Raw genomic sequence first — 115,343 nt, forward strand, 5'->3', positions numbered from 1 at the left:
CGACATTGCAGCACGGGCAGGGGTGAAAGAACCTTCGGTCTATCATTTTTTTGGCAGCCGCGACGGACTCGTGGAGGCCGCGCAGGCATTCCGATACACCCGAGGTTTATTGGAGTTAACTCAAGTCTTCGACGAAAAAGTGCGGAATTGTTCCAACACCGAAGAATTCATTGCTGTCATACATGATGTGACTGCATCAATTTTCTCCGATGATCGCTATTCAATTCGGGCAGTCCGGGCAGATGTTCTAGGAAGTGCAATGTCGCGACCCAGGCTCAAGAGTGCCGTCGCTGCAGCGCAGCGGCAGTCGCATGAATTGTTATGCGCAACATTGAACTTTGCGCAGGAACGCGGGTGGGTCTTGCCGGAACTAGACACAATGGCTTTTGCCGTGTGGTACACCGGAATGGTTAATGGCCGTCTTGTTTATGAGATTGATCCCGTGCAATGCTCTGGTCAAGCCTGGAACGACCTCGCTACCGAGGTGACAATTACTGCTTTGTGTGGCCCCAGAAAGTAAACAATTAGTTTATATTTCCGCGAAAAATAGGGGCTAACATTGTTAGAGAGAGAATGAAATATTTTCTTTTTTGTTTGGTCAGAATATCCAAAACTAGGGAAAAGCCCCTCAACCGATAGTGGATACTTAGAGCGTGAATTCAATGAAGCCTTTGCGTATAGGAATTGTGGAAGACCATAGTCTCTTCCTGCAGCTCATGAGTTCTGCATTAGAGCAGGTTGACGATCTTGAGATTGTCGCGACTGCTGACAATGTAGCTGAAGCAAAAAAATGGTTTCAGCCTGAAAATCTTGACGTAGTCATTCTCGACATTGAGCTTCCAGACGGAAACGGTGTCGGCCTCGGAATTACCATGCGTCGCCAAAATCCTCATCTCGGCGTGGTTTTGCTCTCTGATAGAGACATGCTTGAGCTCATTCTTGGTCTCCCGAAAGAGGAAAGACAAGGGTGGAGCTACCTCACCAAGAGTGCGACAAAATCTATTGATTCTTTAGCTTCCGCCATTCGTGCAACTTCACGTGGTGAAACTGTGATTGATCCGGCACTTGTCAACCGTTCTCAAGCTCGTCCAGGAACCGGCGTTTCTTCGTTGACGAACCGACAATTTGAAGTGCTTCGTGCGGTAGCTCGCGGAGACAGTAATCAAACCATTGCCACCAATTTAGGAATTGCAGTCAACTCTGTAGGCAACCACCTCATTGCCATTTATGACGCTCTCGGTATTCCTGAGGGAAAGAATGCTCGTGTAGCAGCAGTTTTGGACTTCTTACAAGATACAACTCGGCCTTCTACACTCTCACGAGCATTTAGTGACTAAAACTGCGGTAACTGACGATTATTTTCAGCAGTCTGAACTCAAAAACAGAAGTTTTAGATTCGGCGGAAGAGAAGCAACCTCACCCAAAATCGTCTGGCCTTTACTAGTTCTCCTCTCTCTCAATATCGGCAGCACTGGGATTGTTGAAAGCTCAGATACTCGAATCATTATTTGGCGCGTTTCTTTTGTTGCACTGATGTGTGCTGGCGTGTACTTTACGGTTTTGGGCTGGGTTATCAATCGCGTGGCGGGGCAATTGGGCAGCCTTCGCACCTGGTGTATTGGTTTTTTATACGCCACAACAGAGCTGTTACGAGCAGTTCTCATCCAAGTTTTTGCTGAAGGGCTTGGGCTAAACACGAACCCACAATGGGAATTCAGAATAGTGGCAGCGCTGACATCGGGACTTGTCATTTTCGCGTTGGTCTCGACGGTCGTCAACGATTCTTCTTCGTATCGAAATGCCTATAAAAATTTGTATACCCAACGGGTCCAACTTCAATCGATTGTTGAGAGCTCGACAGAAAACCTCATTCGTGCTCGGGACCAAATTGTCGACACTACTCGCGAACAACTCGAAAAGGCATTGCGAAGTATCTTGACGGAGACTGAAAAAACTTCTCCTGAATATCCGAAGATTATTCAGAATCTTTACTCTGTAGCAGAAGAAACCGTCAGACCACTCAGTCATCTGTTATTCGAAAATCCGTTGAAACTTTCACCGGTCACGTCAACTTCAAAACCGCCTCGGATTTCTCTCATGACCGTAATTCGACGAAGTTCTCTCGTTGCGCCCTTTAGGCCGGGGCTTTACTTTGCAATGGCGGCAATACTTTCATTCCCCTCGTTGCTGGTGAATTTTGATCTGGGTTATACCGGCTTATGGCTTATGTCCGTGGGATTGATTTATGGCACTGTTGAGTTGGCCAGAAGGTATCTCTCGCCACACTTGGCCACAATGAATTTGATCATTCGCTGCGTTGTTATCACTGCTGTTTATGCAGCTCCAGCATTGTTTTTTGCGGAAGTAGTTCTGAAACACACTACTAATCAGACTGGATTCACCCTCGAAACGATTTTTTATGGATTAGTTCTGGGCGCTGTCTTGGGGTGGCTCATGGCATCTTCAGCTGGCATGAGGACTGCGCGACTTGAAATGCTCGATGAAATCAAGCAAATCAACCAAGAACTAACCTGGCAAAATGCTCGCATTCAATCCGAGCTGTGGCTTGATCAAAAAAGCCTCGCCTTGACGCTGCACAACGATGTTCAAGCAACTTTGCTCGCAGCAGCGCTCAAACTCAAGGCGGCACTGGATCGAGGCGAAAAGACAGCGAACAATTCATTGCCAGAAATTAGAGAATTGATTTCCCGGAGCATCAATTTTGGTGAATATCACTCGCGCAACACAACTCTCGATGCTGTAATCGAACGAATTAACAACAACTGGGCAGGTCTGATCACGATGGACGTGGCCGTTTCACCAGAGACGTTGCGTGCGATAGAGAATGATTTTGTTGGTTTAGGTGTTTTGGAAGATGTCTTGAGTGAATTTCAAAACAATTCCCTCAAACATGGCGCTGCGACAAAAACCACAGCACAGTTGACTATGCCCGATACGGGGATTTTGCACGTGGTCTTGGCAAATAACGGAACACCTCTGAGTAAAGAAAACTCTTCAGGCTTAGGATCTGCCTTCATTAACAGCGTTGCTTTGGAATACTCACTAGAGACCGTTCAAGGTGGTGTTCAACTTATTCTTCAGCTCCCCCTTGAAGGCAAGTAGAACAGCTTTTTGTCTCAGAGGTCTCAATCTTGGTGTGGTGACAGCTCTGCAAAGCTGCAACAAACTAATCTGGGGTTTGTGACTGCAGATATCGCCGCCGTAACCCCGCAAACTCCTGAAGAAGCCTATGCCTTCTTCCGTAGCCGACGCCATGAGATGGCGTTATTGCCCCAGGGCTCACTCGCTTTGGTGAATACTCAGTGGTTCTATGGTGCGCCGGGGGAGAGCGAGAGCGTTTGGGGCGTGAACGGTCTTTGGTCCGCACTTCCCGAGGGGGAAAAAGGTATTCAGCTGACCGCAACTGCGGCAGACAACATCTTGGTTGACGGGGCGCTCGTTGACGGAACTGTAGTTGTTACAGGGAAAGATTCTGAAACTGCTTCCACCATCGTTTTTGATGAGACTAAAACCGGAACTGTCATCAAAGGCGAAGATGGCAAATATGCGTTGAGAGTGTGGGACAGCAACTCCGAGGATCTTCAGAACTTTGGCTCTATTGATGCATTTGAATACAACCCTGACTGGGTCATCACCGGAACTTTCACCCCCATTGAGGGCGGTCGTGCAGTAGAGGTGTCTCATCTCAAAGATCAAGGTGCTGGACGAGACAAGGTCATCCCCGGAGATATCCGTTTCACCATTGACGGTGTTGAATATGCGCCCTCAGCCTTCAAAGAAGGCCGGGCGCTCATGATTGTGTTCTCGGATGCCACCTCGGGACCCGTAACCTACAGTGTGGGCCGTTTCCTCATGGTTGCCCCAAACCCTGATGGCACGATCACCTTGGACTTCAACCGCGCCTACCTTCCTCCGTGTGCATTTAGCTACAACTTCAACTGTCCTATGCCACCGGAGGAGAACCGTTTCCCCTTTGCAGTTGAGGCCGGAGAGAAGAACGTGCTCAATAAAGCTGGCGAGCTGCTGCACTAACTCTTTGCTGGGCGTCCACGCTTTGGGCGACCGAGGCTGTAGTGGGGTTGTTCTTGCAGGTCTGAGACGCCCACGTCTGCAAGCCAGTTGGATACTGCTTCGTGGTAACGAACTGTGGCCTGGGCGTGGAGGCGACGTGCAGGCGTGATGCCTGTCTCCACTACATCGTTTCTGAGGTGGCTCTTCAGGCTGTGAATTAAGGCGGTGGCGTGAATTTTATTCACGCTGGAGCTAATGAGCACCATGTCTTGAACATCTACCCACTCAGGCAGGGATGTCACAGTAGATCCACTGAGCCAGTTGTTTGCCTCATCGCGACCAGAATCTGTCAAGGCGTAGAGGGGAAGGCCGTCCTCGGTGAGTCCTTGGTGCGTCACGAGACCAGCCGTGGTGAGGCGATCTAAAGTGCCGTACACCTGTCCCACATTGGTCTTGGCTCGGTGTGGGGCGCGAGCTCCCAGCTCGGCGTGGAGCTGAAGACCATATGCCGGCCCCAAGGTAAGAATCCCGAGGATTGCTTCGCGAACAGCCATAAAAACACTCTACTGAGTAGAACAGAAGCTGAAAACTCACTGTGAGGGGGTAAACCCCTGTTGTTATGCCTAAGTCAGCTGTGCCACACTAGTGTCACAACAGAACAAGCGTGAGATACGCAATCAATAACTCTCATCTGTGTGGTCGTAGGGGAAGACGCACCACAGTAGAAAAGGATGATGAGATGACTGCAGTGTCGACAGGAGTGGTTTATGTCCACTCCTCGCCTCGCGCGTTGAGCCCACATGTAGAGTGGGCTATTAGTCGTGTCTTGGGTAAAGGAATCACATTGTCGTGGAGTCCTCAACCCATACTCCCTGGTTCACAGCGTGCCGAATACGCGTGGCAAGGTCCTGTGGGATCAGCAAGCAAAATCGCGTCCGAACTCTTGGGGTGGGAACAGCTGCGTTTTGAGGTCACAGAAGATGCCGCTCCAGGAATTGATGGCGGTCGTTGGTGCCACACTCCAAGCTTGGGAATCTTTCATTCACCCGTTGATGCTGCAGGGAACATGGTAATTACCGAAAACAGGCTTCGAGCTGTGTTGGATTTCGCCGGAAACGATGCCGATCTCTTGAGAACTGGTATTTCAAGGTCCCTGGGTGAAGCATGGGATGCAGAATTAGACACCTTCCGATATGCCTCAGATATGGCTCCGGTGCGCTGGCTCCATCAAGTTGGTTAGCGTCAAACGAAGAATGCCCCTGCATTTGCAGGGGCATTCTTGGTGAAAGTATTAGTTGTAGCTGCGGAACGCAACAACCGCGTTGTGGCCTCCAAAACCAAAGGAGTTACTAATAGCAACGATGTCGCCGGAAGGAAGTTCACGAGGACTCGTGACGACATCGAGCTTGATTTCAGGATCCTGGTTTTCCAAGTTAATGGTGGGGGGAGCGGTTCTGTTGTGAAGAGCTAAGACAGTAAACATTGCCTCAATAGCTCCAGCACCACCGAGAAGGTGACCTGTAGACGACTTCGTAGCAGACACAGCAATATTGTCCAGGTGGTCACCGAATACACGACGCAAAGCATTGTATTCAGCGATGTCACCAACAGGTGTTGATGTGGCGTGGGCGTTGATGTGAACAACATCTTCGATACTGGCGCCTGCTTGTTCGATGGCTTGAATCATGGCGCGAGCAGCCGCGGAACCCTCGGGGTCTGGTGCGGTGATGTGATACGCGTCGGAGGTTACAGCTCCTCCAGCAACCTCGGCGTAAATCTTTGCTCCCCGAGCAAGTGCGTGTTCTTCTGTTTCAAGAACCAATGCAGCTGCACCTTCTCCGAGCACGAAACCGTCACGGTTGACGTCGTAGGGGCGAGAAGCGCCAGCAGGATCATCATTGCGCTTGGACAGTGCCTGCATAGCAGCGAACGAGGCAATAGGGAGTGGGTGGATGGCAGCCTCAGAACCACCGGCGATGATGACATCAGCTAGACCAGCCTGAAGGTGTTCATAGGCGTTGGCGATGGCTTCGGTGCTGGAGGCGCAAGCAGAAACGACGGTGCGCACACCTGCACGAGCGTGCAGGTCCATACCGATAGCTGCTCCAGGTCCATTAGGCATCAGCATCGGAACAGTCATGGGCAGAACGCGACGTGGTCCCTTTTCGCGCAGGGTGTCCCATGCGTCGAGGAGAGTCCACACGCCGCCGATACCTGTGGACCAGTCGACAGCTAGCCGGCCAGGGTCAACCTCTGGGTTTCCGGAGTCTAACCAAGCTTCACGCCCAGCGATGAGGGCGAACTGTGAGGAAGGGTCTAAACGCTTAGTTTCAACGCGTTCAAGAATTTCCTCAGCAGGCACGGCAGCTTGTGCCGCAAAAGTGATGGGGATATCCCACTTCTCAACCCACTCTTGTTCGAGTGAGCGAGCGCCAGACTTACCAGCAAGAAGAGCTGCCCAGGTCTCTGGGGCATTGCCGGCCAAAGGAGACGTGGTACCGATACCGGTGACGACAATCTTCTTGCTCATATCTTCAGTCTTTCTGTGGGAAGTGGGGAAAGCTGGAGGATTGTAAGGAGGGCCGGAACTTTCGTTGCCGACCCTCGCTTACGAATTCCTTAGGATGCAGAAACGATGAAGTTAACTGCGTCACCGACGGTCTTGAGGTTCTTTACTTCCTCGTCGGGGATCTTCACGTCGAACTTCTCTTCTGCGTTCACGACGATGGTCATCATCGAGATCGAGTCAATGTCGAGGTCGTCGGTGAAAGACTTGTCCAGCTGTACCGTTTCGGTTGCAATGCCGGTTTCGTCGTTAACGAGCTCAGCCAGACCTGCAAGTACTTCTTCGGTGGACAGTGCCATTGTTATCTCCTTGTTGGGGGTTCGTTTGACTGGTTTAGTTTACCGGCCAATTGAGGCTTTTACGGCAGAACGACGACCTGTGCGCCATATACGAGACCGGCACCGAAGCCGATTTCAAGGGCAAGGCCACCGCTGAGTTCAGGGTGTTCTTCAAGCAGGCGATGCGTTGCAAGCGGGATTGATGCTGCAGAAGTGTTTCCTGTTGTTTCAATGTCCCGAGCAATCACAACTGATTCCGGTAATTTCAGCTGCTTAGCGAATTCGTCGATGATGCGCATGTTTGCCTGGTGGGGGATAAACGCCGAAAGCTGATCGCTCGTGATTCCAGCTTCCTCGAGAGCTTTTTGTGCGACCTTTGCCATTTCCCACACTGCCCAGCGGAACACCGTTTGTCCTTCTTGGCGCAGTGTTGGCCATGCGACATCACCGTGTCCGTCGCGGTATTCAATCAGGGTGTGGTCCATGCCCACGGCATCCCACTTGGAGCCGTCGGACCCCCAGACGCTCTTCGAAATACCAGGGAAGTCGCTAGGTCCAATCACAGCAGCACCTGCTCCGTCTCCGAGCAAGAAGCTGATGGTGCGGTCTGTGGGCTCAATGATTTCGCTGAGCTTCTCAGCACCGATGACGAGCACATACTTTGCTAAACCTGAGCGGACAAAAGAGTCTGCCTGGGCAATACCGTAGGTGTATCCCGCGCATGCTGCTGAAATGTCGTAGGCTGCAGCCGGGTTTGCCCCAATCCGGTCAGCCACGAGTGCAGCCATGGAGGGGGTTTGAACTGAGTTGCTGATGGTGGAGATGAGTACCACATCAATTTCTTCTGGCTTAATTCCTGCCTTGGAAATAGCCTCATTTGCGGCTTGGGTAGCTAAGTCTGCTGCAGTGATTCCTGCAGAGGCACGTTTGCGGGTGATCACACCTGTGCGCTGGCGAATCCATTCATCACTGGAGTCGATGGGGCCAGCAATGTCGTCATTCGTTACTGTGAGGTCGCCACGCGCTGCTCCCATGGCATAAATGCGAGAGTACTTGGCCCCTTCGGACTGTTTGAGATTCACGTGAGTCATGATGGGTACTTTCTTTCTCTGGCCGCTTAGGCGACAGAGTCAATCAGTTCGCGGGCTGCCACAAGATCTTCGGGAGTCTTAATGGCCACGGTAGGAACGCCTTTGAGTGCACGCTTGGCTAGACCAACCAATGCCCCTGCAGGTGCAATTTCGATAATTCCGCTCACGCCAGCTGCGGCGAAACTATCCATGCACTTGTCCCAACGGACGGGGGAAGATACTTGCCCGACTAGAAGCTCGCGGAAAGTATCACCTTTGGCCACGACAGAACCATCCTTGTTGGTCCACAGCGTTTTCATTGGGTCATTGGTGTTGACCTCTGCAGCAGCTTCGCGCAGAGTCTCAACGGCATCGAGCATGTAGCTGGTGTGGAAGGCGCCGGCGACCTGAAGAGGAATGACTCGTGTTCCTGCGGGGGGTTCTTCTGCGAGTGTTGCTAGTGCAGCGAGTTCACCAGCAACGACCAGCTGTCCGCCACCGTTGTAATTGGCAGGGAAAAGTCCCAGTTGGTCAAGCTTTGCCAGAATCTCAGATTCGTCACCACCGATAACGGCGCTCATGCCAGTAGGAATGAGCGCGGCAGCATCAGCCATGGCGCGTCCGCGAATACCCACCAAGCGAACAGCATCGGTTGCATCCAGCACTCCAGCACCAGCCGCTGCAGTGAATTCGCCTACAGAGTGACCAGCAATACCCGAACTTTTTGCGAGGTGGTCGCTTTCAGAAAGTGCGTCGAGAGTCAAGATTCCTGCGGCAACAATGAGTGGCTGTGCGATAGACGTGTCACGAATGGTATCGGCGTCACTGACGGTGCCATGTTTGACTAGATCGACATCTGCCGCATCAGAGAGGGTTTCAAGAAGAGCTTTGGCTTGAGGATCAGCAATCCAGGGTTCTAGGAATCCGGGAGTCTGAGAGCCCTGACCAGGGCAGACAACAACTATCACCTGTAAAGTCTTCCAATCATTGGTGCTAATTTCTGTGCACTCATCGACACACTATCGCGAGAATCGTTGTCGAGTCTCTACATTTTGAGAGATTTGACACGACCGAAACTAGTTCAGGGGAGATTTCTTTGTGCTTTGCGCTGCTTAGGTACTGGTCCTTTAATGGAACCCAAAATTAGTGCACACTGCAAAATCATTGCCTCTCGAGGACCAGTAGCATCCCAACCAATCACTTCAGTTACGCGCTTGAGGCGGTAACGGACCGTGTTGGGGTGAACGAATAGGTCACGTGCAGTTGCTTCGAGGCTGCGGCCATTGTCTAAGTAGCTCTGCAACGTGGTGAGTAGTTCCGCAGACTGATCACTCAGAGGCAGGTAAATTCGCTCGATGAGGGTTGCGCGGGCCAGAGGATCACCGGCAAGTGCGCGTTCTGGAAGTAAATCATCTGCAGCGATTGGTCTGGTTGCTCCGCGCCATGAGCTCGCGACGGAATATCCGGCAAGTGCCGCACGTGCGGAGGTGACTGCATCAACCAGTGAGGGAACTTCAGGCCCCACCACTAAGTGGCCTTCACCAAAATCCTCTTCGAGGTGTTTTGTAATTTCCATAAAGCTCATCGTGGAATGTTCTTTGTCATCCTCTAATGGCTCAGCACGACCAATGACAACAACCAGACGGTTTCCCTGCACTCCAATGAGAATGTCTGCATGAAGGTGGCGGGCAGTTCGACGCAGTCGGTCCACGTCCAGAATGCGAGGGGAGCGGCCCACAACAACACACACTTCACCGCGACCTTGCCAGCCCAGGGCTGCAATTCTGCTGGGCAATTCGTCATCATATTCTCCCGAGAGAATACTGTCGACCACGAGAGCCTCCAGGCGAGCATCCCAGAGACCACGTGCTTCTGCTGCGCGGGCATACACATCAGCAGCTGCGAAAGCGATCTCACGCGAATACAACAAGATTGCTTCGCGCAACTCCTCGCCGTGTCCTTTGATGCGTTCTTCCACGACTTCCACGGTGCAACGAATGAGTTGGAGAGTTTGTTGCAGGGTTACTGAACGCAACAACTCACGTGGAGCTCCACCAAACACATCTGATGCAATCCACGGCGTGGTTGAGGGGTCATCAAACCAGGTAATGAAGGAAGTAATACCGTTTTGTGCGACAAGGCCAACAGCAGATCGACGTCCAGGTGGCATGTCCCGGTACCACGGAAGGGTGTCCTCAAGCCTTTTCACCGTCAAGGTGGAAAGCTCTCCAGATATTGTCCTGAGCCAAGCAAGTGTTTCTGCTTTGCTCCGTTGTGCAGCCATGGCTGTGTTGTTAGCTTTCGCCGCCAGCAGATCCGGTTGTACCTGCTGTGACGTCATAGAGACGGTACTTCTCAATGGCCTGGCGAATCACACCGTGATCAACCTTGCCCTGCTTGGCGAGCTGCTCGAGAGTGCGAACCACAATGGAAGGGCCATCAATGGTGAAGAAACGACGCGCAGCAGCACGAGTGTCACTGAATCCGAACCCATCAGCACCCAAGGTTGCATACTCACCTGGAACGTAGGGGCGAATCATGTCCGGAACCATGTGGTTGTAATCAGTGACAGCAACGAATGGACCTTCGGCACCAGAGAGCTTCTGGGTAACGTAGGGCACCTGTGCTGGCGACTCTGGATTCATCATGTTGAAGTGGTCTGCGGCAACACCGTCTCGGCGAAGCTCACTCCACGAGGTGACGGACCACACATCAGCAGAGATGTTCCAGTCTTCAGCAAGCAGCTTTTGCGCTTCAAGAGCCCAGGGAACAGCCACACCAGAAGCCAAGATTTGAGCCTTGGTTCCGGGCATGTCGTTTTCTTGCAAACGATAGATGCCGCGCAGAACACCTTCAACGTCAAGACCTTCTGGCTCAACTGGCTGAACGATGGGCTCGTTGTACACCGTGAGGTAGTACATCACGTTGGGGTCTGGGTGCGTTCCGCCATACATACGCTGCAGACCATCACGCATGATGTGTCCGATCTCATAGGTATAGGCAGGGTCGTAGGTCACCACTGCGGGGTTTGTCGCAGCAAGAATTGGCGAGTGTCCGTCAGCGTGCTGGAGTCCCTCACCGGTCAGTGTGGTGCGACCTGCAGTTGCGCCGATAACGAAGCCTCGGACCATCTGGTCACCAGCAAGCCACAAAGCGTCGCCTGTGCGCTGGAATCCAAACATCGAGTAGAAGACATAGATCGGAATGAGGATTTCACCCTGGGTGGAGTATGAGCTACCCACTGCAGTGAATGCGGCAAGAGCACCAGCCTCATTGATACCCACGTGAATGATGGTTCCTGCGGGGTCTTCTTTGTAAGCAAGAAGTAGATCACGGTCAACGGACATGTAGTGCTGGCCGTTGGGGTTGTAGATCTTGGCATTCGGGAAGAATGCATCCATACCGAATGTACGAGCCTCGTCAGGGATGATGGGCACGATACGGGGACCAAATTCTTTGTCCTTGATCATGTCCTTGAGAAGGCGGACAAATCCCATCGTGGTAGCCACTTCCTGAACACCGGAACCCTTAGCAGCAATCTCGTAGGTCTTGGGCTCTGGCAGCGGGATTTGTGTGTACTTCGTGCGACGCTCTGGGAGATATCCACCGAGTTCACGACGACGTTCATGCATGTACTGCAGGCTGGAGTCATTTTCCTCAGGCTTGTAGTAGGGAGGCATGTAGGGGTTTTCTTCCAAAACCGCATCGCTGATGGGGATTTTGAGGAAGTCACGCATGAGCTTGAGATCGTCAAGCTTCATCTTCTTCATTTGGTGGGTGGCGTTACGACCTTCGAAGTGCTTGCCCAAGCCGTAACCCTTGATGGTGTGAGCCAGGATGACAGTGGGCTGACCCTTGTGCTCAGAAGCAGCCTTGAATGCGGCGTAGACCTTGTTGTAATCGTGGCCACCGCGCTTGAGCTTCCAGACGTCATCATCGCTCATGTGTTCTACGAGCTTGAGAGCGCGTGGGTCACGGGCAAAGAAGTTCTCGCGAACGAAGGCGCCATCTTCAGTCTTGTAGGTCTGGAAGTCACCATCGGGGGTAACGTTCATCAGTGTGCGCAAGGCACCGTCATGGTCATTGGCCAAGAGTGAATCCCATTCACGACCCCAGATGACCTTAATGACGTTCCATCCAGCACCACGGAAGAAGCTTTCGAGTTCCTGAATGATCTTTCCGTTACCGCGCACAGGGCCATCGAGACGCTGCAAGTTGCAGTTGATTACGAAGTTGAGGTTGTCGAGTCCCTCGTTAGCAGCCACCTGGAGCTGGCCACGAGATTCGACCTCATCCATTTCACCGTCACCGAGGAATGCCCAGACTTGCTGGTCAGATGCATCCTTGATGCCTCGGTTGGTTAGGTAACGGTTGAGCTGTGCCTGGTAAATCGCGTTGATAGGGCCAAGACCCATCGACACGGTGGGGAATTGCCAGAAATCAGGCATCAGGCGAGGGTGTGGGTACGAGGATAGTCCTCCGCCGGCGTGAGACTTTTCCTGGCGGAAACCATCAAGTTGGTTTTCATTCAGGCGTCCCTCAAGGAATGCACGGGCGTACACACCGGGGGATGCGTGCCCCTGCACAAAGATTTGGTCTCCACCACCGGGGTGATCTTGACCGCGGAAGAAGTGGTTGAAGCCCACTTCGTAGAGCGAAGAAGAGGAGGCGTAGCTCGAGATGTGGCCACCCACACCAATTCCTGGACGCTGTGCGCGGTGCACAATCATGGCGGCGTTCCAGCGAATCCAGGCGCGGTAACGACGTTCTGTTTCTTCATCGCCGGGGAACGCTGGTTCATTCTCAGGGGCAATGGTATTGAGGTAATCGGTTGTCGGAACCATGGGGACGCCCAGGTGAAGTTCCTTGGAGCGACGCAAGAGGCTGAGCATGATCTCGCGACCACGTTCGTGTCCCTGAGCCTCGACTACTGCATCAAGAGATTCTTTCCATTCGGCAGTTTCTTGGGGATCTGCGTCATAGTTAGTGACCGAATATGGATCTTGGTCGTTAACCGTCACAACAACCTCTTTCTTTAGGCAGATCATGCCTATGCATGTAGGGGAGGGAGTGCATTGCCTGGATTACAAACAGAATGCTGTGTAACACTCTATCGAGAGCAAGCCCTAGACATTAACTTGGTGGCAGAGACAAGCCACAACACATTTAGGATTGTTCTATCTACAGTCCACAAACCACAGGAGTATTGAGATGGCCCTCACAGTAGGAGCACCCGCACCAGATTTCACACTGAAGAATCAATTTGGCGAGGAAATTTCCCTCTCACAGTTCCGTGGGGTGAAACCCGTCGTTGTGGTTTTCTATCCTCTGGCTTTCACTGGCATTTGCACGGGCGAACTGTGTGAACTGCGTGACAACATTTCAGTATTCAAAAACAACAATGTTGAATTGCTTGCCATCTCTGTTGATTCCAGCCCTACGCTGCGAGTTTTTGCAGAAAAAGAAAACTATGACTTCTCTCTGCTGTCTGACATGTGGCCACACGGCGCAGTTGCTTCGAAGTACGGTGTCTTCCTCGAGGACAAAGGCTTTGCAAACCGTGGAACTTTCGTGATTGACAAAGACGGAAACCTCGCAGGCCAGTTCGTTACTGAGCCCGGAGCTCCTCGTGATCTGGCAGCGTACAAAGAGCTGGTGGAAAACCTGTAATATGGTTTTCTGCACGGGCCTTTAGCTCAGTTGGTAGAGCGCCACGTTTACACCGTGGATGTCATCGGTTCGAGCCCGGTAGGGCCCACTCGTGTGAAAGAGCGTCACTGAAAAGTGGCGCTCTTTCTATTTCTTTCAACACCCTGGTTCCAGGTTTTAGGAAAACCTAGCGAGTTCAAGTAGGGTGCTTTGAGGGGATTTCCCCCCTGTCGTCTGAGGAGGTGCGATCGTGTCTGAAGAACAGTCTTCATTCCAACCACACTCTGACGAGGAGCTTGCTCGCTTGTTAGAAGAGCAAATGCGTCTCATGAGAGGCACTGCGCCAGCAGCGCAAACTCCAGTTCCTCCCGCCGAGCAGGTAGAGGTTTCCCCTAGCTCCGTAGTGGAGAGCCCTGGTCCTGAATTTGATGTGGTGGAAGAGGCCGAAGACACCGGCATTGATGAGCTTTTTGGTGCTCTCCTGGAGGACACCTCTGAAGTTGTCGTCGTTCAAGAAACGGTCGTCGAGCAGTTTCAGCCCATGGTTGACGAATCAACCCTGGAACACACTCAACCCATCACCTACATTGCTGAGGAAACTGTCACGGCAGCTGTGATTGATGATCATGTAGTGGTGGAAGATGTCCTCGTTGAAGACGTCGTCGAAGATGCTCAGGTGATTGCCGAACGTATTCTCTCCGAGATCAGTGTCGACGGGGTAGTCGTTGCCACCACTATTGCGGAAACTGCCGGTCCTGAACCCATTCCACAGATGTTTGGTGAAGCCGCGGTGAGCCAACCAGTTCCTGTCGATGCTCCTGCCGTTCTCATTTCTCCGGTGCAAGAGGCGCCACCTGTTGAGTACTCCGTCCCTATTGTGGAAGAAGTAGTTGAAGAAGTTGTTGAGGTGGATGTTGTCGCGGAAACTGAGGTTCCACGCGTTCGCTCCAACAACCCACTGAGTTCATTTGCACCACGACCAACATTTGATGAACTCGTTTTTGGAGCAAATTCTGACGACTAGGCTCGAATCGTGACCACTGTTCGAGAAGTTGTTGACTATGCCCACGCGCTGTGGCCGCTTTCTGGCGCAGAGGAGTGGGATGCACCGGGTCTCGTGGTTGGCTCCCTCGATCACGACGTCACTCGGATTCTTCTCGCAGTTGACGCAGTATCCGAAACTGTCACTCAAGCTTGTGACATCAATGCCGACCTGTTGCTGACCCACCACCCGTTGTTGATGCGCTCGGTAACCTCCGTAGCTGAGGATCGCTATAAAGGTCATTTGGTTTCGAAGCTCATTCGATCTGGTGTTGCGTTGCTCGCAGCTCATACAAATGCGGACGTGGTCACTGACGGCGTCTCTGATGTCTTAGCTCAGCGAATAGGCATGAGTAACCTGAAGCCATTAGTTCCCTCCAGTGTGGAAGGAACGGGCATTGGTCGCATCGGAGAGCTTTCTTCTCCCATGACGTTAGGTGCACTAGCTCAACATCTTGCATCTGTACTTCCTCACACTGCTGGTGGCGTGAAGGTGTCGGGAGACTTCAATCAGGAGGTTTCCACCGTTTCGCTCTGTGGCGGAGCAGGAGATTCATTGCTTTCTAACCAGTTAGTGCTCAGTTCTGACGTGTACATCACCTCAGATTTACGTCACCACCCAGCACAAGAATTCCGCGAACAAGCACTTCTTGGGTCAGGCCCTGCGCTGATAGATATTTCACATTGGGCTGCCGAATGGTTATGGCTTGATGTCGCCGGTGCGCAATTGAAGAAAGCCTTCCCGAATATTCACATAGAAGTCTCGGATGTGAGAACAGACCCCTGGGATTTCCTCGTCCTACAGTAGAAGTAACGCTCCGCCCACAGTTCAAGAGAGAAGTTCCAGTGAAAGCTAGCCCCGAAGATCAGTTAGCTCTGCTCACACTGCAGGAGCAGGACAACCGCATTGCCCAACTGACACATGCTCGTGCACATATTGCTGAGCAGAAAGAGTTGGCGGAACTTCAGACTCGGTTGCGTGAGTTTTCTCAGCAACTCATTGCTGCCCAAGGCGTGCTCGATGATGCAAAGGTTGAACTATCTCGAATCGAAGATGACGTACGCGTTGTGGATGAGCGCATCGCAAAAGACAAACAACGTGAAAGCGGTGCCGCGTCAGCAAAGGAAGTTCAAGCGCTCGAAGCAGAGCTCGCTTCACTAGCAACTCGCAAATCAAACCTTGAAGATGCTGAGCTTGTTGTGATGCAAAATGTTGAAGATGCCGAGGCTGAAGTTGCTTCCGTCATTGCCCAGCGTGATGCACTGGATGCTCAGCGAAGCGAGCTGGCCGCAGCTATTGCCAGCAAAGAAGCAGAATATGACCGCGAGATTGCTCAGGTTTCAAGTGAAAGAGCAGCGTTGGCGCAGTCACTTCCTGCAGATCTGATTGAGCTGTATGAACGCCAACGTGCTCGTTATGGCATCGGAGCAGCGTTACTCACCCGACGCGTCACCGGTGGTAGCGGGGTTGAACTTACTTCCACAGATCTCGATGCTATTCGCGCTGCCGCACCTGATGACGTTGTGATTTGCCCTGACAGCTCCTGCATTCTCGTGCGAACTAATGAGTCTGGTCTGTAACATGCCATGTCAACTCATTATTGAGGCAGATGGGGGCTCTCGGGGTAACCCCGGAATTGCTGCTGGTGGAGCGGTAGTTATTGATGGCGAAAGCCAGCAAGTACTCGCCACGGTAGGGGTGTATGTCGGTGTTGCGACAAACAATGTCGCTGAATACAACGGATTACTTGCCGGTCTGATTCGTGCCTACGAAATTGACCCAGGTGCTCTCGTCCACGTTCGAATGGACTCCAAGCTCGTCGTTGAGCAAATGTCGGGCCGATGGAAAATCAAACATCCCGATATGGCTCACTTGGCAGCACAGGCCCGCGAAGTAATTGGCAACAAGGCTGTCACCTACGAGTGGGTTCCACGTCTTCAAAACGCTCTGGCCGATGCTGCTGCAAACAAATCAATGGATTTGCGCGAATCTTTTCAGGCCTGAAGTACTGTCCTAGACTGAAAACAGAAAAAGAATGGGTCGGCAAGACGGTCGCGTTGATGAAGTTCGCTTCATCACCGAGGAACGTCCGGGCTCCACAGAGTAGGGCGGTGGGTAACACCCACCCGGGGTAACCCGCGAGAACAGTGCAACAGAAAGTAAACCGCCTCCGGTTCGCCGGCGGTAAGGATGAAACGGTGGTGTAAGAGACCACCAGCAGTCTGGGTGACCAGACTGGCTAGGTAAACCTCGCCCGGAGCAAGGTCAGATAGAGAACGGTGAAGCTACTCGCTGAGTTCTCGGGTAGACCGCTAGAGAATTGCGGCAACGTAATTCCGAGATAGATGGCCGTCACGGGAAACCGACAGAACCCGGCGTATTAGCCGGCCCATTCTTATTCGGCTAGGTCGTAGGCCAACTTTGCTGCACCCATGATGCCTGCTTTATTGAGAAGCTTTGCCGGAACAATGGGTGTGCGCAGGTTCAGTAGCGGCAAGAACTGTTCGTGGCTTTTAGAAATACCTCCGCCAACAATGAAGAGCTCGGGGGAGAACAGCATCTCAACGTGGCTGTAATAGCGCTGAAGTCGCTGAGCCCATTCTTCGTAGGTCAGGCCTTCACGTTCACGAATAACTCCCGCAGCACGCTTCTCAGCGTCTACGCCGTCAATTTCGAGATGCCCCAGTTCAGCATTAGGGATCAAGACGCCGTTATAGATCATCGCTCCACCGATACCAGTGCCTAAGGTCGTCATGATGACTAACCCTTCTTGGTCCTTGGCGGCCCCGTAGACAACTTCGGCATAGCCTGCAGCGTCAGCATCGTTCACAAAGTGAATGTTGCGGCCAAGTTGTTCTTCAAAGAACTTCTCTGCTTCAAAACCAATCCATCGCTTGGATATATTGGCTGCAAGTGTGGTCACACCGTGGCGAATGGAGCTGGGGAAACAGATTCCAACTGGAACACCTTCTCCCACATCCAGCTGTTCAATGACGTCCTTAACAACGCGAGCTATATCTTCTGGCTCGCCTCCGGCAGGTGTTGCGACCCGGATGCGTTCTCCGATGATTTCTCCGGAATCAACATCAACCAGTCCACCCTTGATGCCAGTTCCACCAATATCGATGCCGATTGCACGCGCGTTCATGTGTTCCTTTTTGTCGTGGTTAGGACAGGGTCAAGATATCTGCACCAGTTTCGGTGACAACGAGAGTGTGTTCAAACTGGGCAGTCCATGACTTGTCTTTGGTTGTGACCGTCCAGTCATCTGCCCACATATCCCACTCATGGGTTCCGAGGGTAAGCATGGGTTCAATGGTGAAGACCATGCCTACTTCCATGATGTCGTTATACAGCGGTGCAGAGTCATAGTGGGGGATGATCAAACCGGAATGGAAACTTGTTCCCACACCATGACCGGTGAAATCACGAACAACTCCGTAGCCAAAGCGTTTGGCATATGACTCGATCGCTCTGCCGATGACATTGACCTCGCGCCCCGGAGCAACAGCCTTGATGCCGCGGTTGAGTGCCTCGTGGGTTCTTTCGACAAGATCACGAACCTCCGGTGAGGTTTCTCCGACGATAAATGTTCTGTTTGTGTCGCCATGGACGCCATCGAGATAACTCGTGATGTCCACATTGACGAGATCGCCTTCTTGAATAACGGTGTCATCGGGGATGCCATGACAGATGACTTCGTTCACACTGGTACACAACGATTTTGGATATCCGCGATATCCCAGCGTTGAAGGATAAGCGCCGTGGCTGATGACGTAGTCATGACCTATTTGATCAATCTCATCTGTCGTCATTCCTGGCCTTATAACAGAACCAATCAGATCTAAAGCTTGGGAAGAAATTTTTCCAGCGCGACGAATTTTCTCAATCGTCTCAGCGTCATACACATCACCTGTTGTGTGGGCTGGTGGCGTGGTTTTTCCCACATAGGGAGGCCGAATGATGTTTGAGGGAACGTGACGTTCTGGACTCAAAACTCCGGGGATAAGAACCCCTGTGGCATCTCTAGGCATAAGGTTAAGTTTATGTCTGAGAAGCCAAGTGAAATGTTCTGGTACAACCTGCACACCAAGTCTGTTGAAAAAGGCTATCTATCGCCCTCGTCTGAGCGCGTTGGCCCTTTCGAGACAGCACATGAAGCAGAGCACGCAATGGAAAAACTGCGTGAAAACAGTGAGCGTTGGGAAGCTGAAGAGCGCGCCGAACGCGAAGGTAACTAGTTAGTCGTCCTGGTAGCTGTGTTCGGGGCCTGGGTAGGCACCTGATTCCACATCAGCCTTGAAGGCAGTTGCTGCCTCACTAAGGACAGCACCAAGCTGTGCGTATTGCTTAACAAACTTGGGAACGCGTCCTGTGTTCAAGCCTGCAAAGTCTGTCCAAACTAAAAGCTGTCCGTCTGTGTGGGCACCAGCGCCCACGCTGATGGTCGGAATACTCAACTCGGCAGTGATGCGCGCTGCGAGCTCCGCAGGAATCATCTCAAGAACAACAGCGAACGCACCTGCTGCTTCAACAGCCTGGGCGTCTGCGAATACACGGTCAGCCGCCTCACCGCGTCCTTGAATCATGTGGCCACCCAAACCGTGCTCACTTTGCGGAGTAAATCCAACATGGCCCATGACAGGGATACCAGATTCCACGATGCGACGAATTTGATCAGCGCTGCGAACTCCGCCTTCGAGTTTGACAGCGTGAGCATGGGTTTCTTTCATGAACCGCATTGCTGTGCGCAGTGCGTGTTCAGGACCTTCCTCATAGGACCCAAAAGGCATATCGGCAATCACGAATGCACGCTTAGCTGACAGGGCAACCGCACGGGTCAACGGAACCAGTTCATCCACCGTCACAGGAAGGGTCGAGTCATATCCCAAGACAGTGTTTCCGGCAGAGTCACCGACAAGCAGGAAATCAATACCTGCTTCATCGAAGATCTGCGCGGTCAACGTGTCGTAGCTCGTCAGCCCAGTGATTTTGATGCCATTAGCTTTAGCTTGGGCAAAATGACGCGTGCGAACACGCTTCAGGACAGCATCTGAGGTGGGATCGGGGTGAACACTCATAGATTCAGTCTAGTTACGGGTGAAAGTGACGGGCAGACGCCTATCTCGCCCGAAGGCCATCTGTGAAATTTTGGGGCCAATGGCGCCTTGGCGTCTCTTCCACTCAGCACGGTCAACCAGAGTAATCACACGATCGACCATGTTTGGCTCAAACCCTCGGGCAATGATGACATCGCGACCTACGCGTTCGGTGATGTATGCATCGAGAATGGCATCAAGGACGTCATAATCTGGCAGGGTGTCTTGATCGACCTGCCCTGGGCGCAATTCTGCCGAGGGCGGTTTCGTAATCGAATTCTCTGGGATGGGCGGAGTGAGACCTTTTTTGCGGGCGTGTGCATTGCGCCACTGCGCTAATTCCCACACCAAAGTTTTGGGGACATCACGAATGGGGGCAAAACCTCCCACGCTGTCTCCGTAGATGGTGCTGTAGCCGACAGCAATCTCTGTCTTATTACCTGTGGTGAGCACCAGGTGACCTTCGGCATTACTCAACCCCATCAAAATGATTCCGCGAATACGTGCTTGAAGGTTTTCGGCAGAAATCCCCTCGAGGTGAAGCTGTTGTTCTACAGGCAAGACAAGATCCGCAATCGGTTCAGTGCGGATGTGTATTCCTAAACGCTCTGCGAGGTCATCAGCATCTGAGCGTGAATGGTCACTGGAATATCGACTGGGCATTGATACGCCAAAGACCCGCTCGGGCCCTATTGCATCCACAGCGAGTGCTGCACTCACAGCAGAATCTATCCCACCAGAAAGCCCCAAAATAACCGAGCTGAAGCCGTTCTTTTCCACATAGTCACGCATGCCCAAAACAAGTGCGTCCCAGATTTGTTCGTTGATTTCAAGCTGTGGAGCTATTTCTGCATGAACAGGTGTTCGTGACAAACGTTGTGGGTGGCCATCTCCGGCATCTATCACAGCAACACCGGGGCCAAGTTGAGCGCCATGGCTGGAAGATTCCTTAAGTTCGATATCCATCACGAGGGTTTGTTCAACGAATTGGTGGGCACGCGCCAGGAGTTTTCCCGAAGAGTTTGTGACGAAACTTCCACCATCGAAGACCAGATCATCTTGGCCCCCCACGATGTTGAGGTAGACAACAGGAGCATTGACTTGTTCTGCACGACGTTGGACCAGAGGAAGGCGAACTTCGTCCTTTTCTCGTTCAAAGGGTGAACCGTTCATCACCAGCAGAAGGCTCGGTTTAACTTCTGCAATGGCAGCTACAGGTCCGCCTTCGCGCCAAATATCTTCACAAATAGCCAAAGCGATATCTGCTCCGGCCACGTGCACAACCACGGCATCGTGGCCCGGACGGAAGATTCTGTATTCATCAAATACGGAGTAGTTGGGTAAGTGGTGCTTGTTATAAATTCCGATAACTCTGCCGTCCTGCAACACTGCGACCGAGTTATGGGCGATAGCTGAGGGGGAATGCGCTGAATTCTCGTGTTCATCTATGGGACCGTGCGGGAAGCCCACGAGAACAGGAATACTGCCTGCTCCAGCATCTGCGATGTTGTTGGCAACTCGTTGCAATACAGCCCAAGATTCCTTCAAAAAATCTGGCCGGGTAGCAAGATCTTCGATGGGGTACCCGGTCAGGACCATTTCTCCGAATGCGACGAGGTCAGCACCCTGATTGTAGGCCTGTCTCACTGTGTTAACAATGTGTAAAGAATTGTGAGAAAAATCCCCTAAACGTGGGTTTGTCTGGGCAAGAGCCAAGCGAAGAATCGGCATAACAAGTAGCCTAGTAGCGATAGGAAAGGGTTCTTATGGACAAGCAACAAGACTTCGTATTGCGCACTATTGAAGAGCGCGGTGTTAAGTTCGTTCGACTGTGGTTCACTGACGTGAACGGTACCCTCAAGTCTGTTGCTGTTGCGCCTGCTGAAGTCGAAGGTGCCTTTGCCGAAGGTGTCGGCATTGACGGGTCTGCCATCGAAGGACTTACGCGCGCCTATGAGGCTGACGTCCTTGCGCACCCCGATCCTTCAACCTTTCAGATCTTGCCCTGGCGTGGGGAAATCGACCCCACAGCCCGTATGTTCTGTGACATCAACACCCCAGATGGACAGCCTGCAGTCTCAGACCCAAGAAATGTTCTTAAGCGCACGCTTGCAAAGGCGGCAGAACGTGGTTTTACGTTCTACACCCACCCTGAAATTGAGTTTTACCTTCTGAAAGATTCTGACTGGGCAAATGGTGGTGCTCAACCTATTGATCACGCCGGGTACTTTGACAACGTTCCTGGCGGAACAGCACATGATTTCCGTCGCAGGTCTGTACGCATGCTCGAAGACATCGGCATTTCGGTTGAGTTCAGTCACCATGAAGCAGGGCCTGGACAGAACGAAATTGACCTGCGTTACGCAGACGCACTGACCACCGCAGATAACATCATGACCTTCAGAACTGTTATCAAGGAAGTTGCTATGGAGCAGGGCGTGTATGCAACCTTCATGCCTAAGCCTTTTGCAGAGCACCCAGGTAGCGGTATGCACACCCACATGTCCTTGTTTGAAGGCGACAACAACGCCTTCTACGAAGCAGGAGCTAAGTACCAACTTTCAAAGGTTGGCCGCCAGTTTATTGCCGGCCTGCTCCACTACGCGCCTGAAATTACGGCAGTCACAAACCAGTACGTCAACTCGTACAAGCGTCTCTGGGGCGGCGGTGAAGCTCCTGCTTTTGCTAACTGGGGTCACAACAACCGTTCTGCACTGGTTCGTGTTCCTGTCTATAAACCAGGCAAAGGTCAAAGCGCTCGTATTGAATATCGCGCTATCGACTCAGCTGCAAACCCCTATCTCGCATACTCCGTGCTTCTTGCCGCGGGTCTGAAGGGTATTGAAGAGAGCATGGATCTTCCAGCGGAAGCTGAAGAGAATGCCTGGGAGCTCACAGACACTGAGCGTAAAGCACTCGGTTACAAGCCACTTCCTTCTAGTTTGAACAATGCCATCAGCTTGATGGAGGAGTCTGAGCTTGTAGCCGAGACGCTGGGATCCAAAGTCTTTGATTATGTGTTGCGCAACAAGCGCCAGGAATGGGCAGACTACCGAAACCAGGTCACCAATTTCGAGCTACGTTCCAACCTCGAAACTCTCTAGACACTTCACTTCCCGTGGCACTGTCGCGCACTCAGCTCGCAAAGGCTGGTTTCACTGAACTCAGTGAAGCGATGGAGTGCGTTGACTCTGTGGTTGCCGTCACAGGTGCGCAACCCGAACTTATTCTTACTGCAGTTTCTTCAAGTGCTGATCCTGATAGAGCATTAATGTGGCTTGTTCGGCTTGGACAAACTCAGCCTGCATTGGCTGTGTTGAAGAAGATTCTTAGGAAAGAAGAAGCCACCACTCGGTTGCTCAAAATCCTGGGTGGTTCCCGTGGGCTTGCAGAGTTTATCGAGAGACATCCGCACACCCTCAATGTTTTTTTGAATGAACCCCAGCTACCAGGAGATCAAGAAAAGCTGCGGGATTCTCTGTTAGATAGCGTTCAAGCCACCAAATCAATTGCAAAGCTCAAGGCAGACCAAGCACGCGATGCACTGCGCATTCGTTACCGGGAACACTTGCTGAGTATTGCGCTCTGGGACCTCAACCATGAAGACCCGCTCTCTCAAATTGAGGTCGTTACTGGCGCGCTATCAGATATCGCAGGAGCTGCCTTGGAAGCAGGCCTTGCGGTAGCGCGGGCTGAAGTAGCCGAGCAGTTCAGTGCCGAACAGGTGGCACTTGTCGACCTAGCGATTATCGGCATGGGTAAGTGCGGTGCTCGTGAACTGAACTATCTCAGCGATGTCGATGTCATTTATGTTGCCCGCTCGCGTGACGAGGCAGCTCTGTCAACTGACCAGGCATTGACCATCGCTACCCGTCTTGCTCAGCACACAGCACGAAGCATCTATGAAGTTTCTAAAGAACCTGGGTTATGGGAAGTAGATGCCAATCTGCGTCCAGAGGGCAAGGACGGTGCTCTTGTTCGAACCCTCGAGTCTCACATGGCCTATTACGATCGTTGGGCTAAAGACTGGGAATTCCAAGCTCTCCTCAAAGCGAGGCCGCTGGCGGGTAGTTTAGAACTGGGAGAGCAATACATTGCCAGCGTTGCACCCAAAGTATGGTCAAGTGCAAGCCGATCAAACTTTGTTGAACAGGTACAGCGTATGCGCGAAAGAGTCACTGAGAATATTCCGGGTGACGATGTGGAATATCAAATCAAACTCGGTCCAGGTGGCCTTCGGGATATTGAATTTACTGTTCAATTACTTCAACTTGTTCACGGCCTTGTTGATGACACTGTTCATACCCGTGGCACACTAGAGTCGCTGCAACGCTTGTCCCAGGCTGGTTATGTTGGTCGGGATGAAGCACAAAGCTTTGCTCATGATTATCGTTTCTTGCGTTTGTTAGAACATCGCATGCAATTACGAGATCTGACTCGAACCCACCTCATGCCCAGAGGCGAGGCAGAACAGCGTGTTTTAGCTCGAGCTACAGGTTTGTGGAACACTGCTGCAGAAGTCGTCACCAATTGGCAACAAACCAAACTCGAAGTCCGTGAACTCCATGAGCGTCTGTTCTACCGGCCCTTGCTCGCTGCGGTAGCAAAGCTGCCTGAAGAAACTCACCAGCTCACGAGTGACCAAGCTGAAGCTCGTCTTGCTGCTATTGGATTCAGAGATCCGAAGGGGTCGCTGAAACACATAGCCGCACTCACATCTGGTGTCTCCAGACGTGCAGCGATTCAACGCGCATTACTTCCGGTCATGTTGCAATGGCTTTCCGAAGGCGCAAATCCAGATCATGGCCTGTTGAGTTTCCGATTGCTGAGTGAACAATTGGGGGAGTCGCACTGGTTCCTTCGTATGCTGCGAGATTCTGCAGGTGCCGCACAACGCCTCACACAAGTCCTCAGTGGGTCGCGTTACGTCTCTGATTTGATGGAACTCATACCTGAATCAGCAGCGTGGTTTGATGGCGATGAAGAATTGCAGCCGACCCCGGCAGAAGTACTCAGTGCGGAAGTGCTGTCAATCTTGGCCCGCCACCACGAGGACGATGAAGCTGCCCGCAAAGCTGTGCGATCCATGCGTCGCCGTGAAGTATTACGTTTAGCAATCGGCGGAATCCTCAACGTCCTCACAATCGACCAAATCAGTCAAGGCCTCAGTGACGTCACCACTGCTGCGTTGAGTGGGTACTTAGGCATTTCACTTCGGGAATCACAGCAGAACCCAGAGTTTGCCGTCATTGCGATGGGGCGTTACGGAGGGCAAGAACTCGGCTTCGATAGTGACGCTGACGTGATTTATGTTTATCGTGGAACGCCTGAGTGTGACGGGGAGGCGGCCCAGAAACGTGCTGAACGGATCATTCTTCGAATAAAGGAGCTGGCAGAAGACCCTAGACTCCCATTCGACATTGACACAGATCTCCGCCCCGAGGGAAAGAATGGAGCCATAGCTCGATCTTTGGACTCTTACGCCGCTTACTATGCACGGTGGTCTCTGATGTGGGAAGCACAGGCTTTATTGCGTGCACGCGCCGTTCTCGGCCCTGAACAACTTCAATCAGACATGATGGAGCTGATCAACAGTGTTCGTTATCCCGCAGATATCAGCATCGATGATGTCCGCGAAATCAGACGCATCAAAGCGCGTGTGGAGGCAGAACGTTTGCCACAGGGCGCTGATCCTTCACGGCATGTGAAATTAGGTCGAGGATCTCTTAGTGATGTTGAGTGGACGGTTCAATTACTCCAACTTCAGTACGCACATCAGTTCCCTCAATTGCAGACCACCTCTTCGATCACTGCACTCCGGGTTGCCGCCCACGAACAACTCATTTCACAAGAAGATGCCTCAAAGCTCATCGAGGCGTGGATTTTTGCTTCACGGGTGAGGTCAGGAATCACTATTTGGGCTGATAAAGCTACCGACGTTCTACCTCAAGACACTCGAGACCTCGAGGGTATTGCCCGACTGTTGAATTATCCGCCCGGATCTGCAAGCCGCCTTGAAGAGGATTACCTTTCCATTACCAGGCGATCTCGCCAGGTAGTGGAACGCGTGTTTTTTGATTTCTCTTAGAAACCAAGAATGCCGCCCCCGAAGGAGCGGCATTCTGAGAGTTTTCTCTGTTCGGACTAAACGCCGTAGTAGAGCTCGAACTCGAAGGGGTGTGGACGAAGCGACAGCGGCTTGATTTCGTTATCACGCTTGTACGAAATCCAGGTGTCGATGAGGTCCTTAGTGAACACGTTGCCTGCGAGCAGGAATTCGTGGTCTTTTTCGAGTGCAACAAGAGCATCTTCGAGAGAGCTAGGAACCTGAGGAATGTTCTTTGCTTCCTCGGGTGGCAATTCGTAGAGGTCCTTGTCAACAGGCTCGTGAGGTTCGATGCGGTTCTTGATTCCATCAAGTCCAGCCATCATCTGTGCGGCGAATGCGAGGTAAGGGTTACCTGACGCATCTGGTGCACGGAACTCGATGCGCTTTGCCTTGGGGTTGTTACCGGTCAAGGGGATACGAATCGCAGCTGAACGGTTACCAGCGGAGTAAACAAGGTTTACGGGAGCTTCGTAACCAGGAACCAAGCGGTGGTAGGAGTTCACGGTTGGGTTGGTGAATGCAAGCACAGCACCTGCGTGCTTGAGCAGTCCACCGATGTACCAACGAGCGATGTCAGAAAGTCCGCCGTAGCCGTTCTCGTCGTAGAACAGTGGCTTGCCGTCGTTCCACAGCGACTGGTGGGTGTGCATACCTGAACCGTTGTCACCGAAGAGTGGCTTAGGCATGAAGGTTGCGGTCTTGCCCCACTCGTTAGCGGTGTTCTTCACGATGTACTTGAATTTCAGGATGTCATCGGCAGCACGAACCATGGTGTCGAAGCGGTAGTTGATTTCACCCTGACCTGCAGTTCCAACCTCGTGGTGGCTGCGCTCAAGAATAAGGCCTGCGTTCATGAGCTTAAGGCAGATGTCATCGCGGAGATCTGCGTGCTGGTCGACGGGGGAAACAGGGAAGTAGCCACCCTTGTATGGAGTGGTGTTTGCAAGGTTTCCGCCTTCGATCTTCTTGCCGGAGTTCCAGGGAGCCTCAGAAGAGTCAATCTTGTAGAAGGAGGTCTGCTGGTTTACTTCGTAACGTACGTCATCGAAGATGAAGAACTCTGCTTCAGGAGCGAAGAAAGCGGTGTCAGCGATACCGGTAGAAGCCAAGTACTTTTCTGCCTTCTTAGCAACCTGACGGGGGTCGCGGTGGTAGATCTCACCGGTGCGAGGGTTGTAGATGTCAAAGAGCATCACAAGAGTGCGCTCGGTACGGAACTCATCGATGTAGCAGGTGGTGGGGTCTGGAATGAGCTGCATGTCGGACTCGTGAATCGAAGCAAAGCCGCGAATAGAAGAGCCATCAAACATTTGGCCTACGGTGAAGAATTCTTCATCCACGGTTGATGCAGGAATGTTGAAGTGCTGCTGGACACCGGGCAAATCGGTGAAACGGATATCAAGGAACTTGACGTCAGTGTCCTTGATGAACTTGAGAACCTCGGAGGAATCTTTGAACATGCTTTATTTGCTCCAAATTTGATGGATTTAGCGTTACTACGTGTGTGTAGCGATGACTTAAATGTACGAGTCTGGCGTTGCAGTGCTGTATCGCAATTGTTTCATTCATGTTACAAGCTAAACGACCGTAAACTTTGGCATATGACTTCTCCTTCAGGTCCAGGAAATAAGGACAACAACATCCCCCTGAGTTCCTACCCGGGGGAAAGGCTGGGTTTACCTGAATCTGGTCCACAATCAGTAGCACGTGTGGGTCGTCGCCTGCTCGCAATTACTCTGGACTGGGTTATTTCAGCGCTTGTTTTGATGCTGGTGACCGGAAAAGACTATTTGACGCTATCTTCTTCAGCAGCAGGTCAATTGCAGTTATTGGGAGTTTTTGTCGTACTCCAAATACTTGGCATCTGGTTTATTGGAGGAAGTATGGGGCACCGCATTTTCCGCCTCTATCTTGTAAACATTTCGGGCGGTGCACTCGACTGGTGGCGTCCTATCGTGCGCAGTGTGCTGCTGGCGTTGGTAGTTCCTGCCTTGGTGTGGGATTCAGATCAACGAGGTTTTCACGACAAGATCGCTGGAACGATTCTTCTGAAATCCAGTTAACGCAGTGAAGCCCGCGTCGCGGGCTTCACTGGAATGCTTTTCTTAGCGTGCGCGAGATGGGCGCACTTTGAATGGGTCGATTCCCTTGGGGATAGGAACGTTAGTTCCCAATGACGACAAACGGTTTGCCACAATACGAACTTCACTCTTGGTCAATGCATGCTTGATTTTCGTCATCTGCCAACCAAGTTTGTACAGCTTGACAGAAGTTTCGTCGGGGCCGACCGTGAGCACTGTAATGGGAACGTTGGGTAGAACCTTGGCGGTTTTACGACGCTCATCATCAACGAGCCGCTGTGTACGAGCTATGGGGCCTTCAGCAATGAGAACCACGCCACCGCGACCAACTGCACGATAGATCGCATCTTTGGTCTTGGGGTTGATGGCTACTGGTGTCTCTTCGCCAATCCAACTGCGTCGCAGTGCAGACTTTAATACCGCTCCGACCGCGCCTGGCTGGCCTTCAATTTGTGAGTAGGCAGCACGCTCGGCGCGACGCCCCAGGACAATCATGCCAACGAGCACACCAGTCATCACGCCAATGAGAATCCACAACACCAAGATAAAGATGTTTCCATTGCTCAGAGCGATACCTGCACCGGTTCCAATTGCAGTGGGGCCTAAGAAGGCAAGCAATATCAGTGCAACAACGCTCTTGTCGTAGCGACGGGTCATTTGGAAGACCTGCCACATTTGCTTCAAGCGTGAGGGGCCTTTGGGCTTTTTTGTGCGTGCCATGGTGAACAGAATACCTATCTTGCAGAGGTTGGTGGACCAACCACGAGGTGGATGTGATTTAGACGGCTTGTGAGAAACCTAATTCAGCGTCTGCTAAGTGGCTGAGGCTCTCAGGAATCTCTCTACCCTTTGCCCGCATGGACTGTGCGTAGAGTCGACCTGCGCGGTATGAGGAGCGAACAAGAGGCCCAGAGAGAACGCCGAGGTACCCGATTCCCTCTGCCTCGTCTTTGAGTTCAACAAACTCTTCTGGGTGAACCCACCGGTCTACGGGCATGTGACGTGCACTAGGACGCAAATACTGGGTGATAGTGATGATGTCTGTTCCTGCGTCATAAAGATCTTGCAAGGCTTGGCTGACTTCTTCACGAGTTTCACCCATTCCCAGAATGAGATTGGACTTAGTGATCATTCCGGCGTTACGGCCTTGGGACAGAACATCCAAGGAACGTTCGTATGTGAAGGCAGGACGTACACGCTTAAAAATGCGAGGAACAGTTTCCACATTGTGCGCGAATACTTCGGGTGCAGCTTCGAAAACCTTAGCTAGGTGTTCAGGATTTCCGGAGAAATCAGGAACCAAAATCTCGACACCAGTAGTGGGGTTTTGAGTATGAATTTGGCGAATGGTTTCTGCATACAGCCAGGCACCCTCATCTTCAAGATCATCACGGGCCACTCCCGTTACTGTGGCGTAGCGCAGATTCATTTGTGCGACGGATTCACCAACACGACGAGGCTCATCGCGGTCAAAAGCATCGGGCTTACCAGTATCAATCTGACAGAAATCGCAACGACGAGTGCACTGAGATCCACCAATGAGGAAGGTAGCTTCTCGGTCTTCCCAGCACTCGTAAATGTTGGGACAACCGGCTTCTTGGCAGACTGTGTGCAGGTCTTCACTCTTGACGAGTTTCTGCAGGGCTTGATACTCCGGCCCCATCTTGGCCTTGGTGCGAATCCATTCGGGTTTTTTCTCAATTGGGGTTGCGCTATTGCGAACCTCAAGGCGCAACAGTTTGCGGCCGTCAGCTGACATGGGAATCCTCAAAATAGTGGGTGAAAAGTTCTGTTACAACAGGGACAACATCTGAAGGGGAAATATCGTTCCCAGAAATCTGACTCAGTGTTGTGGCGCCAGCATCACGGATGCCGCATGCCACGATGTTTTCGTATGCCTGAAGTGAATTGTTGCAGTTGATGGCGAAGCCGTGCATGGAAACGCCTTCACTGATTCGAATGCCAATGGCAGCAACTTTGTCATAGGTCAATCCGCGATTAACCCAGACTCCGGAGCGTCCTTCGACACGCTCTCCAGTGACGCCGAATCGTGCACATACATCGATGAGCAAAGATTCAATAGTGCGCACGTAGGCAACCACATCCATGGGTTCCTGAAGGCGAGTAATGGGGTATCCCACGAGCTGTCCTGGGCCGTGCCAGGTGATTTTTCCACCACGGTCTACATCGATGACTTCAGTTCCATCAGTTGGACGTTCAGAATCTTCTGTTCGTTTTCCGGCTGTGTAAACAGACTGATGTTCCAGAAGTAGAAGGGTGTTTGGACGTTCGCCGGAGACAACTTGATGATGCACTTCACGTTGCTTTTCCCAGGCTTCGCGATAGGGAACCGCGTGGTCACCTAAGCCGAGAACGTCAACTTCCAACATGGCTTAAATCTTACAGGGTTGAGTTCAGGCCAATCCTCCACAATTCCGGAAGCGCGGAGCTTTCCACCGGTCTATATGAGGTGAATTTCCACGTTGATCGAATGATTGAAGCTGAGGTTATGTCGCCACACTTTGAACGTAAGTACCTTGTCGGTTATCAGGTCGATAGGGCTGATGTGTCTGTGAATTCCATTGTTGGCAAAGCTCAAATAAATGGTGAGCAGGTAGAACATGAATTAACTATTTGCGTTCAAAAGTTGGAAGCAACAGATGTGGGACGGAGCTTTGATGGCGAGCTGGTCTGGATATCAACCAACGCAGGAAGTGCAACAACTGCACCAACTCTGATAGGCCAAACTCTGGAACAAGAAATGTTCCTACTTCCTCGAAGCTTTGACCCGCTTCCTCAAGAAGAACCACCTGGCGAAGGTAAAGAACTCATCAGGGATGTGTCCTTCATTGCGAAAATATCACCATTAGCAAAAAACAAACGTGTCTTGTTTTGCCTAGGACTGGTCTCGTTGTTGATTTTTGCCGGCTTAGTTTTCATCCCCGGAAATAAGCACTCAACTGAAAACATTCCAACACATCCGACCAGCACCCCATCAGCGGATGTATACATCCAGGAACCAATACAAGCTGCCCTCGACTTTGTTCTGGGCGGGAGTTTGTCTCAACTAAGAATTCCTGAGGGTGTTACCTCCGAAGATCTAGAAGCAACTGTGGTGAGTCAGAGTGGGGAAGTTGTTTTAGTTGAAGTGTCACTTCGAACAAATGAAGAGATAACGACATTCGCCACGTTGCTTCTGCAAAAGACAGGAGCAACGTGGCGAATTCGTGAGGTGTTTGATCCTCAATGAAACTAGATACCGAGATCCGCTTCGAACGCGCCCTCTTCGAGGCGTTCCTTGATTGCGCCAAGGAATCGTGCAGCGTCAGCACCATCGATGATGCGGTGGTCGTAAGACAGCGCCAAGTAGACCATTGAACGAATAGCGATAACTTCCTGGCCCTCAGCTTGGATCACCACTGGACGCTTGGTAACGACACCAGTTCCCAGAATTGCAAGTTGAGGTAAGAAGACAACGGGAGTGTCAAACAGGGCTCCACGTGATCCAGTGTTTGTCAGGGTGAAAGTTCCACCTGCAAGCTCATCTGGCTGCAACTTGTTCTCACGGGTACGGAGAGCTACATCTGCAATCGCCATCGAGTACTGAGCAATGTTGAGCTCGCCTGCATTCTTCACAACAGGAGTCAACAAGCCACGCTCGGTGTCAACGGCGATTGAAACGTTCTCATAACCGGGGTAGACGATGTTGTCGCCCTCAACGGTTGCGTTGATGATGGGGAATGCTTTCAGCGCTTCAGTCGCTGCGAGAGCAAAGAACGGCATGAAGCTGAGCTTGCTACCGGTGGCAGCAACAAACTGCGACTGAACGCGCTGACGAAGCTCGGCGATGCGAGTCACATCCACCTCAACAACACTTGTGAGTTGAGCGGTGCTTTGCATCGAGATAACTGCACGCTCAGCAACAACCTTGCGAAGGCGTGACATGGGAACAGTAGTTCCACGAAGTGGAGATACCTCAAGTGGAGTGCGAGTCTTTGCAGCTGGTGCAGAGCCACCTCTGGCAGAAAGAACATCTTCCTTGCGGATGCGGCCGCCGATTCCCGTACCAACAATGTTGTTCAGGTCAACACCGTTTTCATTAGCAAGCTTGCGAACGATAGGTGTTACATAACCAGCGTTGCTTGCGTGTCCACCTGCAGGTGCAGCTGGTGCTGCAGGTGCAACCACAGGGGCGCTCACAGCTGGAGGTGCAACAACCGGAGGTGCAACAACTGGGGCAGCTACAACAGGTGCTTCAACAACAGGTGCTTCAACAACTGGAGCTGCAGCTGGGGCGGGAGCTTCAACAGGAACAGCTACTGGTTCAGCTGCAGGTGCCTCTGCCGCAGGAGCTGCAGGAGCTGCTGAGCCAGAGCCATCACCGATGTGCGCCAGGACAGTACCAACGGCAACTGTCTCATCTTCCTGGACAAGAATTGCCTCTACAACACCTGAGATAGGTGAAGGAATCTCAGTGTCTACCTTGTCGGTAGAGACTTCAAGTAAGGGTTCGTCAACCTCTACGCGGTCTCCGACGTTCTTGAGCCACCTCGTAACGGTACCCTCGGTGACGCTTTCGCCGAGTGCGGGAAGGCTTACTGACTCGCTCATGGAATGAATCTCCTCGTTAGCTGTTGCTTTTAGCTTACTAATGCTTAGTGGGTGGTCTACAGGGTGTGTAGTGGCTTGCCTGCTAGATACAAGAATGCTTCACCCAAAGACTCGTTCTGAGTTGGGTGAGCGTGAAGAAGTGGAGCTATGTCTTCTGGGTGTGCTTCCCAGTTGACAACCAACTGAGCCTCACCGATCAGTTCGCCAACGCGAGCACCAATCATGTGAACCCCGACTACGGGGCCATCTACCAGGCGAACTACCTTCACTGAACCTGCAGTTCCCAAGATTTCGCTCTTACCGTTGCCAGCAAGGTTGTAGTCGTAGGCAGCAATCTTGTCTTCACCATACTGTTCTGCAGCTTTTGCCTCAGTGAGTCCAACTGATGCAATTTCAGGCTCGCAATAGGTGACCTTGGGAATGTTGGTGTCACTGATGACAACAGGGTTAAGGCCAGCGATTTCTTCTGCAACGAAGAAGCCCTGCTGGTAACCACGGTGTGCAAGCTGAAGGCCAGGCACGATGTCACCAACTGCGTAAACGCCAGGGATGTTGGTGGCAAGTCGTTCATTGGTGATGACGTAACCACGGTCCATGGTGATACCCACTTCTTCGAAACCGCATCCGGCAGTAGCAGGTCCACGACCAACAGCAACAAGGAGAAGATCAGCTTCGACGGTTTCGCCACTTTCAAGGGTGACAACTACGCCAGAATCATTCTGAGTCACTCCCTGGAAGCGGACTCCAAGCTTGTAGTCGATTCCGCGCTTACGGTAGGCGCGCTCGAGAGCCTTGGAAATGCTTTCTTCTTCGTTTGGGACAAGGTGAGGTAGACCTTCAATGATGACGACCTCAGAACCAAAGCTCTTCCATACAGAGGCGAACTCAACACCAATAACACCGCCACCAAGAATGGCAACCTTTTTGGGCACATAGTTCATCTGGAGGGCGTGCTCACTGGTGATAACGCGGCCACCGATTTCAAGACCAGGAAGTGACTTTGAGTAAGAACCAGTGGCAAGAACAATGTTCTTTCCAACGATGGTGTCAGCGCCAACAGCAACACTGTTGGGGGAGACAAGACGACCTTCGCCCTCGATAACGGTGATACCGCGGGCCTTGATGAGACCGCCGAGCCCCTTGAATTTCTTGGTGATGATGTCCTCACGGAAAGCGTTGACGCGGTCCATGTCTACACCGGTGAATGTTGCATTGATGCCACATTCGTGTGCTTCACGGGCGTTATCAGCAACCTCAGCCGCGTGCAGCATGGCCTTAGTGGGGATACACCCGACGTGAAGGCAAGTGCCCCCAAGCTTGTTCTTCTCAATCAGAGCAACAGACATTCCGAGTTCAGCTGCGCGAATCGCGGCGGAGTATCCACCGCTACCGCCACCGAGGACTACGAGATCAAAGTTGAGTTCAGCCAAGATTCTTTTCCTTTAGAGAGGGGATTTTGTGTTCGATGAGGAACGATAAAACTCTGGAACTTCGAGGAAGTTAACCTCATAGAGACTACTACGCCGCAGCAAAACTCTCAGAGAGCTTGATCAGCGTGCGCACGGCAACACCGGTGGGACCTGATGCAACAACACCAAATGGGGCTCCGGCGTTGTTTGCTGTGTTTGCGACATCGAGGTGAATCCAAGGAATGAGTGGAGCATCATCCTTGTCGGAAGTTTTCCCAATAAATTGCTGGAGGAATGTTGCACCCACGAGCATTCCTGCAGCGGTGTTTCCCTGTTTGATGTTTGCAAGGTCTGCAATGTCTGAATTGAGGTATGCGCGGATTTCTTCAGGCAATGGCATGTGCCAGAAGGTTTCACCTACTGCCTTGCCGAGTTCCACGAGGTGGGAAATTGATTTCTCATCTCCCATAGCGCCGGTATACCTGGTCCCCAGAGCCGTTGTGGCTGCACCGGTCAAAGTGGCAACGTCAATAATGAGGTCGGGCTTTTCTTCACTGGCCGCAGCAAGACCGTCAGCAAGAACAAGCCTTCCCTCAGCATCAGTGTTGAGAACCTCAACAGTTTTACCGCCACGAATTGTCAAGACATCATTGGGCCGGGTAGCAGTCCCTGAAGGCATGTTTTCCGCAAGACACAACCACGCAGTGATTTTTACTTTGAGCTTCAGTTGAGCTGCAGCACGAATGACAGCAAGCACTGATGCGGCACCAGTCATGTCATATTTCATGCCGATCATGCCGGCACCGGATTTGAGTGATAGTCCACCAGTATCGAAAGTAATACCCTTACCGACCAGAGCTATTTTGTGTCGTGCTTGGCGAGGTGAGTACTCCAGTTTCATCAATCGAGGTGGACGTGATGAACCCTGACCAACTCCAAGAATTCCCCCAAATCCATCTTTTGCGAGGGCCTTTTCATCCCAGATTGTCGCCTTGATTGGCAAACCCTTGATTGCCTCTTGGGCAGCTGTAGCAAAGCTAGCGGGATAGAGATCATTCGCGGGGGTGTTTACAAGATCTTTGACCAACGCGACCGAAGAAGAAGTTATTTCACTGCGCGAGAGCGTTGGAGCAAATTTCTTGGGTGCAATGATTTCTATACGTTCCAGTTTGTATGAGTTTGTAGAGGAACTCTTGTATTTCTGGAAGCTGTAGGAACCTAGCAGAGCTCCTTCAGCTATTGCCTCAATGTCCTCCTCTGACTCTGCCCCAAAGTCAAAAGTGATGGTGGAGCTATCGGTCAAGCGCCGTGAAGCAACGGCAGCTGCGTTGCGCAATGCCTGTGGCGTCAGGGGAGTGGGGCCTAAACCCACAATGGCAAGAACACGCTTGGGATTGGTGGGGTCAACTACACGCGTAAAAGTGTCAGCTTCGCCAGTAATTCCTAGTGGTGCACTCAAGGACGCGAGCGAACTTGATGAATACGAACCTGAGAGTGCGATTTTTTTCTTGGAAACGGATGCTCCCACCACAACTACTGATCCTGAAGAAGGTTTGTTAACGAGCGCACAAGAAGGTTTATTCACAAAATCAGACTATGGAGTTGACGAGCATAAGTGTTTGTCCCACGCGTGGACTGAGAAGACTTGGCGCAAACGTAGAATGGAACCATGCCTGAGCATTTTCAACTTCTTCACTTCAAAATGGATGAAGAGCTCATTCCACATGGTCTTCCACTTGTTGCAGGATTGACTGGTTTTGCTGATTCTGGTTCTGCAGTTACGGCATTTACTGACTACATAGTCGACACGATGGATTCACAACTCATTGCTGAGTTTGATCCTGACGAACTTCTCGATTACCGCGCCAGGCGCCCCACAATCTATTTTGACCAAGACCATCTCACAGGGTTCGAGCCACCGCGATTAGCTTTCTATTTGGTAAACGATGAAATCAATCGTCCATTTATTTTGCTAGCGGGCTACGAACCAGACTTCAAATGGGAGGCATTTAGCCGCCAAGTTTTGTCTTTTGTTGAGCGTTTCAACATTTCTCACACCACATGGGTTCACGCAATTCCTATGCCTGTTCCACATACCCGACCTATTGGAACAACCGTCAGTGGCAATCGGGGGGACCTTATTGATCAATATTCGGTTTGGAAGCCACACACCCAAGTTCCAGCAAATGCTATGCATTTGGTGGAATACAGACTGCAAGAGTCTGAGCAAGAAGTTGTGGGATTCGTTTTACTCATCCCGCACTACCTTGCAGACACAGAATTTCCTTCAGCGGCATTGACGGCCCTTGAGAGCGTGAGTTCGTCAACGGGACTCATTTTTCCCACAGACCAATTGCGAGAAGAAGGCCGCGAATTCATCTCAAAGATCGATGAACAAGTTGAGAACAATGAAGAACTCAGCAAACTTGTTCACACTCTCGAACAGCGGTATGACTCCTACATGAAAGAAAACGGAGTTCGCTCTCCTTTGACAGATGTCGAAGGCGAGTTGCCAACCGCAGATGAGATTGCTGCTGAACTCGAAGAATTTTTGGCATACCGCCGTGGTTCGGAAGAGCCTGGAGACATGCGATAATAAATACAGGACCCAGTCATCCCCTCTCCGAGGGACTTGACAAGGGTCCAAGTTATGCCCCCGAACAGGAGAGCACTGCTCATGGCAACAGATAAGACAAACTCCAAACCAAAGTCGCTGATTGCGTCGTTATTTGGAAAGTCCAAAAACACTGTTGTCGAGCCTGCCCCAGAAAGTACTGCATCAGTGAAGGCTCCTGCCGCAAAGAAAACAGCTCCTGCAACACCTGCCAAGACACCTGCTAAGGCATCTGCAAAAGCACCCACTACGAAAGCACCTGCTGCTAAAGCTTCAGCTGCTAAAGCACCGGCAGCTGCTAAAGCACCTGCATCTTCTAAAGCACCTGCGAAAGCTGCCCCTAAAGCGCCTGCAAAGGCAACGGCTAAAACACCTGCTCAAGCACCTGCGAAAGCTAGCACCAAAGCTACTTCAGCTAAAACTCCCGCGAAAGCACCAGCCGCTAAGGCTGCTGCAAAGCCCGTTGCCAAGGCAGAACCCAAAGCTGCTTCAAAGTCAACTGCTAATACCGCTACTGCAGTAGCCAAAACTCCTGCAACAAAAACAGCACCGAAATCCTCAGCTAAGGTTGCAAAGTCTCAGCCAGTTGAAGAAGCTAAGCCTGCAGCAAAAGCAAAGAAGCCGACTAAAGCAGAGCTTGAAAAAATGGCAAACGCTCTTCTTTCCGAGCAAGAAGCTCCAGCTGTAATTGCACCCAAGAAGGGCCGCGGTAAAGCTAAAGCTGCTGAAGAGGATGTCGAAGACGAAGTCGATGCAGAAGAGCTAGACGACGACGTTGTGATCGAAGCAGTTGTTGTCGAAGTCGTCGAGGATGATGTTCTCGAAGATGACGAAGAAAAACCAAACCGTCCAGCCGTAACAGAAGAGCCATTGCCAACAGGCGCAATCGTTCTGTCGATGGCTGATGATGACGATGACATTCCAGTTATTTCAACAGCCATCACCGGTGCTACAGCTGATCCAGTCAAGGACTATCTCAAGCAAATTGGTAAAGTGCCTCTTCTTAACGCAGTCGAAGAGGTTGAACTAGCACTGCGTATTGAAGCGGGACTCTTCGCTGAAGACCGCCTCGCAACCAAAAAGAATCTTCCCAAGCAGCTCGAACGCGAACTTCGCTGGGTTGCCCGTGACGGACAGCGCGCAAAGAGCCACTTGTTGGGCGCAAACCTCCGTCTTGTTGTATCGCTTGCTAAGCGCTACACCGGCCGTGGAATGCAATTCCTAGACCTCATTCAAGAGGGAAACCTGGGTCTGATTCGTGCCGTTGAAAAGTTTGACTACACCAAGGGCTTCAAGTTCTCCACTTATGCAACCTGGTGGATTCGTCAAGCAATCACGCGCGCTATGGCAGACCAGGCGCGAACCATTCGTATTCCTGTTCACATGGTAGAAGTCATCAACAAGCTTGCACGTGTTCAGCGTCAAATGCTTCAAGACCTTGGTCGCGAACCAACTCCTGAAGAACTCTCACGCGAATTAGATATGACTCCTGAGAAGGTTGTCGAAGTTCAGAAGTACGGTCGTGAGCCCATTTCACTACACACACCACTCGGTGAAGATGGGGACAGTGAGTTTGGTGACCTCATTGAAGACACCGAAGCTGTTGTTCCCGCAGATGCTGTTGGATTCACGATGCTTCAAAAGCAGCTCGAGTCTCTTCTCGATTCACTTTCTGAGCGTGAAGCTGGAGTAATTCGTATGCGCTTTGGTCTCGGTGACGGAATTCCAAAAACACTCGATCAAATCGGTGACACCTTTGGAGTCACTCGTGAGCGAATCCGCCAGATTGAATCGAAGACGATGGCGAAACTACGCCACCCATCTCGTTCTCAGTCACTGCGTGATTACCTCGAGTAAATCGCTTGTGCTACAGGAATGGCCCGGAAATTTCCGGGCCAATTTCTTTAAAGTCCTTAGATTGAACGGTCGTTAGACGCGTGCAACTTGGCTGTTTCATCGTGCCATTGTGCACCCAAACCGGTGAGTTTCTCACGGTGCTTGGTTGCATGGTGCGCGCAAAACAGCAGTACTCCACCTGCGGGCATCGTCGCACGAACATATGCCTGGGCGCCACAGCTGTCACAGCGGTCCAGACTGGTTAGCTCAGAAGCAACTTCACTGGGTTCAGTTGTTGCTGTAGTCATGGTGGCTCCTCCTTATGAAGTACTAAGCACATATAACCATGAAGTTCTGAAAAATACGCTGGAATGGAAGGGCATTTCGCTGACCGCGTATAGCAAAGCTCGTCGTGGCATCAATAATTTTGCTTGCCAGCAAACTACTCTTCAAATGCGCCACGTTGTTATTGAGGAGTCGTGTGAGTTCATCTGAGTATTCCGCTCGCCATTTATCCGTACTTGAGGGACTAGAGGCGGTTCGTAAGCGTCCCGGAATGTACATCGGCACGACCGACTCTCGTGGATTAATGCACTGTCTGTGGGAAATTATCGACAACTCAGTTGACGAGGCTTTAGGTGGTTTTGGTAAGTCCATCGAGATACAGCTTCACCCTGATTCCAGTGTTGAAGTTCGTGACAAGGCGCGTGGAATTCCTGTCGATGTTGAGCCCAAAACTGGCCTTACAGGTGTTGAAGTTGTCTTTACCAAACTCCACGCAGGTGGAAAGTTTGGATCTGGATCCTATGCAGCTTCTGGCGGTTTGCATGGTGTTGGAGCGTCAGTAGTGAATGCACTATCTGAACGGCTTGATGTTGAAGTAGATCGAGATGGAAAGACTTGGAGTATGTCTTTTCGTCGAGGAGAACCGGGCATCTTTGATGACAGCGCAGGAATCTCGCCCTCAAATCCCTTCACACCCTTTGAGGACGGCAGTTCTCTAACAGTAAAGGGCAAAGTTGCAAAAGGTGTGACAGGTACTCGAGTTCGATACTGGGCAGATCGACAGATCTTTACTCCTGGCGCTACTTTCCAAACAGAAGACTTGGAAGCACGCGCACGCCAAACCGCCTTTTTAGTGCCTGGTCTTGAAATGCACATTGTTGATGAGCGTGGCCCAGAAGTACTCGAATCACGTTTTTCTTACAACGGTGGAATCAGCGAGTTCGTTGAATATCTCGCCCCAGATGCAGCGGTCACCGACATTTGGAGGCTAACCGGTGAAGGACAGTTCACAGAAACCGTTCCAGTACTTGGCCCTGATGGCAACATGGCACTCTCAGAGGTTGAGCGCACCTGTGGAGTAGATATTGCTCTGCGTTGGGGCACTGGCTACGAAACCGAGTTGCAGACCTTTGTGAACATTATTTCCACACCCAAGGGCGGAACTCACCAACAAGGTTTTGAGCAAGCACTCCTGAAAGTGATTCGTGCCCAGGTAGAAGCTAATTCTCGCAAGCTCAAAGCTGGTAATGACAAGGTCGAAAAAGATGATGTCCTTGCTGGTCTCACAGCTGTAGTCACCGTTCGCCTTCCCGAACCCCAGTTTGAAGGTCAAACCAAAGAAGTTCTGGGGACGCCAGCAGTAAAAGCCATTGTTTCCTCTGTTGTAAACAAACAGCTTTCTGCACGCCTTACTTCGACAAAGCGTGATGACAAAGCTCAATCTGCGCTGTTGTTGGAAAAGATTGTTTCTGAGATGAAGAGTCGCATTTCGGCTCGCACTCACAAGGAAACTCAGCGTCGTAAGAATGCACTGGAAACGTCGAGCCTTCCCGCAAAGTTAGTTGATTGCCGCAGTAATGATGTTGAGCAATCAGAGCTTTTCATTGTTGAGGGTGACTCCGCTTTAGGGACTGCAAAACTTGCGCGCAATAGTGAGTATCAAGCTTTATTGCCCATTCGTGGAAAGATCCTGAACGTTCAAAAAGCATCAGTTTCCGACATGCTCAACAACACTGAATGCGCTTCGATAATTCAGGTCATTGGTGCTGGTTCAGGCCGCAGTTTTGATCTAGATTCGGCGCGCTACGGCAAGATCATTTTGATGTCTGACGCAGACGTAGATGGCGCTCATATTAGAACTCTTCTACTGACCCTATTTTTCCGTTACATGAGGCCTTTGATCGAAGCCGGTCGCGTTTTCGCTGCTGTTCCGCCACTCCACAGAGTTGTCGTGATCAACCCAGGAACTAAGCCGAACGAAACGATTTACACGTATTCGGAAACAGAGTTGCAATCAGTATTGGCCGGTCTGGCAAAGGCGGGCAAACGCTATCAAGAACCCATCCAGCGTTACAAAGGCTTGGGTGAAATGGATGCAGACCAACTTGCAACAACAACTATGGATCGTTCTGCAAGAACACTCCGTCGCGTGGGTGTTGAGGATGCTGCAATGGCAGATACAGTCTTTGAACTGTTGATGGGAAACGATGTTGGCCCACGACGAGATTTCATCATCGAAGGCTCATCCGGCCTTTCGCGTGACCGAATAGACGTCTAATTAGTCGTCGACTGCTGATCCAATAAATGCAATATCTGCTTCGAGCAGAGTTCCCGAAGCATCACGCTTAGAAATATCTCCAGGCAACTCACGTGGCATTCCATCGAGAGAGTTTGCACGTGGAGATCCAGCACCAACCCAGGCAATAGCGAGGCAGTCTTCGCCTTTGAGGAGGGTTTGAGCGCGAACACCGCTAGTGCCACGACCCTTTGCAGGGAAATCGGCCAGCAGAGAGGTTTTAGCTCGCCCCGCATCCGTTCCTAACAGAGTGTTGGGCGAAGCAGAGATGGTGACCACCTGTGCGTCCTGAGCATCTAGCGCGGTGAAGTAAATAACTCGCGCATTGTCTGATAGTCGAATACCTGCCATACCGCCAGCTGTTGCGCCTTGTGGGCGAACGTTCGCAGCGCCAAAGCGCAAAAGTTGAGCATCAGAGGTGACAAAAACTAGCTCTGAAGAATCAGAGGCCGCACAAATTCCCACAACTTGATCTGTGTCTTTCAGCCCAATGATGGAATTTCCGGATTTTGCCGGGAATGCCTCACCTTGAATTCGCTTAACCACACCGCCGCTCGTTCCTAAGGCGAATACATCGGTTGTGGCCAGGGGGACTAACCCGACGATATGTTCTTGAGATTCAAGTTCGATGTAGTCGTAGCTGTTCACAGCGGCTGCTAGTGAAACACTGGATGCTGGTACCCCAGGAAGCGAGACGGGGGAGAAATGCAGAAGACGACCAGTGTTGGTTACGGCACCAATAATTCCCCTGCGCGAAGTAAGCACATCAGAACGGATTCCATCGTTTGCAGTGCGATGCGTTCCTTGAGTAATGCGCTCGTCTGCATCCGCTAAATCGACTCGTACGAGCTTGCCTGTGCTCGAAAGTAGTACTCGACACGGTGTGTCTTCCAACTGAAGAGCCTCTGGCTCCCGTGAAGCTGCGCGTGCAGTGGTTGTTGCAGGAGCAACCGTGGAGGTGGAAAGAACTGTTCTTCGTGGGGTACCAAGAGTTTTGGCCGTCTCGGACAGTTCAGCCACAACAACATCAATCAAACGTTTTTCGGAAGAAAGAATTTCTTCGAGGGCAGCTATTTCTTTACGCAGCTCATCTGCTTCAGCTTCTAACTCAACTCGAGAGAATTTGGTCAGGCGACGCAGACGTAATTCGAGAATGTAATCTGCTTGAGCCACGGAAAGTTCGAATACCTCGATGAGACGCTGTCGTGCCTGATCGGTGTCATCGCTTTGCCGAATGAGTTGAATAACCTCATCGATATCCATAATTGCGATGAGTAAGCCATCAACAAGATGAAGCCTGTCTTGGCGCTTTGCTAGACGGAATTGTGAACGACGTTCAACTACTGATTTCCTATGGGAAACATAGACCGCCAACATTTCACGCAGCCCCAGGGTTTGTGGCCCACCATCCACAAGCGCAACATTGTTGATACTAAACGAGTCCTCGAGAGGGGTGTACCTGTAAAGCTGTTCAAGAACTGCCTCGGGGTCAAAGCCTGTTTTGATTTCAATGACAAGCTTGAGGCCGTGATGGCGATCGGTAAGGTCGATGACGTTTGAAATTCCATTGAGCTTCTTACTCGTCACGCCGTCTTTGATTTTGTCGATGACCTTCTCAGGTCCAACCAAATAGGGCAATTCAGTAACAGTAATTCCCATTTTTCGTGCAGAAACACTCCCAATGGTTACCTTGGCGCGAGTCTTGAAACTTCCTCGACCAGTTTCGTAGGCCTCACGGATACCATCGAGACCCATGATGATGCCACCGGAGGGTAGATCTGGCCCAGGAACAAAAGCCATCAATTCATCCAAAGTTGCCTGTGGGTTCCTCAGAAGGTGAATCGAAGCTTCAATAACTTCGATGAGGTTATGTGGCGCCATGTTGGTAGCCATACCAACTGCAATTCCACTAGCGCCGTTAACAAGCAGATTTGGATACGCCGCGGGGAGTACATCAGGTTGTTGAAATTGATTGTCATAGTTGGGCACAAAATCAACTACGTTTTCATCCAAATTGGCCGTCATTGCCAAAGCGGAGGGAGCCAGACGCGCTTCTGTATAACGCGCCGCAGCAGGTCCGTCGTCTAGAGAACCAAAGTTGCCATGCCCATCAATAAGTGGAAGTCGCAAGGAGAAATCTTGGGCCAAGCGCACGAGAGCATCGTAAATGGATGCGTCACCGTGTGGGTGAAGCTTTCCCATAACTTCACCAACTACACGCGCTGATTTTACGTGCCCCTTGTCAGGGCGGAGCCCCATTTCGTTCATCATGAACAAAATGCGACGTTGGACGGGCTTGAGCCCGTCTCGGGCATCTGGCAATGCACGGGAGTAAATAACGGAATAGGCATATTCAAGGAAGGAATCCCGCATCTCTGTCGAGACATCAATGTCTTCAATGCGCTCAACAGAATCGTGCTGCTGGGAGTTGGGGGACATACTCAATACTTCCGTTGTACTCGAGAGGAATTTCCGCACCTTGTCGGGCAACTATGGCAGACTGACCTCGATGTCCAATATGCTACCGACGCGCAATTCCGGCCTGTTGAGCCTTGCCGAGGTTTTGCCAAGTTGCTTTTCCAGCATGGGACTCAGCGGATTCGAGAACTCACTGCATTTACCTCGCGTTCGTTCAGCTATCGTCGTCGTCATTGACGGTTTAGGTTTTCACAATCTTCGTAATGCTCGTGGTCACGCAAGATTTCTTGCTCAGGCAGCACTGGAATCGGATCCGATAGAAACCGTTTTTCCAAGTACCACAGCTGCAGCTCTAGCGTCCTTCACGACAGGAGTGCTTCCCGGTGTTCATGGGATGCTTGGTTATCAAATACGGGATCCCGAATCAGGGAATCTCATTAATCAGCTTTCAGGCCTGAATGCGATTGAGAATCCACAACACTGGCTCAAAGCTGAACCCTTGTTTGTTCAAGTCGCCAAACAAGGGTGCTCCTCATTCGTGATTGGACACTCCCGGTTTGCTGATTCCACATTGACGAGCGTGATTTACCAAGGTGCCAGCTATGTGCCAGCAAATGCCCTTGATGACCGTATTGCGCAGTCATTAGCTCTAGTAGCAGACCGTTCAGCACAGTTAGGTGTTGTTTATATTTCTGAGCTTGATGAGATCGCTCACAAAAAAGGGGTGGATTCGCAAGAATGGGCCAATGCGCTCGAGGATGTCGATGCGGCTATCTCGTCACTTGCTGTCAAACTACCTAGCGATATTGGGTTGTTTGTCACCGCAGATCATGGAGTGATAGACATTCCGCAATCCAAACATTTTCTTCTTGGTAAGGGTTCTTCACTGATTGAGCGCATTGTCTCAATTGGTGGTGAACCACGGTGCCTCCAGCTTTATTTCGCGGAATCTGCATCCCCGGAAGATAAAACAGAATTCATTGCCCAGTGGAAAAAAGATTTTGACGCGATTGCCTGGGTGCTCACCCAAGAAGAGATTATTGAATCAGGATTATTCCCTGAACTCAGTACAGAGGTTGCCACTCGTGCCGGTGACATATTTCTTTTGACGCACAAAAACGTTGTGTTTTATGACGATCGTGATACCACGCTAAAAGGACGTTCCATGGTCGGGCAGCACGGGGGAATTTCGGATAGCGAAATGCACATTCCTGCCATCAAACTTGCAGGTTTTGCTCGCAACTAAGCGGGGTCATCGTCAGATCGTGTGCCAAAGACGATGTCGTCCCAGGACGGCATCGTTGGCCGTCCGGTTTTGTTCACAGGCTTTGAGTCGTTTGCGTGTGAGGGTTCATCCTCAGGCGCGGATACTTCAAAAGGTTCAGTGAAAGTTAATGTCGAATCCAATTCGACTGTAACGCCAGAAATAATGGTGTCTTCTTGCGCGATGCTCTCCTGGGCATCCGTGCTTGCAGAGACCTCGTCTTTGAGCCATGCAGGGGTTGATTCGCGTTCATTGCGACGCTTACGAAGTGCTTCCAAAAGATCTGCAGTGGGGCTGTGTTCACGCGAATCAGCTGCAGCCTCCTCCTGCGCAGACACAACAGGGGCAGCAGAAACTTGTGCTTCAACTGTTGGGGTGAGGGGTTGAGTAACTTCGAGCGCCGAAGTATCCACCGCCACTGCACGAAGCTTCGGTATCAAACCACTGGAGAGGTCACCTTTTTGAGACAAGGTAGAGGCGTCACTGTTGACGGGGCTGAGGGTTCGCTTTCGGGATTCGAAAGACCACCTTGCATCGTGGTCAATTCCGTTTGCTGTGAACTCGAGTTTGATAATCCAGTTACCAGACTCTTCTTTCCAGGTTGCCCAACGCTCAGAGGATGCTCCGAGGCTGTGGAGGCGTTGAGTAATCACTGAGCCAAAGGCGGAACTGAGATTGCCGGTATCTGTTGAAACTGTGTCCTGGGTGGGAACAGCGAGTGCAGAAGAAATGATGAATTCGCGTTCAGCAAGTACGGGAGTTTCAAAACGTTGAATCAAATCAAGGCTGGCCCCAGTGAGCGCTGAAATCTCTTCATTGGAGAGACCTGCACGAAGATGTGCCTGAATGTCCTTGGGGGAGACGCGTGGGCCTTCAACAGTGGCGCGCGAGTGACGTAGACGGCGTAACGAGGTTTCGTCAACCGTTACCCGGTACTCCTCACCCTCGTCGTCAGCAATGATGAGATCTGCACCATCGACATCGATGACTTTCAGTTCACGCATATTTGCTAGCTCCTTGGGCAAAAGTGTATGAGAAGAGAATTCCACGAAAATACATTTCTTCTCCTTAACTTCTGCGCGTGCCGACCTAATTGGCTGTGTGAGGAGCAACACGCCTAAGAAGATTTTGTATTTCTGGCCACAATCGGGCAAACTGTCCGCGCCGGCGTATTTTTGAGCCGGTGACGTGACGATTTGGAACATAAAGATGGCTACTGATTACGACGCACCTCGCAAAACTGACAATGACGACACCGAGTCCATTGAAGCGCTCAAGGAACGCGTGCCGGACAAGCTTTCTGGCGCTGTTGACGGTGAGGATGCAGACAACCCTGGTGGTTTTGAGCTAGCGGGAGCAGATCTCTCAGACCTTGAGCTCGATGTTGTTGTTTTACCCCCACAGGATGACGAATTCACCTGTGTGAGTTGTTTCCTTGTCAAACATCGTTCTCAAGTAGATCACGAAGAAAAATTAGGTCCTGTTTGCAAGGAATGCGCCTTCTAGGAACTTTAAAGGTAATGGCCGGCATGATTGCCGGCCATTATTTTTATTGCTTGCGTCCTGCGCGTAAAGCGGCGACGAGTTCCTCTGGCTTTCGGGTAGAAAAGAGCCAGTAGGGGGTGGGGTCAGCAGGATCGTTGATGTCTACGCGGACTACAGGATTGATCCACCCGCGAAGAAAAATCCAGGCTCGGGCATCGAGTTCTGGGCCTCGTGCAGCAACGGCATAGTTGCCTGAGTATGCACTTACGCTGCCAATAAATTCACGAGAAATGTGAGCTTTACCAACTCTCAGCTCCTTATCGTTCAACTCAATAACCGGTGACAGAGCGAACATAGGGATGACAATTGCGAGATAGATGACCACCGAAAGGATGACGCCCAGGGTGAGGTTGAAGGGCGCACACACCAAAATTACGGTGGGGATCATGAATGTGGCTGCAAAATACATCCACGCAGATGGTCGTAAAACTTCACGAAACGATGTCATACATCTATTCGACCACTAAATCTGGGCTACCCTCGACACGTGGACCAAACAATTGAAGTTCTCATTAATGCTGAGACCATCCCCACTTACTCTCATCCCGGAGACGCAGGAGCAGATTTATCCTCTGCGGAAAATTTAGTTCTGCATCCTGGAGAGCGAGCAACTGTTGCCACAGGAGTCTCAATTGCACTTCCTGCTGGGTTTGTTGTGTTTGTTGTTCCTCGTTCTGGATTGGCCGCAAAACACGGAATTACCGTAGTTAATTCACCGGGAACAGTTGATGCGGGTTACCGCGGCGAGCTCAAAGTAACGTTGCTCAATACCGACCTGCGTGAGCCATTTACGATTAACAAGGGTGATCGCATTGCCCAAATGATTGTGATGCCAGTGGTCCAAGCTCGTTTTATTCCGGTTGACAAACTGCCGGAAAGTGAACGCGGCGAGTCTGGTTTCGGATCTACCGGAATTGCCCACAGAACGGAACAAGCCCAATGAGTGAATCAATTTCTGAAGCAAAAAGTGCTCCGACAGATAGAAGCACGCTGGGACCTTTTGACGAATCTGAAGTTAGTGGCGTTCGCCCATATGTTGATCTTGGTTCTATCAAGCTCATCCCTCGTGAGGGACTTAATCTCCGACTTGAGGTCGAAGAGGGAACCGGTCGTGTTATTGCGGTTGTTCTTGATTTTCAGGGCTCAACCCTCCAAGTTCAGGTTTTTGCCTCCACACGCTCTGGTGGTTTGTGGCACGAAGTACGTCACCAACTTTCTGAGCAGATTGCAGCTCAAGGTGGTTCGGTTACAGAGGGACTGACCGAAATTGGTCCAGATTTGTTGACTCGCGTTCCTGCGATGGTTGAGGGCAAGCAAGTCTTCCAAGATGTGTGCTTCATTGGTGTGGATGGGCCACGCTGGTTCCTTCGCGGTGTGATTTCTGGACCTGCTGCTGTGGAAACAGACAAGAGGGCAACAATGATTGAACTCTTCCGAGACATTGTTGTTGTTCGTGGACAACAGCCAGTTCCACCTCGTGAATTACTGCCGCTTCGTGTTCCTGAACAAGCTTCTGGTGCTACGCCTACAGGCGCCTAACGATGGCCGGAAAATCAGGTCTTTCTTCAATTGCTCTGAATCCTGAAGGGGCTGGAGAGGGCAAACATCCACTGTGGGCCGCAATGGGCGGATGGCTAGGAATTGTTGAGACAGTTGTTCCTGGTCTTATTTTTGTCGTCGTTTTAGCAATAACTCGCGATCCTTGGCTCGCGATCGGAATCTCTGTGGCCGTCTCGGTCTTATTCACTGCATATCGATTGATTCGCAGACAAGCTGTTACCCAAGCTCTGGTTGGTTTAGCTGGTGTGGTCGTTTCCGCAGTCTTGGCTCTATTGACTAATCGACCTGAAGATAATTTCGTCCCTGGGCTCATCACTAATGCGGCATATTCAGTCGTGTTCTTGGTTTCGATACTTGCTACATGGCCGATTATCGGTGTTGCAGTTGGTCTGATTCGTGGCGAAGGTTTTTCTTGGCGAAAGAATAAGCATCATTTGCGTGTCTACAGCGGAGTTACAGCCATCTGGTTTGGCATGTTCGCACTGAGGCTTATCGTTCAGTATCCGCTGTATCTTGCTGGCAACGTTGAAGGTTTGGCTACCGCAAAACTACTTCTCGGTCTTCCGCTTTATGTTCCTGTTCTCGCACTGACATGGCTCATCGTTCGTTCGCTCTACCGTGAAAAAACCTCAAGTTCATAGAACGTAGTGACAAAATGTCAGGATAAGATATATCTTGATATCAAGAGACTTTTGTTTCTGATTGAGTAATACACCATTTTCACCTGCGTCAAACGCCCAACGGAGGAGCAGCACGTGTCGGCAGTAAACAGCTTTGGAGCCAAGAGCACACTCGAGGTTTCTGGAAAGTCCTATGAGATTTTCCGCCTCGACTCCGTACAGGGTCATGACAAGTTGCCCTACAGCCTTAAGGTTCTTCTTGAAAACCTTTTGCGTACTGAAGATGGCGCCAACGTTACTGCAGAGCAGATCAAGGCGTTAGGAAGCTGGGTTCCCTCTGCTGAGCCAGACACAGAAATTCAATTCACCCCCGCACGCGTGATCATGCAGGACTTCACAGGTGTTCCCTGTGTAGTAGACCTTGCCACAATGCGCGAAGCAGTGACCGAGCTTGGTGGCGACCCCACAAAGATCAATCCACTCGCTCCTGCTGAACTGGTTATTGACCACTCTGTTATTGCAGACCTCTACGGCACTGCCGATGCTCTCGAGCAGAACGTCGAAATCGAATACGAGCGCAACGGTGAGCGTTATCAGTTCCTGCGCTGGGGTCAGACCGCGTTTGATGACTTCAAGGTTGTCCCCCCAGGAACCGGTATTGTCCACCAGGTCAACATCGAGTATCTGGCTCGTGTCACTATGGCCCGTGAAGTTGCTGGTGTTCTCCAGGCATACCCCGACACCTGCGTGGGTACTGACTCCCACACCACTATGGTGAACGGTCTTGGTGTTCTCGGTTGGGGCGTTGGAGGCATTGAGGCAGAGGCAGCAATGCTTGGTCAGCCAGTCTCCATGCTTATTCCTAAGGTTGTGGGTTTCAAGCTTTCAGGTTCGATTCCCACTGGTGTAACCGCTACTGACGTGGTGCTGACCATCACCGAAATGCTTCGTAGGCACGGTGTTGTTGGCAAATTCGTTGAGTTCTATGGACCCGGTGTTTCCTCAGTGCCATTGGCCAACCGAGCAACTATCGGAAATATGAGTCCTGAGTTCGGTTCCACGGCAGCAATGTTCCCCGTTGACGATGTCACTCTGGACTACCTGCGACTGACCGGTCGCTCAGAAGAGCAGGTTGCTCTTGTTGAGGCCTACTCTAAGGCTCAAGGACTCTGGTTCGACCCCAGTAACGAGCCCAACTTCTCTGAGTACATGGAGCTCGACCTCTCAACTGTTGTTCCCTCAATTTCAGGTCCTAAGCGTCCACAAGACCGCATTGAGCTCTCCAGGGCTCAGAAGCAATTCAACGAGGACGTCAAGAACTACACCCACGGCGACGCTGTCAAAGTCAGTGTTGATGGGGGAGAAGAGTTCGAGCTAAAGAATGGTGCTGTCACCATCGCAGCCATTACTTCCTGCACTAACACCTCCAACCCCTCTGTCATGCTTGCTGCGGGTCTTCTTGCACGTAACGCAGTGAAGAAGGGTCTCAAGACCAAGCCTTGGGTCAAGACCACCCTGTCTCCTGGATCTAAGGTTGTTACCGACTACTACGAGAAGGCAGGGGTTACTCCTTACCTTGACGAGCTTGGTTTCTACCCAGTTGGTTACGGTTGCATGACTTGCATCGGTAACTCTGGTCCCCTCAAGGATGAAATCTCTGCAGCTATCAACCACAACGACCTCGCTGTGACAGCTGTTCTCTCGGGTAACCGTAACTTCGAGGGTCGTATTAGCCCCGACGTAAAGATGAACTACCTGGCAAGCCCTCCTCTTGTTATCGCATACGCGCTTGCTGGTTCGATGGACTTCGACTTTGAAAAGGATGCTCTCGGAACTGGTTCCGACGGTAACCCTGTATATCTCAAGGACATCTGGCCAGAGACTGCAGAGGTAGAAAAGGTTATTGGCGAGTCGATTGACACTGCCATGTTCGACCACGAATACTCGTCTGTTTTCAACGGTGATGAGCGCTGGCGTAACCTCCCCACTCCAACCGGTGCAACCTTCGACTGGGATGAGAAGTCCACTTATGTGCGCAAACCTCCTTACTTCGAAGGAATGAAAAAGGAAACCACACCTGTCACCGATATTGCCGGAGCACGCGTTTTGGCAACCTTGGGCGACTCGGTTACCACTGACCACATTTCGCCTGCTGGAAACATCAAGGCTGGTACGCCAGCTGCTGTCTACTTAGACCAGCACGGTGTAGCTCGCGCCGATTACAACTCTTATGGCTCGCGCCGTGGAAACCACGAGGTGATGATTCGTGGAACATTCGCGAACATTCGTCTGAAGAACCAGCTCCTTGATGGTGTTGAGGGTGGTTACACTCGTGACTTCACCCAGCCAGATGGTCCTCAGTCCTTCATCTACGACGCTAGCGCCAATTACCAGGCTGCTGGTACCCCTCTGGTCATCTTCGGTGGCAAGGAATACGGTTCTGGTTCTTCTCGTGACTGGGCTGCTAAGGGAACAGCGCTTCTGGGCGTGAAGGCAGTGATTACTGAGAGCTTCGAGCGTATTCACCGTTCAAACCTCATCGGTATGGGTGTTCTTCCTCTGCAGTTCCCTGCTGGGCAAAGCTGGCAGTCTTTGGGCCTCGACGGAACTGAAATTGTGTCGATCAGTGGTGTTGAAGAACTCAACAAGGGAGTTACTCCAAAGACCGTCCGCGTGACTGCTGCTCCTTCGGAGAACTCACCTGCGGGTAAAGAAACTATCGAATTTGACGCTGTAGTTCGCATCGACACCCCTGGTGAAGCTGACTACTACCGTAATGGTGGAATTCTTCAGTACGTGTTGCGTTCGCTCGTCGCTTAGTCGACGAATTCTCAGCACAAACAGGTTCGTTTCCTCATAGACTCGAGCCATGGCAATTCTTGAAACAGTTCATGGTCCCCGGGACCTCGATCGACTGAGCCAAGAGGAACTCGTTCAACTCTCCGCCGAAATTAGAGAGTTTTTGGTCCGAGAGGTTGCCCGCTCTGGCGGGCACCTCGGGCCTAACCTTGGTGTAGTCGAGCTCACCATTGCTATTCACCGTGTCTTTGACTCACCTAAAGACTCCATTGTTTTCGACACGGGACATCAGTCTTATGTGCACAAACTCCTCACCGGACGTCAGGACTTTTCCAAACTTCGTGAAAAGGGTGGCATAGCTGGATATCCCCAACGATCTGAATCTGTACATGACATCGTTGAAAGTTCTCATGCTTCAAGCTCTCTATCCTGGGCAGACGGCATTTCTCGTGCATTTAACATGACCGGTCAAGATGATCGGCACGTCGTTGCCGTTGTTGGTGATGGTGCTCTCACGGGTGGAATGACCTGGGAAGCACTGAATAACATCAGCCATGACAATGCTCGCAATCTCGTCATTATCGTGAACGATAATGGCCGCAGTTACGCTCCCACTATTGGAGGAATGGCTCGATACCTCGACAAAGTGCGAACCCGAAAGAGTTATCGTAATCTCCACTTCACCAGTAGTCGTATGTTTGCCAGCATGGGCCCCTACGCACGTGCTTTTTATCGTGGTGTTCGTGGCGGTGTTCACGGTTTTCTTTCTCGTTTCACCAATAATCAAGATCTCTATGCCAATCTCGACATCAAATATCTAGGGCCGGTCAACGGTCACGATGTCAAAGCAATGGAATCTGCTCTCACGCAGGCAAAGAACTATGGTGCTCCCGTGATTGTTCACGCAATTACCCAAAAAGGTAAGGGCTACGAACCTGCTCAACAAGATATCGATGATCAATTCCACGCAGTCGGTCAGATTGATCCTGTCACAGGAAAATCTATTTCTACATCCACAGCTGTTGGGTGGACTGATGTCTTCGGCGACGAACTTGTCTCGTTAGCTGAAACCAACGACAGCATTGTTGGCATCACTGCGGCGATGTTGCGACCTACGGGCCTCCACAAGCTTCTCGAACGCTTCCCTGATCGTGTTATTGATGTTGGTATTGCAGAACAGCATGCTGTTGCTTCAGCGGCGGGACTGGCCTTTGGTGGCATGCATCCAGTCGTTGCTGTTTATGCCACGTTTATTAACCGAGCATTTGACCAGGTGCTGATGGACGTTGCCCTGCATAAGGCAGGAGTGACTTTTGTGCTTGACCGGGCAGGTGTCACCGGTCCAGACGGCCCCAGTCACCACGGAGTTTGGGATCTGTCCATACTTCAAGTTGTCCCACATATCCGCTTAGCGGCACCTCGTGATGCTGCACGTCTGCGCGAAGAGCTAGCTGAAGCGATTGCTGTCACCGATGGTCCTACCGTGATTAGATTCCCACGTGGATCTGTTGCTCACGACATTGAAGCTGTTCGTCGCAGCGCTGACGGTGTAGATGTGTTGCGTGAAGCAGCACACAAAGATGTCCTCATTGTTGCCATTGGAGCTTTTGCTCAACTTGGTCTTGACGTTGCTGATCGTCTTGCTCAACAAGGTATTGGCGCAACAGTTGTTGACCCACGTTGGATTGTTCCAGTTCCTGGAAGCATCATCGACATGGCTCGCGACCACCGTCTCGTAATTTCCTTAGAAGATGGTGTTCGTGTTGGAGGCATTGGAACACGTATCAGGCAGGATCTGCGAAGCGCAGGCGTTGACACTGCGGTTGACGAGCTGGGATTGCCAGATGAATTCCTTGATCACGCGAGCAGGAATGAAATTTTGGCCGATGCAGGGCTCACTGCGCAGGACATCGCACGAGATGTTGTCGCTCAAGTTCTCGGGAGCAAGATTCCAGTTGCCCGGCCATTACCTGACGAGGGCGCAGTTTCTGAAAATTTCCACAACAAAAACGTTTAGTTTTTTGGTCCTGCAATCATCGGATTGTGGAAAGTAGCTCCAAAGACGCGTTGGCTAGCACCAATACGGTCAAGGAATGGTGTTGCTCCACCCATCTGGAATGGCCATCCGGCACCCATAATCATGCACAAATCTATGTCTTGGGCCCCGCTGACAACCTTTTCTTCCAACATGCGGTGAATTTCGTCAGCCAGACCATCTTCGATACGTAGACGAATTTGATCCGCGGTCATGGGTGAGCTTCCGCCCTTGACGATTGCCTCTGCGCCACGGTCATAGCCGGTAATTTTGCCGGTGCGCCCTCGAACAATGATGGAGCCATGTTCAGCAAGCTTGTGCAGGTTGTCACTGCGGAAAAAACGATCAGGGAATGCGGCATGGTGTGTGTCCAGCACATGTGCACCTACTTTGAGGCCAACTAGGTCAAGAAGCTCAAATGGCGCCATCGGCATTCCGAACGATGCGACTGACTCATCGACAGTCTTGAAAGGTGTGCCTGTATCCACTGCATGCATGGCTTCACCTAGTAGTCGTGCAAGTAAGCGATTGACGACGAAACCGGGGGAGTCTGTCGTGATGACCGCTGTTTTCCCGAGTTTCTTAGCTGTGTCCATTGCGGTGGCCAGTGCTACCTCATTTGTCTGTGGTGCATTCACAACCTCAACCAAGGGCATTACCGCAACAGGGTTGAAGAAGTGGAAGCCCACCAACCGTTCGGGGTGCTTTAATTTGGCGCCGATCTCGTTGACAGACAGGCTGGAGGTATTTGTCGCCAGAATGGCGTCCTCGGTTATGTACTGCTCGATATTCGCGAAAACGTCTTGTTTTACCGAAAGTTCTTCAAATACAGCTTCAATGACCCAATCAGCGTCAGAGAAGGCCGCAGCATTAGTCGTTCCGCTTACAAGCGCTTGCAGTCGCTTGTTCTCATCTGAGGAGATGCGACCTTTGTCATGCATGGACTGTATTTCCGCATGGATGTATGTAAGAGCTTCGTCGAGTTTGTCTTGGTTAATGTCAGTGAGTACCACGGGCACTTTGAGTTTGCGCACGAATAGGAGGGCAAACTGTCGTGCCATCAATCCAGCCCCAATAACACCAACTTTGCCCACCGGACGAGCAAGCTTGGGGTCGGGGGCTCCTGCCGGCTTCTTTGCGCGTTTTTGAACCAAATCGAATGCATACATTGATGCTTGGAACTGATCACCAACAATAAGTGACGCAATAGCTTCGTCTTCTCGGGCGAAGGCTGCTTCTTTATCAACTTTTCGAGCCTGTTCAAGGAGGTCAAGAGCAACATAAGGTGCTGTGGCGACTTTCCCGAGCTTTTCTTCCACACTCTTTCGAGCGATGTTTACTGCCAAGTTCCATTTAGCTAGACGTTCAACTTTGCCAGGTTGGTGTGGGCGGTGAACCTCATGACCATTAAGCACAGCATCTGCCCATTGCAAGGATTCTTCTAAGAATCGTGCTGAACCAAACATGGCGTCAGCAATTCCTAACTCGAAGGCATCGGCAGCTTTGAGCATACGGTTGTTCTTTAGAGGGTTTTCGATGACGACTTTGAGTGCATTCTCAATACCGATCAAATTAGGAAGAAGATAAGCGCCGCCCCATCCGGGGATTAAGCCAAGAAATACTTCAGGCAACGCAATTGCACCCACCGTTGCATCGACCGTGCGGTATGAGGAGTTGAGTGCCACTTCAAGGCCTCCACCGAGCGCTAAGCCATTGATGAAGACGAAAGAGGGCACTCCCAGTTCACCTAGGCGACCAAGAGCTCTGTGGCCTAGTTGCGCGAGCTTAACGGCCATTTCTTTACTCGGCACATCACTCACTCTGCTGAGGTCAGCCCCTGCTGCCAAGATGAATTCTTTGCCGGTCACTGCAACAGCGTCAATTTCTCCTGTAGCGGCGCGATCACTGAGCGAGACAAGAAGTCGATCTAGCTCGAGTAGCCCTTGAGGGCCAAGAGTGTTCGGACGCTTGTAGTCCATTCCATTATCAAGAGTCACCAATGCGATAACTTTGCCGCTGGAAAGGGTGATGTCCTGAGAGAAGCTGTGAGTTACAACCTCTTCAGTGCTCAGAGCAATGAGGTCTGAAAAGTCAATGCTGTCGTAGTTCGTCATTACTTTGCACCATTCCAGTGTGGGTTTTCCCAAATAACAGTTCCACCTTGTCCAAGTCCAATACACATTGTGGTTATGCCATATCTGACTTCAGGGTGACGTTCGAATTGGTGCGCCAATTGAATCATTAGTCGAACACCGCTGCTAGCCAATGGGTGACCTAAAGCAATCGCGCCACCATATTCGTTGACCCGAGGGTCATCATCAGAGATGCCAAAATGATCGAGAAACGCCAATACTTGAACTGCGAAGGCTTCATTCACTTCAAACAGGCCAATTTGGTCAATAGTCAGACCTGCTTTGCGAAGAGCTTTTTCTGTAGAAGGAACGGGGCCAATTCCCATCACTTCAGGTTCAACGCCAGCAAAAGCAAAAGAGACCATCGACATTTTGATACCGAGGTTATAGCGTTCTGCCGCTTCTTCACTGGCTAGTAGGCAGATTGTTGCTCCATCGTTGAGGCCACTTGCATTTCCTGCGGTGACACGTCCATGCGGCCTAAATGGTGTCTTGAGGCCTGCAAGTCCCTCCATTGTTGTTTCTGGACGTGGAGCTTCATCGACAGTAGCCAGTGTCCATCCCTCAGCGGTTTTTGCAGAGACGGGAATCAAATCATGTTGGATAAATCCAGCAGCGTAGGCTGCTGCAACTTTTTGTTGAGAACGTAATGCGTAAGCATCTGCACGTTCCTTGGTCAGATGGGGGAACCTGTCGTGGAGCCTTTCTGCAGTTGCGCCCATGTTCAAAGCATCTGCACTGACAAGTTTTTCTGCCAAGAATCGAGGATTTGGGTCGGCATTGAATCCCATGGGATGACGGCCCATGTGTTCGACGCCACCAGCAAGGACTACGTCATAGGAACCCATTGCGATTCCGCCTGCTGTCGTCGTGACTGCTGTCATTGCACCGGCACACATACGGTCAATGGCAAACCCAGGAACATGGCGAGGAAGTCCTGCCAAGATTCCTGCCGTTCTTCCGAGAGTGAGACCTTGGTCACCTTGTTGAGTTGTAGCGGCAATCGCAACATCATCTATTTCTTCGGTTGGAAGCAGCGGATTACGCTCAAGCAGCCCCATCATTGCTTTCACGATGAGGTCATCGGCGCGAGTCTGCCAAAAGATACCTTTTTCGCCTGCGCGACCAAACGGGGTACGAACTCCGTCGACAAATACAACACGTTTTCCGGCGGTCATGATGTCCTCTCGATGCCTCTTTGCTATCTTGATGCTAATTCGTGTGATTCAGCTGTGAAACCCGGCTGTGAGTCCCTACGAAGATTCTTGGGGTTCGAGGTTAAGTTTTTGGTCGGCTTCCACAAAAGCATTAGAAATTAGCGCACAGGTTTCAGCAATCTGCCAGGGCCGTGCGCCCAATTTTTTCAATCCAGCACTAACACTGACGACAGTAACTGTGGAAGGTGGGGCCCAGGCTAGTTCGCGCAAAATACTTGGAGTGAGGAGGTTTTCAGTGGGCATACTGAGTTCTACAGCTCGGGCGCTCAGTTTTTCTTTTGCCGCATTTAGTCGTTCTAAAGCATCGGGACGTTTATCCGCCCATGCACGTGGGGGTGGAATGGTGTCAGAGGGAATGCGCATTACAGGAAGGTTTTCGTCAGCAGTGCCAGCGCGCACAGCCTCCCACCACACGTCGAGCATGCTGCGGCTTGCACGCCCATTGAATTCTTTACACGCTGCAAGTTCACCCTTGGTGGAAAAAGTTCGCTTGCTTGCGGCCACGATCGAGCTATCTGGAATGAGGCGACCGGGTGAGATGTCTTTTGTCTGAGCAACCACATCTCTTGCATTCCACAGCGCCCGTGCAACAGCAAGTTGCCTAGGGGAGCGCAGGGTATGAAGACCTGAAATTTTTCTCCACGGTTCAGTGCTGATTATTTTCTCAGGTTTATCAAGCGTTGCTTGAAACTCTTCGTGAGCCCAACTGAGTTTGTTGGACTCGATGAGCAGTTTTTCAATTTCATCTCTGAGATCAACAAGTAATTCAACATCTTGAGCCGCATACGTCAACCAAGGTTCAGGAAGAGGTCTGGTTGACCAATCTGCTGCACTATGTTCTTTTGCCAGGTGGACACCCAGTAATTCTTCTATAACGGAGCCCAGGCCCACCCGATCTAAGCCCAACAAACGGGCAGAAAGTTCGGTATCAAAAATTCGTTGCGGGGAAATTCCCACTTCTCTCAAACACGCCAGATCCTGACTAGCCGCATGAAGGACCCATTCTTCGGTGTGATTGTGTCGAAATAACTCCGACATGTCACCAATAGCTGGAGGATCAAATAAAAAAGTTCCTGCTTCGCGTCGATGAACTTGGATGAGATATGCACGCTGTGAATAGGTGAATCCAGATGCCCGTTCCGCATCGATGGCGATTGGTCCAGTTCCCTGAGAAATCACATCGCACGCGGCGAGAAATTCTTTGGGTGAAGCGATGACGTGAACCCTAACCACGCTCCCTGCGGCGTGCAGTCAAACTGACAGCTTCTGCTGTGGGAGGCAAGCCGGCAAGCATGCACAAGAGTTCACCCCATGCGTCTGCTTGATCTCCCATTTCCGAGGAGGCAGGAGACCACGAAGCTCGAAGTTCAATTTGCGCACCATCACCGGCATCTTCAAGCTCACCAAACCCTGTCGAAAGAATTCGAGTAGCTGTGCCAGAAGGATTAAAGTATTCGGCTTTGCGCGTTGCCAGAGCATCGACCAACCATGACCACGCAACGTTGGCTAGGAATGGGTCAAGTCCGATGTCAGCTTCTAATGGTGCTTGGGCATAAGCAACTACGCGGAAGGAGCCACCCCAAGATTCGGGTTCTTCTGGGTCATAGAGAAGGATGAATCGTCCTGTGCCATGTTGGGATTCGTGTTCATGTTCGGCAATGAGAACATCTGCTGCGAGAGCATAGCTGTAAGGAGCAACCCCCGATGGGGAATCAATGACCCGAACCGTGAGTTCTTCTCGAAATGCGACGGAAGAAATGCTCTCTACTGCGCGTTGAAATTCTTCAGGAGCATTCTGCTGTGTGGTCACATATACGACCCTAAAGTTCCCGAATTAGTGCGGCTTAGCGGCTCGCCGCCAAAAACGGAAAGTCATCTCTGAGGATTTCTCAGTCAGTTCTGAGAGAAGTTGATACTCAGAGAAATCAATGAAGTCAGGAGCTGTTGAATCTTCATTTCGAAATGTCAACGCTATCTCGTCAAAGCACACGCGTTGATGAACAAGTTCTGCGGTGGCTAGGCCGCCTTCACAAAGGATTTTGTTTTCGTTTTCTCGCAAATTATGAAGTGCCGAGCTCAAGCTAGGTGCAATAAACAACCTATCCGGATGTGGGCATGTTTCTAAAGGGAGATTTCCTGTCTTGCTTAAAACGATCAGACGTCCGGTTGGCGGGAAGAACCACCCCTCTTTTCTGACAGATTCTGCACCAAGTAACACCACGTCTGCGTCTTTACGAATCAGTCGAAGGATTCTCCGGTCCTGCGCAGAGGTCAGGCTAACTGAAGTTCCATCTTCTCCTGCGGTTGTTCCTGACGGCCCAATAAGCATGTTGAGACGAAAAGTCAGAGATGAGGGCCACGCATAAATTTGTGAAAGTTGTACATCGGTACGTGTGGAACTTTCAACCATGTTTTTAGATGGATTTCTCTCGAATTTGGCGTTTCATGCGCCACAACATTCCTGTCATCCCGCGCACACGAAGTGGGGAAATGAGCGCGTTGAGACCCAGGGTGCTGGGGAAATCATCGGGTATGTCCAAAGCTTCTTGCACTGTGAGGCCTGTCAAACCTTGCACCAGGATGCTGGCAAACCCTCGAGTGGTAGGTGCTTGTTCTGGCGCTGTTGCGTGCACGGCAACGCGCCCATCGTGAACGTCAACAAAAATGTAAACAGGAGACTGACATTCCTCGACTTTTTCAAGTAGCTCAGGATGATCCTGGTACTCGGAAGGTAAAGCAGGAAGTTCCTCTGCGAACTCAATGAGGAGTTGAATTTTGTCCTTGTCACCAAGGTCAAGGAAATCTTCTTGAGTTTGAGCGAGTACCTGTGGAAGTTCAGTCATGATGCTTCCATCATCTCAGGTGTGAACAGAGTTAATCTCTCTGCATTCGAGTAATTAGTCGACTAAGACACCGGGTTCTGTGCCCTTGACGATGGGAACGCGAACAGCCGAACCCCATTCAGTCCAAGATCCGTCGTAATTACGAACTCCGGTAAAGCCAAGGAGGTAGTTCAGCACAAACCAGGTGTGACTCGAGCGCTCACCAATTCGGCAGTATGCGATGACGTCATCTCCGGGCTTGAGCCCTGCCTCGACCAGGTACAGCTGTTCGAGTTCCTGACGTGATTTGAACGTTCCGTCTTCATTCGCTGCTTTAGCCCATGGAACGCTGGCCGCACCAGGAATGTGACCGCCTCGGAGGGCCCCTTCTTCGGGGTAGGCAGGCATGTGAGTGCGTTCACCTGAGTATTCTTCAGGGCTTCGTACATCAATCATTGGCTTACCGATGTGGGCAAGAGTGTCAGCAAGATATGCGCGGATAGGAGAATCGTTGCGATCTACAACTGGATAAGAGCTTGGTGTGATTGCCGGCTGTTCCTTTGTGAGTTCACGACCCTCGGCGATCCACTTGTCACGTCCTCCATCGAGGAGGCGAACGTCTTCGTGTCCAAAAAGCTTGAAAACCCAGAGTGCATAAGCAGCCCACCAGTTACTTTTATCGCCATAGATAACAACGGTTGTGTCTCGAGAGATTCCCTTTGAACTCAGTAATTCAGCAAATTGGGGGCCCTGGACATAGTCACGAAGCACGGGGTCGTTGAGGTCTGTGTGCCAGTCGATTTTGACTGCGCCAGGGATGTGACCAATTTCGTAGAGCAGAACATCTTCATCGGATTCGACAACGACAAGTTGAGGATTGTCGAGGTTTTCCTGTAACCATTGAGTGCTCACAATGGCTTCAGGATGTGCGTATTCTGCAAACTTTTCAGACGAATCAATAGGTACGCTCATGGCTCCACTTTTCACTCAGGTTAGATTTCAGGACACCAAGCATTGCTCTGGTTACGCAATAGGCTTGTGCTGCACCTACGAGACTACGTAGAGATTCGTTATGTGCCAACCCCACACCCCTTATTTTGTGCTTATGTTGAGGAATATTTCAGGAAAATGACTTCCGTGCAGTCCCTTGTTGAATTACACCCCACACTTGATGCGGGTGCAATCGTCAGCAGCCTGGTTCCTCCGCCGCAATTCACTCAGGCACGTTTCGACAATTACATTCCCAACCCTGAGTATCCCTCTCAAGAAGAAGCACGCACCATTCTTGAAGAATTTGCTGGAAAAAACACGGCTGTTATCAAGCAGGCAAAGCTCTTTAGTCGCAACAAGAAAACTGAGGAACAGCCTCCCGGGGTTTACCTTGACGGAGGTTTTGGTGTCGGTAAAACCCACTTGCTCGCGGCAGCGTGGAATTCTGCTTCCGGAAAGAAGTATTTCGGAACCTTTTTGCAGTACACCTCGCTTGTCGGTGCACTGGGCTATGTCAAAGCGGTTGAAGCACTCAAGGGTGCCAGTTTGATTTGTATAGACGAGTTCGAGCTGGATGATCCTGGCGACACAATGATGATGACTCGAATGCTGGGAGAACTCGTAGCTGGCGGAACGCGTGTAGCTGCAACAAGCAATACCCCTCCTGCGGCCTTGGGCGAGGGGCGTTTTGCCGCCGCAGACTTCCTCAGAGAAATTCAAGCGCTGGCCTCGAACTTCAGGACTATTCGCATAGACGGTACTGACTATCGCCAACGTGCTGCCGAAGGTGTATCGCGAGTTACCTCACCCCGAGACATAGCAACTTACGTTTCGGAACAACGCGCAGCAGGTGCCACCGTTACTGTCGACCGTTTTGATGCTCTGTTGGCACACCTTGCAACTGTGCACCCTTCTGTCTATGTTCGTCTTCTGGACAACGTAGACACCCTAGTCCTTGAAGATGTTCACGTCATCATGGGGCAGACAGATGCTCTTCGTTTGGTCGCTTTCATTGACCGTGTGTATGACGCTCAAATCCCGATCATCGCTTCAGGTACACCAATTTCCGATGTGTTTGGTGGTGACATGGTCAACGGCGGATATCGCAAGAAGTATCTCCGTTGCGTTTCACGTCTGATTGCTTTGACCAATTTCTAGCTCAGAAATCTGTTTGAAACACAACCTCGTTATTTGTAACACTTACGTCACCTCGTAGAACACCCCCGGTAACGAACTTCATTCACACTCATGAATAGAGACGGTGAACTATCCGTCACCATTCGTGAAAGAGGTTGAAATGGATCAAGGCAACACCGCCTTCGTGCTCATCAGCGCAGCACTGGTGCTCCTGATGACTCCCGCCCTGGCGTTCTTCTATGGCGGTCTCGTCAAAGCTAAGAGTGTCGTCAGCATGATGATGTTGAGCTTTGGCTCTCTTGCGCTCATTGGTGTCTTGTGGGTTATCTACGGATACTCCATCGCATTCGCCAATGAAGGCTCATCGACGTTTTATGGCATAGACGGAATCATTGGTATCGATACCGCATACATCGGTCTTGAAGGCTTACTAGAAACTCCCGAGGGCGCAGCATTCCCACCCTTGGCCTTCGCAGCATTCCAAGCCACTTTTGCAATCATCACTGTTGCTCTGATTAGCGGTTCAATCGCCGACAGAGCAAAGTTTGGCGCTTGGCTTGTATTCGCAGGTATTTGGGCAACAATTGTGTACTTCCCAGTAGCTTCCTGGGTATTCAACTTCACCATCGTGGACGGCAAGATTGTTGACGGTGGTTGGATCGCCTACAACCTGGGCGCAATTGACTTTGCAGGTGGCACGGCTGTCCACATCAACGCGGGTGCAGCAGCTCTTGCATTGGCACTTGTCTTGGGCAAGAGGATTGGTTTTGCAAAGGGTGTTGCAAAGCCTCACAACGTGCCACTGGTTCTTCTCGGTGCAGGATTGCTCTGGTTTGGCTGGTTTGGCTTCAATGCAGGATCGGAACTTGCAGCGGACGGGGTTGCTTCCCTGGCATTCATCAACACGATTGCTGCACCAGCGGCAGCTGTATTGGGATGGTTGCTTATTGAGCGCATCAAGGAGGGTAAGGCCACTTCAGTGGGAGCTGCCTCGGGCGCAGTTGCTGGTTTGGTTGCGATCACACCTGCATGTGCAAACCTGACACCAATGTGGGCAATTCTGTTGGGCCTCATCGCTGGTGCTGTCTGTGCACTTGCCATTGAGCTCAAATTCACTTTCGGGTTTGATGACTCTCTGGATGTAGTGGGTATTCACCTTGTGGGTGGTTTGATCGGAACCTTGTTCCTTGGGTTCTTCGCAACCGAAGTTGGATTCTTCTTCTCTGGTTCATTTGAACAACTCGGAAAGCAGGCTATTGCTGCCTTTACCGTACTGGTCTTCTCGTTCGTTCTCAGTTACATCATTGGAACAATCATTGAGAAGACCATGGGGTTCCGTATCAAGAATGAGGACGAGCTCGCTGGTATCGACACAATTGTCCACGGCGAAGAGGGATATGCGCTTCAGGAGGCATAAACCTTGAATTAGTTCCATCACTCCTCATGTCTAGGCCCTGTAGTTTTTCACAGGGCCTAGACACGATTAATCTGTTCGAAACATAAACGCTTCATATCTGAAACGCGTATGCCAAAGAATCTCCTCTGGAGGTTCTCATGGATACAGGTAATACCGCTTTTCTGATTATTTGCACCGCGCTGGTGTTGATGATGACACCAGCTCTGGCTTTCTTCTACGGCGGTCTTGTCCGTGCCAAGAGCGTCATCAGCATGATGATGCTCAGTTTTGGCTCCATGGCTATTGTCGGCGTTTTGTGGATTATCTATGGCTACGCCATCGCATTCCCAGCTCTGGGTGGCCCTGCAACGTACGGAATCCCCGGTGTATTCAACATCGACTTAGCTCACATGGGATTAGAAAATCTCATTGAAGTTCCAGACGGGGCAACTGTTCCTCCTCTCGTTTTTGCCGCTTTCCAAGCTACGTTCGCGATGATTACTGTTGCGCTCATTTCAGGAGCAATCGCTGACCGTGCAAAGTTTGGTGCATGGATGGTGTTTGCAGGCGTGTGGGCAACCATTGTCTACTTCCCAGTAGCCTCCTGGATCTTTAATTTCACTGTTGAAGACGGTGAAATTACCAGTGGCGGATGGTTGGTCTACAACGTGGGTGCACTTGACTTCGCGGGTGGAACAGCTGTTGAAATCAACTCTGGTGCAGCTGCGCTGGCACTTGCTTTAGTTCTTGGAAAACGAATTGGTTTCGCCAAGGGAGTTCATAAGCCCCACAACGTACCATTCGTTCTCTTGGGCGCAGGATTGCTGTGGTTTGGCTGGTTTGGTTTCAATGCTGGTTCTGCAATTGCCGCAGATGGTGTTGCTGCCATTGCCCTGATTAACACCATGGCAGCAGGTGCTGCCGGAATTATCGGATGGCTTATTGTCGAACGTATTAAGGATGGCAAGGCAACCTCCGTCGGTGCCGCCTCAGGTGCCGTTGCGGGTCTTGTTGCGATTACACCCTCGTGTGCTTACCTCACCCCAAGCTGGGCTCTCGTTCTCGGTATTCTCACCGGTGTCTTGTGTGCACTTGCGGTTGAGCTCAAATTCACTTTTGGCTTTGATGACTCTCTGGATGTTGTGGGAATTCACCTCGTTGGTGGGTTGATTGGAACATTGTTCCTTGGCTTCTTTGCTACTGAAGTTGGACTCATTTACTCGGGTTCATTTGATCAACTCGGGAAGCAAGCCATCGCAGCATTTAGCGTTCTGATCTATTCCTTCACTCTCTCGTTTGCAATTGGTTGGGTAATTGACAAGACAATGGGATTCCGTGTCAAGAATGAAGATGAGCTTGCTGGTATTGACCTCGTCATGCACGGTGAAGAGAGTTACGACTACTAAAAAATGCGTGTCAGGTTTTGCGTTCACGCTGAGTTCTCGATAAAGTTCCAAGGTACTCTTTAGAGTGCAACGCGGATGTGGCGCAGTGGTAGCGCATAACCTTGCCAAGGTTAGGGTCGCGAGTTCGAATCTCGTCATCCGCTCGAGTGTGGTCAGTCCTACGGCCGACTCATTGTTAGCGTGGGTAACCACCTACGGTGGATTGGCCGAGAGGATAGGCAGCGGCCTGCAAAGCCGTCCACACCGGTTCGAATCCGGTATCCACCTCCAAAACCACGTTTTCGGACATGGCTTTGAGCGATTGGCGCAGCGGTAGCGCGCTTCCCTGACACGGAAGAGGTCGCTGGTTCGATCCCAGTATCGCTCACTGAAAACCCCCGGATTTCCGGGGGTTTTTCTTTTGGCTAGGCTGTAAGTCGAGAAAGTTATTAGAGGAGTCCACTTCGTGTCTGACGTTTCCGGTTCACTCACCGTTCAAGCTTCCAGTGATGGCTTCGCGCTCTATACAGACCGCAGCATTGTTGCGATACGCGTCAACGGTGAGTTACGTGACCTAGCTCATATCTTGCAGCCAGGAGATGAAGTCGAACCCGTATATGTGGATTCTGCAGACGGACTCAACATTCTTCGACACTCAGCTGCCCACGTTCTCGCCCAAGCGGTTCAGAACGTGAACCCCAAAGCAAAATTGGGCATTGGGCCACCTGTTACAGATGGTTTCTACTACGACTTCGATGTCGAGGAAGCTTTCACACCAGAAGACATGAAGGCTTTGGAAAAGGCTATGTCTCGCATTGTCCGTGCAGGACAGCGCTTCATGCGCCGAGTTGTCACTGAAGATGAAGCTCGAGCAGAACTTGCTTCTGAGCCATACAAACTCGAACTCATCGGTCTCAAAGGCGGTAACACAGGAGACGACAACGAGAGCGTTGAAGTCGGCGGTAATGAACTGACCATTTACGACAACGTTGATCCATCCACGGGGGAGACCGTGTGGAAGGATCTATGCCGTGGGCCACACGTTCCAAATACCCGCATCATTGGTGATGGTTTTGCTCTTACCCGGTTGGCAGCTGCTTACTGGAGAGGTTCAGAAAACAACCCTCAACTCCAGCGTGTTTATGGCACCGCTTGGCCATCAAAAGCAGATCTTCGTGCATACCAAGAACGCCTCGAAGAAGCTGCTAAGCGTGACCACCGTCGCTTGGGAAGTGAACTAGACCTGTTTAGTTTTCCCGAAGAAATTGGTTCGGGTTTACCTGTTTTTCACCCCAAGGGTGGTGTGATTCGCCGAACCATGGAGGACTACTCCCGTCGTCGCCATGAAGAAGGCGGTTACGAGTTTGTCTATTCACCTCACATCACCAAGTCGAACCTGTTCGAAACCAGCGGGCACTTGGATTGGTATGCGGATGGGATGTTCCCGCCCATGAAATTGGATGAAATTCGCAATGAGGCAGGTGAGGTCACACGCCAAGGCGTTGATTACTACCTCAAACCAATGAATTGCCCATTCCACATTTTGATCTTTAAGTCCCGGTCCAAGAGCTACCGTGAACTGCCTTTACGATTGTTCGAGTTTGGTTCTGTTTATCGCTATGAGAAATCAGGCGTGGTTCACGGTCTCACTCGTGTTCGCGGCATGACTCAGGACGATGCTCACATCTTCACCACGCGCGAGAACATGAAAGAAGAACTCACAAATGTTCTGAACTTTGTGCTTTCCTTGCTGCGTGACTACGGCCTTGATGATTTTTATCTTGAGCTTTCTACAAAGGACCCCAAGAAGTATGTCGGCGATGACGCAATCTGGGACGAAGCCACCGAGACGCTGCGGCAAGTCGCAGAAGACTCAGGTTTGACCTTGGTTCCAGATCCAGGCGGCGCTGCCTTCTATGGCCCCAAGATCTCTGTTCAGGCACGTGATGCGATAGGTCGCACCTGGCAGATGTCGACCATTCAACTGGACTTCAACCTGCCAGAACGCTTCGATTTGGAATACACGGGATCTGACGGAAACCGCCACCGTCCTGTCATGATCCACCGAGCCTTATTTGGATCCATTGAACGTTTCTTCGGTGTCCTCACCGAGCACTACGCCGGCGCTTTCCCCCTCTGGTTGGCACCTGTTCAGGCCGTCGGTATTGCTGTAGCAGAAGAGTATGAGGAGTACCTCTCCAGTGTTTTAGACCAGCTCAAAGTAGAGGGGCTTCGCGTTCAACTAGATGCCAGCGATGACCGCATGCAAAAGAAGATTCGTAATGCTGCTGCTCAGAAAATTCCCGTGCAAATCATTGCTGGTGAAGAAGACAGGGCCAATGGTGCAGTGAGTTTCCGTTTCCGTGACGGTAGCCAGCGCAACGGTATCCCCATCGCTGACGCTATTGATCTTCTTGTTAGCGCCGTACGTGACCACCGTCAGGTAACGAGTGCTGAGGACCTATGAATCATTACGGAGAAGAAGAGTTTGAGGGGGTAGACCTTCGCTCAGCTTCTACTTTTGGGGCTGTTCCCGATGAATTTCAACGTTTGTGGACACCTCATCGTCTGGCTTATATCGAAAACGGTCAGCAACCATCAAAAGATGACTGTCCTTTTTGCCTCGCACCGGAAATGTCTGATGAAGAAGCTCTCATTGTTCACCGCGGGACTCACGCCTTCGTTTTGCTGAATTTATACCCCTATAACAGCGGACACCTTCTGGTTTGCCCTTATCGTCACATTGCAATGTATGACGAAGCCACTGTTGAAGAAACTGCAGAAATCGCTAGTCTGACTCAGGAAGCAATGCGAGTTTTGAAAAAAGTTGCTCGCAATGACGGTTACAACATTGGCATGAACCAGGGCCGAGTTGCTGGAGCCGGAATTGCAGATCATCTCCACCAACACGTAGTGCCACGATGGGCTACGGACTCAAATTTCTTCCCCATCATTGCCAAGAGTAAAGCGATTACTGCACTACTCGGAGATGTCCGTTCAGCGGTCGCACAAGCTTGGCGTGAACAGAACTAAACTTCTAACTGATCCTCCACTAAAGAGAAGCGAAAAATGACTGAAAAGAACAACACTCCACTTACTGGTAGCAACCGCGTCAAGCGTGGACTTGCAGAACAGCTCAAGGGTGGCGTCATCATGGACGTAGTCACCGCTGAACAGGCTCGCATCGCCGAAGATGCTGGAGCTATTGCGGTGATGGCTCTCGAACGTGTTCCAGCTGACATTCGCGCTCAGGGCGGCGTAGCACGCATGAGTGATCCTGACCTTATCGAAGGTATCCAGGCTGCTGTCAGCATTCCGGTCATGGCCAAAGCACGCATCGGTCACTTTGTTGAGGCGCAAGTTCTTGCAGAGCTCAATGTTGACTTCATTGACGAGTCTGAAGTACTCAGTCCTGCTGACTACGTCAACCACATTGACAAGTGGGCTTTTGACGTTCCTTTCGTCTGTGGTGCGACTAACCTGGGCGAAGCTCTTCGTCGTGTTAACGAAGGTGCCGCAATGATTCGTTCCAAGGGTGAAGCCGGAACTGGTGACGTTTCCGAGGCCACCAAGCACATTCGCAAAATCAATGCTGAGCTCCGCTGGCTGTCTTCTTTGGCCAAGGATGAGCTCTATGTTGCTGCTAAGGAACTTCAGGCACCCTATGACCTCGTCGTTGAGGTTGCTTCCACGGGTAAACTGCCTGTTCCACTATTTACCGCAGGTGGTGTCGCTACCCCCGCTGACGCAGCAATGATGCTTCAGCTTGGTGCCGATGGTGTCTTTGTCGGCTCTGGAATTTTCAAGTCGGGTGACCCAGCTGCTCGCGCTAAGGCAATTGTCAAGGCTGCGGCTTTCTACGATGACCCCAAGGTGATTGTGGAAACCTCACGTGGCTTGGGTGAAGCCATGGTCGGCATCAATGTCGCAGACATTCCTGCTCCACATCGACTCGCTGAACGTGGCTGGTAAGTATTCCCATCTCCGAATAGGAGTTCTCGCCTTCCAAGGTGATGTCCGCGAGCATATGCAGGTGCTTTCTGCATTGGGCGCCCAGGTCGTCAAAGTTCGTCGGCCGGAGGAGCTTTCTTCGGTAGATGCACTTGTTATTCCTGGTGGTGAATCCAGTGTGATGGACAAACTGGTTCGTCAATTTGGGATGCAGCAGCCGCTACGGACAGCAATAGCTGATGGCCTTCCTGTTTTTGGAACGTGCGCTGGTTTGATCATGATGGCAGACAACATTGTCGATGCCATCATTGAGCAAGAATCTCTAGGCGGACTTCATGTTGATGTTCGCCGTAACGCTTTTGGCACACAGATAGATTCCTTTGAGGTTGATCTGCCTATGCCGGGAGTTTCGGAAGATCTCATTCCTGCCACTTTTATTCGTGCTCCAATTGTTGAACGTGTTGGGGATGGAGTCCGAGTCATTTCACAACTTCAAGATGGTCGAATCGTCGCAGTCGAACAGGGAAACTTGTTAGGAATTTCATTCCATCCTGAAGTAAACGGTGATACTCGTGTTCATGAGTATTTCCTTGGGCGCGTAGCTCAGTACGTTGAAAAGAAGAAAGCTAAGATTTAAGGCATGTCTGGACATTCCAAGTGGGCCACCACTAAGCACAAAAAAGCTGTTATTGATGCGCGTCGCGCAAAGTCGTTTGCAAAGCTCATCAAAAACATTGAAGTTGCAGCAAAACTTGGTGGCGCTGATCTTTCTGGAAACCCAACCCTTGTTGATGCAGTTCAGAAAGCTAAAAAAACAAGCGTTCCTAACGACAACATTGACCGCGCTATCAAGCGTGGTGCGGGCCTAACTGGTGACTCAGTTGAGTACACCACCATCATGTATGAAGGCTACGGTCCTAATGGTGTAGCCCTACTCATTGAATGTCTGACGGATAACAAAAACCGTGCCGCGGCTGAGGTTCGCACTGCAATGAGTCGCAATGGCGGCAACATGGCAGACCCTGGTTCTGTCGCCTATAACTTCAGCCGTAAAGGCGTGATCAGAGTTTCAGCGCAGGCTGGAGTAGATGAAGACACCATCCTTGCTGCAGTACTCGATGCCGGTGCCGAGGATGTATCTAGTCACAACGGATCATTTGAAATCATTTCTGAGCCTCAAGACCTCGTTGCGGTGCGTGAAGCATTACAGGCTGCCAACATCGATTATGACTCTGCTGATGCAGAGTTTGTCCCCAATCTCGAAGTTGAAATTGATGCTGACACGGCACGAAAAGTGTTTAAGCTCATTGATGCCCTCGAAGACTCTGATGATGTTCAAAATGTTTTCAGTAATTTCGATTTGAGCGAATCTGTTCTTGCAGAATTAGAGCAGGACTAACTTGCGAATTCTCGGAGTTGATCCGGGGCTCACCCGTTGTGGCGTGGGTGTTATTGATGCGAAAGCTGATCGTTCAGTATCTCTGGTTCATGTTTCAGTGCTGACCACTGATAAACAACTTGAGCTACCAGTGCGCCTACTTCTCTTACAAACGGAATTGGCGCAGCTCATCGAAAAGTATGAACCCCAACGTATTGCTGTTGAACGGGTTTTCGCACAACACAACCTCCGGACAGTAATGGGAACTGCTCAAGCCAGCGCTGTGGCTTTTCTTGAAGCGGCACAGAGGGGGATTCCGGTAGATCTTCACACTCCTAGTGAAGTAAAAGCTTCGATCACAGGAACCGGCCGAGCTAACAAGGTTCAGGTCGCATCGATGGTTGGGAGGCTTTTGGTTTTACCAGAAGGCAAACTTCTTCCCGACGCCACAGATGCCCTGGCTTTGGCAATTTGTAACGCGTGGCGTGGTGCGTCACTGACTGTCCCTCAGGGAGCACTCACTCCTGCTCAGCAACGTTGGCGTGAGGCGGAGCGTCAGGCCAAAAAACGAGGATAACCGCTCTAAGCTGAGTACGTGATTGCCTCTCTCAGTGGCACAGTTGCGGCTGTGCGAGACCAAACCTGCATCGTTGATGTCAACGGTGTCGGCTATCTCGTACACATCACCTCGGAACACAAGAGAACTTTGTCAGTGGGGGAGAGAAATGTCTTCTTCACCTCACTTGTGGTTCGTGAAGACTCGATGACCCTTTTTGGATTTGAATCTCCTGAAAGTACAGAAATTTTTGAAGTATTACTTTCTGTCTCAGGTGTAGGACCACGTTCTGCTTTGGCGATTCTTTCTGAGATCTCACCAGCAGAAATATTGGCTGCTGTTGTTGATGAGAATGATGCGGCGTTCAAAAAAGTTCCTGGGATTGGTCCCAAAACAGCAAAACTGATTATTGTTCAGTTAGCAGGCAAGATCAGTTCGTTGGCACATTCTTCCCACGCTTCCGCCTCGCCTCATCCATCTACTGAAGCGGAAACAGTTGTTCTCAATGCTTTGGTTGGTCTGGGCTGGAATGAAAAAATAGCCCAAGAGGCTCTACAAACCCTGTCTGCCACTTCTGTAGACCGAACAGCTTCTTCTGTTCTCCTCAAAGAAGCCCTGGCACTCTTGGCTGGGAAAAAGTAAATGTCTGGCGACGCTGTGACTTCTGGGGAACCACTCAACGACAGTGAACGAGATTTTGAAGGGGCGCTACGCCCTCAATCATTAACTGAATTTGTTGGACAACACAAAGTTGTTAGTCAACTGGGGTTGCTCCTTAAAGCTGCCGAGATGGATTCTCGAACACCAGACCACATCTTGTTATCAGGCCCACCTGGTCTAGGAAAAACAACGCTGGCTATGATTGTTGCGCATGAATCTGGTCGATCACTTCGCATGTCTAGTGGCCCCGCCATTAGCCATGCAGGCGACTTAGCAGCACTGCTTTCCTCGCTTGTTCCTGGTGAAGTTCTGTTCATTGATGAAATACACCGCATGGCACGATCTGCTGAAGAAATGCTGTATCTCGCCATGGAAGATTTTCGCATTGACATCATGGTCGGTAAAGGGGTGGGTGCTTCCTCCATTCCTCTTGACTTACCCCCTTTTACGCTTGTAGGTGCGACAACGAGAACTGGACTTCTAGCGAGTCCACTCAGGGACCGTTTTGGGTTTACTGCTCATCTGGAGTTTTATGAAGTCGAAGAACTCAAGACTGTTCTCTCACGCTCAGCCCAACTCTTATCCATCAACATTCCAGATTCAGCTCTTCTCGAAATTGCACGTCGAAGCCGGGGAACACCACGAATCGCCAATCGACTTTTACGTCGTGTTCGTGACTACATGACAGTTCACTCAAGTGAAGATGCTGCACACGCTGTAGAACTTGCCTTAGCTCTCTATGACGTAGATGAACGCGGACTTGATCGTCTAGACCGCTCCGTGCTTTCTGCACTTGTTGAACGCTTCAATGGGGGACCGGTGGGTGTGAACTCTCTGGCAATTTCTATCGGTGAAGAGTCAGAAACGATTGAGGCCACAGTCGAGCCATTTCTTATCCGAGAAGGGCTTATGAGTCGCACCCATCGTGGGCGCATTGCAACATCACAAGGATGGGCACATTTAGGCCTGACTCCTCCCTCAATTAACCCGTAGCTTCTGTGACCTATACTCGTTAGAGATGTATCTGCATTGGTTTTGATTCCCTAAGGACTTTCTCATGGATCCCATGACACTTTTCATGATGGCTGTATTGGCCGTTTTGGTTTTCTTCATGTTCCGCAATGGACAAAAGCGTAAGAAAGCTGCTGAAGAGCTTCAGAAGACCGTGGTTCCCGGGGCGCACGTGATGACCACTTTTGGCGTTTACGGAACCATTAAGTCCATTGATGACGCAGAGAACATTGTTGTTCTCGAGACTTCTCCCAAGAACACTCTTAAACTTCACCGCCAAGCGATTGCACGTGTTGTTGAAAACGCTGCTGCCGCTCCAACTGCTGGTGAATCGATTGGCGCTGACATCTCCAAACTTGCTCTGGACCCAGAGGCAGAAGCTGGTGCTCTCGAAATTGATCCTCAATTTGGTGAGCGTAAGCCTAAAAACAAAAAGTAATGGCGCGTTCCCAAACTACGCGTAAGGCGCTTCGTTCCCTTACGTGGCTTCTTGTCCTGATTGCCGGCTTGGTCGGAATTAATGCTGCTGGTGTTATCTGGGGCGGGGGCTCATGGACCCCTAAGTTAGCTCTCGATCTTGAGGGTGGTACCCAGATTGTTCTTGCTCCCAAACTCGAAAACGGCCAGAAGGTATCAGAAGAACAAATGGCACAGGCAGTTGCCATCATTCGCCAACGAGTTGACTCCGCGGGTGTATCTGAGGCGGAAATCAATACTCAGGGAAATCAAAACATTGTTGTTTCAATTCCTGGACAACCTGATGACGCAACCTTGGCTCGTATTGAAGCCTCAGCAAAGCTCGATTTCCGCGCAGTACTAATCGCCGGCGCACCGACAACTTCAGTTGTTGGAGCAGATGGAACCGCTACCCCCGTTCCTCAAGGACCGATTGACCCGAATCTCTCCTCGGTTCCTGCAGTTGCACCCTCCAACGGAAGCGATCTGAACTGGATAACCCCAGCTCTTCAGGCGCAGTATGAGCAGTTTGAGTGCACGGACGAAAATATTCAGGCCGCGAGTACTGCTCCAGAAGACCAGCCATTGATTACCTGTGACTTCACCAACACGGTGAAGTATTTATTGGGGCCGGTTGAAGTTTCCGGTGCTGATATTGCTGATGCTTCCGCAGGTATGGTTACGTCATCGACCGGAGCAAGCACTGGCCAGTGGGCTGTTGATCTCTCTTTCAACGAGGCAGGTACGAAAGCTTTCGGTGATGTCACAACTCGATTGAACGCACTGACCGGTTCTCAAAACCAGTTCGCCATTGTTCTTGACGGTCGCGTCCTTACCGCTCCGTCAACGAACGCAGCCATCACTACTGGAAATGCTCAAATTACTGGCGGCTTCACTCAAGAGAGCTCGAAAACTCTTGCAGACCAGCTGAAATACGGCGCACTACCGATTGGTTTCCAGGTTCAATCTTCCGAAACAATTTCAGCAACCTTAGGTTCAACTCAGTTGATGAGCGGCCTATTAGCTGGGGCTATCGGACTTATTCTTGTGGTCCTCTATTCATTGATCCAATACCGAGCTCTAGGTTTGGTAACTGTTGCTTCACTTGCAGTAGCAGCACTGTTGACTTACCTTCTTGTCACAATTTTGTCGTGGCGTGAAGGCTACCGCCTCTCTCTTGCTGGTGTTGCAGGTCTTATTGTTGCCATTGGTATTACCGCTGACTCGTTTATTGTCTACTTCGAGAGAATTCGCGACGAACTCCGTGACGGCCGAGGTCTTGAATCTGCAATCGAAGCTGGTTGGAAACGTGCATTTAGAACCATCATTGCCAGCGATACAGTCAACTTCCTCGCTGCATTAGTGCTGTTCATCCTTGCTGTAGGAAACGTCCGTGGCTTTGCCCTGACTTTGGGACTTACTACTATCGTCGACCTCTTCGTAGTTGCCCTCTTCACCCACCCTATGCTTCAACTCATGGGACAAACTCGATTTTTCAACGGGGGAAGTACCTTCTCAGGTTTGAACCCGCAAGCTTTAGGCGCCACCTATCGTGGACGTGCACAATTTGCACCCGCACAACGTGTCTCTTCAGAAAAGCTCGCAAAGTCCTCAAAAGAAGCACTGAAGCGTCAGACAATTGCCGAGCGTAAAGCGCAACAATCCTCTGAAACGAAGGAGGAGAACTAATGGCTAGTTTTACTCAATTCGGTAATGACCTCTACACAGGGGAACGTTCATTCAACATTGTTGGCAAGCGTAAGATTTGGTACACCATTTCTTCTGTTCTGATCCTGGTCAGCATCATCGGCCCCATTCTCAAGGGTGGCTTCAACTTCGGCATTGAATTCACCGGTGGTAGCGAATTTGTTGTTTCTGATGTGACAGATATGTCGCAAACGAAAGCAACTCAGGCTGTCCAAGAAGTCGAACCCAACATGGTTCCCAAGGTTTCCACATTGGGCGATTCCTCTATTCGTGTGCAGACTGAACAGCTCACTGCTGAACAGAACCGTGAAATTCGGGTCAATTTGGCGGACGCTTACGCTGTACCAATTAGTAATGTCACCAGCTCCTACATTGGGGCAAGTTGGGGCTCTGACATTACGACCCAAGCTATTCGCGGTCTTCTTGTCTTCCTAGTACTTGCGTCTCTTGTGATGGCGCTGTATTTCCGTACCTGGAAGATGTCCTTTGTCGCTATTGTCGCTCTTCTTCATGACTTGGTGATTACTGCGGGAATTTACGGCATCACCGGATTTGAAGTAACGCCTGGTGCAGTGATTGGTCTTTTGACCATTTTGGGCTATTCCCTTTATGACACCGTAGTTGTCTTCGACAAGATTCGCGAAAACACTCAAGGCTCAACCAAAGAAGCTTCATTGACGTTTGCTAACCAAGTGAATCTTGCTGTCAATCAAACTTTGGTTCGTTCCATCAATACCTCTGTCGTCGCAGCATTGCCTGTAGCAGCGATTCTTTTCATCGGCGCCTTTGTTCTCGGTGCTGGAACCCTCCGTGATATTTCTCTAGCCTTGTTGATTGGTATTTTTGTAGGAACCTACTCCACAATCTTCCTGGCGACGCCACTGTATGTTCAGATGCGTCAAAATGAGCCAGCAATCAAAAAGTATGACAAGAAGGTTCTTGCTGAACAGTCCAAAACTTCAGCATAGTTCTCAGGTTTTCCCGAGATAATAGAAACTTCAGGGAGGCGCCATGGTTGATACAACTAGTTCAGTATCACTGCGTCGCCTTGTGCCTCGAATTTTTAGTAAAGCACAGCCCACAGGTGGTTTTGAACGGCTCGTCAAAACTGTAAAGCAACACCACCCACGTGCTGATCTTCTCCAACTTGAGGAAGCATACCAAGTCGCTTATCAAGCTCACGATGGCCAAAAACGTCGATCTGGTGAGCCCTACATCACCCATCCTGTCGCTGTTGCCCAGATTCTTGCTGAATTAGGAATAGGGCCCAAAACAGTTATTGCTGCGTTGCTGCATGACACTGTTGAAGACACGGACTACACCCTTGAACAGTGCCGGGAACAATTTGGTGCTGAAGTTGCCATGTTGGTCGATGGGGTTACAAAGCTCGACAAAGTGAAATACGGTGACAGCGCTCAAGCAGAGACAGTTCGCAAAATGATTGTGGCGATGTCCAAAGACATCCGCGTTCTTGTCATCAAGTTGGCAGACCGTCTTCACAATGCCCGTACATGGGGATTCATGCCTGTTGAATCGGCCCAGCGTAAAGCTCGAGAAACACTCGAGATTTATACCCCACTTGCTCACCGTTTGGGTATCCAAACACTGAAGTGGGAACTCGAGGATCTGTCATTTGCAGTGCTGCACCCCAAGATCTACCAAGAAATTGAAAATCTTGTCGCTCAAAGAACTCCCGAAAGAGAGTCTTTTGTACAGTCTGTAATCAGGGACGTTGAACAAGACCTCAAGGCTGCTCGTATCCGTGGTGAAGTCAAGGGACGGCCAAAGCAGTTTTACTCGATTTATCAAAAGATGGTGCTTCGTGGTCGCGAATTTGATGAGATTTATGACCTTGTTGGCATCAGAGTAATCGTCAATAGTGTTCGCGACTGTTATGGAATCTTGGGTTCCATTCACGCCAGGTGGAATCCTATTCCTGGTCGTTTCAAGGATTACATCGCTACTCCTAAATTCAATCTGTACCAATCCCTGCACACCACTGTCATGGGTCCCAAGGGTCGTCCAGTGGAGATTCAGATTCGTACACCTGAAATGCACCATCGTGCTGAGTTCGGTGTAGCCGCACACTGGATGTACAAAGACCGAATGGCCACTGGAAAGAGTGTTGACAAGCTCTCTGTTCAAGACACAGATATGGCTTGGCTTGCACACATTTCAGACTGGCAAGCAGAAACTGAGGACCCGGGGGAGTTCCTCGATTCTCTCCGCTTTGAAATTGGCGCCAAAGAGGTTTATGTCTTCACGCCTAAAGGCCGTGTGATCGGGCTTCCTTCAGGTGCAACACCTATCGACTTTGCCTATGCCGTGCACACGGAAATTGGCCACAGGACGATGGGCGCCAAAGTGAACGGCCGACTCGTTCCGCTTGAGAGCAAGCTTTCTAGCGGCGATGTGATCGAAATTCTTACCTCAAAGAACCCAGATGCAGGGCCGAGTAAAGACTGGTTGAACTTTGTTCAGAGTACTCGTACACGCAACAAGATTAAACAGTGGTTCACAAAGGAACGCCGTGATGAAGCAATAGAGCAAGGCAAGGATGCCATTGCGCGCGCAATGCGTAAACAAAACCTTCCGCTGCAGAAGCTCATGACACAAGATTCTCTGGCAGAAGTAGCCAGCACTCTTCGCTATGAAGATGTCTCGATGCTCTATGCAGCTGTTGGAGAAGGTCACGTTTCAACTCAATCTGTGATTGAAAAGATTCTTTCGAGCATCCATGAAGATGGAGACACAGAAGAAGTCGAATTTGTTTTCCCCACACGAGGGCCTTCTAAACCGCTTCTGCACAGCGACTCTGGAGTTTTGGTAAGGGGTGCGCCAGATATTTTGGTCAAACTTGCCAAGTGCTGCACTCCAGTTCCTGGAGATGCGATTTCTGGTTTTGTTACACGTGGCCAGGGGGTTTCTGTTCATCAAACCAGTTGCCACAATGTGCAGAACATGCTCAACGAGCCTGAACGCATGATTGAGGTTGAATGGTCACCTTCGTCAAAGAGCGTATTTCTTGTTCAAATTCAAATCGAGGCTTTGGACCGTTCCGGATTGCTCTCAGATGTGACGCGTGTGCTTTCAGAGCATCATGTCAACATTCTTTCTGCGACGGTTAGCACGTCTCAAGATCGTTTAGCGTTGAGCCGTTTTGTTTTTGAAATGAGCGACGTTACGCATCTTGATCGCGTCTTGAACGCTGTTCGACGCATTGATGCTGTTTATGATGTTTATCGCGTATCCGAGGGATAAAAGATCTCGCGTGTTCTAGAGAGTGCAACTTGTTTATGCGGAATGATCCCTCTTTCATGTATAAAAATCTCAATATCTTCTAAAGACAATTGATAAACCGTGATGAGCTCAGATACGAGTCTTTTGCTGCGGAACCAGTTTTCAACCGGACAACGCAGTAAGTCTGAAATAGTTCGAAGTGGTGTTGTAACTCCACAATGTCCCTCAATCCAGATGTGGTGTGAGGCTAAAGTTCGTTCTTCAATACAAATCTCGCCATTCTGCGCTTCGCGTAACCTGCGCGGTGCAACCGCCGTTGCAGTGGGGCGGTGAGGTTTTTTTCCAACCCCCAGTGCCCATGACGCTGCAAAACTGGTCAGAACCATAGGGACAGTTTCCTGAGCTAACACACTCTGACTCTTTTCCAGCCAACTCAGTGAGCTATCAACGAGAAAATCACTAAGAATTTCTCCATCAAGCCTGAAGCTGGAAAGTTCAGCAGGCGAATAATCGAATGTGTTTACAGCAAGTTCCATTCGCACATTGTTGTTTAATCCTCACAACTATGACGAGAAAAAATGTAAATTGTGGAAACTATTGAGATAAAACAGCGAGCCACTCTTTTTGAGTCTTGATTGCTGCTTCCAAGTCGGCAATTTTCGCAGTGTTCTTTTCGTTTTTTGCAGATACAAGCTCTGTCTCAAGAGTTGCGATTTTGTCTTGAATTTGTCCGGCAAGACCTTCAGATCGAGCAATTTTTTCAGGATTGGAAGCATTCCAGTGGTTGTCTTCCAAAGCGCGAACTACTTGTTCGACTTTCCGCATACGGTCTTCTGTGCTCTTGAATTGTGCGCGAGGCACTTTCCCTGCTGCATCCCACTTTTTCTGAATCGCATTGAGTTTTGAGCGAGCCTCTACGCGATCGGTAGCAGTGAGAAGACGTTCGGCTTCAACGAGTAAAGCTAGTTTGACCTCAAGGTTGCCAGCGAAAGATTCGTCCTCCGCCTCATCAGCTGACTTCTTTGCAACATAGATGGCATCTCCTGCGGCCTTGAATCGTGACCAGAGTGCGTCATCTATCTTTTTGCCAGCACGAGGGGCCAGTTTCCATTTATCCAGCAAATCTCGGTAAGCAGCAACATTTCCCTTGCCGTCAGAAACAAGTGCCTCAGCTTGTGAAATGAGTTCTTCCTTAGCGGATTTTGCTCCTTTGTTCTTCGCATCCAGTTCAGCGAAGAATGCACGACGGTGCTGGTCGAGTTTGTGGCGAGCATCACGGAAGCGCTTCCAGAGTTCATTTGCTTCGCTCTTGTTGAGGCGAGGACCAGATTTTTGTGCAGTCTGCCACTGGGCAAATAGATCATCAACCTTTTTGGTTGTTTGTTTCCATTGAATTTTTTGGGGATCGATAGCTGCTAGCTTTTCCATTTCGGAGACGATAGCTTCACGGTCGGCCTTAGCCTTCTCGAGAGCCTCGACTTGCTTTTCTTTTTCAGCAGCAGAAAGTTCAACGAGGGAAGCTGAGAGTTTGTTGGCACGTTCAGCCAATGCGTCGTAGTTCCCAATTCCTGCCCGTGCGTCAATTTGTTCAGAAATTTTAGAAATACTTTCGGCAATTTCAGAGGCTGATGCTCCATTTTTCGCACGCTGCTCGAGGAGGACGAGTGCAGAATTTGTGTCATTGAACTTACGTTCAAAGTAGGCGATTGCCTCTTCGGCAGATACATCTGGATATTGACCAATCAGCCGTTCGTTGGAACCCTCAACAACAAAAACATTGCCTTCAGAATCAACGCGTGCTTGTGTCTTTTCAGACATATTTTTCTACCTCAAGTTGTGAATGAATAACGTGAGCTTCAAGCCTATGGCACTGAGTCACGTTTCAACATTGTGGTTACTGAACAGATATTGAAGTGATGGTCACAGGAACCTTTGGTTTCCCGTCAGTACCACCATTATCTGTTCCTTGACTTGTCACTGTTGTGATGAGTTCAGGAAGTCCGGAAGTAATTCGGCCAATCACGGTGTATCCGCCGGCTTCATCGCTGGGGATAATGCTGTCTTGATACACGATAAAGAATTGGCTCCCCATCGAAGATCCGTTGCCACCCTGTCGAGCCATTGCAATTGTTCCGGCGGGATATAAATCATCTGTTGGAGCATTCTCTACAGGCCCGTAGCTGTAGCCTGGTCCGCCAGAACCGTCCCCGTTAGGGTCTCCACATTGAAGCACGTAAATGCCTTCGGTTGTGAGTCGGTGGCAACTAATTCCTTCATAGAAGCCACTGTTCACAAGGGAAACGGTGCTAGCAACTGCCTGAGGCGATGCGGCCCCATCGAGTTCAAAAGTGATAGGTACACCAGCTACATTCATCGAACCTGTCCATGTGCGATTTTCGCTCAACGCGGGATCAGGTGCAGAAACTCCTGTCTCTGTTGCGGTTGGAACAGGAGCTGGGTTCAGAGTTGTGAAAACTGCAGAGAAGATCCCAATTCCCAATGCGAGGGCAACAACGACTGCAGAAGACCAGACTGCAGTCCTCTGAATGCGTCTTTTCTTGTGAAGTGCCTTTTCGTGAGCCGCTTTACGTTCTTCATAAGTTTTTGCTCTGCTCAGGACATCTTTAGATACGCGGTTGTCATTCTTCTGTGCCATAGGTCTCAACGCTAATCTGTGATTATGGCTCAAGGCGAATCGACACTCGGCGGAAACACCGCTCCTCTTGCGGTTCGGATGAGACCACGAAACTTGGGTGAGATTGCAGGTCAAGAAAAACTTTTGACAGCAGGGTCCCCGCTCCATGCTTTAGCGCAACCTGGTTCTACTAGTTCAGTATCAGTTATTCTGTGGGGTCCCCCCGGTACGGGGAAGACTTCTCTGGCTCACGCCATTGCCGCATCCTCTGACAGGCGCTGTGTTGAACTCTCGGCAGTTACCGCCGGTGTTAAGGATGTCCGTTCAGTAATGGACGAGGCGCAAAATCAACGAGATCTCTATGGGGTGAGAACTCTTCTCTTTCTTGATGAGATTCATCGCTTCAGCAAAGCGCAACAAGATGCCCTACTCCCTGGAGTTGAAAACGGCTGGGTTACCCTTATTGCTGCTACGACAGAGAACCCCTCTTTTAGTGTTGTGACACCATTACTCTCGCGTTCTTTGCTTCTTCGTCTTGAACCGTTGACCGATGACGCTTTAGTTTCTTTGATTGAGCGAGCACTGACCGAACCTTATGGACTCAATAACGAATTTCTTCTCGAAGAAGATGCATCCCAGGCGATAATTCGTTTTGCTTCGGGGGATGCACGTCGTGTGCTCACTTCTTTAGAAGCGGCGGCTTCTATCGCTCAGCAAACGTCCAAAAAGAAGTCGAAACAACTCAACATTTCCGCCGAACATGTAGCAGCTGCTGTCGACAGTGCTCTGTTGAGATATGACCGCAATGGTGATGAACATTACGACGTCATCAGCGCATTCATTAAGTCAATTCGTGGATCAGACCCTGACGCAGCTATTCATTACCTGGCTCGTATGATTGCAGCGGGGGAGGACCCAAGATTTATTGCTCGTCGGCTTGTCATATCTGCTTCAGAAGACATCGGTTTAGCGGATCCTCATGCACTGAGTGTCGCCACAGCGGCTGCAGAGGCCGTGGCTTTCATCGGAATGCCGGAAGGCCGTATTCCCCTAGCCGAAGCAACGGTGTATTTAGCAACTGCGCCTAAATCAAATGCTGCATACCTGGCTATCGATGCTGCTCTGAGTGACGTCAAGGCCGGGAAAACAGGTGTTGTCCCCATTCATCTGCGTGATTCTCACTATTCAGGAGCGAAGAAGCTTGGTCACGGAAAGGGATATCTGTATCCTCATGACAATCCTCTTGGAGTCGTACAGCAGCAATACCTGCCAGATTCGTTGAAGGGTCGTATTTACTATGACCCCACTGAACACGGCAGTGAACGGGATATTCGTGCTCGTCTGGAAAAACTCCGAGCAATCACCAGGCGGGATTCTCCTTCGACTAAAAACTCGTGATATTGTTTACACGTCTATTTCGACTGTGTAGCGCGGCTGCAACACAGTAGCGAAAGAACTGGATTGCCCTGTAGCCGGGCACCGTGACAAATCCCTCGATTTTCGCCATTTATTGGTGTGTTCATTTTGTTTGTTCAATCGAAAAGGAAATTGTGTCTACTAAGTCACGTACCCGTAGCAAAACTCGTCTTTCGCGTGCCCTCGGCATCGCACTGACCCCTAAGGCAGCAAAGTACCTGGAAAAGCGTCCCTACGCCCCAGGTGAGCACGGCCGCACCAAGCGCAAGGCAGACTCTGACTACGCAGTTCGTCTGCGTGAGAAGCAGCGTCTACGCGCTCAGTACGGTATCCGTGAAGCTCAGCTTCGCAACGTCTTCCAGGAAGCTCGCAAGACCCAGGGTCTGACCGGTGAAAACCTGGTTGAGCTTCTCGAAATGCGTCTTGACGCACTCGTTTTGCGTGCAGGTTTTGCACGTACCACCGCTCAGGCTCGTCAACTCGTTGTGCACCGTCACATTCTCGTTGACGGTCAGCTGGTGGACCGCCCATCTTTCCGCGTAAAGCCTGGGCAGCTCATCCACGTCAAGCCACGCTCTGAGGTCCTAGAGCCACTGCAGGTTGCAGCAGCTGGTGGACACGCTGAGGTTCTTCCTCCCGTGCCCGCATACCTCGAGGTTGAACTCGACAAACTTCACGCAACTTTGGTGCGTCGCCCCAAGCGTGCAGAAGTTCCTGTCACCTGTGACGTTCAGTTGGTTGTTGAGTACTACGCAGCCCGCTAAACAAACCTTCTCGAAGGGTGTTGGTCTTTGGATCAACACCCTTCTGCGTTTAACTCTCGACCCTTGCTCGCATAGACTAAGTTTGAGCATTTCCGTACGTTCTCTGGAGAAATCATGAAGCAAATTTTTTGGCTCATTATCGGCTTAGTTGCTGGCTTTATCGTTGCCCACAAGGTGAACGAAACAGAGCAGGGCAGGGCCTTCTTTGCCAATCTTGATGCAAAAACTCGTGACTTCACCGATGCTCTCGTCGACGGCTACAAAGAGCGTGAAGCTGAACTTCGCGCAAACCGCAACAACTAATCATGCAGACTGCTGAGATTCGCCAGAGATGGCTTGATTTTTTTGCTGCCCGTGGTCACACTGTTGTGCCTTCAGCATCCCTCGTGAGCGACGATCCCACCCTTCTTTTTACCGTTGCGGGAATGGTTCCGTTTATTCCGTATCTTTCGGGAGTTGTTCCACCTCCATACCCACGCGCAACAAGTGTTCAGAAGTGCATACGTACTCTGGACATTGAAGAGGTCGGGAAAACCACTCGCCACGGTACTTTCTTCCAAATGAACGGTAACTTCTCGTTTGGCGACTACTTCAAAGAGCAAGCCATTGAATATGCATGGGAGCTCCTGACAACCTCTGAAGCTGATGGTGGACTTGGTTTTGCGGAGAAAGACCTCTGGGTAACTGTCTACGAAGATGATGATGAAGCCATCGGTTTTTGGAAGAAGACCGCTGGTCTGCCAGATGAACGCATTCAACGACGTGGCAAGGAAGACAACTATTGGTCCACTGGTCAACCTGGTCCAGCGGGACCATGTTCAGAAATTTACTTTGACCGTGGTCCTGCCTACGGAATCGAGGGAGGTCCAGTTGCCGATGAAGATCGCTACATCGAAATCTGGAATCTTGTATTCATGCAGTACTTGCGTGGCGAAGGAACCAGTAAAACCGAGTTTGAAATCTTAGGTGAGCTTCCCAATAAGAACATTGACACCGGCATGGGGCTTGAGCGAGTTGCTTTCCTCAAGCAGGGTGTTGAAAACCTTTATGAAATTGATCAGGTTCGGCCTGTGCTTGACCGTGCTGCAGAGCTTGCAGGTGTCACCTATGGTGCCAATCAAGAAAACGACGTTCGTTTGCGCGTTGTAGCCGACCACGTCCGCTCAGCCTTGATGCTTATGGCTGATGGTGTTCAAGCATCCAACGAAGGTCGCGGCTATATTTTGCGCCGTCTGCTGCGTCGTTCCGTTCGAGCCATGCGTTTGCTGGGTGTGGACGCAGCAACCTTCCCAGAGTTGTTCACAGCATCACGTGATGCCATGAAGGCTGCATATCCAGATGTTGAGAGTGAATACGCTCGAATTTCTCAAATTGCCTATGGTGAAGAAGAAACATTCCTCAAGACCCTAGCTTCGGGAACAACCATTTTGGATACGGCAGTTTCTGAGACCAAGAAGTCAGGCGCTAAAGCACTTGCTGGCGATACTGCGTTCCTCCTACACGACACTTTTGGTTTCCCCATTGACCTCACTCTCGAAATGGCGGAAGAAGCAGGTTTGAGTGTTGACCGCGCCGCTTTTGACAAACTTATGCTTGATCAGCGAACACGAGCTAAAGCGGACGCGAAAGCAAAGAAGTCGATCCTTGCAGACCTGTCGATCTACACCGACCTGCGGGCAAAGGGCGAGACTGTCTTCACCGGTTACACCGATCTAGAAACAGAAACTAGCATCTTGGGTCTCCTGAAGGATGGCCTGCCTGTCCAGAGCGCAACCGCTGGCGATGTTGTCGAAGTAATTGTTGGCGCAACCTCTCTCTATGCAGAATCTGGCGGTCAGGTTTCTGACGCAGGTTCCATAATTGGTGACGGTTTCGATCTTGAAGTTATCGACGTTCAGAAGCCGGTCAAGGGACTCGTTTCTCACACCGTTGAAGTTCGGAGCGGCCAGGTCAATGCTGGTGCCGCGGCAACTACTGTTGTCGACAAGAACTACCGTGCTGCAGCTGCTGCTGCTCACTCGGCAACCCACCTTGTCCACGCTGCTCTTCGCGAAGTACTTGGAGAAACAGCTCACCAGGCGGGGTCGCTGAATAAAGCTGGATACATGCGCTTTGACTTCTCCTGGAACGATGCATTGTCTTCTGAAACGAAGACAGAAATCGAAGAGATTGCAAACAACGCAATTTTGGCAGATTACGACGTCGTTACTCGAGAAATGGCCTTAGACGAAGCCAAAAAGATGGGCGCCATGGCCCTCTTTGGTGAAAAATACGGTGAAACCGTGCGCATGGTGGACATCGGCGGCCCATGGTCACGGGAGTTGTGTGCTGGCACCCATGTTTCTCACTCTTCACAAGTTGGGCTGATCAACTTGATCAGTGAATCCTCTGTCGGATCATCCAACCGCCGTGTAGAAGCACTTGTTGGCGCTGACGCTTTCAAGTCGCTCGCCGCTGAACGTGCAATCGTGCACGAACTCAGTTCTTCGCTCAAAGCGCCACGCGATCAGGTCATCACTCGTGTTGCAGATCTAATGACGAGCTTGAAAGCAGCAGAGCGCAAAATCGCTGAATTCGAGGCAGCAGCTGTGCGTGAACAGATTCCCACTCTGGTCAATGCCGCCGCTCCCGCGGGTAATGTCACGGCAATTGTTGAGAGTGTCTCAGGGATTGCTTCAGTGGATGATCTGCGCAATTTGGTCACTGGAGTCCGCGAGAAAGTTCAATCAACTAACACCGTAATTGCTCTTGGCGCAGTAGTTGAGGACAAGCCTGTTGTCATCGTTGCTACTACCGAAGCGGCACGTGACAAAGGTGCTAAAGCAGGCGCTTTAGCCAAATTGGCTGCCGGTGTTCTCGGTGGCGGCGGCGGCGGTAGAGACGACCTTGCTCAAGGCGGAGGTGCCAATACCGGTCAGCTCCCGACGGCTCTGGATGCTGTTCTCGCGGAGTTACGATCTCTCTAATGCGTGAAGGTGTGCGTCTTGGAATAGACGTTGGCACAGTTCGGATAGGCATTGCTCGTAGCGACAAAGATGGCCTGTTGGCAACACCCTACGAAACTCTCGAGAGAACGTCAGATTACCTCCACAGACTCTCGACGATTCTTGAAGAGATTTCGGTTTTCGAGATAGTTATTGGATTGCCCCTCTCTTTATCTGGAGAACACACTGCATCGACTAATGACGCACTTGAAGTAGCTCGAGCAATAGCGTCTGTTACCGAGATTCCAGTTAGGTTGATCGACGAAAGATTGACAACTGTATTTGCGCATTCGGCAATGAAAGCCGTTGGTAAAAATCAGAAAAAATCACGTCCTGTTATCGACCAAGTTGCCGCGGTTCTGATTTTGCAACAAGCCCTGGATTCCGAACGATCAACGGGACAACTGGCTGGTAAGGCTCTCAGCGAGTTTCCAGAGCAAGCTTAAGAAGGTTGTGTACTCTCGAAATTAGAGATTGCTACAAAGTTGGGATGGATTGTGGAAGAGAAAACTTCTGGAATGAGTCCACGACACCGAAAACATAAAGGTGTTCCACTTCCACAACACGTAACCGAAGGACAATCAATGAATAAGTCAAGGAAGATCTTTGTTGTTGTTGGATCTTTTTTGGCATTATTTGCCCTAGTTGGTGCTGTCATTGGTGGTTTGTTTGCTGCTGGGATTTTAGGCTCCCAACAGGACGACTACACCGGTAGCGGCCAAGGTGAAGTCCTTTTTACTATTAGTGAAGGCGAATATGGCGATGCCATAGCCACGAATCTCGTCGAAGCTGGCGTCACCAAAAGTTTCGACGCTTTCTACTCGTTGCTTTTAGAACAACCAGAGATTGTCTTCATTCCAGGTGTCTACAAACTCAAGAAAGAGATGTCAGCACAGTCAGCACTCGATGCTCTGCAAGACCCAGCTAACAGAGTCGAGCTCAAAGCAACAATCCCTGAGGGGACAACGCTGAAGAACGTCTACAAAATTCTTTCAGAGGAGCTTGGAATTCCTCTCGCAGATTTTGAATCTGCAGGGGCTACACCGTCAAACTTTAATGTTCCCGCGGAAGCAACCAACCTTGAAGGATTCCTATTCCCCGCTACCTATACTTTTTCCCCCGGTGTAACGGCGGATACTGTACTTCACACACTGGTAGATAAAGCAATTGCAACTCTCGATGAAGTTGGTGTGCCCGTTGAAGAGCGATGGGATGTTATCCGACTCGCTTCCATCATTCAGCGAGAAAGTGGCCCCATTGAGGGAGATGCTTACAAAGTTTCCAGGGTGTTCCACAACCGTTTAGATATCGGTGAAGTTCTCGGTTCAGACGTCACGACCTGCTACGGAGCAGGCTTAACCGGAATTGCTTGCCTTGACATTACACAGGCAGCCCTGGATGACACAACAAACCCATACAACACTCGGGTTCTTCCCGGTCTTCCCATTGGGCCAATTTCAAACCCTGGGGCTCTTGCAATTGACGCTGCCTATCGTCCAGCGGATGGTCCCTGGTTGTTCTTTGTGACCGTGAATCTCACCACTGGAGAGACAGTCTTCTCAGAAACTTCTGCTGAGCACGATGCGGCTGTCGAACAATACTTGCAATGGCGTCGCGACAACCCGAATGCAGTGAAATAAGTCATGACATCCATAACGACCCTGGCTGTCGTTGGTCATCCAATTGGTCACTCACTCTCACCAGTACTTCACCAAGCCGCTTACCAGGAACTTGGTCTTGACTGGAAGTACCTGGCAGTTGATGTTCAACCCGGAGAATTGAGCAAGTTTATTGATTCAACCGATGACACGCTCAGGGGCCTATCGGTTACCATGCCGCATAAAACAGCAGCGCTCGAAATAGCTGATGACATTGATCTCATTTCTGAACAGACACAGTCCGTGAATACGTTGTTCTTCGACCACTCTTCTGGGCAATGCACAACACACGGTTTCAATACAGATGTTTCTGGAATTGTTAATGCCTGTCATGACGTGGGGGTCGTTTCGGCCCGCCACGTTGCTGTTATTGGAGGTGGCGCAACGGCCTCATCCGCTGTTGTAGCGGCTGCAGAATTGGGGGCTGAACATGTTTCCGTCATTGCACGCAACCCGCAAAAAGCCTTCCATCTAGAGCAAGTCGGTCAACGCGCAGGCGTAAATGTCTCGGTAACACCGTTATCGCAGATAGAGGATGTTTCGCCTGTTGATTTAGCCATTTCTACATTGCCAGGTGATATCGAGCAGTCACTTCACCTCCTTTCCCGTACCCCACATGCTGCGCTACTGGATGTGGCCTACAGCCCATGGCCAAGTCGACGTGGTACTGAATGGGCCAGTTCAGGAGGAGAGGTTATCAGCGGCCTTCGAATGCTTGCTCACCAGGCATTGATTCAGGTGAGGATTTTTGTTCATGGCAATCCTTTCGAAAAGCTGCCAAACGAAGAATCAGTGAAAAGAGCAATGTTCGAATCGGTTTCACTCTGAAGGTACGAACAAGTCGGTCAATACTTCTCTGTGACTGTGACAAAATTGAAACATGCTTAGATGGCTTACTGCAGGTGAATCTCACGGCCCAGAACTAGTTGCAATACTTGAGGGTCTTCCTGCTGGTGTGCCTGTACTCGCTGAAGATATCCAAGCAGACCTACAGCGACGTCGACTCGGCTATGGCCGTGGCGCACGAATGAAGTTTGAGCAGGATGAACTGTCCATTTCTGGGGGAGTCCGACACGGGAAAACCCTAGGCGGCCCTATTGCCTTACGGGTAGGAAACAGTGAATGGCCCAAATGGGTTGATGTCATGAATCCCGCGCCAGTAGATCCAGCTGTTTTGCAATCCGGAAGAGGTGCCGCCCTCACTCGTCCGCGTCCCGGACACGCAGATCTTGTTGGAATGCAAAAGTATGATTTTGACGAATCTCGTCCAATTCTTGAACGAGCGAGTGCTCGAGAGACTGCAGCACGTGTTGCGCTCGGTGCGGTCGCGCGATCCTTTCTTTCCGAACTTGGAATCTCACTCGTTAGTCACACCATTGCCATCGGTCCAGTTTCTGTTCCGGAAGGTAAGCCGCTTCCACGAGCACAAGATGTTGCCACATTGGACGCCGATGAACTGCGCTGTTTCGATAAGGAAACCAGTGCCCTGATGTATGCCGAGGTAGATCAGGCTCACAAGGACGGTGACACCATTGGTGGTGTCGTCGAAGTTCTTGCGTATGGACTTCCTCCAGGGCTTGGCTCACATGTGCACTGGGATAGACGATTGGATTCGCAATTAGCTGCAGCTTTAATGGGAATTCAAGCCATCAAAGGTGTTGAAGTTGGTGACGGATTCGAAACGACTCGCCGTCGTGGCTCGGTAGCTCACGATGAGCTCTTCGCTTCCGAAGAGGGTATTTTGCGAGAAACAGATCGCGCCGGAGGTATTGAAGGCGGAATGAGCACTGGAACAGTCCTACGAGTTCGTGCAGGAATGAAACCTATTGCTACAGTTCCACATGCTCTTCGCACCATAGATACCTCGACTGGTGAAGCTGCACCAGCACATCATCAGCGCTCCGACGTGTGCGCTGTTCCAGCAGCGGGTGTTGTTGCTGAAGCGATGGTTGCTTTGACTTTGGCCAACGCTGTTTTGGAAAAGTTTGGTGGCGATAACATTTCTGAAACTAAGCGCAACCTGGAGGGATATCTCGCAAATATTCCTTCTTCAGTACACACGGTTGTAGCTAAGTAGCCAATATGGCTATCCCACTCGCTGTATTTATCGGTCCTCCTGCTTCCGGTAAATCAAAAGTAGCCAAACGTGTTGCGGCAGAACTAAACGTTCCTCGTTTAGATACAGACAAACTCGTTGTTGCACAATACGGACCAATTTCTGACATTTTTGACCAACAAGGGGAAGCAGTCTTTAGGGGCTACGAACGCGACGCTGTCAAAAATGCACTTCAGGAGGAAGCAATAGTGAGTTTAGGTGGGGGTGCAGTTCTCAACACCGATACCCAAAATGAATTGAGAAGAGTGCCTGTTGTTCTGCTCACTGTGAGCGAAGAAGCCGTAGCAGAGCGAATTGCGGACCCTAAACGTCCCTTACTTCGTGATGGAATCTCCGCATGGAAACAACTAGTTTCTGAAAGAATGCCCATTTACCAAGCGCTTGCTTGGCTTACTCTCGATACCTCAACTGGTGATCTGGAAGCCGTTGCCCACCGTGTAACGGATTGGATTCGTTCAGGATACCCCCGAGAAAGTAGCTTGTAATGACTGTTTCGCACATCACTGTGACCGGCGGTGGAGAGTATGTGGTCAATATTGGTCGTGGAATGCTTTCCCAGGCAGATTCTTTCTTGGGACCTATTCTCGGGCCTGCGGTCAACAAAGTTCTTATCATCCACCCGCCAACCTTGGGGGCTGTTGCGGCCAAACTCCGCGAAGACTTACGAGAAAACAGAGAAGTCCTGTTAGCAGAAGTCCCTGATGCAGAAAATGCGAAACGCATTGAAGTTGCCGCTTTTTGTTGGCAAATTCTTGGACAAGCCGATTTCACTCGGTCAGACGCCATCATTGGTTTGGGCGGAGGTGCTGTTACAGACCTTGCTGGATTCGTTGCGGCAACGTGGTTACGTGGGGTAAAGCTCATTCAGATACCAACTACTGTTCTTGCAATGGTCGACGCCTCTGTAGGCGGCAAGACGGGAATTAACACAACGGAGGGCAAAAATTTGGTGGGCGCATTCTATGCTCCACACGCTGTTGTTTGCGATCTTGATGTTCTTGAAAATCTTCCCCGCAATGAGTTGCTGGCTGGCTTTGCAGAAATCGTCAAGTGTGGCTTTATTGCAGACGAAGAAATACTGTCAATCCTTGAGGCAGATATTGACCGGGCAACTGATCCTGCATCGAATGAGTTTCAGCGGCTCATTGAATTGTCTGTAGGGGTTAAAGCTCGCGTCGTCTCAGAAGACTTCACTGAACAGGGTCAACGAGAAATTCTCAATTATGGTCACACATTGGGCCATGCAATTGAACATGCTGAACGCTACACATGGCGCCATGGTGCTGCCATCAGCATCGGAATGATGTATGCCGCTGAACTCTCGCGCATGACCCAGAACCTTTCGGACTCTGTTGTTGATAGACAAAAGAACATTCTCGAATCATTAACTTTGCCGACAACCTATAAAGCAGAAGCTTGGGAGCATCTCTTGGGCACGATGAAAAGGGATAAAAAGGCACGCGGATCAATGTTACGTTTTGTTGTTCTCAGAGACATCGCTCAACCAACCATCTTGAACGTGCCAGACACGTCAATTCTCTACACCGCATACCAAGAGCTCACGGATTAAGTTCGTTAGTCTTACTTCATGGCAAGAATCCTCGTACTTAATGGACCTAACCTTGGTCGTTTGGGAACCAGAGAGCCAGAAGTTTATGGTTCTCAAAATCTTGATGATCTACGCAAGGTGCTTGCTTCTGATGCTCCAAGTGTTGAAGTTGATGTGCGCCAAACCGATTCTGAGCCAGAACTCATGTCATGGCTATTTGAAGCAGTGGACACCCGCACACCGGTTATTTTGAACCCCGCTGCATTCACCCACTACTCATATGCGTTGCGAGATGCAGTTTCAATGGTAACTAGTGCTGGTATCCCTCTTATAGAGGTTCATATCTCTAACCCTCATGCCCGTGAATCTTTCCGTCACAACAGTGTTATCTCTGCTGTTGCTTCGGGAGTCATTGCGGGATTTGGTTTTGATTCCTACCGTTTGGCACTGACACAACTCACCCGATAATTTCACGGGTTAGTTCTACCCTTCAGTCCAGACATAGAATTGACTGTTGGCGCTGAATATTGATAGCCCAACCGCGTTTACTCATATCTTAAGGATTACTCATGGCAACTACTGCTGACATTAAGAACGGAATCGTTCTCAACATTGATGGCGCGCTCTGGACCATCATCGAGTTTCAGCATGTCAAGCCTGGTAAGGGTGGTGCTTTTGTTCGCACCAAGATGAAGAACCTGATGACTGGAAAAGTAGTCGATAAGACATACAACGCTGGTACAAAGATTGACATCACCAATGTTGACCGTCGTGACTTCCAATATCTTTACAACGATGGCAACGAGTATGTCTTTATGGATAAGGACAACTACGAACAGCTTCCTGTTTCAGCTGCAGTTGTTGGAGATGCAAAAAACTACATGCTGGAAAACCAGGACGTACAAATTGCGTTGCATGAAGGTTCTCCACTTTATGTTGACCTCCCCGCAACAGTTGTTCTCGAAATCACCTACACCGAGCCTGGTCTGCAGGGTGACCGCTCGACCGGTGGCAACAAGCCTGCGACAGTCGAAACTGGTCTAGAAATCCAGGTTCCTCTGTTCCTTGAAATTGGAACAAAGGTTAAAGTTGACACTCGCGATGGTTCTTACCAAGGTCGCGTAAACGACTAATTCATGAGCGCACGAACTAAAGCGCGCAAGCGCGCACTGGATGTGCTCTTTTCTGCTGATGTGAGAGATATCTCACTGACAGAAGCTCTTGAAGCGGAAGCAGAAAGAGCGGTAAACGAACCCGATCGTGCATCTTCGTGGCTCTACGCTCGCGAAATCATCGACGGTGTCATTGACCACGGTGTGGAAATCGACGAAACCATTGAAACCTATTCCCGTGGTTGGTCCTTAGAGCGAATGCCGGCGGTAGATCGTGCCATTGTTCGCATCGCTGTGTGGGAAATTCTTTACAACACTGAAGTTCCAGCAGCTGTGGCAGTCGATGAAGCAGTTGAAGCTGCCAAAACTTTATCCACGGAAGAATCTGCGGGATTTGTTAATGGCTTATTAGCTACTATCGCTTCCACAGCAAACTGATACACTATAAGTAATTAGACATCCTTTAATTTCCGTCCAGAGAGGCGGGGAAGGAGGTCAGAATGACTGCACGAGCCATCATGCAGGCGCCTGACATGCAACGCGCACTGACGCGGATTGCTCACGAAATCCTCGAATCTAATCGAGGTGCACAGTCACTCGTTCTTCTGGGCATTCCTACCCGTGGTGTAACCCTCGCACATCGCCTTGCGGCCATACTTGAATCCATCGTCCCCGGTACCTCTGTGCCTGTCGGCTCTTTGGATGTCACGATGTATAGAGACGACCTCTATCAGCAGCCCACCCGTTCTACAGCGCCAACAGAAGTTCCAGTGAGCATAGATGATGTGACAGTGGTTTTGGTTGATGATGTTCTTTTTAGTGGCCGGACGGTTCGAGCAGCGTTAGATGCTCTTACTGACCTCGGGCGCCCCAAGATCGTTCGTTTGGCAGTGCTTGCAGATCGTGGCCACAGAGAACTTCCCATACGTGCCGATTTCGTTGGGAAAAACCTTCCTTCTGCACACGGCGAGCGCATCAATGTGCGCTTAGTCGAACACGACGGAGAAGATGGCGTAGAAATCGAAGAGGTGGTGAGCGCGTGAAGCACCTCCTGAGCACCCGCGATGTCTCTCGCGATCAAGCTATCCAGCTACTCGATATTGCTGAGGACATGTCCACCGTCAACGAGCGCGAGGTCAAAAAGCTTCCTGCATTGCGCGGAAAAACGGTGGTGAATCTCTTTTTCGAAGATTCCACCCGGACCAGAATCTCTTTCGAAGCCGCTGAGAAGCGTCTCTCTGCAGACGTCATCAACTTTGCTGCCAAGGGATCAAGTGTTTCCAAGGGCGAAAGCCTGAAGGACACCACACAAACTCTCGCTGCTATGGGAATTGATGCGGTTGTCATTCGTCACGGCGCATCAGGTGCTCCACAAGTACTTGCTCAAAGTGGCTGGATTGATGCCCCGGTCATCAACGCGGGTGATGGTACGCACGAACACCCTACTCAGGCACTGCTCGATGCTTTCACCATGCGCAAGCGTCTTCATGGTGCCGCTTCACGCGGCAAGGGTCTCGACGGTGTCAAGGTGACAATCGTGGGGGACATCTTGCACTCACGTGTGGCGCGCTCTAACGTGTGGCTGTTGCAAACACTGGGTGCTCAGGTGCAACTCGTGGCTCCACCCACTCTTTTGCCACACGCAGTCGACACCTGGCCCGTTTCGGTGAGCTACGATCTTGACGAAGCCCTTGCTCAGAGCAAGCCAGACGTTGTCATGATGCTTCGTATTCAGCAAGAACGTATGCACGATGCGTTCTTCCCCAACGAGCGTGAATACTCAAATATGTGGGGACTCACACAGGAGCGATTCTTTTCACTCCCTGCCAAAACAATGGTGATGCACCCCGGTCCCATGAACCGCGGTCTTGAAATCAGCTCAGTGGCAGCTGACTCTCCACAATCAACAGTTCTTGAACAGGTTGCCAACGGAGTGTCCGTGCGCATGGCAGCGCTCTACATGGTTCTCACCGGTGAACGAGAGGTAACTCATGACTAATCCAGATCTACTCATCACCGGAGCGACTCTCCCTGATGGAGCTCGTGCCGACATCCTTGTTGAAGGAACGCGAATTTCAGCTGTGGGTCAAGGTCTGAACTCGGCTTCGGCGACCAAGATTGATGCTGATGGTCTGATTGCCCTTCCTGGTCTGGTCGATCTCCACACTCACCTTCGTGAGCCTGGATATGAGCAGTCAGAAACAGTACTTACAGGTACGCAAGCTGCTGCATTAGGTGGGTTCACGTCCGTCTTTGCCATGGCGAACACCCTTCCTGTTGCGGACACGGCAGGTGTTGTAGAACAGGTACTTCGTCTAGGAGATGAAGCAGGGTATGCAACCGTGCGCCCTATTGGTGCAGTTACTAAGGGTCTGGAAGGGCTTCAGCTTGCTGAGTTGGGTGCCATGGCTAACTCACGCGCAGCAGTCCGAGTCTTCTCCGATGACGGAAAGTGTGTCTTCGACCCACTCATCATGCGTCGTGCACTTGAATACGTGAAGACATTTGGTGGAGCTATCGCTCAGCACGCACAGGAACCACGTCTTACAGTTGACGCCCAGATGAATGAAGGTGAAGTTTCCGCTCGTCTCGGTTTAGCTGGTTGGCCAGCTGTTGCTGAAGAATCCATCATTGCTCGCGACGTTCTTCTGGCTGAACACACTGGATCTCGTCTCCATATCTGTCACCTATCCACGGCAGGTTCCGTTGACGTCATTCGCTGGGCGAAGAAACGAGGCATCAACGTCACTGCAGAAGTCACACCACATCACCTGCTCCTTACTGACGAATGTGCAGAAAGTTACGACGCTCGGTATAAGGTAAACCCACCTCTTCGACGCACTGAGGATGTGATGGCCCTGCGTGACGCTCTTGCAGATGGAACCATTGACATCGTTGTAACGGATCATGCCCCTCATCCAGTTGAATCCAAAGACTGTGAATGGGGTGCGGCTGCTTTCGGAATGGTAGGACTTGAATCAGCTCTCGCGGTCGTCCAAACCACCATGATTGAAACAGGGTTGATGGGCTGGAATGATGTTGCACGCGTTCTCTCTGAAACCCCTGCTCGTATTGGTGGACTGAATACCCACGGTCAGAAAATACAACCCGGAGTCCAAGCTGAACTTGTTTTGGTGGATCCTTCGATTCGTCGAAACTTTGGGATTGAGGACCTTGCTAGCCTGTCACACAACTCTCCATACCTAGGTGTTGAACTTGCTGGACAAGTTGTCACAACCATTCACCAGGGTTATCTCACTGCAGCTGACAAGCAAGTAGTGGATTCATCAATTGTTTCTGCCTCTGCACTGGAGGTGTCACGTGGATAAAGCACTCGTAACTGGAATCGTTCTTGTACTTGTTGTACTGGCAATTTTGGGAATGGTCTTGTCTTGGCGAAAGAAGGTCAAGCGGGATTCTCGTTTTCAAATAGTGTTGCCTGGAACCTCTGTCACTGATCACACTTCTGCACCGGTTGAATTTTCCGGATTCTACGTCGCAACAACGTTGGCTGTAGATCCTCTTCATCGACTTACACTTCCAGGTTTGGGTTTCCGTGCCGATGCCCATCTTTTGGTTAGTTCAGATGGAATTACTATTGCTCCGCGAGGTGAAAAGAATACGTTTATTCCTTCTGCCCAGATTGTTCAGATTCATCGAACCCAGGTTGCGATAGACAAGGCTGTTGAAAAAGACGGCCTCACGGCAATTTCATGGTCAGCTTGGGATACCGCACGAAATGAATCTGTCGAATTTACCTCCTTTTTCCGCTTTTCAATCCCTGAAATCCGTCTCGCCTGCGAAAAGGCACTCGTTTCCAACTTCCCTAACGCCACATCGAAAGAGGTTTCCTCGTGAGTCTGACGACCCCCAATGCCGTATTAGTTCTCGAGGACGGTTCCCGTTACGAAGGCCGTGCTTATGGTGCTGAAGGAACCACCTTTGGGGAAATCGTTTTCGCCACTGGAATGTCTGGATATCAGGAGACACTGACTGACCCTTCCTATGCGGGACAAATAGTTCTCATGACTGCGCCGCATATTGGTAACACTGGAATGAACGATGAGGACATGGAGTCTCGACGTATCTGGGTTGCCGGCTATGTCGTGCGAGATGCCTCACGTATCGTCTCGAACTTCCGTGCTGAACGAAGCCTGGATAACGACCTTGATCACGAAGGCATCGTCGGTATACAAGGCATCGACACCCGCGCAGTTACCCGCCACATTCGCTCAAAGGGTGCCATGCGCGCTGGAATATTCTCAGGAGCATCAGCGGCAGAAACTCCTGAAGCTCAACTCAAAAAGGTGCTTGAAGCCGACCAAATGGCTGGAAAGAACCTTTCTGCCCAGGTTTCTACCCAAGAAGAATATGTCGTTCCTGCAGTGGGGGAGAAGATCGGTTCTGTCGCGATTCTTGACCTCGGTGTCAAGACCTCCACGGTCAACTACATCGCAGAGCGCGGCTTTGATGCTCACGTATTGCCACAGACAGTCACGGCAGAGCAGATTCTTGCAATGAAGCCTTCGGCTTTGTTTTTCTCTAATGGCCCAGGTGACCCCGCAGCTAGTGACAAACATGTGGAGCTACTCAGCACTGTCTTGAAGGCAGGAATTCCCTTCTTTGGGATTTGTTTTGGCAATCAGTTATTGGGTCGCGCGCTTGGTTTCAAGACTTACAAACTGCCCTTCGGTCACCGCGGAATCAACCAGCCGGTGCTGGATAAAGCAACTGGTCGTGTGGAGATCACCAGCCAGAACCACGGTTTTGCTGTGGATGCTCCGATCGAAGGAGTGCTTGAATCTCCAGCCGGATTTGGCCGGGTCGAGGTGAGCCATTACAGCTTGAACGACCAAGTTGTTGAAGGGCTTCGTTGCCTCGACATCAATGCATTCTCTGTCCAATACCACCCAGAAGCTGCGTCGGGACCACACGACAGCAACTATCTCTTTGACCGTTTCCGCGACATGGTCCTCGCATCCGCTACTACCTCGGGAGCATCAAACTAATGCCACGTCGTCCAGACATCAATTCAGTCCTCGTAATTGGCTCCGGTCCAATCGTGATTGGTCAAGCTTGCGAGTTTGATTACTCAGGCACCCAGGCCTGCCGTGTGCTGCGTGAAGAAGGCATTCGAGTAATTCTTGTGAACTCGAACCCCGCCACCATTATGACCGACCCTGATTTCGCTGATGCAACCTATGTGGAGCCCATCACTCCTGAGGTCATTGAAGCAATCATTATCAAGGAAAAGCCAGACGCCATTTTGCCAACACTTGGCGGACAGACCGCACTCAACGCTGCCATCTCACTGCACGAGAATGGAGCTCTTGAGCGTCACGGTGTCGAGCTCATTGGTGCAAAAGTTGAAGCAATCCGCAAGGGTGAAGATCGCCAGATCTTCAAGGACCTCGTCCTCGCCTCCGGTGCTGATGTTGCCAAGTCCTACATTGCACATACCCTCGAAGAGTGCATCGAAGCAGCCAAGGACTTGGGTTACCCCCTCGTTGTTCGTCCGTCCTTCACCATGGGTGGTTTGGGCTCAGGCTTTGCTTACAACGAGGAAGATCTCATCCGCATCGCTGGTGATGGACTTCACTCCAGCCCTACAAGCGAGGTTCTTCTCGAAGAGAGCATCTTGGGTTGGAAAGAATACGAACTCGAGCTCATGCGTGACACCGCCGACAACACCGTTGTCGTCTGTTCCATCGAAAACGTCGACCCTGTCGGTGTTCACACCGGTGACTCCATCACCGTGGCACCTGCGCTCACGCTGACTGACCGTGAGTACCAAAACCTGCGTGACATCGGCATTGAAATTATTCGTCTCGTTGGCGTTGACACAGGTGGATGTAACATACAGTTCGCTGTCGATCCCAAGGATGGCCGTGTCATCGTGATTGAGATGAACCCTCGTGTTTCTCGCTCATCAGCGCTGGCATCCAAGGCAACCGGTTTCCCCATCGCCAAGATTGCAGCCAAGTTGGCAATTGGATATCGCTTGGATGAAATCCCTAACGACATCACCAAGGTGACTCCAGCTTCCTTCGAGCCCACCCTCGACTACGTTGTGGTCAAGGTTCCTCGCTTTGCTTTTGAGAAGTTCCCTGCAGCAGATGCTACATTGACCACCACCATGAAATCTGTCGGTGAGGCAATGGCTATCGGCCGTAACTATGCGACCGCGCTTCAGAAGGCTCTTCGTTCTCTGGAGAAGCGTGGAAGCTCATTCCACTGGGGAGAGGAAACCCGTTCTGTAGAAGAGCTTCTTTCTATCTCCAAGGTTCCTACTGACGGACGTATTGTGACCGTTCAACAGGCCTTGCGTAAGGGCGCAACGCCGAAACAAGTTTTCGATGCCACCAAGATTGACCCTTGGTTTATTGACCAGATCGTTTTGATCAACGAAGTTGCTGCTGAAGTTCAAGCAGCACATGAACTGAATGCCTCAGTCATCCGCTATGCCAAAGACTTTGGCTTCTCTGATGCCCAAATTGCAGAGCTTCGTGGACTAACCGAGCAGGAGGTTAGTAACCAGCGTTATGCCCTCGATATTCGACCCGTCTTCAAGACGGTAGACACTTGTGCAGGTGAATTCCCGGCCCTCACCCCGTATCACTACTCAAGCTATGACCTTGAGACAGAGGTGATGCCGAGTGATCGTAAGAAGGTCGTTATTCTCGGCTCTGGTCCGAACCGTATTGGTCAGGGCGTTGAGTTCGACTACTCCTGTGTTCATGCCTCGTTTGCACTTTCGGATGCTGGTTACGAAACCATCATGATCAACTGCAACCCTGAGACAGTCTCGACAGACTATGACACCAGTGATCGCCTCTACTTCGAGCCTCTCACGTTGGAAGATGTTCTCGAGGTTATTCATGCCGAGAGCAAGTCGGGAGAACTTGTCGGAGTTGTTGTTCAGCTCGGTGGGCAAACAGCTCTAGGGCTAGCGAAGGGCCTCAAAGCTGCTGGTGTTCCTATATTGGGAACCACTCCGGAAGCAATTGACCTTGCCGAAGAACGTGGTGAATTCAGTCGCATCCTGGACGCAGCCAACCTTCTGGCTCCTCGAAATGGAACCGCAACGGATGTCGAAGGTGCGGTAAAGGTAGCAGAAGAGATCGGTTATCCCGTACTCGTCCGTCCTTCTTATGTGCTCGGTGGTCGCGGTATGGAGATTGTCTTCGACACCGCCAGTTTGCGTGATTACTTCGTCCGCATCGATGGCCAAGCCATTGTTGGATCAGAATCCCCACTGTTAGTAGATCGTTTCTTGGATGACGCTATAGAAATTGACGTGGATGCGCTCTTCGACGGAGAACAACTCTACGTCGGCGGTGTGATGGAGCACATCGAAGAAGCAGGTGTTCACTCCGGTGACTCAGCTTGTACTCTTCCCCCCATTTCACTGGGAAAGAAAGATGTTGATCGCGTTCGTGAAGCAACTTTGGCTATTGCCAAGGGAATCGGCGTTAAAGGTTTGCTCAACGTCCAGTTCGCGATCGGTGCCGGAGTTCTCTACGTGCTCGAAGCCAACCCACGTGCATCTCGAACGGTTCCTTTTGTCTCTAAAGCGCTAGGTATTCCGCTTGCCAAGGCTGCGAGCCGCATCATGGTGGGGGAGGGTATTCGTGATCTGATAACCGAGGGTCTTCTTCCAGCTCAAGACGGTTCTGTAGTTCCTATGGATGCCCCTATCGCGGTGAAAGAAGCAGTCCTTCCGTTCAAGCGATTCCGCACCCCTGCAGGCAAGGTAGTGGACTCGCTTCTCGGCCCAGAAATGCGCTCAACCGGTGAAGTCATGGGTATGGATGTGAATTTCCCCATTGCCTTTGCTAAAGCTCAAGCTGGAGCTTACGGTGGGCTACCATCATCAGGCACAGTGTTCATCTCGGTTGCAGATCGAGACAAGCGCAACATCATTTTGCCTGCACTTCGTTTCTCGCAACTGGGATTCAAGATTGTGGCCACAGAAGGAACTGCTGAAATACTTCAGCGCAATGGCATCCCTGCAAGCATCATCGGCAAGGTAAGCGCAAAGTTGGGCAATGACACCATAGTTGAACTCATCAACCGTAACGAGGTCGACATTGTGATCAACACACCGAGTGGTTCAACTGCTCGTGCTGATGGGTATGAGATTCGTGCCTCCGCTATTGCTGCCGATAAGCCTCTCTTTACCAACATGGCTCAGGTTAGTGCAGCTGTTGCATCTATCGACACAATCCGCGAAGGTTTTGATGTGTGCAGTTTGCAGGACTATGCCATCAAGCGTCGTGAGGCTCTGGCCAAAGTATGAGTGAAGTAGGGTTCGGGGATCGTCTCCAAGCTGCCTTCCAGCAGTTCGGACACTTGTGTGTGGGCATTGATCCACATCCGTTCCTACTCAAAGAGTGGGAGTTTGACGACACCTCTGTGAGCCTGCGTGAATTCTCACTGCGAGTCATTGATGCGTGTGTCGGTCAAGTCGGCATCATCAAACCACAGGTTGCCTTCTATGAACGTCACGGCGCCAAAGGCTTGGAAGCCCTCGAATACATCATTCGACGTGCACGTGATGCTGGATTGTTGGTGATCTCCGACTGCAAGCGCGGAGACATTGGCAGCACCATGGAAGCTTATGCTCAGGCATGGCTGACTCCAGGATGGAATCTGGAATCTGATGCCATTACTGTCAGCCCGTACTTGGGCTCTGGAGCCCTCTCACAGACCGTTGAGTATGCGCTCTCACACAATAAGGGTGTCTTCATTCTTTCTGCGACCAGTAACCCGGAAGCTGCGCTTCTACAGACTGCACAGGTGACTCAGGGAATTCATCAAGGTAAGACTGTCGCGGCTGCCATGCTGAGTGACGTTGCTCGGTGGGCAACTGAATCAACGCCGCTGAATTCAGTTGGTGCAGTTCTCGGCGCAACCCTCGACCTGCCAAGTTTGGGAATTCAGCCAGATGACTTCCCTGCTTTGCCCGTGCTTGCCCCAGGCTTCGGTTTCCAGGGAGCTCGTGTTGAAGATGCTCAACGCTTGTTTGGGAACCTTTCGACAAACTTGATTGTGTCGGAAACCAGAAGTGTCCTCTCAGCTGGTCGTGAGGGTGTTATTGAATCAGTTACTCGTCGTGCAGGAGAGGTCGCTTCCGCCCTTGCCTAACGTCATGCCTGAGGTTGACCGCCGCGCTGCAGCGCAGGCGGGAGTCGTGGCGCGTCGCAAACGTGCCGCAATTAAGGCGGATGTTTTTGAGGGTCGCAGATCTGCGCTTGATGTCTTTGTTGTTGCCACCATTGATCCGTCGTCTTCCGAAGCAACTATTCGGGTTACTGATTTCTTGAAATCACTGCGTGGTGTGGGAGTCAACAAGATTCCACGCATTCTTGAAGAGCTAGATATTTCTCCCCGCAAACGCCTTGGTGGTTTAGGAAAACACCAGCGAGCAGGTTTGCGTAAATGGATACTTGCCTACCAAGCAAAACGAAAAGAGACTTGGCCGCCAAAAGCTGTTGTACTCGTGGGTCCTTCCGGTGTAGGTAAGGGAACCGTTGTCAACCACATTGTTCGCAACCATCCTCAAGTTCACCTTTCCATCTCTGCAACCACGCGCGACCCTCGCCCAGGTGAAGTCGACGGCGTCAACTATTACTTCATTGATCATGGAGAATTCGACGCCATGATCTATTCAGAAGCACTCCTCGAATGGGCGGAAGTCCACGGGCAACACAAATATGGAACACCTCGTGGGCCTATTGAGAATGCCTTGTATCAGGGCAGAAGTGTTCTTTTTGAAATTGATATTCAGGGTGCGAGACAAATTCGTGAAACCATGCCAGAGGCTCGTCTCGTGTTTCTTTTGCCTCCCGACTGGGATGAACTTGTTAGACGTTTACGCGAACGTGGAACTGAATCTGAAGAAGAAATCCAACGCAGATTGGAAACTGCTTACGGCGAACTTGCTGCGAAAGATGAATTTGACGTACGAGTAATTAACCGTGACGTCACCGAAGCTGCCCAACAGGTCGTAGACTTAATGGGACTTATCAAGGAGTAAAACATGGCTACCAAGCTTGAAGGAATTATCAATCCACCAATCGATGACCTGCTCTCAAAGGTTGATTCAAAGTATGCTCTGGTGATTTTCGCCTCTAAGCGTGCTCGTCAGATCAATGACTATTACTCTGATCTTCACGAAGGAAGCCTCTTCGACAACGTTGGTCCCCTCGTTGACTCCAACATTGACGACAAGCCGCTTTCCGTCGCTTTGCACGAAATCAACGAGGACAAGCTCATCGCTCGTCCACTTTCGGCCTAATAACCGAATCGACACCTGAAGTGTCGCGCACACCTTTACGCATTGTCGTCGGGATAACCGGCGGCATTGCTGTGTATAAGGCAGTTTCTGTCGTTCGAGAGTTTGTCAAAGACGGACACCATGTAGACGTGGTAGCAACTCAAGCCGCACTGCAATTTGTGGGTCGTCCGACACTCGAAGCAATCAGTCGTAACCCCGTTAATGTCGGCCTGTATGACGATGTAGCTCAAGTTCGCCATGTTGCCCTGGGACAGCAAGCAGATGTCATCGTTGTAGCTCCAGCTACCGCTAATACACTCGCACAATTTGCTGCTGGATTAGCTCCTGACCTTCTGGGGAACACTGTTCTCGCTCGACGTGGTCCACTTGTTGTAGCACCAGCAATGCACACGGAGATGTGGGAAAATCCCGCAACACAAGCGAATATTTCTACGTTGCGCTCTCGTGGTGTCGTCGTTGTAGGCCCAGGTGTGGGCCAACTCACTGGTTCAGATTCTGGCCCAGGTCGAATGAGTGAACCTGAAGACATCATTGCGGCAGCCTACGAGGCAGTTTCCGGTGAAACAAAGCTTGACCTCGTCGGTAAGCGAATCTTGATCACCGGTGGTGGCACGCGTGAACCACTAGATCCTGTTCGCTTTATTGGCAATCGCTCATCGGGTAAGCAAGCGGTTGCACTCGCTCAACGTGCGATGCAACGTGGTGCTGATGTCACACTCATAGCAGCACATCTCGAAGTTGAACCGCCTGCCGGAGTGGATCTCGTATCTGTATCCACTGCGGCGCAGATGCACAGTGAAGTTATGACTCTTTCACCAGAGTTCGACATTGTCATCATGGCAGCAGCAGTTTCTGACTATCGTATGGATATTGTCTCTGGTTCAAAGTTGAAGAAAGTAGACAACGGTGGAGAGCTCCACCTCACTCTCGTTGAAAACCCAGACATCCTTAAAGAATTGGCTTTGGCCAAAACAACTGAACAAATTATTGTTGGTTTTGCCGCAGAAACCGCAACGGAAGATGAACTCATTCGAATCGGGCAGGAAAAACTAGCCCGTAAGGGGTGCGACCTTTTGATTCTCAATCAGGTTGGTTGGGATCAAGGCTTTGGAACAGAAAGTAACACCGTCACAGTGTTAGCTTCTGGTGGAGATATTCTGATTACTGCAACCGGATCAAAGATGTCTGTAGCGGACACTATTCTCGATTGCATCGCAACACCGCCATTCCACAACGCGTAATTCGCGTGGCACAATCCAACGTCTACGCACGAGAGGACTAATCGCCATGAGCGCTTTACGACTATTCACTTCCGAATCTGTTACAGAAGGACACCCCGACAAAATCTGTGACCAGATTTCAGACAGCATTCTGGATAATCTGCTCGAACAGGACAAGGGCAGTCGAGTAGCCGTTGAAACCCTTGTTACTACTGGTTTGGTCCACGTTGCTGGTGAGGTTACAACCGAAGGTTATGCGGAGATTCCTGAGATCGTTCGCAACGTGGTTAAAGACATCGGTTACACCTCGTCAGACATCGGTTTTGATGGCGATAGCTGTGGTGTTTCAGTTTCCATCGGACAACAGTCACCTGACATTGCCAACCTCGTATTCGGACAAGAAGAGCAGGGTGCTGGCGATCAGGGCATCATGTTTGGATATGCCACCACAGAGACTGCACAGCTCATGCCGCTGCCAATCTATCTTTCACACCGCATTGCTGAACGCTTGACTGAAGCTCGCAAGAGCGGACAGCTCGCTTATCTTCGTCCTGATGGAAAAACTCAGGTCACTGTGGGTTATGAGGGAATCATTCCTCGAACCATCGAGACGGTAGTGGTGTCTACCCAACATGCACCACAGGCAGATTCGTCACTTGAGAGCCTGCGCGCAGATGTCATTGATTACATCATTCGCCCTGTTCTTGCAGACGCTGGTTTTAGCTCTGCCGACACAAACTTCATGGTCAACCCCATGGGCAAGTTCGAAATTGGCGGTCCCAAGGGTGATGCTGGTCTCACAGGACGCAAAATCATCGTGGACACGTATGGTGGTGCAAGCCGTCATGGTGGCGGTGCCTTCTCTGGAAAAGATCCCTCGAAGGTCGACCGTTCGGCAGCTTATGCAATGCGTCACGTCGCTAAGAATGCTGTAGCCGCAGGTTTTGCAGAAAAGCTTGAAGTACAGATAGCGTATGCCATCGGTGTGGCACAGCCAGTAGGTCTTTACGTGGAAACCTTTGGAACGGGCAAGGTTGATGACTCTGTCATTATTAAGGCAATTCGGGACACCTTTGATCTCAGCCCAGCAGGCATCATTCGAGAATTAGACCTTCTTCGTCCGATCTATCGTCAGACAGCTGCATATGGTCATTTTGGCCGTGAACTTCCTGATTTCACCTGGGAAAAGCTCGACAAGGTTGACGAACTTCGCCGTTTGGCTGGTCTGTAATACGTGAACCCACAACCTGGGTTTGCGAGTGTGTTGTTAGACACCTCGTTACCCCAGCTTGACCACGTATTTGAATACCGTATCCCTGAGTCACTCCTTGGGGATGTCCGTGTGGGTTCAAAAGTCTCTGTCCCACTGCGGGGCGGCGCACGATTTTCTGACGCGTATGTCACTGCCCTGAGCGAAAAACCTGAGTTCACGGGAGACCTGCAGTTCATCGAGAAAGTTATTTCTCCTGTTTCGTTGTTGAAACCTGACACACTCGAACTCGCTCGCAAAATAGCGGACCGACAAGCAGGATCCGCCATGGATGTTCTCCGTTTGATCATCCCCGCACGCTATGTACGAGCTGAAAAGGCTTTTCTTGCAGAATCTGTGAAGCGAGAGCAATACAGTGGCGAAATTCCCGAGAAACCCGCTGAATTCACCGCACTCGATGTCTCTGCTGGTTCTCGACTTGCCCTCAAAGTGCCGCCCCGGCTTGAAGTGACATCACAGGTAACCGGTTCGAATTGGACAGAACTGTTTGTTTCACTTGCGGTTGAACAGTTGGTCAAGGGTTCCAGCACTGTTCTAGCTGTTCCTGACTTTAGGGATATAGAGAAACTTGAGAAAGTCTTTATTGCGGCGGGTCTAGAGGGTCATTTCATTCGTGTTGACGCAAAGCTTTCGGGGCAAGAGCGATACGTTAACTACTTACGATCTCTCACAGAAGAACCCCTCATCATTCTCGGAAACAGGTCTGCAACGCTGGCTCCAGCCCATAATGAGGGACTCGTGGTTGTGTGGGATGACGGAGACCACAACTTCGAGGAACCTCTTGCTCCTTACACACACGCTCGAGATGTCGCCTTAGTTCGTCAGTCGCTCACTGGCTGCTCATTGCTCTTTGCTTCACACACACGTTCACTTGAAACCCAGCGCCTAGTTGAACTTGGGTTCTTCACTGAGGCGCCAGTCAGCGATGTCGCTCAGCCCGAGATTGTCCTCACAGATGCACAACTCGAGGAGGGGACTTCACCCTCTCGAATTCCCAGTGCCGCTTGGTTAGGTGCCAAGAAAGCACTTGATCGTGGTCCTGTGCTCGTTCAAGTTGCGAGCCCTGGATTCTCTCCTGCCCTGGTGTGTAGCAGATGCAATGAGCGAGCAACATGTTCTTCCTGTAATGGGCCAATGCACTTAGCTCATCGAAATTCCTCTCCAAGCTGTCGTTGGTGTGGCAATCTCAATGCTTCATGGACATGCCAAGACTGTGGCGGAAAACAACTTCGATCGATTGCCGCTGGTACAGAGCGTACGTCTGATGAAATCGGTCGAGCGTTTCCTGGAGTGAAGGTCATAGTTGCGGATGGTGGGCACATCATCACGTCCGTTCCAGCTACACCCGCAGTTGTTGTTGCGACTCCAGGTGCAGAACCGGTTGCTGAGGGCGGTTATGCTGCCATCTTGCTCTTAGACGGTGAACGCCTGAGAGGAAGAGAGGCCTTCCGAGTTGACGAAGATGTACTTCGTAATTGGAGTAACACCATTGCCCTGGCTAAGCCAGATGCCACAGTGTTTATTAATGGTGCTGGAGTGGCTCTTGGTCGGACTTTGGTTGAATCTGCACAAGTTCGGTGGGCAGCGCATGAGTTAGCTGATCGAATGCAGCTAAATTTGCCACCAGCCGTGCGCGTGGTTTCGATTTCTGGCTCTGCAGAGATGGTTCGGACAACCTGTGATGAACTGCCTATGCTTGCGGGCTATCGTGTTCTTGGCCCGGTCGGTCAACCAGATGGTTCTTCCCGCGCGCTCGTCTTCTTTGTATATAAAGACGGCGAAAAGTTAGCTACACATCTCCGTGCAGCAGTAATTACGTCTGCTAGACGCTCTAAGAAGCCGCCTGCCTCATCAGAGCGTGCTGCGCGAGTGCTTAGACTGAGAGTGCGTTTCGACGACCCTGATATCGACTCGCTCTAATGTTTTCTCGTGTGAGGTGGGTGTTGTGAAGATAATTTTCGCAGGCACTCCAGAGGCCGCTGTTCCCACCCTCGAAGCCCTGATCAGCAGTGACTTCGAGGTTGTTGCCGTGTTGACGAGGCCAGATGCACCTCAAGGTCGCAAGCGCATCTTGACTCCGTCTCCGGTAGCACAGGTTGCAATTGCCCAGGGTATTCCAGTGATTTACGCCAATCGCATTGAAGATGAAGTTCAGAAAGCAATTGAAGATTCTGCAGCTGACTTAGGTGTTGTGGTTGCATATGGTGCTTTACTCCCACAGCAGACTCTTGATTCTGTGAAACTAGGCTGGATCAATCTTCACTTCTCAACTTTGCCTCACTGGCGTGGTGCTGCACCGGTTCAATGGCAGGTCATTTCTGGTGCATCACAGGCTGGTTCTTCTGTCTTTCAACTAGTTCAAGAACTAGATGCCGGTGATGTTTATGACTCACGGGAGTGGCTCATCCTTCCGGATGAAACCGCGGGGGAGTTGCTGACGAGGCTCTCGGTTCTTGGTGCACGGCAAGTTTTAGATGTAGTGCGATCTATTGACACTAGGTTTGCAGAGCCCAAGCCTCAAATTGGTGAGTCAACCTACGCTCGAAAACTTTCTCTAGAAGATGGTCACCTCAACCTCTCTCAGGATTCAGAATCTGTCTATAACCAATTCAGAGGTGTTACTCCAGAACCTGGTGCCTTCGTCCTCCTCGGTGACGAACGTCTCAAGATTGTTGAGGCCCGATTAGGGACGGATGAAGAGGTAGTTCCTTCTGCAATCACCTCAGTTTCTAAAAAGCTTTATCTGGGATGCGTTACTGGTTCTCTAGAACTGATCAGCGTTCAACCGGCTGGTAAACAAGGAATGTCTGCCATGGACTGGTTTCGTGGCCTCAGACAGGAAGTAGTACACGTTTCGTGAACAACGACAAAAGACCGCCTACAAAAGGACCACGACGTTCGAGGCCTGTTACGCCATCGCGTCTGGTTGCTTTTGAGGTACTCATGGCCGTTGATGTTGATGACGCCTATGCAAACCTTGCCCTACCCGCAAAGATCAAAGAGTTTGGACTTAGCTCAAATGATGCTGGCCTAGCCACAGAACTCACTTATGGCACATTGCGGATGCAAGGGTTTTATGACCGTGTCATTGCAAATGCAGCAGCACGCGATATCGACACCATTGATTTAGTTGTGTTGAACATTCTTCGCATGGGAGTTCATCAACTACTGAATATGCGAGTGGCACAGCATGCAGCAGTTAATGAAAGTGTGAACCTTGCCGAACACATGGCTTCACTCGGTGCGGTTGGTTTCGTCAACGCTGTCCTTCGCCGCACAAGTCGTCACGACCTAGAAGACTGGCAAGAGTTCATCACTAAAGACATCTCGAATGCAGATGAGCGTCTCGCTGCTCTGTATTCGCATCCTGTGTGGATCGTTCGTGCCCTCAAGCAAAGCTTGGAAGCAGAGAATAGAGGTGAAGAGCTCGAGAATCTCCTGGCAAGTGACAACGTCAACCCTCGAGTGACTCTAGTTGAGCTTCCCGGTTTCGTTGATGCCAACGACGAAGTAGAAGGTGAACCCACGAACTACTCACCTCTAGGGATGTCGTTGAATACTGGTGGTGACCCAACGCGTTTTGCTCGCGTGCGAGAAGGTGTCGTTCGTGTTCAAGATGAAGGCTCTCAACTTGCTGCCCTCGTTCTCTCTCGTCACCACGAGATCACACCAGGCGAGAAGTGGCTGGATATGTGTGCAGGTCCAGGCGGCAAAGCGGCACTTCTGGCTGCAGAAGCAACACTAGGTGGAGCTGAATTAACTGCAAATGAAGTTATTCCAGGACGTGCAGACCTGGTTCGTAAAGCCCTAGCCATCCTTCCTGACGTTAACGTTGTTACCGGAGATGGTGTTGATATTGGACTGGTCCAGCCAAATACCTTTGATCGTATTCTTCTTGATGCTCCATGTACTGGATTAGGAGCTCTGCGACGCCGTCCCGAGGCTAGATGGAGAAAATCTCCTAAGGATGTTGGTGATCTCACCGCGCTGCAGGCTCAACTTCTCACCAGCGCGCTTCAAGCGCTGAAGCCCGGGGGAGTTCTTGCCTATGTCACGTGTTCTCCGCACCTGGCCGAGACTCGAGCAATAGTCGAAGGTGCACTTCGAAAGAATCAGAATGTTTCTGAGCTTGATGCACGTTCTGCTTTATCTGAAGTAGCAATGGAATCCATGGATATTGCCGGAGATTCATTATCTGTTCAGCTGTGGCCGCATCGACATGGCACAGATGCCATGTTCATGTCACTTCTGACTAAGTCGGAATAGGCTGAGAACATGGCTATTCGGATCAATCCCAGCATTCTTTCTGCTGACTTCGTCAACATGGAACGAGACTTGGGTGCCATAGCAACTGCAGATCTTGCACATGTCGATGTGATGGACAATCATTTTGTCCCCAATCTCACTTTTGGCCCGCAGATGGTTGGGCGCATTCAGGATGTGTCGCCAATCCCTCTTGATGTTCACCTCATGATTGAGAATCCTGAACACTGGGCGCCCGGTTATGCAGAACTTGGTGCGTATTCGGTGACCTTTCACGCTGAGTCCACAGACAATCCCGTTGCAGTCGCGCGCCGTTTGCGTGAAATCGGTGCTCGAGCAGGTCTAGCGGTAAAGCCAGGTACTGATATTGAGCCATACCTGGAACTCATGCCCGAGTTTGATCAAATTCTCGTGATGACAGTTGAACCCGGTTTTGGTGGGCAATCGTTTATCCCTGATGTCATGCCTAAGCTCGAGTTGCTTGATGCAGCACGAAAGAAATCAGGTCTAGACGTCTGGCTGCAAGTAGATGGTGGCATCACCCTGGACACCATCGTCATTGCCGCAGAAGCCGGTGCAGACACTTTTGTTGCTGGTTCAAGCGTCTATAACTCTGGAAATCCAGAAAAGGCCATTGCTGGTTTGAGAGCTGCGGCTCACTATGGGCACAAGCACTAGTTCGAGCAGGGTAGCCTTAAGAGGTGAAATCTTTTGATTCCCTCTTCTCCGAGCTCTCAGCAAAGGCTGTCGAGCGCCCAGAAGGTTCGCGAACTGTAGCTGAACTTGATGCTGGCGTTCACGCTATTGGTAAGAAAATCGTTGAAGAAGCAGCAGAAGTCTGGATGGCTGCTGAATACGAATCTCACGAGGCAACTGCCGAAGAAATTTCTCAGCTTCTCTACCATGTGCAGGTTTTGATGATTGCCAAGGGCATCTCGCTCGACGAAGTCAACCATCATCTCTAAACGCTGAGTTTCATTTCCACTTCACAAAGGTTTATTCAAATGTTGCGCGTAGCTATTCCAAACAAAGGCTCTTTAGCTGAGATATCAGCAGAAATGCTCTACGAAGCCGGATACACCGGTCGTAAAGATCCCAGAGATCTCCACTACTCCGATACTCGGAATGGTGTGGAGTTCTTCTATCTTCGTCCGAGAGATATCGCCACATATGTTGGTTCGGGTGCGCTGGATGTAGGAATCACAGGCCGCGATTTACTGCTTGATTCTTACTCAGAAGCTAAAGAAATTGCCGAACTTTCATTCGGTGACTCCACATTTCGTTTTGCTGGGCCTGCAGGATCTTTCTCAGATCTTTCCGATCTCGCAGGAAAGCGTGTTGCTACGAGCTACCCAGGTCTCGTGGGTACTTTCCTTGCACAAGCCGGAGTGCAGTCAAACCTGGTCAAGTTGGACGGTGCTGTTGAATCGGCCGTTCGCTTGGGTGTTGCCGACGCTGTTGCTGATGTTGTCTCTACCGGTTCGACTCTGCGTAAGGCTGGTCTGGATATCTTCGGCCCTGTCATCCTCGAATCCACAGCTGTGTTGATTAGTCGCGATGCCTCCATCGATGGCATTAGCACCCTGATGCGTCGTTTGCAGGGTGTTCTTGTGGCAAAACAGTATGTCCTGATGGATTACGACGTACCTAAGAAATTCCTAGATGAAGCTTGTGCGATTGCACCTGGTATTGAGTCACCCACAGTTAGCCCACTGCACGACCCCGAATGGGTTGCCGTGCGAGTTATGGTTCCACGTGCGGATCGTAATGACGTCATGGACAAGCTCTATTACCTTGGTGCCCGCGCCATATTGGTTTCTGCGATTCACGCTGCTCGCCTGTAACCATGTCAGTAGCTGTTCGCATCATTCCCTGCCTCGACGTAGCTGATGGTCGAGTAGTCAAGGGGGTCAACTTCCTGAATCTGAAAGATCAGGGAGATCCTGTTGAGCTTGCTCGTTACTACTACGAGCAAGGTGCAGACGAGATTACGTTTCTCGACGTCAAAGCCACGGTAGAAAACCGTTCCACCATGTTTGACGTCGTTGCACGCACGGCAGATGCGGTTTTTATTCCATTGACAGTCGGTGGCGGTGTTCGCACCGTTGAGGATGTTGCCCAGTTACTCGCTCATGGTGCAGACAAGGTCGGCGTCAACAGCGCAGCCATTAAACGACCCGAGTTGGTGGATGAAATATCTGGCCGTTATGGAGCACAAGTACTTGTGCTGTCCTTGGACATCACTAGGTCAGCATCGACCCCATCTGGTTTCGTTGTGACGACTCATGGAGGTCGCGAACTCACAGACATTGACGCGCTTGAATGGGCTCGCGAGGCCATTAATCGAGGCGCTGGTGAGCTTCTGGTGAATTCAATTGATGCAGATGGAACTAAAGATGGTTTCGACCTCGAATTAATCTCTGCAATTCGAGAGATTAGTTCTGTCCCCATTATTGCCAGTGGAGGCGCCGGGTCAGCAGATGATTTTCCCCCTGCTATTTGCGCAGGAGCAGACGCAGCACTTGCTGCCAGTATTTTCCACTCCAAAGCTGTCACTATTGGAGAAGTAAAGTCAGTTTTGAAAAATGATGGGGTTGAGGTGCGATAAATGTCAGCTTTCGATCCATCCAGCTTGAAGTATGACTCGCAAGGTTTGATCCCCGCAATCATTCAAGATGTTTCCAACAACGATGTTCTGATGCTCGGATACATGAACCCTGAGGCAGTGCGAAGAACTCTCGCTGAAGGGCGAGTCACTTTCTGGTCTCGATCCCGCCAAGAGTATTGGCGAAAAGGTGACACTAGCGGTCACGCTCAATTCGTTCGTTCAGTGCACCACGACTGTGATGCTGATACTTTGCTCATCGGTGTTGAACAGATTGGTGCTGCGTGCCACACCGGATCACGCACTTGTTTTGAAGAATATGAGGTTGCCGCTGTCGACGAAGTTGACACTTCTGTGATTGGTCAGGGGGAGTAGTGGCTAAGTACGACACCAACTTGCAGTCTTTCAGCTCATTGCTTGCTGAGGGACACAAAGTAATTCCTGTCACCCGGTCACTTTTTGCAGATGCTGAAACCCCCATCAGCATTTATCGGAAGCTTGCTTCGGGTGTACCTGGCTCATTTCTACTCGAATCCGCAGAACAGGGCGGTATTTGGTCCAGATTCTCCTTCGTCGGGGTTTCGAGCTATGGAGTCATTACCGATCACGACGGAACTCCTCAGTGGCAAGATTATGGGCTGTCATCACAAGATGCCTTCGGCAGTGAGATCCCAGCGACAGGACTTAGCGCGTTGGATGCTCTTTACCGACGTTGGAAGACACCTCACATCGAGGGGATGCCTCCACTGACGGGTGCACTCGTAGGTTTTATCGGATGGGAAGCCATTCGAGAGTTGGAGAAACTTCCAAGTGAACCTCCTGCTGATTTCTCTATTCCTCGACAGGGTTTAAGTTTTTCACGCGAGGTCATCGTTCTCGATCACAAATTTGGAACAGTCACACTGATCTCCAACGTTCTTGTTCTGGGTGATTCACCTTCATCTGAAGAACTCTTCACCAGTGCACAAGCGCGATTGGATGATCTGCAACTCCGACTTTCCGTTCCTGGACCCGTCGGCTTGGCGCACATTGACCTTGATGCGGCCGCCAAACCGCGTCTTCGCACACCCAAACAGGATTTCCTTGACGCAGTAGTTGCTTCAAAGAAGCACATCGTCGATGGTGATGTGTTCCAGGTAGTGATCTCACAACGCTTCGATGCTGATAATTCAGCTTCTCCTGAAGATGTGTATCGCGTGCTCCGGAGCTTGAACCCTAGCCCATACATGTATTTGTTGGCGCTGGAAACTGTTGATGGTAATCCCTACTCAATTGTGGGTTCCAGCCCAGAGGCTCTTGTCAAGGTGTCCTCGGGGCGTGTCTTTACACACCCGATTGCAGGTTCGAGGCCACGGGGTGCAAATCCTGAACAAGATCTTGAATTAGAGACTGATCTGCTGGCAGATGACAAGGAACGTTCTGAGCACTTAATGCTTGTTGACCTTGCTCGTAATGATCTCTTGCGGGTCTGTGATGCTGGTTCAGTAGAGGTTACTGAGTTCATGCGCGTGGAACGTTTCTCGCACATCATGCACATCGTTAGTTCAGTTGAAGGAGACCTAGTTTCAGGAAAGGGTCCCGTTGATGTATTCCGGGCCACTTTTCCTGCAGGAACGCTCAGCGGCGCTCCTAAACCCCGAGCCCTCGAAATCATTGACGACCTCGAACCTGCTCAACGCGGCGTGTATGGGGGAGTAGTTGGATACTTTGACTTCGCAGGGGATGCTGATTTGGCTATCGCTATTCGCACGGTTGTACTCAAAGATGACAAGGCTTATGTCCAGGCAGGTGCTGGCCTCGTGATGGATTCAGTACCTGAAACCGAATATCTCGAAACTCAAAACAAGGCAGCTGCTCCCTTGCGTGCTGTGGCTATCGCTAACGCATTGAAGAAGGTGTGACCATGAACTACCGAAAGTTCAAGACATACTCTCTGTTTGCGGCTTTCGTCCTGTCAGCAGCCATTCTGATTAGCTGGTCACAAACATGGTTTTTCCTTGAAGTTACCTTTCCAACTGAGAATTCTGAGGGTCTGGCGGTATCCGGTCAGATAGCTGCACCAGGTTTGAGTGCATTTGGACTAGCTGGCTTTGCAATTACCGCAGCGCTTGCACTGTCATCAGTTGTCATTCGTCGAATACTGGGTGTTTTGCTCTTGGGACTTGGCATCGCTGTTGTGTTTATCGGCGTTTCTGCCTGGACTGACCCAGTTCTTACAGCAGCACCACAGCTGACTTCGTTGAGTGCAATCAGCGACATTGAAACTTTACGGACTTTCGTTCTTTCATCTTCGTTAACGGCTTGGCCGGGTATTTCCGTAGTTGCAGGAATCCTTCTTGTCCCTTTGGGAATCATCATTGTGTTCACCGCAGGTAAATGGGGTACCGGTAGTCGAAAGTTTGACAGAGTTGACCCAAGCAGCTCAGATTCAGTACAAGCAAAGCCTCGACAGAGCACCGTTGGAGAAAACAAAGATAGTTCCTCGGTAAATATTGACGCCTGGGACTCGTTGAGCCACGGAATCGACCCAACTATCAACTAGAATTTGAAGTGAAATTTTTACTGAGGAGTGACATGAGCAACGACATCGCTGATCCAGGAGAGGGCAACTCGCCCGCGGCATGGACCGCTGTAATTACCATGTTGGTATTTTTTGTCATTGGGACAACCGCATTCTTCCTCGCGATTGAATGGCTTGTCTGGGCTTCTGCCGTCGGAATTTTTGTCGGATGGGGACTTGGATTCCTTCTGGCAAAGCTTGGTTATGGTGTGAACGGTCCTAAGTTCACCCCCAAGCCACACCACTACTAAATGCTGTCCGACCTGACAGCTGGTGCACTGGCTGATGCGGCTGCACGTCGTGAATTTGTATCCTTTGCACAAGTTGAAGCAGCAGCATTAGCGCAGACTCCTGCACTGGATGGTCTTCAATTTCTTGCACCTAGCGATCACATCAAAGTGATTGCTGAAGTAAAAAGAGCAAGTCCATCTCGTGGCGACCTTGCCCCAATATCTGATCCCGCTGCACTTGCACGCACTTACGCTGCCAATGGCGCTTCTACTATCAGCGTCTTGACAGAAGGCCGGAAATTTAAAGGAACCCTTGATGATCTGCGTGCTGTCAGAGCCGAGGTTTCTGTTCCTGTCTTGCGTAAAGACTTCATTGCTGAAAAGTATCAAATCCTCGAAGCTCGTGCTGCTGGAGCCGATCTTGTTCTGCTCATTGTTGCTGCACTAGATCAAGAACTTCTGGCCGAACTGAACGCGTTCGCTCTCTCTTTGGGCCTTACCGTACTTGTCGAGACACACTCACGTGAAGAACTTCATCGTGCGCTAGATATTGATGCGAAGTTGATTGGTGTTAATGCGCGAAACTTAAGTACCTTTGAGCTTGATAGAGATCTCTTTGCTTCACTCGTTGGCGAGATTCCTGCTGGCGTCATCAAAGTGGCAGAATCAGCAGTACGAAACGCAACAGATGTTCAGCACTATCGAGACGCAGGTGCTGACGTCGTACTCGTAGGTGAAGCTCTCGTCACCTCTGACCCTGCAGCAACCCTCCAATCCTTCCTGGCGGTATAAATGGCTCTTCGCGATGAACTTGGTCCTTACTTTGGTGAATACGGCGGACGCTTTGTTCCCGAATCACTCATCGCTGCACTGGATGAGCTTTCAGCAGCCTATGAACTTGCCAAACTTGACCCCGGTTTTCAGCAGGAATTAGCGGATCTTCACCGCACCTATACAGGTCGGCCTTCCATCATTACGGAAGTTCCTCGTTTTGCGGAGCACGCCGGTGGTGCTCGTATTTTCCTCAAGCGGGAAGATCTCAACCACACTGGCAGTCACAAAATCAACAATGTTTTGGGGCAAGCCCTCTTAGCAAAGCGATTGGGAAAGACACGCATTATTGCAGAAACCGGTGCAGGCCAACATGGTGTTGCCAGCGCCACTGCAGCTGCCCTGTTTGGTCTGGAATGTGTTGTCTACATGGGTGAAGTTGACACTGAGCGTCAGGCGCTCAATGTGGCACGCATGCGTTTGCTCGGCGCCACAGTCATTCCGGTCACCACCGGTTCTCGCACCCTCAAAGATGCCATCAATGAGGCACTTCGTGACTGGGTTGCCAACGTTGACACCACGCACTATTTGCTCGGTACTGTAGCTGGACCTCACCCGTTCCCTGTCATGGTCC

109 protein-coding genes, 4 tRNA genes and 1 other RNA gene (2 of these 114 only partly in view) are annotated in these 115,343 nt (G+C 50.8%); 82 read left to right on the top strand and 32 right to left on the bottom strand.

The window, feature by feature from the left end; translation table 11 throughout:
* The 4 genes from AUMI_RS02290 to AUMI_RS02305 form a co-directional block, all read left to right on the top strand.
* Positions 1–520, top strand: partial view of a TetR/AcrR family transcriptional regulator gene (locus AUMI_RS02290; RefSeq protein ID WP_096380855.1) — the 3' portion only. The gene continues 89 nt to the left of window position 1, outside the view; only the last 520 of its 609 coding nucleotides appear in the window; the start codon falls outside the window, past its left edge; the stop codon is at positions 518–520.
* Positions 521–716: 196 nt separating this feature from the next.
* Complete coding sequence (locus tag AUMI_RS02295) at positions 717–1,337, top strand: response regulator transcription factor (protein WP_172418232.1); 621 nt, start codon at positions 717–719, stop codon at positions 1,335–1,337.
* Positions 1,330–3,123, top strand: a complete 1,794-nt coding sequence (locus AUMI_RS08240; protein ID WP_096380860.1) for a hypothetical protein — start codon at positions 1,330–1,332, stop codon at positions 3,121–3,123. Before AUMI_RS02295 ends, AUMI_RS08240 begins: the two co-directional genes overlap by 8 nt.
* Before the next feature lie 78 nt (positions 3,124–3,201).
* Entirely contained in the window at positions 3,202–4,053 is an 852-nt protein-coding gene (locus AUMI_RS02305) for a DUF1684 domain-containing protein (RefSeq protein ID WP_231951804.1), read from the top strand.
* Here AUMI_RS02305 and AUMI_RS02310 read toward each other — a convergent pair.
* Entirely contained in the window at positions 4,050–4,586 is a 537-nt protein-coding gene (locus tag AUMI_RS02310; protein ID WP_096380864.1) for a PadR family transcriptional regulator, read from the bottom strand. The two genes, AUMI_RS02305 and AUMI_RS02310, sit on opposite strands and share 4 nt — an antisense overlap.
* A 185-nt stretch (positions 4,587–4,771) precedes the next feature.
* On the opposite strand from AUMI_RS02310, the gene AUMI_RS02315 reads away from it, so the two are divergent.
* Positions 4,772–5,272, top strand: coding sequence for a DUF3145 domain-containing protein (locus AUMI_RS02315; protein ID WP_096380866.1), 501 nt, complete (start codon positions 4,772–4,774; stop codon positions 5,270–5,272).
* A gap of 51 nt (positions 5,273–5,323) precedes the next feature.
* Here AUMI_RS02315 and AUMI_RS02320 read toward each other — a convergent pair whose 3' ends face one another.
* The 6 genes from AUMI_RS02320 to aceE form a co-directional block, all read right to left on the bottom strand.
* On the bottom strand, positions 5,324–6,562 hold the full coding sequence (locus tag AUMI_RS02320; RefSeq protein ID WP_096380869.1) for a beta-ketoacyl-[acyl-carrier-protein] synthase family protein: 1,239 nt from the start codon (positions 6,560–6,562) through the stop codon (positions 5,324–5,326).
* Positions 6,563–6,651: 89 nt separating this feature from the next.
* Positions 6,652–6,897 (bottom strand): acyl carrier protein, encoded by a 246-nt coding sequence (locus tag AUMI_RS02325; protein WP_096380871.1) that lies wholly within the window; start codon positions 6,895–6,897, stop codon positions 6,652–6,654.
* 59 nt (positions 6,898–6,956) lie between these two features.
* The gene (locus tag AUMI_RS02330) at positions 6,957–7,967 is read right to left on the bottom strand and encodes a beta-ketoacyl-ACP synthase III (protein WP_096380874.1); all 1,011 of its coding nucleotides are present in this window, start codon (positions 7,965–7,967) and stop codon (positions 6,957–6,959) included.
* Positions 7,968–7,993: 26 nt separating this feature from the next.
* On the bottom strand, positions 7,994–8,914 hold the full coding sequence (locus tag AUMI_RS02335) for an ACP S-malonyltransferase (protein ID WP_096380875.1): 921 nt from the start codon (positions 8,912–8,914) through the stop codon (positions 7,994–7,996).
* A 113-nt stretch (positions 8,915–9,027) separates the two neighbouring features.
* Positions 9,028–10,230 (bottom strand): PucR family transcriptional regulator, encoded by a 1,203-nt coding sequence (locus AUMI_RS02340; protein ID WP_096383404.1) that lies wholly within the window; start codon positions 10,228–10,230, stop codon positions 9,028–9,030.
* A 10-nt stretch (positions 10,231–10,240) separates the two neighbouring features.
* Positions 10,241–12,967 carry a pyruvate dehydrogenase (acetyl-transferring), homodimeric type gene (aceE, locus tag AUMI_RS02345; protein ID WP_172418235.1) on the bottom strand — a complete coding sequence of 909 codons (2,727 nt, stop codon included), beginning with the start codon at positions 12,965–12,967 and terminating at the stop codon, positions 10,241–10,243.
* A gap of 190 nt (positions 12,968–13,157) precedes the next feature.
* On the opposite strand from aceE, the gene AUMI_RS02350 reads away from it, so the two are divergent.
* From AUMI_RS02350 to rnpB, 7 genes are all read left to right on the top strand, one after another.
* On the top strand, positions 13,158–13,616 hold the full coding sequence (locus AUMI_RS02350) for a peroxiredoxin (RefSeq protein ID WP_096380880.1): 459 nt from the start codon (positions 13,158–13,160) through the stop codon (positions 13,614–13,616).
* A gap of 15 nt (positions 13,617–13,631) precedes the next feature.
* A tRNA-Val gene (locus tag AUMI_RS02355) sits at positions 13,632–13,704 on the top strand.
* A gap of 141 nt (positions 13,705–13,845) precedes the next feature.
* The gene (locus AUMI_RS02360) at positions 13,846–14,619 is read left to right on the top strand and encodes a hypothetical protein (protein ID WP_096380882.1); all 774 of its coding nucleotides are present in this window, start codon (positions 13,846–13,848) and stop codon (positions 14,617–14,619) included.
* A 6-nt stretch (positions 14,620–14,625) separates the two neighbouring features.
* Entirely contained in the window at positions 14,626–15,444 is an 819-nt protein-coding gene (locus tag AUMI_RS02365; protein ID WP_096380884.1) for a Nif3-like dinuclear metal center hexameric protein, read from the top strand.
* Positions 15,445–15,482: 38 nt separating this feature from the next.
* Positions 15,483–16,217, top strand: a complete 735-nt coding sequence (locus AUMI_RS02370; RefSeq protein ID WP_096380887.1) for a zinc ribbon domain-containing protein — start codon at positions 15,483–15,485, stop codon at positions 16,215–16,217.
* 1 nt (position 16,218) lies between these two features.
* Positions 16,219–16,641 carry a reverse transcriptase-like protein gene (locus AUMI_RS02375; protein WP_096380889.1) on the top strand — a complete coding sequence of 141 codons (423 nt, stop codon included), beginning with the start codon at positions 16,219–16,221 and terminating at the stop codon, positions 16,639–16,641.
* A 32-nt stretch (positions 16,642–16,673) separates the two neighbouring features.
* Positions 16,674–17,033: RNase P RNA component class A (gene rnpB / locus AUMI_RS02380), an RNA gene on the top strand.
* On the opposite strand, the gene ppgK is transcribed toward rnpB, so the two are convergent.
* The gene (ppgK, locus tag AUMI_RS02385) at positions 17,033–17,785 is read right to left on the bottom strand and encodes a polyphosphate--glucose phosphotransferase (RefSeq protein ID WP_096380891.1); all 753 of its coding nucleotides are present in this window, start codon (positions 17,783–17,785) and stop codon (positions 17,033–17,035) included. The genes rnpB and ppgK overlap by 1 nt on opposite strands.
* Positions 17,786–17,804: 19 nt before the next feature.
* Entirely contained in the window at positions 17,805–18,671 is an 867-nt protein-coding gene (gene map, locus AUMI_RS02390; RefSeq protein ID WP_096380894.1) for a type I methionyl aminopeptidase, read from the bottom strand.
* 12 nt (positions 18,672–18,683) lie between these two features.
* Between map and AUMI_RS02395 the strand changes: the two genes are divergently transcribed.
* On the top strand, positions 18,684–18,878 hold the full coding sequence (locus AUMI_RS02395; protein WP_096380896.1) for a hypothetical protein: 195 nt from the start codon (positions 18,684–18,686) through the stop codon (positions 18,876–18,878).
* On the opposite strand, the gene panB is transcribed toward AUMI_RS02395, so the two are convergent.
* A complete protein-coding gene (gene panB / locus AUMI_RS02400; RefSeq protein ID WP_096380898.1) occupies positions 18,879–19,718 on the bottom strand; it encodes a 3-methyl-2-oxobutanoate hydroxymethyltransferase in 840 nt (279 codons plus the stop codon).
* Positions 19,719–19,727: 9 nt separating this feature from the next.
* Complete coding sequence (locus tag AUMI_RS02405) at positions 19,728–21,467, bottom strand: NAD+ synthase (protein WP_096380899.1); 1,740 nt, start codon at positions 21,465–21,467, stop codon at positions 19,728–19,730.
* Positions 21,468–21,502: 35 nt separating this feature from the next.
* Between AUMI_RS02405 and AUMI_RS02410 the strand changes: the two genes are divergently transcribed.
* Together AUMI_RS02410 and AUMI_RS02415 are read left to right on the top strand one after the other, a co-directional pair.
* Positions 21,503–22,840 (top strand): glutamine synthetase family protein, encoded by a 1,338-nt coding sequence (locus AUMI_RS02410; protein WP_096380902.1) that lies wholly within the window; start codon positions 21,503–21,505, stop codon positions 22,838–22,840.
* Between the two features lie 71 nt (positions 22,841–22,911).
* On the top strand, positions 22,912–25,824 hold the full coding sequence (locus AUMI_RS02415; RefSeq protein ID WP_231951856.1) for a bifunctional [glutamine synthetase] adenylyltransferase/[glutamine synthetase]-adenylyl-L-tyrosine phosphorylase: 2,913 nt from the start codon (positions 22,912–22,914) through the stop codon (positions 25,822–25,824).
* Positions 25,825–25,880: 56 nt separating this feature from the next.
* Here the strand turns inward: AUMI_RS02415 and glnA are convergent, their stop codons facing one another.
* Positions 25,881–27,305, bottom strand: coding sequence for a type I glutamate--ammonia ligase (glnA, locus tag AUMI_RS02420; RefSeq protein ID WP_096380907.1), 1,425 nt, complete (start codon positions 27,303–27,305; stop codon positions 25,881–25,883).
* 141 nt (positions 27,306–27,446) lie between these two features.
* Here glnA and AUMI_RS02425 point away from each other — a divergent pair, with 141 nt between their 5' ends.
* Positions 27,447–27,908 carry an RDD family protein gene (locus tag AUMI_RS02425; protein ID WP_096380909.1) on the top strand — a complete coding sequence of 154 codons (462 nt, stop codon included), beginning with the start codon at positions 27,447–27,449 and terminating at the stop codon, positions 27,906–27,908.
* Between the two features lie 42 nt (positions 27,909–27,950).
* On the opposite strand, the gene AUMI_RS02430 is transcribed toward AUMI_RS02425, so the two are convergent.
* From AUMI_RS02430 to lipB, 3 genes are read right to left on the bottom strand one after another with little or no spacing between them, the layout of a single operon-like run.
* Entirely contained in the window at positions 27,951–28,646 is a 696-nt protein-coding gene (locus tag AUMI_RS02430) for a DUF4191 domain-containing protein (protein WP_096380911.1), read from the bottom strand.
* A 58-nt stretch (positions 28,647–28,704) separates the two neighbouring features.
* Complete coding sequence (gene lipA / locus AUMI_RS02435) at positions 28,705–29,685, bottom strand: lipoyl synthase (RefSeq protein WP_096380914.1); 981 nt, start codon at positions 29,683–29,685, stop codon at positions 28,705–28,707.
* Entirely contained in the window at positions 29,675–30,316 is a 642-nt protein-coding gene (lipB, locus tag AUMI_RS02440; protein WP_096380915.1) for a lipoyl(octanoyl) transferase LipB, read from the bottom strand. Before lipB ends, lipA begins: the two co-directional genes overlap by 11 nt.
* Before the next feature lie 101 nt (positions 30,317–30,417).
* Here lipB and AUMI_RS02445 point away from each other — a divergent pair, with 101 nt between their 5' ends.
* On the top strand, positions 30,418–31,176 hold the full coding sequence (locus AUMI_RS02445) for a hypothetical protein (protein WP_096380918.1): 759 nt from the start codon (positions 30,418–30,420) through the stop codon (positions 31,174–31,176).
* A 2-nt stretch (positions 31,177–31,178) separates the two neighbouring features.
* Here the strand turns inward: AUMI_RS02445 and sucB are convergent, their stop codons facing one another.
* From sucB to AUMI_RS02460, 3 genes are all read right to left on the bottom strand, one after another.
* Positions 31,179–32,537, bottom strand: a complete 1,359-nt coding sequence (sucB, locus tag AUMI_RS02450) for a 2-oxoglutarate dehydrogenase, E2 component, dihydrolipoamide succinyltransferase (protein WP_096380919.1) — start codon at positions 32,535–32,537, stop codon at positions 31,179–31,181.
* A gap of 56 nt (positions 32,538–32,593) precedes the next feature.
* A complete protein-coding gene (gene lpdA, locus AUMI_RS02455; RefSeq protein ID WP_096380922.1) occupies positions 32,594–33,967 on the bottom strand; it encodes a dihydrolipoyl dehydrogenase in 1,374 nt (457 codons plus the stop codon).
* Between the two features lie 88 nt (positions 33,968–34,055).
* Entirely contained in the window at positions 34,056–35,531 is a 1,476-nt protein-coding gene (locus AUMI_RS02460; RefSeq protein ID WP_096380924.1) for a leucyl aminopeptidase, read from the bottom strand.
* Positions 35,532–35,615: 84 nt separating this feature from the next.
* Between AUMI_RS02460 and AUMI_RS02465 the strand changes: the two genes are divergently transcribed.
* Together AUMI_RS02465 and AUMI_RS02470 are read left to right on the top strand one after the other, a co-directional pair.
* The gene (locus tag AUMI_RS02465) at positions 35,616–36,542 is read left to right on the top strand and encodes a proteasome assembly chaperone family protein (RefSeq protein ID WP_096380927.1); all 927 of its coding nucleotides are present in this window, start codon (positions 35,616–35,618) and stop codon (positions 36,540–36,542) included.
* A gap of 81 nt (positions 36,543–36,623) precedes the next feature.
* Positions 36,624–38,417 carry an RNA polymerase sigma factor gene (locus AUMI_RS02470; protein ID WP_425338929.1) on the top strand — a complete coding sequence of 598 codons (1,794 nt, stop codon included), beginning with the start codon at positions 36,624–36,626 and terminating at the stop codon, positions 38,415–38,417.
* A 56-nt stretch (positions 38,418–38,473) separates the two neighbouring features.
* Here AUMI_RS02470 and AUMI_RS02475 read toward each other — a convergent pair whose 3' ends face one another.
* On the bottom strand, positions 38,474–38,704 hold the full coding sequence (locus tag AUMI_RS02475) for a DUF7455 domain-containing protein (RefSeq protein ID WP_096380928.1): 231 nt from the start codon (positions 38,702–38,704) through the stop codon (positions 38,474–38,476).
* A 173-nt stretch (positions 38,705–38,877) separates the two neighbouring features.
* On the opposite strand from AUMI_RS02475, the gene AUMI_RS02485 reads away from it, so the two are divergent.
* Positions 38,878–40,959 (top strand): DNA gyrase/topoisomerase IV subunit B, encoded by a 2,082-nt coding sequence (locus AUMI_RS02485; RefSeq protein ID WP_096380934.1) that lies wholly within the window; start codon positions 38,878–38,880, stop codon positions 40,957–40,959.
* Here the strand turns inward: AUMI_RS02485 and AUMI_RS02490 are convergent, their stop codons facing one another.
* Entirely contained in the window at positions 40,960–43,416 is a 2,457-nt protein-coding gene (locus tag AUMI_RS02490; protein ID WP_231951806.1) for a DNA gyrase/topoisomerase IV subunit A, read from the bottom strand.
* A gap of 70 nt (positions 43,417–43,486) precedes the next feature.
* On the opposite strand from AUMI_RS02490, the gene AUMI_RS02495 reads away from it, so the two are divergent.
* Entirely contained in the window at positions 43,487–44,641 is a 1,155-nt protein-coding gene (locus AUMI_RS02495; RefSeq protein ID WP_172418236.1) for an alkaline phosphatase family protein, read from the top strand.
* On the opposite strand, the gene sepH is transcribed toward AUMI_RS02495, so the two are convergent.
* A complete protein-coding gene (gene sepH, locus AUMI_RS02500) occupies positions 44,638–45,663 on the bottom strand; it encodes a septation protein SepH (protein ID WP_162784057.1) in 1,026 nt (341 codons plus the stop codon). The two genes, AUMI_RS02495 and sepH, sit on opposite strands and share 4 nt — an antisense overlap.
* Before the next feature lie 205 nt (positions 45,664–45,868).
* Here sepH and AUMI_RS02505 point away from each other — a divergent pair, with 205 nt between their 5' ends.
* Positions 45,869–46,165 carry a DUF4193 domain-containing protein gene (locus AUMI_RS02505; RefSeq protein ID WP_096380944.1) on the top strand — a complete coding sequence of 99 codons (297 nt, stop codon included), beginning with the start codon at positions 45,869–45,871 and terminating at the stop codon, positions 46,163–46,165.
* Between the two features lie 43 nt (positions 46,166–46,208).
* Here the strand turns inward: AUMI_RS02505 and AUMI_RS02510 are convergent, their stop codons facing one another.
* A complete protein-coding gene (locus AUMI_RS02510) occupies positions 46,209–46,652 on the bottom strand; it encodes a DUF3093 domain-containing protein (protein WP_096380946.1) in 444 nt (147 codons plus the stop codon).
* Positions 46,653–46,691: 39 nt separating this feature from the next.
* On the opposite strand from AUMI_RS02510, the gene dut reads away from it, so the two are divergent.
* The 5 genes from dut (at position 46,692) to dxs (ending at position 53,200) form a co-directional block, all read left to right on the top strand.
* Positions 46,692–47,147: a dUTP diphosphatase gene (dut, locus tag AUMI_RS02515; protein ID WP_096380949.1), complete on the top strand. Its 456-nt coding sequence runs from the start codon at positions 46,692–46,694 to the stop codon at positions 47,145–47,147.
* On the top strand, positions 47,144–47,743 hold the full coding sequence (locus tag AUMI_RS02520) for a DUF3710 domain-containing protein (RefSeq protein WP_096380952.1): 600 nt from the start codon (positions 47,144–47,146) through the stop codon (positions 47,741–47,743). The genes dut and AUMI_RS02520 overlap by 4 nt, the downstream gene beginning before the upstream one ends.
* A 2-nt stretch (positions 47,744–47,745) precedes the next feature.
* On the top strand, positions 47,746–48,405 hold the full coding sequence (locus AUMI_RS02525; protein ID WP_096380954.1) for a DUF3159 domain-containing protein: 660 nt from the start codon (positions 47,746–47,748) through the stop codon (positions 48,403–48,405).
* Positions 48,406–48,519: 114 nt separating this feature from the next.
* On the top strand, positions 48,520–51,204 hold the full coding sequence (gene acnA, locus AUMI_RS02530; RefSeq protein WP_096380957.1) for an aconitate hydratase AcnA: 2,685 nt from the start codon (positions 48,520–48,522) through the stop codon (positions 51,202–51,204).
* Between the two features lie 49 nt (positions 51,205–51,253).
* Entirely contained in the window at positions 51,254–53,200 is a 1,947-nt protein-coding gene (gene dxs, locus AUMI_RS02535) for a 1-deoxy-D-xylulose-5-phosphate synthase (protein WP_096380959.1), read from the top strand.
* Here dxs and AUMI_RS02540 read toward each other — a convergent pair.
* The 7 genes from AUMI_RS02540 to AUMI_RS02570 all read right to left on the bottom strand — a co-directional run bounded on the left by AUMI_RS02540 (position 53,197) and on the right by AUMI_RS02570 (position 60,361).
* Positions 53,197–55,332, bottom strand: coding sequence for a 3-hydroxyacyl-CoA dehydrogenase NAD-binding domain-containing protein (locus AUMI_RS02540; RefSeq protein ID WP_096380962.1), 2,136 nt, complete (start codon positions 55,330–55,332; stop codon positions 53,197–53,199). The two genes, dxs and AUMI_RS02540, sit on opposite strands and share 4 nt — an antisense overlap.
* Entirely contained in the window at positions 55,332–56,528 is a 1,197-nt protein-coding gene (locus AUMI_RS02545; protein WP_096380963.1) for a thiolase family protein, read from the bottom strand. Before AUMI_RS02545 ends, AUMI_RS02540 begins: the two co-directional genes overlap by 1 nt.
* Before the next feature lie 75 nt (positions 56,529–56,603).
* A complete protein-coding gene (locus AUMI_RS02550; RefSeq protein WP_096380966.1) occupies positions 56,604–57,800 on the bottom strand; it encodes an HRDC domain-containing protein in 1,197 nt (398 codons plus the stop codon).
* Positions 57,793–58,377, bottom strand: a complete 585-nt coding sequence (locus AUMI_RS02555) for a DUF3000 domain-containing protein (RefSeq protein ID WP_096380968.1) — start codon at positions 58,375–58,377, stop codon at positions 57,793–57,795. The genes AUMI_RS02550 and AUMI_RS02555 overlap by 8 nt, the downstream gene beginning before the upstream one ends.
* Before the next feature lie 24 nt (positions 58,378–58,401).
* Positions 58,402–58,977: a dihydrofolate reductase family protein gene (locus AUMI_RS02560; RefSeq protein ID WP_096380971.1), complete on the bottom strand. Its 576-nt coding sequence runs from the start codon at positions 58,975–58,977 to the stop codon at positions 58,402–58,404.
* Positions 58,978–58,981: 4 nt separating this feature from the next.
* On the bottom strand, positions 58,982–59,410 hold the full coding sequence (locus AUMI_RS02565) for a SufE family protein (protein ID WP_096380973.1): 429 nt from the start codon (positions 59,408–59,410) through the stop codon (positions 58,982–58,984).
* 54 nt (positions 59,411–59,464) lie between these two features.
* A complete protein-coding gene (locus AUMI_RS02570; protein ID WP_096380976.1) occupies positions 59,465–60,361 on the bottom strand; it encodes a sulfurtransferase in 897 nt (298 codons plus the stop codon).
* Positions 60,362–60,517: 156 nt separating this feature from the next.
* Between AUMI_RS02570 and zapE the strand changes: the two genes are divergently transcribed.
* From zapE to AUMI_RS02660, 18 genes are all read left to right on the top strand, one after another.
* Complete coding sequence (gene zapE, locus AUMI_RS02575; RefSeq protein WP_096380978.1) at positions 60,518–61,537, top strand: cell division protein ZapE; 1,020 nt, start codon at positions 60,518–60,520, stop codon at positions 61,535–61,537.
* Positions 61,538–61,676: 139 nt separating this feature from the next.
* Positions 61,677–62,933, top strand: a complete 1,257-nt coding sequence (locus AUMI_RS02580) for an ammonium transporter (protein WP_096383409.1) — start codon at positions 61,677–61,679, stop codon at positions 62,931–62,933.
* A 137-nt stretch (positions 62,934–63,070) separates the two neighbouring features.
* Positions 63,071–64,318, top strand: coding sequence for an ammonium transporter (locus AUMI_RS02585; protein WP_096380981.1), 1,248 nt, complete (start codon positions 63,071–63,073; stop codon positions 64,316–64,318).
* 71 nt (positions 64,319–64,389) lie between these two features.
* Positions 64,390–64,461 (top strand) — tRNA-Gly (locus tag AUMI_RS02590).
* Positions 64,462–64,514: 53 nt separating this feature from the next.
* Positions 64,515–64,588, top strand: a tRNA-Cys gene (locus AUMI_RS02595).
* A gap of 25 nt (positions 64,589–64,613) precedes the next feature.
* Positions 64,614–64,685: transfer RNA gene (locus AUMI_RS02600), tRNA-Val, on the top strand.
* A gap of 78 nt (positions 64,686–64,763) precedes the next feature.
* Positions 64,764–66,764, top strand: a complete 2,001-nt coding sequence (thrS, locus tag AUMI_RS02605; protein ID WP_096380983.1) for a threonine--tRNA ligase — start codon at positions 64,764–64,766, stop codon at positions 66,762–66,764.
* Entirely contained in the window at positions 66,761–67,330 is a 570-nt protein-coding gene (locus tag AUMI_RS02610) for an HIT family protein (protein WP_096380986.1), read from the top strand. Before thrS ends, AUMI_RS02610 begins: the two co-directional genes overlap by 4 nt.
* Positions 67,331–67,366: 36 nt before the next feature.
* Positions 67,367–68,269, top strand: coding sequence for a pyridoxal 5'-phosphate synthase lyase subunit PdxS (gene pdxS / locus AUMI_RS02615; protein ID WP_096380987.1), 903 nt, complete (start codon positions 67,367–67,369; stop codon positions 68,267–68,269).
* A 55-nt stretch (positions 68,270–68,324) separates the two neighbouring features.
* A complete protein-coding gene (pdxT, locus tag AUMI_RS02620; RefSeq protein ID WP_231951858.1) occupies positions 68,325–68,885 on the top strand; it encodes a pyridoxal 5'-phosphate synthase glutaminase subunit PdxT in 561 nt (186 codons plus the stop codon).
* A gap of 3 nt (positions 68,886–68,888) precedes the next feature.
* Positions 68,889–69,647, top strand: a complete 759-nt coding sequence (locus AUMI_RS02625) for a YebC/PmpR family DNA-binding transcriptional regulator (protein WP_096380991.1) — start codon at positions 68,889–68,891, stop codon at positions 69,645–69,647.
* 1 nt (position 69,648) lies between these two features.
* Positions 69,649–70,203, top strand: coding sequence for a crossover junction endodeoxyribonuclease RuvC (gene ruvC, locus AUMI_RS02630; protein ID WP_096380994.1), 555 nt, complete (start codon positions 69,649–69,651; stop codon positions 70,201–70,203).
* 18 nt (positions 70,204–70,221) lie between these two features.
* Positions 70,222–70,824 carry a Holliday junction branch migration protein RuvA gene (gene ruvA / locus AUMI_RS02635; protein ID WP_096380996.1) on the top strand — a complete coding sequence of 201 codons (603 nt, stop codon included), beginning with the start codon at positions 70,222–70,224 and terminating at the stop codon, positions 70,822–70,824.
* Positions 70,825–71,835: a Holliday junction branch migration DNA helicase RuvB gene (ruvB, locus tag AUMI_RS02640; RefSeq protein ID WP_096380999.1), complete on the top strand. Its 1,011-nt coding sequence runs from the start codon at positions 70,825–70,827 to the stop codon at positions 71,833–71,835.
* 64 nt (positions 71,836–71,899) lie between these two features.
* A complete protein-coding gene (gene yajC / locus AUMI_RS02645; RefSeq protein WP_096381002.1) occupies positions 71,900–72,292 on the top strand; it encodes a preprotein translocase subunit YajC in 393 nt (130 codons plus the stop codon).
* Positions 72,292–73,998 carry a protein translocase subunit SecD gene (gene secD / locus AUMI_RS02650; protein WP_096381004.1) on the top strand — a complete coding sequence of 569 codons (1,707 nt, stop codon included), beginning with the start codon at positions 72,292–72,294 and terminating at the stop codon, positions 73,996–73,998. Before yajC ends, secD begins: the two co-directional genes overlap by 1 nt.
* Positions 73,998–74,984 carry a protein translocase subunit SecF gene (gene secF / locus AUMI_RS02655; RefSeq protein WP_096381007.1) on the top strand — a complete coding sequence of 329 codons (987 nt, stop codon included), beginning with the start codon at positions 73,998–74,000 and terminating at the stop codon, positions 74,982–74,984. The genes secD and secF overlap by 1 nt, the downstream gene beginning before the upstream one ends.
* Before the next feature lie 43 nt (positions 74,985–75,027).
* Complete coding sequence (locus AUMI_RS02660) at positions 75,028–77,277, top strand: RelA/SpoT family protein (protein ID WP_096381009.1); 2,250 nt, start codon at positions 75,028–75,030, stop codon at positions 77,275–77,277.
* On the opposite strand, the gene AUMI_RS02665 is transcribed toward AUMI_RS02660, so the two are convergent.
* From AUMI_RS02665 to AUMI_RS02675, 3 genes are all read right to left on the bottom strand, one after another.
* Entirely contained in the window at positions 77,256–77,792 is a 537-nt protein-coding gene (locus AUMI_RS02665; protein ID WP_096381012.1) for a hypothetical protein, read from the bottom strand. The two genes, AUMI_RS02660 and AUMI_RS02665, sit on opposite strands and share 22 nt — an antisense overlap.
* Before the next feature lie 58 nt (positions 77,793–77,850).
* The gene (locus tag AUMI_RS02670) at positions 77,851–79,074 is read right to left on the bottom strand and encodes a DUF349 domain-containing protein (protein ID WP_096381015.1); all 1,224 of its coding nucleotides are present in this window, start codon (positions 79,072–79,074) and stop codon (positions 77,851–77,853) included.
* A gap of 76 nt (positions 79,075–79,150) precedes the next feature.
* Positions 79,151–79,912, bottom strand: coding sequence for a peptidylprolyl isomerase (locus tag AUMI_RS02675; protein WP_096381017.1), 762 nt, complete (start codon positions 79,910–79,912; stop codon positions 79,151–79,153).
* A 24-nt stretch (positions 79,913–79,936) separates the two neighbouring features.
* Here AUMI_RS02675 and AUMI_RS02680 point away from each other — a divergent pair, with 24 nt between their 5' ends.
* From AUMI_RS02680 to trpB, 37 genes are all read left to right on the top strand, one after another.
* Positions 79,937–81,289: a replication-associated recombination protein A gene (locus AUMI_RS02680; RefSeq protein ID WP_096381019.1), complete on the top strand. Its 1,353-nt coding sequence runs from the start codon at positions 79,937–79,939 to the stop codon at positions 81,287–81,289.
* Positions 81,290–81,441: 152 nt separating this feature from the next.
* Entirely contained in the window at positions 81,442–82,071 is a 630-nt protein-coding gene (rpsD, locus tag AUMI_RS02685) for a 30S ribosomal protein S4 (RefSeq protein WP_096381021.1), read from the top strand.
* Positions 82,072–82,185: 114 nt separating this feature from the next.
* Entirely contained in the window at positions 82,186–82,374 is a 189-nt protein-coding gene (locus AUMI_RS02690) for a hypothetical protein (RefSeq protein ID WP_096381023.1), read from the top strand.
* Positions 82,375–82,376: 2 nt separating this feature from the next.
* Positions 82,377–85,037, top strand: a complete 2,661-nt coding sequence (alaS, locus tag AUMI_RS02695) for an alanine--tRNA ligase (protein ID WP_096381025.1) — start codon at positions 82,377–82,379, stop codon at positions 85,035–85,037.
* A complete protein-coding gene (gene ruvX / locus AUMI_RS02700) occupies positions 85,037–85,501 on the top strand; it encodes a Holliday junction resolvase RuvX (protein ID WP_096381027.1) in 465 nt (154 codons plus the stop codon). The genes alaS and ruvX overlap by 1 nt, the downstream gene beginning before the upstream one ends.
* 138 nt (positions 85,502–85,639) lie before the next feature.
* Positions 85,640–86,695, top strand: a complete 1,056-nt coding sequence (gene mltG, locus AUMI_RS02705) for an endolytic transglycosylase MltG (RefSeq protein WP_172418237.1) — start codon at positions 85,640–85,642, stop codon at positions 86,693–86,695.
* A 3-nt stretch (positions 86,696–86,698) separates the two neighbouring features.
* On the top strand, positions 86,699–87,541 hold the full coding sequence (locus AUMI_RS02710) for a shikimate dehydrogenase family protein (RefSeq protein WP_096381032.1): 843 nt from the start codon (positions 86,699–86,701) through the stop codon (positions 87,539–87,541).
* Positions 87,542–87,593: 52 nt separating this feature from the next.
* Positions 87,594–88,790 (top strand): chorismate synthase, encoded by a 1,197-nt coding sequence (gene aroC / locus AUMI_RS02715; RefSeq protein WP_096381035.1) that lies wholly within the window; start codon positions 87,594–87,596, stop codon positions 88,788–88,790.
* A 5-nt stretch (positions 88,791–88,795) separates the two neighbouring features.
* The gene (locus AUMI_RS02720; RefSeq protein WP_096381037.1) at positions 88,796–89,314 is read left to right on the top strand and encodes a shikimate kinase; all 519 of its coding nucleotides are present in this window, start codon (positions 88,796–88,798) and stop codon (positions 89,312–89,314) included.
* Positions 89,314–90,399, top strand: coding sequence for a 3-dehydroquinate synthase (aroB, locus tag AUMI_RS02725; RefSeq protein WP_096381040.1), 1,086 nt, complete (start codon positions 89,314–89,316; stop codon positions 90,397–90,399). The genes AUMI_RS02720 and aroB overlap by 1 nt, the downstream gene beginning before the upstream one ends.
* Before the next feature lie 18 nt (positions 90,400–90,417).
* Positions 90,418–90,846, top strand: coding sequence for a type II 3-dehydroquinate dehydratase (aroQ, locus tag AUMI_RS02730; RefSeq protein WP_096381043.1), 429 nt, complete (start codon positions 90,418–90,420; stop codon positions 90,844–90,846).
* A 101-nt stretch (positions 90,847–90,947) separates the two neighbouring features.
* Positions 90,948–91,511, top strand: coding sequence for an elongation factor P (gene efp / locus AUMI_RS02735; RefSeq protein ID WP_096381045.1), 564 nt, complete (start codon positions 90,948–90,950; stop codon positions 91,509–91,511).
* 3 nt (positions 91,512–91,514) lie between these two features.
* Positions 91,515–91,928 (top strand): transcription antitermination factor NusB, encoded by a 414-nt coding sequence (gene nusB / locus AUMI_RS02740; RefSeq protein ID WP_096381048.1) that lies wholly within the window; start codon positions 91,515–91,517, stop codon positions 91,926–91,928.
* Between the two features lie 62 nt (positions 91,929–91,990).
* Positions 91,991–92,533, top strand: coding sequence for a bifunctional pyr operon transcriptional regulator/uracil phosphoribosyltransferase PyrR (gene pyrR / locus AUMI_RS02745; protein ID WP_096381050.1), 543 nt, complete (start codon positions 91,991–91,993; stop codon positions 92,531–92,533).
* Positions 92,530–93,489 (top strand): aspartate carbamoyltransferase catalytic subunit, encoded by a 960-nt coding sequence (locus AUMI_RS02750; protein ID WP_096381052.1) that lies wholly within the window; start codon positions 92,530–92,532, stop codon positions 93,487–93,489. The genes pyrR and AUMI_RS02750 overlap by 4 nt, the downstream gene beginning before the upstream one ends.
* Positions 93,482–94,819, top strand: coding sequence for a dihydroorotase (locus AUMI_RS02755; RefSeq protein WP_096381054.1), 1,338 nt, complete (start codon positions 93,482–93,484; stop codon positions 94,817–94,819). The genes AUMI_RS02750 and AUMI_RS02755 overlap by 8 nt, the downstream gene beginning before the upstream one ends.
* Positions 94,812–95,348, top strand: a complete 537-nt coding sequence (locus AUMI_RS02760) for a PH-like domain-containing protein (RefSeq protein ID WP_096381057.1) — start codon at positions 94,812–94,814, stop codon at positions 95,346–95,348. Before AUMI_RS02755 ends, AUMI_RS02760 begins: the two co-directional genes overlap by 8 nt.
* A 2-nt stretch (positions 95,349–95,350) precedes the next feature.
* Positions 95,351–96,499: a glutamine-hydrolyzing carbamoyl-phosphate synthase small subunit gene (gene carA, locus AUMI_RS02765; protein WP_096383411.1), complete on the top strand. Its 1,149-nt coding sequence runs from the start codon at positions 95,351–95,353 to the stop codon at positions 96,497–96,499.
* Positions 96,499–99,789, top strand: coding sequence for a carbamoyl-phosphate synthase large subunit (gene carB / locus AUMI_RS02770; protein WP_096381059.1), 3,291 nt, complete (start codon positions 96,499–96,501; stop codon positions 99,787–99,789). Before carA ends, carB begins: the two co-directional genes overlap by 1 nt.
* Entirely contained in the window at positions 99,786–100,637 is an 852-nt protein-coding gene (gene pyrF, locus AUMI_RS02775; RefSeq protein WP_096381062.1) for an orotidine-5'-phosphate decarboxylase, read from the top strand. The genes carB and pyrF overlap by 4 nt, the downstream gene beginning before the upstream one ends.
* Before the next feature lie 4 nt (positions 100,638–100,641).
* Entirely contained in the window at positions 100,642–101,529 is an 888-nt protein-coding gene (gene gmk, locus AUMI_RS02780; protein ID WP_096381065.1) for a guanylate kinase, read from the top strand.
* A gap of 3 nt (positions 101,530–101,532) precedes the next feature.
* Positions 101,533–101,790, top strand: a complete 258-nt coding sequence (gene rpoZ / locus AUMI_RS02785; RefSeq protein WP_096381067.1) for a DNA-directed RNA polymerase subunit omega — start codon at positions 101,533–101,535, stop codon at positions 101,788–101,790.
* Between the two features lie 20 nt (positions 101,791–101,810).
* On the top strand, positions 101,811–103,031 hold the full coding sequence (coaBC, locus tag AUMI_RS02790) for a bifunctional phosphopantothenoylcysteine decarboxylase/phosphopantothenate--cysteine ligase CoaBC (RefSeq protein ID WP_096381070.1): 1,221 nt from the start codon (positions 101,811–101,813) through the stop codon (positions 103,029–103,031).
* A 46-nt stretch (positions 103,032–103,077) separates the two neighbouring features.
* Positions 103,078–104,241, top strand: a complete 1,164-nt coding sequence (gene metK, locus AUMI_RS02795; protein ID WP_096381072.1) for a methionine adenosyltransferase — start codon at positions 103,078–103,080, stop codon at positions 104,239–104,241.
* Positions 104,242–104,244: 3 nt separating this feature from the next.
* On the top strand, positions 104,245–106,200 hold the full coding sequence (locus AUMI_RS02800; RefSeq protein ID WP_096381074.1) for a primosomal protein N' family DNA-binding protein: 1,956 nt from the start codon (positions 104,245–104,247) through the stop codon (positions 106,198–106,200).
* A gap of 25 nt (positions 106,201–106,225) precedes the next feature.
* A complete protein-coding gene (gene fmt / locus AUMI_RS02805; RefSeq protein WP_096381076.1) occupies positions 106,226–107,140 on the top strand; it encodes a methionyl-tRNA formyltransferase in 915 nt (304 codons plus the stop codon).
* The gene (locus tag AUMI_RS02810) at positions 107,137–108,546 is read left to right on the top strand and encodes an RsmB/NOP family class I SAM-dependent RNA methyltransferase (RefSeq protein ID WP_231951808.1); all 1,410 of its coding nucleotides are present in this window, start codon (positions 107,137–107,139) and stop codon (positions 108,544–108,546) included. Before fmt ends, AUMI_RS02810 begins: the two co-directional genes overlap by 4 nt.
* Before the next feature lie 9 nt (positions 108,547–108,555).
* The gene (rpe, locus tag AUMI_RS02815) at positions 108,556–109,221 is read left to right on the top strand and encodes a ribulose-phosphate 3-epimerase (protein ID WP_096381081.1); all 666 of its coding nucleotides are present in this window, start codon (positions 108,556–108,558) and stop codon (positions 109,219–109,221) included.
* Positions 109,222–109,244: 23 nt separating this feature from the next.
* Entirely contained in the window at positions 109,245–109,508 is a 264-nt protein-coding gene (locus AUMI_RS02820; RefSeq protein ID WP_096381084.1) for a phosphoribosyl-ATP diphosphatase, read from the top strand.
* 39 nt (positions 109,509–109,547) lie between these two features.
* Positions 109,548–110,387, top strand: a complete 840-nt coding sequence (gene hisG / locus AUMI_RS02825) for an ATP phosphoribosyltransferase (protein ID WP_096381087.1) — start codon at positions 109,548–109,550, stop codon at positions 110,385–110,387.
* Positions 110,388–110,389: 2 nt separating this feature from the next.
* On the top strand, positions 110,390–111,151 hold the full coding sequence (hisF, locus tag AUMI_RS02830) for an imidazole glycerol phosphate synthase subunit HisF (RefSeq protein WP_096381091.1): 762 nt from the start codon (positions 110,390–110,392) through the stop codon (positions 111,149–111,151).
* Complete coding sequence (gene hisI, locus AUMI_RS02835; RefSeq protein ID WP_096381093.1) at positions 111,152–111,523, top strand: phosphoribosyl-AMP cyclohydrolase; 372 nt, start codon at positions 111,152–111,154, stop codon at positions 111,521–111,523. It begins immediately after the preceding gene.
* Complete coding sequence (locus AUMI_RS02840) at positions 111,523–113,049, top strand: anthranilate synthase component I (protein ID WP_096381096.1); 1,527 nt, start codon at positions 111,523–111,525, stop codon at positions 113,047–113,049. Before hisI ends, AUMI_RS02840 begins: the two co-directional genes overlap by 1 nt.
* A gap of 2 nt (positions 113,050–113,051) precedes the next feature.
* Entirely contained in the window at positions 113,052–113,690 is a 639-nt protein-coding gene (locus tag AUMI_RS02845) for a Trp biosynthesis-associated membrane protein (RefSeq protein WP_148664045.1), read from the top strand.
* A gap of 32 nt (positions 113,691–113,722) precedes the next feature.
* Positions 113,723–113,959, top strand: coding sequence for a DUF6704 family protein (locus tag AUMI_RS02850; RefSeq protein ID WP_096381100.1), 237 nt, complete (start codon positions 113,723–113,725; stop codon positions 113,957–113,959).
* Positions 113,960–114,730: an indole-3-glycerol phosphate synthase TrpC gene (gene trpC, locus AUMI_RS02855; RefSeq protein ID WP_096381102.1), complete on the top strand. Its 771-nt coding sequence runs from the start codon at positions 113,960–113,962 to the stop codon at positions 114,728–114,730.
* Positions 114,731–115,343 carry the 5' portion of a tryptophan synthase subunit beta gene (gene trpB / locus AUMI_RS02860; RefSeq protein ID WP_096381105.1) on the top strand. Its footprint extends 593 nt past the window's final position, so the window shows 613 of its 1,206 coding nt (coding positions 1–613); the start codon lies at positions 114,731–114,733; its stop codon lies off the right edge, out of view.

It is taken from the genome of Aurantimicrobium minutum (genome assembly GCF_002355535.1).
GTDB lineage: Bacteria > Actinomycetota > Actinomycetes > Actinomycetales > Microbacteriaceae > Aurantimicrobium > Aurantimicrobium minutum.

Excerpts from the sequence above, each read along its gene's own strand:
- AUMI_RS02425 (WP_096380909.1), top strand. The coding sequence starts at position 27,447 with ATGACTTCTCCTTCAGGTCCAGGAAATAAGGACAACAACATCCCCCTG.
- AUMI_RS02325 (WP_096380871.1), bottom strand. The coding sequence starts at position 6,897 with ATGGCACTGTCCACCGAAGAAGTACTTGCAGGTCTGGCTGAGCTCGTT.
- AUMI_RS02665 (WP_096381012.1), bottom strand. The coding sequence starts at position 77,792 with ATGGAACTTGCTGTAAACACATTCGATTATTCGCCTGCTGAACTTTCC.
- secD (WP_096381004.1), top strand. The coding sequence starts at position 72,292 with ATGGCGCGTTCCCAAACTACGCGTAAGGCGCTTCGTTCCCTTACGTGG.
- panB (WP_096380898.1), bottom strand. The coding sequence starts at position 19,718 with ATGAGTGTTCACCCCGATCCCACCTCAGATGCTGTCCTGAAGCGTGTT.
- alaS (WP_096381025.1), top strand. The coding sequence starts at position 82,377 with ATGCAGACTGCTGAGATTCGCCAGAGATGGCTTGATTTTTTTGCTGCC.
- AUMI_RS02690 (WP_096381023.1), top strand. The coding sequence starts at position 82,186 with ATGAAGCAAATTTTTTGGCTCATTATCGGCTTAGTTGCTGGCTTTATC.
- AUMI_RS02625 (WP_096380991.1), top strand. The coding sequence starts at position 68,889 with ATGTCTGGACATTCCAAGTGGGCCACCACTAAGCACAAAAAAGCTGTT.
- AUMI_RS02495 (WP_172418236.1), top strand. The coding sequence starts at position 43,487 with ATGTCCAATATGCTACCGACGCGCAATTCCGGCCTGTTGAGCCTTGCC.
- AUMI_RS02670 (WP_096381015.1), bottom strand. The coding sequence starts at position 79,074 with ATGTCTGAAAAGACACAAGCACGCGTTGATTCTGAAGGCAATGTTTTT.
- AUMI_RS02405 (WP_096380899.1), bottom strand. The coding sequence starts at position 21,467 with ATGCCGATTCTTCGCTTGGCTCTTGCCCAGACAAACCCACGTTTAGGG.
- secF (WP_096381007.1), top strand. The coding sequence starts at position 73,998 with ATGGCTAGTTTTACTCAATTCGGTAATGACCTCTACACAGGGGAACGT.
- AUMI_RS02445 (WP_096380918.1), top strand. The coding sequence starts at position 30,418 with ATGATTGAAGCTGAGGTTATGTCGCCACACTTTGAACGTAAGTACCTT.
- AUMI_RS02580 (WP_096383409.1), top strand. The coding sequence starts at position 61,677 with ATGGATCAAGGCAACACCGCCTTCGTGCTCATCAGCGCAGCACTGGTG.
- AUMI_RS02560 (WP_096380971.1), bottom strand. The coding sequence starts at position 58,977 with ATGGTTGAAAGTTCCACACGTACCGATGTACAACTTTCACAAATTTAT.
- trpC (WP_096381102.1), top strand. The coding sequence starts at position 113,960 with ATGCTGTCCGACCTGACAGCTGGTGCACTGGCTGATGCGGCTGCACGT.
- AUMI_RS02470 (WP_425338929.1), top strand. The coding sequence starts at position 36,624 with ATGGCAACAGATAAGACAAACTCCAAACCAAAGTCGCTGATTGCGTCG.
- AUMI_RS02475 (WP_096380928.1), bottom strand. The coding sequence starts at position 38,704 with ATGACTACAGCAACAACTGAACCCAGTGAAGTTGCTTCTGAGCTAACC.
- AUMI_RS02320 (WP_096380869.1), bottom strand. The coding sequence starts at position 6,562 with ATGAGCAAGAAGATTGTCGTCACCGGTATCGGTACCACGTCTCCTTTG.
- gmk (WP_096381065.1), top strand. The coding sequence starts at position 100,642 with ATGCCTGAGGTTGACCGCCGCGCTGCAGCGCAGGCGGGAGTCGTGGCG.
- mltG (WP_172418237.1), top strand. The coding sequence starts at position 85,640 with ATGAATAAGTCAAGGAAGATCTTTGTTGTTGTTGGATCTTTTTTGGCA.
- sepH (WP_162784057.1), bottom strand. The coding sequence starts at position 45,663 with ATGCGTGAACTGAAAGTCATCGATGTCGATGGTGCAGATCTCATCATT.
- aroQ (WP_096381043.1), top strand. The coding sequence starts at position 90,418 with ATGGCAAGAATCCTCGTACTTAATGGACCTAACCTTGGTCGTTTGGGA.
- AUMI_RS02520 (WP_096380952.1), top strand. The coding sequence starts at position 47,144 with ATGAGTGAATCAATTTCTGAAGCAAAAAGTGCTCCGACAGATAGAAGC.
- AUMI_RS02755 (WP_096381054.1), top strand. The coding sequence starts at position 93,482 with ATGACTAATCCAGATCTACTCATCACCGGAGCGACTCTCCCTGATGGA.
- AUMI_RS02465 (WP_096380927.1), top strand. The coding sequence starts at position 35,616 with ATGCCTGAGCATTTTCAACTTCTTCACTTCAAAATGGATGAAGAGCTC.
- AUMI_RS02505 (WP_096380944.1), top strand. The coding sequence starts at position 45,869 with ATGGCTACTGATTACGACGCACCTCGCAAAACTGACAATGACGACACC.
- hisI (WP_096381093.1), top strand. The coding sequence starts at position 111,152 with ATGTCAGCTTTCGATCCATCCAGCTTGAAGTATGACTCGCAAGGTTTG.
- hisG (WP_096381087.1), top strand. The coding sequence starts at position 109,548 with ATGTTGCGCGTAGCTATTCCAAACAAAGGCTCTTTAGCTGAGATATCA.
- metK (WP_096381072.1), top strand. The coding sequence starts at position 103,078 with ATGAGCGCTTTACGACTATTCACTTCCGAATCTGTTACAGAAGGACAC.
- AUMI_RS02310 (WP_096380864.1), bottom strand. The coding sequence starts at position 4,586 with ATGGCTGTTCGCGAAGCAATCCTCGGGATTCTTACCTTGGGGCCGGCA.
- AUMI_RS02680 (WP_096381019.1), top strand. The coding sequence starts at position 79,937 with ATGGCTCAAGGCGAATCGACACTCGGCGGAAACACCGCTCCTCTTGCG.
- nusB (WP_096381048.1), top strand. The coding sequence starts at position 91,515 with ATGAGCGCACGAACTAAAGCGCGCAAGCGCGCACTGGATGTGCTCTTT.
- AUMI_RS02410 (WP_096380902.1), top strand. The coding sequence starts at position 21,503 with ATGGACAAGCAACAAGACTTCGTATTGCGCACTATTGAAGAGCGCGGT.
- ppgK (WP_096380891.1), bottom strand. The coding sequence starts at position 17,785 with ATGAACGCGCGTGCAATCGGCATCGATATTGGTGGAACTGGCATCAAG.
- AUMI_RS02675 (WP_096381017.1), bottom strand. The coding sequence starts at position 79,912 with ATGGCACAGAAGAATGACAACCGCGTATCTAAAGATGTCCTGAGCAGA.
- pdxS (WP_096380987.1), top strand. The coding sequence starts at position 67,367 with ATGACTGAAAAGAACAACACTCCACTTACTGGTAGCAACCGCGTCAAG.
- rpoZ (WP_096381067.1), top strand. The coding sequence starts at position 101,533 with ATGGCTACCAAGCTTGAAGGAATTATCAATCCACCAATCGATGACCTG.
- rpe (WP_096381081.1), top strand. The coding sequence starts at position 108,556 with ATGGCTATTCGGATCAATCCCAGCATTCTTTCTGCTGACTTCGTCAAC.
- pyrF (WP_096381062.1), top strand. The coding sequence starts at position 99,786 with ATGAGTGAAGTAGGGTTCGGGGATCGTCTCCAAGCTGCCTTCCAGCAG.
- sucB (WP_096380919.1), bottom strand. The coding sequence starts at position 32,537 with ATGAGCGAGTCAGTAAGCCTTCCCGCACTCGGCGAAAGCGTCACCGAG.
- AUMI_RS02525 (WP_096380954.1), top strand. The coding sequence starts at position 47,746 with ATGGCCGGAAAATCAGGTCTTTCTTCAATTGCTCTGAATCCTGAAGGG.
- AUMI_RS02340 (WP_096383404.1), bottom strand. The coding sequence starts at position 10,230 with ATGGCTGCACAACGGAGCAAAGCAGAAACACTTGCTTGGCTCAGGACA.
- AUMI_RS02375 (WP_096380889.1), top strand. The coding sequence starts at position 16,219 with ATGCCATGTCAACTCATTATTGAGGCAGATGGGGGCTCTCGGGGTAAC.
- AUMI_RS02415 (WP_231951856.1), top strand. The coding sequence starts at position 22,912 with ATGGAGTGCGTTGACTCTGTGGTTGCCGTCACAGGTGCGCAACCCGAA.
- ruvX (WP_096381027.1), top strand. The coding sequence starts at position 85,037 with ATGCGTGAAGGTGTGCGTCTTGGAATAGACGTTGGCACAGTTCGGATA.
- pyrR (WP_096381050.1), top strand. The coding sequence starts at position 91,991 with ATGACTGCACGAGCCATCATGCAGGCGCCTGACATGCAACGCGCACTG.
- lipB (WP_096380915.1), bottom strand. The coding sequence starts at position 30,316 with ATGTTGGAAGTTGACGTTCTCGGCTTAGGTGACCACGCGGTTCCCTAT.
- AUMI_RS02330 (WP_096380874.1), bottom strand. The coding sequence starts at position 7,967 with ATGACTCACGTGAATCTCAAACAGTCCGAAGGGGCCAAGTACTCTCGC.
- AUMI_RS02490 (WP_231951806.1), bottom strand. The coding sequence starts at position 43,416 with ATGTCCCCCAACTCCCAGCAGCACGATTCTGTTGAGCGCATTGAAGAC.
- AUMI_RS02350 (WP_096380880.1), top strand. The coding sequence starts at position 13,158 with ATGGCCCTCACAGTAGGAGCACCCGCACCAGATTTCACACTGAAGAAT.
- pdxT (WP_231951858.1), top strand. The coding sequence starts at position 68,325 with ATGCAGGTGCTTTCTGCATTGGGCGCCCAGGTCGTCAAAGTTCGTCGG.
- AUMI_RS02315 (WP_096380866.1), top strand. The coding sequence starts at position 4,772 with ATGACTGCAGTGTCGACAGGAGTGGTTTATGTCCACTCCTCGCCTCGC.
- AUMI_RS02610 (WP_096380986.1), top strand. The coding sequence starts at position 66,761 with ATGAATCATTACGGAGAAGAAGAGTTTGAGGGGGTAGACCTTCGCTCA.
- ruvB (WP_096380999.1), top strand. The coding sequence starts at position 70,825 with ATGTCTGGCGACGCTGTGACTTCTGGGGAACCACTCAACGACAGTGAA.
- AUMI_RS02510 (WP_096380946.1), bottom strand. The coding sequence starts at position 46,652 with ATGACATCGTTTCGTGAAGTTTTACGACCATCTGCGTGGATGTATTTT.
- AUMI_RS02565 (WP_096380973.1), bottom strand. The coding sequence starts at position 59,410 with ATGACTGAACTTCCACAGGTACTCGCTCAAACTCAAGAAGATTTCCTT.
- map (WP_096380894.1), bottom strand. The coding sequence starts at position 18,671 with ATGCCTAGAGATGCCACAGGGGTTCTTATCCCCGGAGTTTTGAGTCCA.
- AUMI_RS02850 (WP_096381100.1), top strand. The coding sequence starts at position 113,723 with ATGAGCAACGACATCGCTGATCCAGGAGAGGGCAACTCGCCCGCGGCA.
- AUMI_RS02720 (WP_096381037.1), top strand. The coding sequence starts at position 88,796 with ATGGCTATCCCACTCGCTGTATTTATCGGTCCTCCTGCTTCCGGTAAA.
- AUMI_RS02430 (WP_096380911.1), bottom strand. The coding sequence starts at position 28,646 with ATGGCACGCACAAAAAAGCCCAAAGGCCCCTCACGCTTGAAGCAAATG.
- dxs (WP_096380959.1), top strand. The coding sequence starts at position 51,254 with ATGGCAATTCTTGAAACAGTTCATGGTCCCCGGGACCTCGATCGACTG.
- hisF (WP_096381091.1), top strand. The coding sequence starts at position 110,390 with ATGTCAGTAGCTGTTCGCATCATTCCCTGCCTCGACGTAGCTGATGGT.
- aroB (WP_096381040.1), top strand. The coding sequence starts at position 89,314 with ATGACTGTTTCGCACATCACTGTGACCGGCGGTGGAGAGTATGTGGTC.
- zapE (WP_096380978.1), top strand. The coding sequence starts at position 60,518 with ATGACTTCCGTGCAGTCCCTTGTTGAATTACACCCCACACTTGATGCG.
- efp (WP_096381045.1), top strand. The coding sequence starts at position 90,948 with ATGGCAACTACTGCTGACATTAAGAACGGAATCGTTCTCAACATTGAT.
- AUMI_RS02540 (WP_096380962.1), bottom strand. The coding sequence starts at position 55,332 with ATGACGAACTACGACAGCATTGACTTTTCAGACCTCATTGCTCTGAGC.
- aroC (WP_096381035.1), top strand. The coding sequence starts at position 87,594 with ATGCTTAGATGGCTTACTGCAGGTGAATCTCACGGCCCAGAACTAGTT.
- AUMI_RS02295 (WP_172418232.1), top strand. The coding sequence starts at position 717 with ATGAGTTCTGCATTAGAGCAGGTTGACGATCTTGAGATTGTCGCGACT.
- lipA (WP_096380914.1), bottom strand. The coding sequence starts at position 29,685 with ATGTCAGCTGACGGCCGCAAACTGTTGCGCCTTGAGGTTCGCAATAGC.
- carB (WP_096381059.1), top strand. The coding sequence starts at position 96,499 with ATGCCACGTCGTCCAGACATCAATTCAGTCCTCGTAATTGGCTCCGGT.
- AUMI_RS02395 (WP_096380896.1), top strand. The coding sequence starts at position 18,684 with ATGTCTGAGAAGCCAAGTGAAATGTTCTGGTACAACCTGCACACCAAG.
- AUMI_RS02570 (WP_096380976.1), bottom strand. The coding sequence starts at position 60,361 with ATGAGCGTACCTATTGATTCGTCTGAAAAGTTTGCAGAATACGCACAT.
- glnA (WP_096380907.1), bottom strand. The coding sequence starts at position 27,305 with ATGTTCAAAGATTCCTCCGAGGTTCTCAAGTTCATCAAGGACACTGAC.
- AUMI_RS02845 (WP_148664045.1), top strand. The coding sequence starts at position 113,052 with ATGAACTACCGAAAGTTCAAGACATACTCTCTGTTTGCGGCTTTCGTC.
- AUMI_RS02710 (WP_096381032.1), top strand. The coding sequence starts at position 86,699 with ATGACATCCATAACGACCCTGGCTGTCGTTGGTCATCCAATTGGTCAC.
- AUMI_RS02585 (WP_096380981.1), top strand. The coding sequence starts at position 63,071 with ATGGATACAGGTAATACCGCTTTTCTGATTATTTGCACCGCGCTGGTG.
- AUMI_RS02545 (WP_096380963.1), bottom strand. The coding sequence starts at position 56,528 with ATGACCGCCGGAAAACGTGTTGTATTTGTCGACGGAGTTCGTACCCCG.
- yajC (WP_096381002.1), top strand. The coding sequence starts at position 71,900 with ATGGATCCCATGACACTTTTCATGATGGCTGTATTGGCCGTTTTGGTT.
- AUMI_RS02660 (WP_096381009.1), top strand. The coding sequence starts at position 75,028 with ATGGTTGATACAACTAGTTCAGTATCACTGCGTCGCCTTGTGCCTCGA.